This is a genomic window from Leptospira stimsonii, assembly GCF_003545885.1.
Taxonomy (GTDB): Bacteria; Spirochaetota; Leptospiria; order Leptospirales; family Leptospiraceae; genus Leptospira; species Leptospira stimsonii.
This window is the reverse complement of sequence record NZ_QHCT01000007.1, coordinates 1-115,343: the sequence shown is the minus strand read 5'-3', so window position 1 is coordinate 115,343 and position 115,343 is coordinate 1. Positions and strand designations below refer to the sequence as shown.

At 42.7% G+C, this 115,343-nt stretch carries 97 protein-coding genes, 1 tRNA gene and 3 pseudogenes; 22 read left to right on the top strand and 79 right to left on the bottom strand.

Annotated elements, in window-relative coordinates; translation table 11 throughout:
• The first annotated feature begins 5 nt into the window (after window positions 1-5).
• Window positions 6-1,571, top strand: a complete 1,566-nt coding sequence (locus tag DLM75_RS19905) for a DUF2079 domain-containing protein (RefSeq protein WP_118970249.1) — start codon at window positions 6-8, stop codon at window positions 1,569-1,571.
• A 5-nt stretch (window positions 1,572-1,576) separates the two neighbouring features.
• Here the strand turns inward: DLM75_RS19905 and DLM75_RS19900 are convergent.
• The 7 genes and pseudogenes from DLM75_RS19900 to DLM75_RS19865 form a co-directional block, all read right to left on the bottom strand.
• Window positions 1,577-2,473: pseudogene (locus DLM75_RS19900) on the bottom strand (tetratricopeptide repeat protein).
• 140 nt (window positions 2,474-2,613) lie between these two features.
• Window positions 2,614-4,362, bottom strand: coding sequence for a CocE/NonD family hydrolase (locus tag DLM75_RS19895; RefSeq protein WP_118970248.1), 1,749 nt, complete (start codon window positions 4,360-4,362; stop codon window positions 2,614-2,616).
• 256 nt (window positions 4,363-4,618) lie between these two features.
• A complete protein-coding gene (locus tag DLM75_RS19890) occupies window positions 4,619-5,779 on the bottom strand; it encodes a helix-turn-helix domain-containing protein (RefSeq protein WP_346725316.1) in 1,161 nt (386 codons plus the stop codon).
• A 12-nt stretch (window positions 5,780-5,791) separates the two neighbouring features.
• The gene (locus DLM75_RS19885; protein ID WP_118970247.1) at window positions 5,792-9,763 is read right to left on the bottom strand and encodes a PAS domain S-box protein; all 3,972 of its coding nucleotides are present in this window, start codon (window positions 9,761-9,763) and stop codon (window positions 5,792-5,794) included.
• 140 nt (window positions 9,764-9,903) lie between these two features.
• Window positions 9,904-11,031 carry an Lcl C-terminal domain-containing protein gene (locus DLM75_RS19880; RefSeq protein ID WP_118970246.1) on the bottom strand — a complete coding sequence of 376 codons (1,128 nt, stop codon included), beginning with the start codon at window positions 11,029-11,031 and terminating at the stop codon, window positions 9,904-9,906.
• Between the two features lie 500 nt (window positions 11,032-11,531).
• Complete coding sequence (gene sufB / locus DLM75_RS19870; RefSeq protein ID WP_118970244.1) at window positions 11,532-12,947, bottom strand: Fe-S cluster assembly protein SufB; 1,416 nt, start codon at window positions 12,945-12,947, stop codon at window positions 11,532-11,534.
• A gap of 739 nt (window positions 12,948-13,686) precedes the next feature.
• Complete coding sequence (locus DLM75_RS19865; RefSeq protein WP_118970243.1) at window positions 13,687-14,268, bottom strand: peroxiredoxin; 582 nt, start codon at window positions 14,266-14,268, stop codon at window positions 13,687-13,689.
• A gap of 586 nt (window positions 14,269-14,854) precedes the next feature.
• On the opposite strand from DLM75_RS19865, the gene DLM75_RS19855 reads away from it, so the two are divergent.
• Window positions 14,855-15,280, top strand: a complete 426-nt coding sequence (locus tag DLM75_RS19855) for a DUF1499 domain-containing protein (RefSeq protein WP_118970241.1) — start codon at window positions 14,855-14,857, stop codon at window positions 15,278-15,280.
• 283 nt (window positions 15,281-15,563) lie between these two features.
• Here the strand turns inward: DLM75_RS19855 and DLM75_RS19845 are convergent, their stop codons facing one another.
• The 3 genes from DLM75_RS19845 to DLM75_RS19835 form a co-directional block, all read right to left on the bottom strand.
• Window positions 15,564-16,442 (bottom strand): heparin lyase I family protein, encoded by an 879-nt coding sequence (locus tag DLM75_RS19845; RefSeq protein ID WP_118970239.1) that lies wholly within the window; start codon window positions 16,440-16,442, stop codon window positions 15,564-15,566.
• A gap of 147 nt (window positions 16,443-16,589) precedes the next feature.
• Window positions 16,590-18,314: a methyl-accepting chemotaxis protein gene (locus tag DLM75_RS19840; RefSeq protein WP_118970329.1), complete on the bottom strand. Its 1,725-nt coding sequence runs from the start codon at window positions 18,312-18,314 to the stop codon at window positions 16,590-16,592.
• A gap of 306 nt (window positions 18,315-18,620) precedes the next feature.
• Window positions 18,621-19,289 (bottom strand): transglutaminase-like domain-containing protein, encoded by a 669-nt coding sequence (locus DLM75_RS19835; RefSeq protein ID WP_241547993.1) that lies wholly within the window; start codon window positions 19,287-19,289, stop codon window positions 18,621-18,623.
• A 426-nt stretch (window positions 19,290-19,715) separates the two neighbouring features.
• Here DLM75_RS19835 and DLM75_RS19830 point away from each other — a divergent pair, with 426 nt between their 5' ends.
• Genes DLM75_RS19830 through DLM75_RS19820 form a run of 3 tightly spaced genes read left to right on the top strand, consistent with a single transcriptional unit; the run spans window position 19,716 to window position 21,777 of the window.
• Window positions 19,716-20,144 (top strand): LIC11213 family lipoprotein, encoded by a 429-nt coding sequence (locus tag DLM75_RS19830; protein WP_118970237.1) that lies wholly within the window; start codon window positions 19,716-19,718, stop codon window positions 20,142-20,144.
• Entirely contained in the window at window positions 20,141-20,707 is a 567-nt protein-coding gene (locus DLM75_RS19825) for a YceI family protein (RefSeq protein WP_429945501.1), read from the top strand. The genes DLM75_RS19830 and DLM75_RS19825 overlap by 4 nt, the downstream gene beginning before the upstream one ends.
• The gene (locus DLM75_RS19820) at window positions 20,689-21,777 is read left to right on the top strand and encodes a DUF5777 family beta-barrel protein (protein WP_174715098.1); all 1,089 of its coding nucleotides are present in this window, start codon (window positions 20,689-20,691) and stop codon (window positions 21,775-21,777) included. Before DLM75_RS19825 ends, DLM75_RS19820 begins: the two co-directional genes overlap by 19 nt.
• Window positions 21,778-21,790: 13 nt before the next feature.
• Here DLM75_RS19820 and DLM75_RS19815 read toward each other — a convergent pair whose 3' ends face one another.
• The gene (locus DLM75_RS19815; RefSeq protein WP_118970235.1) at window positions 21,791-23,920 is read right to left on the bottom strand and encodes a hypothetical protein; all 2,130 of its coding nucleotides are present in this window, start codon (window positions 23,918-23,920) and stop codon (window positions 21,791-21,793) included.
• A 129-nt stretch (window positions 23,921-24,049) separates the two neighbouring features.
• On the opposite strand from DLM75_RS19815, the gene DLM75_RS19810 reads away from it, so the two are divergent.
• Together DLM75_RS19810 and DLM75_RS19805 are read left to right on the top strand one after the other, a co-directional pair.
• A complete protein-coding gene (locus DLM75_RS19810; RefSeq protein ID WP_000648186.1) occupies window positions 24,050-24,454 on the top strand; it encodes a PaaI family thioesterase in 405 nt (134 codons plus the stop codon).
• A 20-nt stretch (window positions 24,455-24,474) separates the two neighbouring features.
• Window positions 24,475-24,558, top strand: a tRNA-Leu gene (locus DLM75_RS19805).
• Window positions 24,559-25,111: 553 nt separating this feature from the next.
• Here DLM75_RS19805 and DLM75_RS19795 read toward each other — a convergent pair.
• The 7 genes from DLM75_RS19795 to DLM75_RS19765 form a co-directional block, all read right to left on the bottom strand.
• Complete coding sequence (locus DLM75_RS19795) at window positions 25,112-25,501, bottom strand: MauE/DoxX family redox-associated membrane protein (protein WP_118970327.1); 390 nt, start codon at window positions 25,499-25,501, stop codon at window positions 25,112-25,114.
• Between the two features lie 90 nt (window positions 25,502-25,591).
• Window positions 25,592-26,368, bottom strand: a complete 777-nt coding sequence (locus tag DLM75_RS19790; protein WP_118970233.1) for a hypothetical protein — start codon at window positions 26,366-26,368, stop codon at window positions 25,592-25,594.
• A 49-nt stretch (window positions 26,369-26,417) separates the two neighbouring features.
• Window positions 26,418-27,632 (bottom strand): EAL domain-containing response regulator, encoded by a 1,215-nt coding sequence (locus tag DLM75_RS19785; RefSeq protein WP_118970232.1) that lies wholly within the window; start codon window positions 27,630-27,632, stop codon window positions 26,418-26,420.
• 11 nt (window positions 27,633-27,643) lie between these two features.
• Entirely contained in the window at window positions 27,644-29,182 is a 1,539-nt protein-coding gene (locus DLM75_RS19780) for an ATP-binding protein (RefSeq protein WP_118970231.1), read from the bottom strand.
• Window positions 29,175-29,633 carry a response regulator gene (locus tag DLM75_RS19775; RefSeq protein ID WP_118970230.1) on the bottom strand — a complete coding sequence of 153 codons (459 nt, stop codon included), beginning with the start codon at window positions 29,631-29,633 and terminating at the stop codon, window positions 29,175-29,177. Before DLM75_RS19775 ends, DLM75_RS19780 begins: the two co-directional genes overlap by 8 nt.
• 5 nt (window positions 29,634-29,638) lie before the next feature.
• Window positions 29,639-32,317: a PAS domain S-box protein gene (locus DLM75_RS19770; RefSeq protein ID WP_118970229.1), complete on the bottom strand. Its 2,679-nt coding sequence runs from the start codon at window positions 32,315-32,317 to the stop codon at window positions 29,639-29,641.
• A gap of 66 nt (window positions 32,318-32,383) precedes the next feature.
• Window positions 32,384-34,693 carry a patatin-like phospholipase family protein gene (locus DLM75_RS19765; RefSeq protein ID WP_118970228.1) on the bottom strand — a complete coding sequence of 770 codons (2,310 nt, stop codon included), beginning with the start codon at window positions 34,691-34,693 and terminating at the stop codon, window positions 32,384-32,386.
• Window positions 34,694-35,647: 954 nt separating this feature from the next.
• Here DLM75_RS19765 and DLM75_RS19750 point away from each other — a divergent pair.
• A complete protein-coding gene (locus DLM75_RS19750; RefSeq protein ID WP_118970225.1) occupies window positions 35,648-37,291 on the top strand; it encodes an EAL domain-containing protein in 1,644 nt (547 codons plus the stop codon).
• 8 nt (window positions 37,292-37,299) lie between these two features.
• On the opposite strand, the gene DLM75_RS19745 is transcribed toward DLM75_RS19750, so the two are convergent.
• The 6 genes from DLM75_RS19745 to DLM75_RS19720 all read right to left on the bottom strand — a co-directional run bounded on the left by DLM75_RS19745 (window position 37,300) and on the right by DLM75_RS19720 (window position 44,060).
• Window positions 37,300-39,375, bottom strand: a complete 2,076-nt coding sequence (locus DLM75_RS19745; RefSeq protein WP_118970224.1) for an adenylate/guanylate cyclase domain-containing protein — start codon at window positions 39,373-39,375, stop codon at window positions 37,300-37,302.
• 111 nt (window positions 39,376-39,486) lie between these two features.
• On the bottom strand, window positions 39,487-40,689 hold the full coding sequence (locus DLM75_RS19740; RefSeq protein WP_118970223.1) for an MFS transporter: 1,203 nt from the start codon (window positions 40,687-40,689) through the stop codon (window positions 39,487-39,489).
• A 124-nt stretch (window positions 40,690-40,813) separates the two neighbouring features.
• Entirely contained in the window at window positions 40,814-41,338 is a 525-nt protein-coding gene (locus DLM75_RS19735) for a hypothetical protein (RefSeq protein ID WP_118970222.1), read from the bottom strand.
• Window positions 41,339-41,452: 114 nt separating this feature from the next.
• A complete protein-coding gene (locus DLM75_RS19730) occupies window positions 41,453-42,505 on the bottom strand; it encodes a methyltransferase domain-containing protein (protein ID WP_118970221.1) in 1,053 nt (350 codons plus the stop codon).
• Between the two features lie 139 nt (window positions 42,506-42,644).
• Window positions 42,645-42,818, bottom strand: coding sequence for a rubredoxin (locus DLM75_RS19725; protein WP_118970220.1), 174 nt, complete (start codon window positions 42,816-42,818; stop codon window positions 42,645-42,647).
• A 93-nt stretch (window positions 42,819-42,911) separates the two neighbouring features.
• Complete coding sequence (locus DLM75_RS19720) at window positions 42,912-44,060, bottom strand: alkane 1-monooxygenase (RefSeq protein ID WP_118970219.1); 1,149 nt, start codon at window positions 44,058-44,060, stop codon at window positions 42,912-42,914.
• A 1,709-nt stretch (window positions 44,061-45,769) separates the two neighbouring features.
• Here DLM75_RS19720 and DLM75_RS25070 point away from each other — a divergent pair.
• Complete coding sequence (locus DLM75_RS25070; protein ID WP_118970217.1) at window positions 45,770-47,431, top strand: Ig-like domain-containing domain; 1,662 nt, start codon at window positions 45,770-45,772, stop codon at window positions 47,429-47,431.
• A 379-nt stretch (window positions 47,432-47,810) separates the two neighbouring features.
• On the opposite strand, the gene ccrA is transcribed toward DLM75_RS25070, so the two are convergent.
• Complete coding sequence (ccrA, locus tag DLM75_RS19700; RefSeq protein WP_118970215.1) at window positions 47,811-49,058, bottom strand: crotonyl-CoA carboxylase/reductase; 1,248 nt, start codon at window positions 49,056-49,058, stop codon at window positions 47,811-47,813.
• Between the two features lie 224 nt (window positions 49,059-49,282).
• On the opposite strand from ccrA, the gene DLM75_RS19695 reads away from it, so the two are divergent.
• The 4 genes from DLM75_RS19695 to DLM75_RS19675 all read left to right on the top strand — a co-directional run bounded on the left by DLM75_RS19695 (window position 49,283) and on the right by DLM75_RS19675 (window position 54,018).
• Window positions 49,283-49,597: a helix-turn-helix domain-containing protein gene (locus tag DLM75_RS19695; protein WP_118970214.1), complete on the top strand. Its 315-nt coding sequence runs from the start codon at window positions 49,283-49,285 to the stop codon at window positions 49,595-49,597.
• 197 nt (window positions 49,598-49,794) lie between these two features.
• Window positions 49,795-50,487, top strand: a complete 693-nt coding sequence (locus tag DLM75_RS19690) for a carbonic anhydrase (protein WP_118970213.1) — start codon at window positions 49,795-49,797, stop codon at window positions 50,485-50,487.
• Window positions 50,478-51,458 (top strand): sodium-dependent bicarbonate transport family permease, encoded by a 981-nt coding sequence (locus DLM75_RS19685; protein ID WP_167731791.1) that lies wholly within the window; start codon window positions 50,478-50,480, stop codon window positions 51,456-51,458. Before DLM75_RS19690 ends, DLM75_RS19685 begins: the two co-directional genes overlap by 10 nt.
• A 1,642-nt stretch (window positions 51,459-53,100) precedes the next feature.
• Window positions 53,101-54,018 carry a sensor domain-containing diguanylate cyclase gene (locus DLM75_RS19675; protein ID WP_118970211.1) on the top strand — a complete coding sequence of 306 codons (918 nt, stop codon included), beginning with the start codon at window positions 53,101-53,103 and terminating at the stop codon, window positions 54,016-54,018.
• Window positions 54,019-54,294: 276 nt separating this feature from the next.
• On the opposite strand, the gene DLM75_RS19670 is transcribed toward DLM75_RS19675, so the two are convergent.
• The 19 genes and pseudogenes from DLM75_RS19670 to DLM75_RS25055 form a co-directional block, all read right to left on the bottom strand.
• Complete coding sequence (locus tag DLM75_RS19670; protein WP_118970210.1) at window positions 54,295-55,551, bottom strand: SH3 domain-containing protein; 1,257 nt, start codon at window positions 55,549-55,551, stop codon at window positions 54,295-54,297.
• Window positions 55,552-55,971: 420 nt separating this feature from the next.
• On the bottom strand, window positions 55,972-56,637 hold the full coding sequence (locus tag DLM75_RS19660; protein ID WP_118970208.1) for a hypothetical protein: 666 nt from the start codon (window positions 56,635-56,637) through the stop codon (window positions 55,972-55,974).
• A 396-nt stretch (window positions 56,638-57,033) separates the two neighbouring features.
• The gene (locus DLM75_RS19655; RefSeq protein ID WP_118970207.1) at window positions 57,034-57,570 is read right to left on the bottom strand and encodes a GNAT family N-acetyltransferase; all 537 of its coding nucleotides are present in this window, start codon (window positions 57,568-57,570) and stop codon (window positions 57,034-57,036) included.
• A gap of 443 nt (window positions 57,571-58,013) precedes the next feature.
• Window positions 58,014-58,385 carry a cupin domain-containing protein gene (locus tag DLM75_RS19650; RefSeq protein WP_118970206.1) on the bottom strand — a complete coding sequence of 124 codons (372 nt, stop codon included), beginning with the start codon at window positions 58,383-58,385 and terminating at the stop codon, window positions 58,014-58,016.
• Between the two features lie 645 nt (window positions 58,386-59,030).
• Entirely contained in the window at window positions 59,031-60,074 is a 1,044-nt protein-coding gene (locus DLM75_RS19645; protein WP_118970205.1) for a hypothetical protein, read from the bottom strand.
• Complete coding sequence (locus DLM75_RS19640; protein ID WP_118970204.1) at window positions 60,071-62,212, bottom strand: carboxy terminal-processing peptidase; 2,142 nt, start codon at window positions 62,210-62,212, stop codon at window positions 60,071-60,073. The genes DLM75_RS19645 and DLM75_RS19640 overlap by 4 nt, the downstream gene beginning before the upstream one ends.
• An 835-nt stretch (window positions 62,213-63,047) precedes the next feature.
• A complete protein-coding gene (locus DLM75_RS19635; protein WP_118970203.1) occupies window positions 63,048-63,548 on the bottom strand; it encodes a hypothetical protein in 501 nt (166 codons plus the stop codon).
• A gap of 50 nt (window positions 63,549-63,598) precedes the next feature.
• Window positions 63,599-64,225: a YiiX family permuted papain-like enzyme gene (locus DLM75_RS19630; protein ID WP_241547995.1), complete on the bottom strand. Its 627-nt coding sequence runs from the start codon at window positions 64,223-64,225 to the stop codon at window positions 63,599-63,601.
• 195 nt (window positions 64,226-64,420) lie between these two features.
• Window positions 64,421-64,465 (bottom strand): annotated as a pseudogene (locus tag DLM75_RS24740) (hypothetical protein); the annotation flags it as partial.
• A gap of 26 nt (window positions 64,466-64,491) precedes the next feature.
• On the bottom strand, window positions 64,492-64,740 hold the full coding sequence (locus DLM75_RS24490) for an integrase catalytic domain-containing protein (protein WP_147456673.1): 249 nt from the start codon (window positions 64,738-64,740) through the stop codon (window positions 64,492-64,494).
• Window positions 64,697-64,798 carry a hypothetical protein gene (locus DLM75_RS25065; protein WP_429945504.1) on the bottom strand — a complete coding sequence of 34 codons (102 nt, stop codon included), beginning with the start codon at window positions 64,796-64,798 and terminating at the stop codon, window positions 64,697-64,699. The genes DLM75_RS24490 and DLM75_RS25065 overlap by 44 nt, the downstream gene beginning before the upstream one ends.
• Before the next feature lie 545 nt (window positions 64,799-65,343).
• A complete protein-coding gene (locus DLM75_RS19615) occupies window positions 65,344-65,808 on the bottom strand; it encodes a DUF3291 domain-containing protein (RefSeq protein WP_118970199.1) in 465 nt (154 codons plus the stop codon).
• Complete coding sequence (locus DLM75_RS19610; protein ID WP_118970198.1) at window positions 65,805-66,599, bottom strand: SDR family NAD(P)-dependent oxidoreductase; 795 nt, start codon at window positions 66,597-66,599, stop codon at window positions 65,805-65,807. Before DLM75_RS19610 ends, DLM75_RS19615 begins: the two co-directional genes overlap by 4 nt.
• Before the next feature lie 883 nt (window positions 66,600-67,482).
• On the bottom strand, window positions 67,483-68,886 hold the full coding sequence (locus tag DLM75_RS19600; RefSeq protein ID WP_167731790.1) for an N-acetylmuramoyl-L-alanine amidase: 1,404 nt from the start codon (window positions 68,884-68,886) through the stop codon (window positions 67,483-67,485).
• Window positions 68,886-69,653: a hypothetical protein gene (locus DLM75_RS19595; protein ID WP_118970196.1), complete on the bottom strand. Its 768-nt coding sequence runs from the start codon at window positions 69,651-69,653 to the stop codon at window positions 68,886-68,888. The genes DLM75_RS19600 and DLM75_RS19595 overlap by 1 nt, the downstream gene beginning before the upstream one ends.
• 69 nt (window positions 69,654-69,722) lie before the next feature.
• Complete coding sequence (locus DLM75_RS19590; RefSeq protein WP_118970195.1) at window positions 69,723-70,418, bottom strand: O-methyltransferase; 696 nt, start codon at window positions 70,416-70,418, stop codon at window positions 69,723-69,725.
• Complete coding sequence (locus DLM75_RS19585) at window positions 70,415-71,242, bottom strand: MBL fold metallo-hydrolase (RefSeq protein WP_118970194.1); 828 nt, start codon at window positions 71,240-71,242, stop codon at window positions 70,415-70,417. The genes DLM75_RS19590 and DLM75_RS19585 overlap by 4 nt, the downstream gene beginning before the upstream one ends.
• Window positions 71,243-72,619: pseudogene (locus tag DLM75_RS25060) on the bottom strand (M16 family metallopeptidase); the annotation flags it as partial. It abuts the gene before it with no gap.
• Between the two features lie 87 nt (window positions 72,620-72,706).
• Window positions 72,707-74,290 (bottom strand): M16 family metallopeptidase, encoded by a 1,584-nt coding sequence (locus DLM75_RS25055; RefSeq protein WP_118970192.1) that lies wholly within the window; start codon window positions 74,288-74,290, stop codon window positions 72,707-72,709.
• A 92-nt stretch (window positions 74,291-74,382) separates the two neighbouring features.
• Here DLM75_RS25055 and DLM75_RS19570 point away from each other — a divergent pair, with 92 nt between their 5' ends.
• From DLM75_RS19570 to DLM75_RS19555, 4 genes are all read left to right on the top strand, one after another.
• The gene (locus tag DLM75_RS19570; RefSeq protein WP_118970191.1) at window positions 74,383-75,087 is read left to right on the top strand and encodes a hypothetical protein; all 705 of its coding nucleotides are present in this window, start codon (window positions 74,383-74,385) and stop codon (window positions 75,085-75,087) included.
• A complete protein-coding gene (locus DLM75_RS19565) occupies window positions 75,084-75,509 on the top strand; it encodes a lipoprotein (protein WP_118970190.1) in 426 nt (141 codons plus the stop codon). The genes DLM75_RS19570 and DLM75_RS19565 overlap by 4 nt, the downstream gene beginning before the upstream one ends.
• Before the next feature lie 299 nt (window positions 75,510-75,808).
• A complete protein-coding gene (locus tag DLM75_RS19560) occupies window positions 75,809-76,306 on the top strand; it encodes a hypothetical protein (protein WP_147456672.1) in 498 nt (165 codons plus the stop codon).
• An 83-nt stretch (window positions 76,307-76,389) separates the two neighbouring features.
• The gene (locus DLM75_RS19555; RefSeq protein WP_118970188.1) at window positions 76,390-76,911 is read left to right on the top strand and encodes a GNAT family N-acetyltransferase; all 522 of its coding nucleotides are present in this window, start codon (window positions 76,390-76,392) and stop codon (window positions 76,909-76,911) included.
• A 196-nt stretch (window positions 76,912-77,107) separates the two neighbouring features.
• Here the strand turns inward: DLM75_RS19555 and mpl17 are convergent, their stop codons facing one another.
• The 7 genes from mpl17 to DLM75_RS19515 all read right to left on the bottom strand — a co-directional run bounded on the left by mpl17 (window position 77,108) and on the right by DLM75_RS19515 (window position 84,251).
• Window positions 77,108-77,503: a cell surface protein MPL17 gene (gene mpl17, locus DLM75_RS19550; protein WP_118970324.1), complete on the bottom strand. Its 396-nt coding sequence runs from the start codon at window positions 77,501-77,503 to the stop codon at window positions 77,108-77,110.
• A 126-nt stretch (window positions 77,504-77,629) separates the two neighbouring features.
• Complete coding sequence (locus DLM75_RS19545; RefSeq protein WP_118970187.1) at window positions 77,630-78,199, bottom strand: Uma2 family endonuclease; 570 nt, start codon at window positions 78,197-78,199, stop codon at window positions 77,630-77,632.
• A gap of 422 nt (window positions 78,200-78,621) precedes the next feature.
• Window positions 78,622-79,113 carry a YajQ family cyclic di-GMP-binding protein gene (locus DLM75_RS19540; RefSeq protein WP_118970186.1) on the bottom strand — a complete coding sequence of 164 codons (492 nt, stop codon included), beginning with the start codon at window positions 79,111-79,113 and terminating at the stop codon, window positions 78,622-78,624.
• Window positions 79,110-81,875, bottom strand: coding sequence for an alanine--tRNA ligase (alaS, locus tag DLM75_RS19535; protein ID WP_118970185.1), 2,766 nt, complete (start codon window positions 81,873-81,875; stop codon window positions 79,110-79,112). The genes DLM75_RS19540 and alaS overlap by 4 nt, the downstream gene beginning before the upstream one ends.
• Before the next feature lie 88 nt (window positions 81,876-81,963).
• The gene (rpsI, locus tag DLM75_RS19530) at window positions 81,964-82,365 is read right to left on the bottom strand and encodes a 30S ribosomal protein S9 (protein ID WP_118970184.1); all 402 of its coding nucleotides are present in this window, start codon (window positions 82,363-82,365) and stop codon (window positions 81,964-81,966) included.
• A 16-nt stretch (window positions 82,366-82,381) separates the two neighbouring features.
• Entirely contained in the window at window positions 82,382-82,831 is a 450-nt protein-coding gene (gene rplM / locus DLM75_RS19525) for a 50S ribosomal protein L13 (protein WP_118970183.1), read from the bottom strand.
• Window positions 82,832-83,621: 790 nt separating this feature from the next.
• Window positions 83,622-84,251, bottom strand: coding sequence for a YceI family protein (locus DLM75_RS19515; protein WP_118970181.1), 630 nt, complete (start codon window positions 84,249-84,251; stop codon window positions 83,622-83,624).
• A gap of 41 nt (window positions 84,252-84,292) precedes the next feature.
• Between DLM75_RS19515 and thiL the strand changes: the two genes are divergently transcribed.
• The gene (gene thiL, locus DLM75_RS19510) at window positions 84,293-85,216 is read left to right on the top strand and encodes a thiamine-phosphate kinase (RefSeq protein ID WP_167731789.1); all 924 of its coding nucleotides are present in this window, start codon (window positions 84,293-84,295) and stop codon (window positions 85,214-85,216) included.
• Window positions 85,217-85,825: 609 nt separating this feature from the next.
• On the opposite strand, the gene DLM75_RS19495 is transcribed toward thiL, so the two are convergent.
• The 4 genes from DLM75_RS19495 to DLM75_RS19475 all read right to left on the bottom strand — a co-directional run bounded on the left by DLM75_RS19495 (window position 85,826) and on the right by DLM75_RS19475 (window position 88,563).
• Window positions 85,826-86,017 carry a hypothetical protein gene (locus DLM75_RS19495; protein WP_118970178.1) on the bottom strand — a complete coding sequence of 64 codons (192 nt, stop codon included), beginning with the start codon at window positions 86,015-86,017 and terminating at the stop codon, window positions 85,826-85,828.
• Window positions 86,018-86,241: 224 nt separating this feature from the next.
• Window positions 86,242-87,039, bottom strand: coding sequence for a hypothetical protein (locus tag DLM75_RS19490; RefSeq protein WP_147456671.1), 798 nt, complete (start codon window positions 87,037-87,039; stop codon window positions 86,242-86,244).
• A 204-nt stretch (window positions 87,040-87,243) separates the two neighbouring features.
• Entirely contained in the window at window positions 87,244-87,804 is a 561-nt protein-coding gene (locus tag DLM75_RS19485; protein WP_118970176.1) for a DUF2878 family protein, read from the bottom strand.
• Window positions 87,805-88,173: 369 nt separating this feature from the next.
• On the bottom strand, window positions 88,174-88,563 hold the full coding sequence (locus DLM75_RS19475; RefSeq protein WP_118970174.1) for a hypothetical protein: 390 nt from the start codon (window positions 88,561-88,563) through the stop codon (window positions 88,174-88,176).
• A gap of 855 nt (window positions 88,564-89,418) precedes the next feature.
• Here DLM75_RS19475 and DLM75_RS19465 point away from each other — a divergent pair.
• On the top strand, window positions 89,419-90,411 hold the full coding sequence (locus DLM75_RS19465) for an alpha/beta hydrolase (RefSeq protein WP_118970322.1): 993 nt from the start codon (window positions 89,419-89,421) through the stop codon (window positions 90,409-90,411).
• A gap of 86 nt (window positions 90,412-90,497) precedes the next feature.
• On the opposite strand, the gene DLM75_RS24145 is transcribed toward DLM75_RS19465, so the two are convergent.
• From DLM75_RS24145 to DLM75_RS19435, 7 genes are all read right to left on the bottom strand, one after another.
• Complete coding sequence (locus DLM75_RS24145) at window positions 90,498-91,037, bottom strand: DUF773 domain-containing protein (RefSeq protein ID WP_147456670.1); 540 nt, start codon at window positions 91,035-91,037, stop codon at window positions 90,498-90,500.
• 51 nt (window positions 91,038-91,088) lie between these two features.
• Window positions 91,089-92,225, bottom strand: a complete 1,137-nt coding sequence (locus tag DLM75_RS19460) for a nitrilase-related carbon-nitrogen hydrolase (protein ID WP_118970172.1) — start codon at window positions 92,223-92,225, stop codon at window positions 91,089-91,091.
• 219 nt (window positions 92,226-92,444) lie between these two features.
• Window positions 92,445-93,164 (bottom strand): sigma factor SigX-regulated lipoprotein, encoded by a 720-nt coding sequence (gene srp, locus DLM75_RS19455; RefSeq protein ID WP_241547990.1) that lies wholly within the window; start codon window positions 93,162-93,164, stop codon window positions 92,445-92,447.
• 335 nt (window positions 93,165-93,499) lie between these two features.
• Complete coding sequence (gene srp, locus DLM75_RS19450; protein ID WP_118970171.1) at window positions 93,500-94,225, bottom strand: sigma factor SigX-regulated lipoprotein; 726 nt, start codon at window positions 94,223-94,225, stop codon at window positions 93,500-93,502.
• A gap of 65 nt (window positions 94,226-94,290) precedes the next feature.
• Window positions 94,291-95,085, bottom strand: a complete 795-nt coding sequence (locus tag DLM75_RS19445) for an LA_0442/LA_0875 N-terminal domain-containing protein (RefSeq protein WP_147456669.1) — start codon at window positions 95,083-95,085, stop codon at window positions 94,291-94,293.
• Window positions 95,086-95,867: 782 nt separating this feature from the next.
• Window positions 95,868-96,584, bottom strand: a complete 717-nt coding sequence (gene srp, locus DLM75_RS19440) for a sigma factor SigX-regulated lipoprotein (protein WP_118970169.1) — start codon at window positions 96,582-96,584, stop codon at window positions 95,868-95,870.
• A gap of 65 nt (window positions 96,585-96,649) precedes the next feature.
• Entirely contained in the window at window positions 96,650-97,507 is an 858-nt protein-coding gene (locus DLM75_RS19435) for an LA_0442/LA_0875 N-terminal domain-containing protein (RefSeq protein ID WP_118970168.1), read from the bottom strand.
• 166 nt (window positions 97,508-97,673) lie between these two features.
• Here DLM75_RS19435 and DLM75_RS19430 point away from each other — a divergent pair, with 166 nt between their 5' ends.
• Window positions 97,674-98,213: an RNA polymerase sigma factor gene (locus tag DLM75_RS19430; protein ID WP_118970167.1), complete on the top strand. Its 540-nt coding sequence runs from the start codon at window positions 97,674-97,676 to the stop codon at window positions 98,211-98,213.
• Between the two features lie 10 nt (window positions 98,214-98,223).
• The gene (rsx, locus tag DLM75_RS19425; protein WP_118970166.1) at window positions 98,224-99,291 is read left to right on the top strand and encodes an LIMLP_03685 family anti-sigma factor; all 1,068 of its coding nucleotides are present in this window, start codon (window positions 98,224-98,226) and stop codon (window positions 99,289-99,291) included.
• Between the two features lie 75 nt (window positions 99,292-99,366).
• Here rsx and DLM75_RS19420 read toward each other — a convergent pair whose 3' ends face one another.
• The 4 genes from DLM75_RS19420 to DLM75_RS19405 all read right to left on the bottom strand — a co-directional run bounded on the left by DLM75_RS19420 (window position 99,367) and on the right by DLM75_RS19405 (window position 102,626).
• Window positions 99,367-99,810, bottom strand: coding sequence for a TIGR04452 family lipoprotein (locus tag DLM75_RS19420; protein WP_118970165.1), 444 nt, complete (start codon window positions 99,808-99,810; stop codon window positions 99,367-99,369).
• Window positions 99,811-99,867: 57 nt separating this feature from the next.
• Window positions 99,868-100,338: a hypothetical protein gene (locus DLM75_RS19415; protein ID WP_118970320.1), complete on the bottom strand. Its 471-nt coding sequence runs from the start codon at window positions 100,336-100,338 to the stop codon at window positions 99,868-99,870.
• 281 nt (window positions 100,339-100,619) lie between these two features.
• Window positions 100,620-101,540 (bottom strand): hypothetical protein, encoded by a 921-nt coding sequence (locus DLM75_RS19410; RefSeq protein ID WP_147456668.1) that lies wholly within the window; start codon window positions 101,538-101,540, stop codon window positions 100,620-100,622.
• A gap of 138 nt (window positions 101,541-101,678) precedes the next feature.
• Window positions 101,679-102,626, bottom strand: coding sequence for a tetratricopeptide repeat protein (locus DLM75_RS19405; RefSeq protein ID WP_147456667.1), 948 nt, complete (start codon window positions 102,624-102,626; stop codon window positions 101,679-101,681).
• A 235-nt stretch (window positions 102,627-102,861) separates the two neighbouring features.
• Here DLM75_RS19405 and DLM75_RS19400 point away from each other — a divergent pair, with 235 nt between their 5' ends.
• Window positions 102,862-103,212: a hypothetical protein gene (locus DLM75_RS19400; RefSeq protein WP_118970162.1), complete on the top strand. Its 351-nt coding sequence runs from the start codon at window positions 102,862-102,864 to the stop codon at window positions 103,210-103,212.
• A 16-nt stretch (window positions 103,213-103,228) separates the two neighbouring features.
• Here DLM75_RS19400 and DLM75_RS19395 read toward each other — a convergent pair whose 3' ends face one another.
• The 13 genes from DLM75_RS19395 to DLM75_RS24305 all read right to left on the bottom strand — a co-directional run.
• Entirely contained in the window at window positions 103,229-104,704 is a 1,476-nt protein-coding gene (locus tag DLM75_RS19395) for an NADH-quinone oxidoreductase subunit N (RefSeq protein WP_118970161.1), read from the bottom strand.
• Window positions 104,701-106,383 (bottom strand): NADH-quinone oxidoreductase subunit M, encoded by a 1,683-nt coding sequence (locus DLM75_RS19390; protein WP_118970160.1) that lies wholly within the window; start codon window positions 106,381-106,383, stop codon window positions 104,701-104,703. The genes DLM75_RS19395 and DLM75_RS19390 overlap by 4 nt, the downstream gene beginning before the upstream one ends.
• Window position 106,384: 1 nt before the next feature.
• A complete protein-coding gene (gene nuoL / locus DLM75_RS19385) occupies window positions 106,385-108,325 on the bottom strand; it encodes an NADH-quinone oxidoreductase subunit L (protein ID WP_118970319.1) in 1,941 nt (646 codons plus the stop codon).
• Between the two features lie 5 nt (window positions 108,326-108,330).
• Window positions 108,331-108,651 carry an NADH-quinone oxidoreductase subunit NuoK gene (gene nuoK, locus DLM75_RS19380; RefSeq protein ID WP_069608100.1) on the bottom strand — a complete coding sequence of 107 codons (321 nt, stop codon included), beginning with the start codon at window positions 108,649-108,651 and terminating at the stop codon, window positions 108,331-108,333.
• A complete protein-coding gene (locus DLM75_RS19375; protein ID WP_429945503.1) occupies window positions 108,648-109,220 on the bottom strand; it encodes an NADH-quinone oxidoreductase subunit J family protein in 573 nt (190 codons plus the stop codon). Before DLM75_RS19375 ends, nuoK begins: the two co-directional genes overlap by 4 nt.
• Window positions 109,221-109,286: 66 nt before the next feature.
• A complete protein-coding gene (gene nuoH, locus DLM75_RS19370) occupies window positions 109,287-110,327 on the bottom strand; it encodes an NADH-quinone oxidoreductase subunit NuoH (protein WP_118970158.1) in 1,041 nt (346 codons plus the stop codon).
• Window positions 110,324-111,631, bottom strand: a complete 1,308-nt coding sequence (gene nuoF / locus DLM75_RS19365) for an NADH-quinone oxidoreductase subunit NuoF (RefSeq protein ID WP_118970157.1) — start codon at window positions 111,629-111,631, stop codon at window positions 110,324-110,326. Before nuoF ends, nuoH begins: the two co-directional genes overlap by 4 nt.
• Before the next feature lie 14 nt (window positions 111,632-111,645).
• Window positions 111,646-112,125 carry an NADH-quinone oxidoreductase subunit NuoE gene (gene nuoE / locus DLM75_RS19360; RefSeq protein ID WP_118970156.1) on the bottom strand — a complete coding sequence of 160 codons (480 nt, stop codon included), beginning with the start codon at window positions 112,123-112,125 and terminating at the stop codon, window positions 111,646-111,648.
• On the bottom strand, window positions 112,125-113,342 hold the full coding sequence (locus DLM75_RS19355; protein ID WP_118970155.1) for an NADH-quinone oxidoreductase subunit D: 1,218 nt from the start codon (window positions 113,340-113,342) through the stop codon (window positions 112,125-112,127). The genes nuoE and DLM75_RS19355 overlap by 1 nt, the downstream gene beginning before the upstream one ends.
• A gap of 1 nt (window position 113,343) precedes the next feature.
• Window positions 113,344-113,877 carry an NADH-quinone oxidoreductase subunit C gene (locus DLM75_RS19350; RefSeq protein WP_118970154.1) on the bottom strand — a complete coding sequence of 178 codons (534 nt, stop codon included), beginning with the start codon at window positions 113,875-113,877 and terminating at the stop codon, window positions 113,344-113,346.
• The gene (locus DLM75_RS19345; protein WP_118970153.1) at window positions 113,874-114,434 is read right to left on the bottom strand and encodes an NADH-quinone oxidoreductase subunit B; all 561 of its coding nucleotides are present in this window, start codon (window positions 114,432-114,434) and stop codon (window positions 113,874-113,876) included. The genes DLM75_RS19350 and DLM75_RS19345 overlap by 4 nt, the downstream gene beginning before the upstream one ends.
• Entirely contained in the window at window positions 114,425-114,802 is a 378-nt protein-coding gene (locus tag DLM75_RS19340; RefSeq protein ID WP_118970152.1) for an NADH-quinone oxidoreductase subunit A, read from the bottom strand. Before DLM75_RS19340 ends, DLM75_RS19345 begins: the two co-directional genes overlap by 10 nt.
• 8 nt (window positions 114,803-114,810) lie before the next feature.
• On the bottom strand, window positions 114,811-115,343 hold a 533-nt coding region (locus DLM75_RS24305), incomplete at its 5' end, for a hypothetical protein (protein WP_158586493.1).

The following is a 115,343-nucleotide window of genomic DNA, read 5'->3' as shown; positions in this document are numbered from 1 at the left end:
TCGGTATGTCTTCTTACATTTTTTTGTATCCTTTTTTTCTATTCTATCTTCCCGTTCAGTATTGGTTGGGAAGCCGTGGAATCGCCGGTAATTTTTTACTTGCGACCTTGCTCTTTGGAGCCTTTTTCTTTTGGATTCTTCAAAAGAAAAAATACGATCTTTACAAGCCCATTCCCTCTCACTTCTGGATTTTATACTGGTCGTTGATCGTATTTGTGGAAGGAATTCATTATACGGAAAATGCGTTGAACTCTTTTTTGCTCGGAGACCTGGACTATACCGCTCAAGCAAGAATGATGTCGACCCTATTCAAAGGAAGGATATTTGAAACTCAATATTACGGATGGAATGAGAATGCGAATTTCCTTTCCCACCACTTGTCTCCGTCCATTCTTCTTTTGTCTCCGTTTCCGATTTTGTTCGGATCGGAATTAGGATTTGGAATCGGAGTTTTTTTCTTCAGTGCGATCACACTTCCCCTACTCTTCCTCTATCTCAAAGAATCAGCGATCTCCGAAGAACTCTCCGTCGTAGCGGTTCTACTCTGGACCGGATCCTCGAGCTTCTACCGCTTGGGACATTCTCTTCACTTTGAAATTTTGATTCCGGTCTTATTTCTTTTGCTTTTGATAGGAATTAAAAAAAGAAACCCCTTCGTTTGGATACCGTCTCTCATACTTTTTTTAGGAATCAAAGAGGACCTTTCGATTTATTTGGCAGGTCTTTCTTTTTTTCAGATCTTCACGGATAAGGAAAGAAAAAGAGAATGGGTTTGTATCTTTCTATCGAGCCTCTTTTATTTCGGGATTCTCCAACCGTATTTCCGTTCTTTTGCGGGAAATTCCGCAGAACGAAACTGGAAAGAATACTGGGGAGGCGAGGAAGTAAATCCGGTGAATTCAGCTTTTCACTATATTCAAAATCCGGAAAGTATCAGACAATACGCAAAAGGTCTTCGGGATTTAAGTTTCGAATGGGGTCTATGGAATTTAATCTCCGGATGGATTCTTTTGCCGTTCCTCGGTTTGTATTCCCTCTTTCGACTCTCGATTCATCCTTGGGTCCGAGAAATGTACAGCTACTATATCTATCCATTGATCCCGTTCCTCATCGTAATTCTAAAGAACGGCGCGGAAAAAATTCAAGGCTGGATCGCAAGGGAAGAAAAGTTACGTCTCTTCCCTTTTTCGAAAGAGAAAAAAATTCTGATCCTCCTCGTTTTGACTTTTTTCTTTTCCGTTTATAGAAACGGAAGGGACGGACAGTATCCGATCCGACTCGAACCGAATCAAGAAAAAGCAAAGGAATTAAGAACCCTATTAAAAACGATCCCGTGGGGAGAGGTTGTTTCCGCAGGTTTTCACCTATCTCCGTATGTTTCCATTCAAAACGAAGTGTATCCGATCCGAGAGAATCGAGATTTCAAAAAATGGATCGTTCTTGATCTCGAGTACAATTCTCCTTATCTTTCTTCGGATAGAATTCAAGGAAGAATTCGAAAGGAAATCGAAGAGAAAAAAATCGAAATCGTATCGCAAACAAAAAACTTTGTCTTATATAAAAATCGATAAGTTTCTCACTTACAATATTCTTTCAATCTTTCCTTTGAATCCTCATAGCCAAGGTCCAATGACTTTTGAAAATCCTTACAGGCCTATGCGGTCTTTTTTAAAAATACATAGGCTAGACCACGATTGTGAAAAGCGACGTCATCTTTCGGATTCATCTGAATCACTTTTGAATACGTGGCGACCGAGTCCGCGTATTTTTTTAATCCGTATTGCGCGTAGGCGACCTCAAAATATCCGTAAGAATCTTTTTTATCCAGGGAGACCGCTTTCTGCGCGTCCTTCAATCCTTGCGCATAGTCTTCTTCTTTGTTTTCGCAACGGGCTTTGAACTGATACAATTTCGCGTTCTTATTGAATCCCAAGTCGATGGCTTTCTGAAAATCTTCGATCGACTGCATACAATCGTCCAATCGTTCGTGACTGTATCCCTTATATAAATATGCTTCCGCTTTTTTAGGATCAAGCTCGACGGCTTTTTCAAAGTCGGTAGCCGCGTCCGAATAATTTTTTAAATAATAAAACGCGAGCCCGCGATTGTAGCGCCCCGATGCGTCGGTGGGAACCTTCTCGATGTATTTGGAATAATCGTCTAACGCGCTCTGATAGTCTCCTCTTTCATAAGCGTCGTAGGCTCGATTGAAAACTAAGTTCGGATCTTCTTCCGGTTCTTGAGAAGGTGGGGAAGAAGAATTCGAGGATTGATTTGTGTTCGAACTCGACTTCATTTCTTTCAGAACGGAATCGATCCCATCCGAAATTTGTTGAAAAAAGGAAGGACTTGCAACTGCCCCCGGATCGACGACCTCTTCGGTTTTTGGAAAAAGCAAACTTCCGATAAGAATCACGATGCCAATTACAAAAAACCAACCGAAAAGAAACGAGTCCAAAAGTTTATTTTCCATCAGGCAATAGAAATCGAATTCTCCCAAGAATTCAACTTTTTATTGATTAAAAATTTGTCTTAACTCTTCTGTTTTCGGATTCTAAAACGAGGTAAGACGAGCCGAAACGGATTTCGACTCGACTTTCATTTATCGAAGTCTCATTCCGCTTGGATCGAGAGCGTCGATTGATTGCTCGGGTTGTGCTTTACATCCAATCCATAGACCAACGCGGTAGGAACCGCGTATTGAGGATCAAAAGTATCCAGAGCGATCGCAATTCTATTTCCCGCCGGAACGTCATAAGCGACCGCATTCAGGTCGATTGTGAGATCCGATGTTTCAAACGCGGAAACATAGACGGAAGCGGTCCCGTGAGTAATCAACTTCCCCACTCCGTTACTTCCTACATCGTAAAAGTAAACATTCACATTCGCTTTTCCTAATGAAGAAGAAACCTGACCCTTCCAGATAATTTTACCTCTGATTTTCAGGACGGAGGCAAGAGAATCCGATTCGTAGACGATCCCATTGATTCTGCTCAACCAATCCAAAGACGCCGTAACGGGAACCTCGAGATGTGAAGCAAGAATATCGGAAATCAAAGGAATCCCGGTGGTCGCGATCGTATCCGCTCCGGAGAGAATTCCCGTATTCTGATTGTTCGTATTTTGCGTAGAGGAAATTTTTCCGTCTGTAAACAGAGTTCTCGGTTTTAAGTAATAAGTTTTTTCCGAGACGGTTGAAGAAGGCCAGGAAGGAAGTGTCACCCTCGGTCCGTTGAATCTTTTTTGAAAGGAGACTTGAGGTTTCGTCATGATTCCGTTGTTGATTCCTTTCAACCAGTAATCGAACCAAGCGTAAGCGTTGTCCCAGATCGGATTGGAAAGACCGAGAATGCCGCCGATCTCCGCAGTCGCGTGAATGCCTTCGTTCATATCCAATTTTTTGGGAACGGTCAAAGAAGCATAGTAGTCGAGCATCTGATTCGGATTGAATAAGAAGTCTTCGAAGTTGCTCGATATATAAACCGGTTTACCGGAGGCGTTGAGTTGAGAAACAAAACTCGCAGGAGAACGTTCCGCCGCCCATGTAGTAACGCCGGCGATATCCGTATGGGAGAGAAGTTTCCCAAAGTTCTCGGCGATCACAGGATCCATTCTTCCCGTAAAATAACCGGCACCGATCAAAATCAGACCCCAGACTAAACGAGGTGTGTCGTTTCCGTAAAGCGATCGTTTGAGATCTCCCCATCCGCTCATCGCTACCGCGGTTTTGATTCTCGGCTCCGAGCTTACGCCTAACAATGAAATTCCAGCTCCATAAGAAATTCCTGATATTCCAATATTAGAAGAATCTACTTGTGTGTTTGTTTGAAGCCAATCGATCACCGCGGATAAATCCTGACGATCCTTTACGCCTGCGGTATTGATCAGACCACTCGATATCCCGAACCCCCGAGTGCTGTAGCTCAACACGATGTATCCTTTTTTTGCGAGTTTTGCGGCGGGGACGAGATATTCATATTCGTTCAAGGCCCAACTGTTTACAAAAATCACGGTCGGGTATTTTTGTCCGGATACAAGATTCTTCGGTTGAAAGAGATTTGCCGCGAGAGAAGTTCCGTCTGCAGAACGAATCACGATGGAATCGTTAAAAGTAAAACTCCCGTCGTTCTCCGCTTGAAATGCCGAATCCACCTGGGAAGAAGTGATCCCTTGCTGAAAGTGGCTCGGTGCCGAAGTTCCGTTTAAAAGAGCCGTTGTCGCGCCGGGGATCAACGCCGCTAAGACCGCTCGATTCTTTTGCGACGAGTCAGCGGATTCGCTACCGCAGTTCATTAAGAAAGTTAGCAGAAAGAAAACACTTCCTGCTTTTAACACACTTGTTATTCGAAATCCAATTCTCATTTTTTTTCTCCTAAAGCTTTTAGCGTAAAACGCATTTTTCACTTATGGAGAAGAAGTTTACTCTTCGCACACGAAGAATTCGCCTAAGATTCGGATTTGAGCCAAATTAAAGGTCTTAGATTTAAAATTAAGATCTCTTTTTGGGGGATTTTCCAAATGAACCGTGGCTTCGTTTAAACAATAAACGTTTGTTCAATCCTATGCAAGAGGAATCACCGGTTTTGACTGCTTCCAAGATTACTTTGCATTGGATCACTCAACCGGATCGAATCTTTCTCGCCATTCTCAAATAATCCCGAGGCGATGTCCCGATAACGGATTTGAACGCAAGATTGAAGGTCGCCTTCGAATTAAAACCGGAACGATACGCGACCGAAAGGATATTGGCTCCTTCTTCCGATTTGAGAATTTCTGCGGCTTCCTGAACCCGATAAGAATTGATAAACTTGGAAAAGTTCATTCCTTTTCTTGAATTTAAGAATTCCGTTAACTGATAGGGCTTTAGATTCAACCGCTCGGCCAACGTGGAAAGATCCAAATCTTCCTGGAGGAATATTTTTTCAACGTTCATAAGCCGATGTAAGAGAGATTCCACCTCGGTAAGGTCTACACTTTCCAATCTGGAATTTTGATATGCTTCTTTCACTGCAGGGCCGATCTCACCCAACAGCTTTGGAATTCTCTGATGGAAAAGATATGCGATTACGCTATAAACAGTGGTCGCTACCACGGAGGCGTAGAGAAGATCCAGTTCTCTTAACAAATAGGCTGAAAGCAGAAGAATGGTAACGCTCGCGCCTCCGCCTAACACCAATAAAAGGAGACGACCTCCGGGTTCTTTTTTCAATTGAGAAATGCGAAACACCGAACGAGTGTCCCAAAAGATAAACGCATAGTAGCCTAAATTGATGAAAAATCCTGTGAGAAACAATAGATCCCATAGGCTCGTAGTTTTCTTATGAAAAAAATCTTCCGGTCGATCCCCGAACCAGTCCGGTTGAATCAAGGAACAAAAAGGAATCAGGATCGTAAGAACCAGGCCGGGGACATACATCCACCTGTCCTTCTTCCAACTATAAGAATCCCGAACGGTCGCCGAAAAAAGGCTGTACATTCCAGCCCCCAAAAACCAAGACCAAGGTACATACATGTAATTTAAAAAACGTGTTTCGAAGTGAATGTCCTTTAGAAGGAAATAAACATAAAAGAATAATATAGATCCGCATAAGTTCAAAAGAAAAACGAGTCGATTTTGAATTCCCGCGTTGGGTCTAAGAAGCGCTCCCAATCCGATCAATAAACCGAATACGGCGCCAAAAAAGACGGTCTCTGTTAGAATGGAGGACACGAGAGGAGATAGAACCGGAATTCGAATTCTCAGTCCAGAATTTTTTCCCTCGCGATTCCACAAATTCAATCGAAGCTTCGATTATCCTTTCGGAAGAATGATATGAAAGATAGTTTTACCCGGTTTTGAATGGAGCTCGATTCTTCCTTCGTGTTTTTTTACGATCCTTCTTGAGATATCCAAACCCAATCCGCTTCCTTCTCCTGGCCCTTTTGTGGTGAAGAACGGATCGAAAATTTTCTCCTTCATCTCGGGAGGAATCCCGGGGCCGTTGTCTTCGACGGAAACGCTCACTTCCTTGTCCGATTCCGATATGGATATTTTGATCTTTCCTTTGAACTTCATCGCTTGAAGTGAGTTATAGATCAGATTGGTCCAGACTTGAACCAGATCATCCGGGTAGGCTTGGATCATCGGTCGAGTCGGAAAGTCGAGTTCCAATTCCACGCCGCTTTTGATTTTATTATTATAAATCGTTAGAACGGTTTCTATGTTCTCGGCAAGATCGATCAACACCTTTCCTCTCGCTTCGTCCGCATCGATATGAGCGTAATTTTTTAGAGCGTAAACGATCTTTGACGTTCGATCCACTGCCAACCGTATCGATAAAATATTCTTATAGGTTTGAACTTCTTCCAAGGCAAACTTTACGAGAGGATAATGGATCGGATTTTGAAATAGAATCGGAAACTCTTGTAGTGCCTGGGGAATTCCGTTGTCCAAAAGTCGATCCGCTATATCGTGACCGTTTTCGAATCCGAGTGCTTTGAGTTGTGCGCGAAGCGAATGTAGGACTTCCCTTCTATTTTCTCTGGAAAGAATATTTTCCTTACTCTCAATTCCTTTTCGTATCATTTCAGAAAGACCTTGTACAAAGTCCGCGCTTACCAAAGAAAGTTGCGGACCGAGTTGTTCCATTCGATCCGCCGAAGAATTGAGATAGGCTTTCAATTCACCGCTCAACGCTGAAATGGCGCCTAACGGATTGTTGATCTCATGCGCGATTCCAGCGACGAGTTGGCCTAAGGCCGCCATCTTTTCGGAAAGAATCAGTTGTTCCTGGGTTTTTTGGAGATTCTCCAAGGCCTGCGCCAATTCGGATGTTCGAACGAGGACCGCTTTTTCCAATTCTTCTTTGGCTTCTTTTCTCTCTGCGTTTAATAAGAGTTGTGTGACCTGTTCCGCGATCGTGAATACGAATTGTTTTTCGTGACCTTTCCACTTTCTCAATTCGCCTCTGTGTCCCAAACAGACGATTCCTTTGATTTTACCCCTAAGAAAAAAGGGGACCTCCAACAAAGATACGATTCCGAGAGGAATGAAGTAATCTTTCGACAAATCGAAAGTGCGCGGATCGTTTACGGCGTCAGTCGCGTCCACAAATCGATCCTTTAGTATGGATTCAGAATAGTGTGGATAGAGCGTCAGATCCATTCGAATTTTTTCGATGAATCTTTGATCTCGTCGATCCCAACCGGCGACCACGGTCCATGAGCTGAGATCGTCCGAATCAAAAATCCATATCGTGGCTCTGTCGCAATTTAAAACTTCGGCGGCCATGATCGCGATCTTGCGCGCGCCCATCTCTAAATTTCCGAAAGCAAATTCGGAATCGGTCGCCATCTCCATCAACGCCTGCGCGTGTAATGCGATCTGTTTGGCTTGTTCTTCCTTTTCTCTCGTCGCGTTTTTGATCTGAGTGATATCTCGAGTGATCGCGATGACGGTGGGCGTATTTCCCAAATTTACGACTCGCGCCGAAAAGAGAGTGTCGACTAACTTTCCGTCTTTTTTTCGGAATCTTACTTCGTAGTCTCTAACGAGACCCTCGATCTCCAATTTCTGAACGACCGCTTCTCTTTCTTTTAGATCGCTCCAAATTCCGAGTTCGACCGCGCTCTTTCCTCTTGTTTCTTCCTTCCTATATTGAAGCATTTCAGAAAAATGTTCGTTTACTTTAATGTATTTGCCTGTGAAAAGATCGCTCAGAGTGATCGTATCCGGATTCATCTCGAAGACCATTTCGAACAGGTCCTTACTTTCCTGCATCTTCGCAAAGTATTCGTCACGTTCCGATTCCATTTTTCTCTTATCAGTAACGTCTATCAAAAGTGCGAGCAACATCGGTTTTCCATTCCACTGAAAGACCCGATTTCCGGATAACACGTGTTTTAGCGTTCCGTCAGAACTTTGAATGACCGCCTCGATCGGACCGGTTCCGCCCTTCTCTTGTAATTGTTTGATGAGAGCGGCACGATCAAACGAAGTCCTCCAGATTCCTAAATCGAGAGAGGACTTCCCTAAGATTTGCTCCCTCGTATAACCGATTAGGTCGCAATAAGATTGATTGATCTGTCGATAGATTCCGGTTTCAAGCTCGGAAAGAGAAACTGCGGCAGGATTGAGTTGAAACAACTTTTCAAAAAGATCCTTACTCAGCATCAGTTCTTCATCCAATGCTTTCCGCTCTTCATCCGCTTTCTTTTTTTCCGTGATATCGGTCGAAAGGGAAATAACGTGTTTTTTTCCGTCCAAGTCCGTGATTCTTGCGGAGTAAAGAATCGGAATTTCGGTTCCGTCGGACGCGGTAAAGGTAGATTCTAAATTTTTTACTTCTCCGTGTTCAGAAAGCGCTTCGTAGACTTCGTTTCGAAAATTGGCCGCGTTATCCCAAACTTTGATTTCGGGAGTGGTCTTTCCGACCACGTCGCTCCGGTCGAGCTTTACCATTTCCAAAAATCTTTCGTTGATATCGATGATCCTTCGATTTTCCCAATCGGTCAGGACGAGAGAGGAAGGAATGAGTTGAAAGAGTTTCTGAAATGTTCTCTTGCGTCGTTCCAATTCCTCTGCAAGGGATTCTAAATCTTTGGCGTATGCCTTGATCTCGGAAATATCGTGACCGATCGCGAGAATTTTTTTCTCTCCAAAAGATTCTAAGATTCTCGCCGAAAAAAGAATCGTTTTTAAGTTTCCGTCCGGAGTTTGCATTTTAACTTCCAGATTCCGAACGACTCCGTCCTTTTCCAAAGCCATCCGAATTCTTTCACGATCCGAGCTGTCGTAATATACTCCGAGTTCAATAGGGTTGTGCCCGATCACCTCTTCCCGTTTTTTACCGAGATATTCCAGGAAAAGATCGTTTACAAAGAGATAAGATCCATTCAATTTTGATAATGTGATTGAGGAAGGATTTAAGAGAAAGATTTGATTGAGAATTTCCTCTTTTTCACGGACCTCGTCTAAGAGTTTTTGTTTTTCCTTTTCCTCTTTGATTCGGTCGGTCATCGGAACCGTGATGCTAAGAAGCGCCGTTTCACCTTTGTATTCGATCGCTTTCGCCGAAAACAATCCCCAAAATTCCTTGCCGGTCACGGTTCGAAACGGCATTTCGATTCCGTCCACAAACCCGTCTCGTTTCATGTTCAAAAGAATCGTGGTTCTTGCTTCTTCCGAAAACCAAAGTCCCAATTCCAAGGTTGTTTTTCCGATGATCCCTTCGATCGTAGACTCTATCTGTTCAGCGAATTTCTGATTCGCTTCCAAAATTTTTCCCGTTTGGATTTCGGTGAGGGCCATAGGCAGAGGATTGAGCAAAAAAATACTTTTGAGCGCGTCCCAACCTTCCTTTGCCTCTTGGTATAATTTTTGTTGAACGTTTTCGTTTCTTTTTTGTTCGGAAATATCTCTTACGATTCCCCAGATCGCGATCGGATTTTTAGAATCATCCTGAATGACGTGAGCCTTCACGCAGATGGGAACGATACTTCCATCCTTTCGAATGTATTCCTTTTCTATTTCTTGGGAATAACCGGTGGGAAGAAGGTATTCTTCGAAAATTCTTTTTTCGTTTGCGATCCAGTGATCGGGCGTGAGGGACCAGAGTGTGATGCTCCGAAGTTCTTCTAAAGAATAACCAGTGAGAGAAAGAAAGGCCGGGTTTGCTTCCAAAAAGACGCCGTCCAGATTTGCAATGGCGATTCCATCTCTACTCGTTTCAAAGATTTGCCGAAAGAACTCGGAATTCAAAAGGTGAGAGTCTAGGGTTTCCATATAAAACTCATAGTAAAAGACGGTAATTTCTTAGTAAGATCCGTGAAAGAAAAGATCATTTTACATCGAAACTCTGAAAATATCGATCCCTATCAACTTCTTACCCTAAAACGAATTCGTATAAACGCGGACTTAGGATTTTAAGGTCCGGATACGCACCGAAAATACCAGCTCGCCGCTTTTCCATTTCCGCCGATCAGTCCGTTCGTAAAAAACAACGCCAGCGCGTAGGTAACATTGGAACGATCCGTGGTTGAAGTCCAATGATATTGAGAAACGGCTCCGGGGAAAAAAGTAGCGTTGATGGCAGGAGTCGAACCCGAGTAGTCTACGATACTATGCAATTCCGTTGCGTTCGGAAGTCTCCAACTCAAACCCGCAAGAGAAAGAGAGGCGCAACCGGTCAGAGCTTGTTGCCAGGTTCCGATGCTACTACCGGATGTCTGCCATATCAAACCAGTTCTATTGTCGTTAACGGTTCCGTTTCCGTTATTTGTAAGGGAAGGAGATTGAAGGGGCGTTCCCGAAACACAGCGAACGGCGTAAGGACCCGTTCCAAAATTTAGCTGATTAAAAAAACCGGCCGTCATCTGAACATACCATCCCGTCGTCGAGGGATTGGATGCATAGGGAGTGGAAGAATAAAAACTCATAGCAGGGTTTCCCGGAAAATGAACGGAATCCACGCCGTTCGGACTTTCCGCGTTTGCAAAACGAGCAAGTTCGTAGATCGAAGGAAGCCTCCAAGTTTGAATCCCGGCATAACCGGCGCCCGCATTGAGTGAATTCAAGGCGGAACAAGTAGAAGGAGCTGTAGAGAAAGAACTCGAAGTCGCGGAACCGATCGTACAATTCGGACCGCTCAGACCTTCCGCACAGGTCTTCCAGACTAACCCGCGAATCGTATCCAATGTCGTATAATCATTCGTATAAACCGAATGTGGGGTCGGCCCGGAATAACTTCTCGCGGAAGGAATATTTACGAAGTCCGAATCCTGTCTTGGATAGGTCGCATCCGAACAAGGAATGTTGGTCGCCGTATCATAACAAAGCGTTTGTCCGGTATCCGAAATCTTCTCTGGGAAAAAAACTTCATCGGAGCCGGGTGAGAATCCGTTACAATTCGGAGCTTGCAAAAGAAGACACTTTAGAATCTCCGTGTCCTTCCAAGCTTGAGAATATGGAACGGCGGGATTATAAGGTTCCTTTCCCGTGCCGCAAAAGATAATAAAGAGAAATGAAATTATAAAGAAGCGGGGCCGGAACATATACTTTATTCAACAAACTCGAATCCAGTTTAGTCAATAAATTTTCAAAACAGTTCAATTTTATAAAACGACATCGCAAAAAAAGCAACATCGTTTTGACTCGGGTTCGACTTGGTTCACAAACCTTTTGGAAAGGATATGCTTTTTTCGATGTCTGTCTTCAAGGAACAAGGGATAGAATGTGAAATCCGTTGTTCAGTCCATTCTAAAATTCAAAGTTTGAATATTTGGGATTTGAAATGGCTTCGGGAACGAGGAGTTCTTCGAATTCTAAAAAAGCAAAACGGCCTTTCCAGTTTTTTCCGAATCTATGTTTTGAAAATCTAAGAATGAATTTTCAAAATTGATCGCAATCGAAACGCGATATAACTTGTGGAACAAGAAACTTTAGAAGGACAACCCAGAACGGACATGCAATGATTTGAATCTTCTTTTCGAAAAAAAGAAGATCGACGGAGAAATCCGATCTAAGAAGAATTTTGTTTCTCCGCCGAATTTGATTAGGTTACTACGGACTCGTTGTTCTCCTGGATTACGTGACCGTCTTCGAGAATCATTCGAATCAATCTTGTCATTTCCACTGAATATTCTACGTTGAGATGTTTGGTAACACCTTCGCAGAATCCGTTGATGATGAGTAGTTTTGCGTCGTCTTCGGACAAACCGCGGGATTGAAGATAGAAGAGCTGGTCTTCGTCGATCCTGGAAACGGTCGCTTCGTAGTTCAAGGTCCCGTTCTGACCGGAAACGTCGTTGTAGGGATAAGCGTGCGATTGGGAACGATTGTCCATCATCAAACCGTCGCATTTTACGTGAGAGTAAGAATTCTCCGAACCCGTGGTGAACTTTACGAGTCCTCGATAGGAATTGATTCCTCCGTCGAGAGAAACACCTTTTGCTAATATATTGCTTCTTGTATTTTTTCCGACGTGGATGATTCTCGCGCCCGTGTCTTGGATCTGTCCGCCTCCGGCAAAAGCGAGAGAAAGAATATCGCCTGTAGAATGATCTCCTTGAAGAACGATTCCCGGATATTTCACTGTGTTTGCACCGATGTTCACGTCGGTCCAGGTGATATGCCCTCTTTCATGGCATAACCCGCGTTTGACGGTCCAATTGTACATATTCTTCTTCCAATTCTGGATCGTCGTATAGAAGATCTTTGCGTTTTTGTGGGCTACGAGTTCGACAACCGCAGTGTGAAAGTTGGTCCCCTTGTCTTGAACCGAAGAACATCCTTCGGAATATTCTATCTCTGCGCCTTCATCAGCAATCAGTAATGTTCGTTCGTATTGCCCGGAAGAAGCGGCGGTCACTTTGAAATAGGCTTGAAGAGGCATCGGAGTTTTTACTCCTTTTGGAACGTAAGCAAAGGATCCTCCGGAAAAAACACAACTGTTGAGGGCGGAGAATTTGTTATCACCGACGCTCACGACGGTTCCCAAATACTTCCGAACGATATCGGGATATTCTCGGATCGCGGTATCAATATCGCAGAAAAGAATTCCAAGATCGGTCAATTCTTTCTTCACGTTTGCATAGACGGTTTCGGAATCGTTCATCGCTTCGATGCCGGCGAGATACTTTCGTTCGTGTTCCGGAATCCCCAGTCGTTCGAATGATTTTAGAACTTCCGGATCCACTTCGTCCCAAGATTTTTTCTTCTTCTGGTTGGATCCGATATAATGAGTATAAGAATCGATGTCTACGTTGAAGTTGGGAAAGAAACCCCAATTCGGCATCGGTTTTTGTTCGTAGATTTCAAAGGCTTTGAGGCGAAATTCCGTAAGCCAGGAAGGCTCGTTTTTGATATTCGAAATGGATTCTACAACCTTTCGGGTAAGACCCTTAGGGAAGTTATCGGCGCGATAAAACCGATCCTCTTGATTGGCTTCCTTTTCCAGGACTTGTTCCATCTTTATTGCCTCCAAAAAGTTAGACATGGATTGCGACCCATAGGGAGCAATCCGCTGAGTTCTTTTGCGACCCATAGGGAGCAATCCACTGAGTTCTTTTGCGACCCATAGGGAGCAATCCACTGAGTTCTTTTGCGACCGGAAACACCGATCGCTCAAGTTCTCGAGAAATCCGTTGAGCCAGAAAGGATGCCCATCTACGGAAACTAAAAATTCTCTTTGATAATCAGTCGGAACAACGACGCTCACTCGAGAAACTTCGCTGGCCCCACCCTGATCTTGGGTGGTGGGGTGGGCGGTGGGAGTTTCCGGAGAATTTTCTCTATCACAAAATCATCCTTTTGCAATCATAAACTTTCCCTTATTTTGTGGGAACTCCTACAATATTCGCCCGCCTCTGGACGATTCCGGTCACTTCCACACAATGTGAGGAAGAAAAGTTTTTGTCTCTGAGCGTTTTTTTTTGATTCTTTCAAAATCTAAGAAGACCAGCAAGAACCCCGACTTACAAAACATAGGATTGAAAACTCGAAGAGAGGGACGATTCAGAGTGGATTCTTTCATCGGAAGAAGGAATTCGATTTTCAAGGCAGTTTTTCCGGATGAGGTCCGAAATTCTTGAAGGATTCTTCCAAATAAAACGTAAAAGGAATGAAGATCCGGGTTCTTATCGCAAATCCGTGTTTTCGATCACTTAAGAACCATCATCCGCAGGCAAACGCCTGCGGACAGGAAAAAATCAGTTCACTGCAGAGAAATAGTCTTTGGATTTTTGAGGATCCGCAACCATCGTTTTTTTACCTTCGTCCCAGTTCGCAGGACATACTTCACCGTGTTTTTCAACGAATTGGAATGCCTTAATCAGACGAATCGCTTCGTCGATATTACGTCCCACGGGAAGATCGTTGATCGTTGCCTGACGAATCACTCCGGCAGGATCGATGATGAACGTTCCTCTCAGAGCGACACCACCTTCCGTGAGAACGTTGTAGTCTCTGGAAATGGACTTTGTAAGATCAGCGATGAGAGGATACTTGATATCGCCGATTCCACCTTCTTTTTTCGGAGTATTCTTCCAAGCCAAGTGAGTGAACGCGGAATCCACGGAAACACCGAGCACTTCCGCTCCGAGCTTTTTGAATTCAGCGAGTTGGTTATCGTATTCTATGATCTCAGTCGGGCAAACGAAAGTGAAGTCGAGAGGATAGAAGAATAGAACTACCCATTTTCCTTTGTAATCGGAAAGTTTGATTTCCTTGATTTCTTTTCCAAGAACAGCTTCTGCTTTAAAATCCGGCGCTAGGGATGTAACCTGAGGCATTTTGTTTCTCCTTTGTGAATTTGTTTTGAAACTTTAGACCCTCCCATCCTATCCTTCCACCTCTCGGAAGCAAATATTTTTTAGAATGATTCTAATTTTTTTTTAATTCTAAAAAATTTTGGACGGAACTCCGGACACTTTCTCTTTTCCGTTTGCCATTACCGAAGAGTAAGCCCCGGAGAAAAACGAAAACGCTACGAAGAATTTACGAAGAATCACACTGCAATCTAGAGAAGGATCGAAGTTTCCGTCCTTCTCGTGAAGAAAACGTGGGAACTCCCCCACTTTTCTTTCTATAAATGCCTTTCTCTCAAACCAAGAAGAAGGTCGGAACCCAACCTCGTCCTCGAACTTTGTAAAAACGAAAACCCCAAGCGAAAGCTCGCCGGAACTGTGTGAGTCCCCACTTTCCAAAGGAAAATGCCCGGATAGAATGCATGGAAAAAAAGACAAAACCTGACTGGAAAGTGGAAAGTTCCCAGAAACTTCTACTCAAGGAACAATGAAAAGTAGGAACTCATACTTTAAAGAAGGATAAACTAAAAATACCTCGCAAAGGGAAGGAGCGCGTGAGTCCAATAGACAAATGGAAACAGCCCTCTTAATTCTCCTCTGTTGCACTTCTCTAGTCGGACCTCGAACCGGAGTCTATGAAGACGAACTCAACTATTGTTCCCCTCGACCGAATTGTGTTTCCAGCCAGAGTTCGACTTACAATCCGATCCACCATATCGATCCGTTTCATTACACCGAAGAGAAAGAAGAAGCGTTTCAAAAGTTAAAACAAAAATTGGAAGACGCGGATCGAGTGAGCGTCTTGGAAGTGAACGGAAATTATATCAAGACACGATTTTATACGAGAGTCTTTCACTTCCCCGATACCGTGGAATTTCTCTTCGAAGAAAAAACAAAAACCGTTCAGATTCGTTCCGAATCCATACTCGGGCTTTTCGACTTTCTCGCAAACCGAAGAAGGCTCAACAACCTCCGGGAAGAACTCGGATGGGAATGATATTTTTAGAATATTCTTTTTTTTGAATTTTCCGGGCGAGTCCCGCCGGACAATTCCGAAAAACATATCTTCGACAAAAAAAACGGCAGGACCGGGCTCTTCGCTTCAATCTGCGAAGCGCTTTTCGAAGACGAAAGCGCATCGCAGGATTTCCGCTTCGATCCCTCTCGCGGGTTCATTCTTCCGACAAAGGAATCGCGGTAAAAAAACGTTGCAAACGGACTTCCAGTCCGTTCTGAAATCAAATTGTGAAGATTCTTATCTTTTCCAAAAAGAGAAAGGCTCAAAGAGTTCCGTCGATCTCTTCGATTTTAAGATCGTCGTTGTAGACGGAACCCGAAGACACTGTCGGAGGAGCGTAGAGGCCGAAATGGAGTTGTGCGATCGTCTTTTTTCTACAATAGACTTTTGCTTGCGAGACAAGAGTTCCGTTCTGCCAGACTTTGACCACCCCTTCCGGATTCTGAAAATCCAAAAAAACTTTGATCTGAACCCATTGAGACTTCGGATAGGAAAGTGAAGTCGTTTGAAAAGAAGTGATCTTCTGACCCATGGAAGGAACGTGCATCAGATGAACAAAACCGTCGTAGCTTAAGTTTACGAGAACCGGGCTGTTCCAAGCATCGGAAGCATCGTCCGCGATCGTCGCAAAACTGAACCATTCGTTTTCGGGGGACGTCTGTTTTAGATTCATGTCGAGCCAAACTTGGAACGTAATCAAAACCGGAGTCACAAAACTCCCGCCGGAAGTTTTGTGAAGTTGAATCGTTGGATATCCTCTGTGATTGTTGTTGATCCATGGATTCGTAGGATTGTAAGCCGAATAAATCCAACCCTTATGCGATTTTGCTCCGCTAAACACCTGCTCCGAAGAAAGATCATGGGAAGCGCTTCCCTGATAATTTTGAGGAACGATATAAAAATTCGAAAAATCGCTCACCGATTCGAACGAAGTAAAAAAAGTTCGATTGGCCTGTTTACGGGAAAGGTTCGCGTCCGCTCCGCACTGGGACTGGTTGTAAGCAACGCCCAAAAGAAGAAGGTCTTGTAATTTAGAATCTTCTTCGTTCTGATTACAAAAGTTTAAAACAAGAATACTGATAAAAACAGAAATACGAATTCTATTTTTCTTATTGAGATTCAGTTTTCTCACGATTTGCATCCAACTTCTTCCAAAAAAAGACTACAGAAAGAATCCGAAACCTCTTCCGTAGCGCAGTACGATCTATGAATATAAAACAAGGGACCGACCTCGGATTCTCTCGATTTGGAAATTTCTTTCTCGGAAGAAAAGACTCAAAAAACAAACTCATCCTTTCAAAAAGCGCATCGTTTCCTGTAAATTTTTTGCAATCTGCAAAAGACTCACCGCACTTCCCGCGATCTGTTCGGAATTGGCGGCGCTATTTTGTACGGTGATGGCGATATTGGAAACCGCGTTTGCCGTCTCTGCGATCGCAACCTTTTGTTCCTTTACGGAGTTTCGAATCTCCTCGGATTTCGCGTCCACCTGATCCACTCCAAAACGAATCTTCTCCTTCTTTCCTTGTTGAAGTTCCATCGTAGCGACGATTTGATTGGAGGATTCTTTTAAGTGTTCGAGTCCGTTCAAAATTTCCGCATAAACCAGCACGGAATTCTCGACGATGTTTCTTCCTGTTTCGATCTCTGCGTTACTCGCCTTGATCAATTCTTCGATTGTCATCGCGCTCGAATCCGTTTGTTCCGCGAGTCTTGTAATTTCACTCGCGACAACGGCAAAACCTCTTCCGTGTTCGCCCGCCCTCGCCGCTTCGATCGCCGCGTTCAAAGCGAGCAAATTCACCTTTTCGGAAATTTCCTTGATGATCGCAGTGATGGATTGCATTTCGACGGAACTATTTTCGATCTTTTCCATCGTATCGGTCAGATCCCCCATCGTTTTCTTACCGGAATCGGTTTTCAGATACATCTCCGAGATCTTATTCAAAGAATTCTTAACCGCTTCTCCGACTTTGTTGATCATCCCTTCGAGTTCTCGCATTTCACCGTTAAACGAAGAAATCAACGAGTATTGGGATTCCGCGTTTTCGTTTACGTATTCCATACCGGAACTGATCTCTTCCACCGAGGCGGAGATTTGCTCTACGGAAGCGGATTCAGATTGTGCATTGGAAGAAAGATGATCGGCGGCTTGTGAAAGTTGTTCCGAAGAAGCGACGATACTTTCCGAAAAGTTTAGGATCGTATCCAACATTTCCTTGACCTTAATCTGAAAAAGACGAAAGGCGATGAGCAACAAGTATAGTTCGTCCTTCTTTTCGGAATCCTCTAGTACTTCTACCGGATGCGAAAAATCCGCCTCTTGGATCGCGCGGCTCAGCGAATTCAAACCTTTGACGAGTTGAATCGAATACACGACCGCGATGAAAAGGATATAAGTCAAGGTTATACCGGAAAGAAAAATAAACACGATCCAGCTAAACGCGAATTCTTTTTCGGCTTCGCTATAAATCTTATCCGTGATCTTCAATTGAACCTGGATCAATTCCTCGATTTTCTCGGTCACGGGATCGATCTTTTCATACAATCGACGTTCCGCAAAATCCCCAAGGCCGACAAAATCCTTTGCAAGCATCAAAGCACGAGCTTCTTCCACCGCCACGTTGGATGTAGAGAAAAGAGGATTCAATTCTTGAATGATCTCTATCTCTTCCGAAACGAGAAACGTGGAATTGTATGCGCTCCATTCTTTTTGGATTCCGGAACTGGCCTTATCCAAATTCACCACTCCTTCCTCCGGAGTAAATGCGCCACTTCTAACTTTGTGAACACAGTCCACGATATGAATCGCGTAGAGATCGGAAATTTTTTTGAGTTGTTTGAGGGGAATGACTCGATCCTCATAGATCGTTTCTATGTCCTTGATTCTATCCTTTGTATTGAGTAACGCGAGTCCGACCAAAATCGCGATCGGAATCAAAACCGATCCAAAGAGGAGCATTAATTTTTTCCGAATTCCCAACCTCTGTATCTTTCTATAAATCGTTTTCATAAGTTTAAGGGCGCTAATCTTAATATGACTTAAGGGATGAGTCAAGTGTTTTCACTGCCCTTTTCACCGCTCCCCATACGAGATTATAAACTGAAGCGGTTGGTCGTTTCGGAATCGAAGGTTTGAACGAATGGAACGTGTTAATCCGAAGTGGCGCCTTTGAAACGAAACGTTTTTTTCAGACAAAGAGAAACAAGGGAACGTCTCCGAAACGTATCAAAACGACGGAGAACTCATGTTTTTCCAAAGAAACTAAAGATGTGATTCGGAAAGAGATTTCAACTTCGTTGAAAAGAAGGATTCAAATCAGACGACTGGTTTTTCCTTTCGAAGATCGCCTTGCAAACGTTTGCCGAAAACGTCCGGATAAAAGTCCTTTAAACCTTGGATCACAAATTCAAACGGAAAGTCGTCGAAAACTCCCCTCTGATGAACGTATTCCATAAACTTTTTACCTTTCCCGTCAAAGGAATGAAAGACATTGTCCTTGGTTCCGTCGAAATCGAGAGGTTCCACTCCGAACTTTCTACAAAGATCCTTATCGAATACGGGTGTCGCCTTGATCCAATTTCCATCTATTAGAATTTCTGCATATCCGTGAAACGCAAACGTAGTCGTTCCCAAAACTTGAATCAGACGTTCGCTTGCGAGATGATTGACGACGTCCGCAAATCCGATCTTAGAAGGGAATCCCAAAGCGCGAGCACCGGCCGCGAAGAGAAGGGATTTTGGAATACAATAGTTCTGCTTACTTTCCGCGATTTCACTCGCGCGATAGGATTCTTTCGAATCGGTAACGACATACGGATTGTAACGAATTTGATCCCTTACTCCCAAATAGAATCCTTTGAGCTTTTCCAAAGGAGAATCTTGGGGATTCGTACATCCTTCTATAAACTTTTGAACGGAAGAAGAATTGTAATCGAAAAAATAAGTAGAAGTGAGATAAGAATCCAAGGGTTTCATCGTTTTCATTCCAAACTTTGAGAGTTTCATCCCATCTTTTGTTTTGCAAAGGTTGCGTCCACCGGGAATCGAACTAAAAAAACGAGATCCGTCTCCCAGAAGTTTTTTTTAGGTAGACCGGAGAAATTCCGTTCGATAAGAATTCTTTTTCATAGCGGATTCCATTCAAACATTCACTGTAACATACTTGGAACAATTTGAATCAGTGAATTACAAAGAAGAGCGTTCGATACTTTGTCAGATGATCGACATTGGCAGGAAAAGAAAGAATTCTTTTCCACAAACAATCGTATAACTTCCTGATTATATGGAGTTGGTTCCAAACAAGGACGTTTCTTCGTTTTTGATTTTTTGTGAAGGACCCTTTACGCAAATTTGGAAACGAAAATCAAAACTCCTTGCGAAAGGTTCGCAAGGTTATCAAAGGAGAATTTTATGAATCAAATTCGCAATCACGTTCGAGTCGGTCTTGTCTTACTTTGTATTTCTTCCGTTTTTTGGAATTGCGAAAATACAAAGAGTTCGGATAAGGAAGATTCCTTAAAAACCCTTGCTTTTCTTTTGGGTTCGAGTTCGCCTCTGACAGATATCACGGATGCGGACTGTACGGATCCAGCGCCGGCTTTCTCCACACTCGGACAAGCGGGAACCACTGCGACATGTTCTTCTTGTCATAACGCGGGCAATGCGAATGCCGGTTTGGACATCACTTCGTTTAACAGCGTGAGAAACCGAGTTACGGTAGGAAATCCGAAAGGAAGTTTGCTCTTCATTAAGATCAACTCCGGAAGTATGAGAATCTACAACAACAATGCGATCAACAAAGCGGTCTATTGCTGGACTCTCAAGGGAGCAAATCCTTGATTCTCTCTCATGCGAAAAAGTTTCCGTTTCTTTTTGGGATCGCGTTTGCGATCCTTACGACCGGTCTTCTGTCCGAAAAAAAACAGAAGGAGCTGGTCGTAAAAGAGGCGAACATCCAGTTTTTGAGCGAAGCTCCTCAAGAAACGATTCGAGGAACGGTTTCGAAAGCGGAGGGTTCCGCAAACCTAGAAACGAAGAAGGTCGTGATTCGAGTGGATCTGAACGGTTTAAAAGTTCCGAACCGAATGATGAACAATCACATGCACGAGAATTATCTCGAAACAGAAAAACATCCGATCGCTTCTTTCGCGGGTGTCATCACAAAATGGGATCTGAAGAACAAAGTCGTGGAAATCGAAGGGGAGCTAGGACTTCACGGAATCACGAAGAAAAACGTGAAGATTCAGGGAACGATCGAAGAAAAAGAAAACGATTTTTTGATTCGATCCAATTTCGAAATTCTTCTTACCGATTTTAAAATCGAAATTCCTAAATTAGTTATTTTGAAACTCAATGAAAAAATCAGAATCGAAACCAGCATCCTATGGCAGAACAAAGAATGAATCACCGTATATTTTATTTTAGTATCTCCGTTCTCTTCCTCCTAACGTTCGTTTCTCCGGTATTTTCCCAAGAGCAAAGAAAATCCGCATTCTTAGGAAGCAGTTTGATCCATATGCCGAGCACGGAAGACGTGGGAAAAAACGGTCTCGACTTTCGTTTCAATCACCGATTTGGAAACGCAAAGTCGACTTCCTATGATTTTTTAGGTTTGGACAACGGAGCGAATACGCAACTTTCCTTGGATTACGGACTTACGGATCGAATCACAGTAGGATTTGCGAGAACCTCGTTTCAAAAAACGTATGAAGCAAGATCTAAGGTGCGCCTTTTGACTCAAGATTCGAGCTTCCCTGTCACCGTCAGTTTTTTCGGAGTTTTCGGACAAGAGACTTCGGAACAGACACAATTCTTCGGTCCGTATCTTCGTCCTTCGACGGGAATTCCAACCTTCGATTCAAACTTAGAAAAACAATTGAACACGTATGAACTGAGTTATAAGGATCGTCAGAGCACCCTCGCTTCCTTTTTGATCTCGAAACGTTTCAACGATATTCTTTCGATTCAACTTTCTCCGATGTTTGTTCATAGAAACTATGTGAAGGATCATCTTTCGAACGATCGAACCGGTTTGGATATCTCGTTCCGACTTCATCTTTTCAAAAGAGTGGACTTTACGTTCGCTACGATTCTCACTCCGAAACGAGACTATGTCGGCGATTCTTATGCGACCGAGGATAGAAAAACAAAGATCGGCGGAGTGGAATATTCCACTTCCGAAGTAAACGATCTCATCGCGAGAGGAAAGACGATCGACGCGGCCGTAAACAATATTCTTCTTTCCAAACCCGTTGAATACACTTCGGTTCCTTTGAGTTTCGGAGTGGACTTCGAGACGGGAGGTCACGTGTTTCAGTTTTTTGTGACGAACAGTCGAGCAATCGCCCACACACAACTCCTCAGAGGCGCGGACTACAACTACGATAAAAAAGAATGGACGATCGGTTTTAACATCCATCGTTATTTTTCTTTGGAGAGTTCCGAAAAACCGGCGAGTGAAAAAACGAACTAAAAGATGAAGACGATCAACCACCCTTCGCCATAAGATATTTTTCCATAAATTCGGTGATATCTTTGATGTTTCTGTTGATCATCTTCCTGAGTTCGGGAGGAATGTTCTGGGATTTGATCACTCGATAGTAGTTGAGTGCGTTCTTCAACATCTTCCTTCTCGCAAACTCCTGTGCCTTTACAAGCATCGGCTTGTATTTATAGTATGAGTATTCCATAATACTGTAATTCTTGGAGAGTTTGAACGCATGAGGAATTTTTCCGAAGTCGTATGTAAGCGTTAGAAATGGGGCGTCGTCTACTTCCGGAGGTTTGAGCTCGAGAATCCCGTGAATCATCCGAGGTTCTTCGTCTTTTGAACCTCCCGATTCTCCTCCACCTTCTTCCCCTTCTTCTTCCTGTTCGTCGAAAGGTTGAAGCCCGCCTTCCAATACTTCGATTTCAGGCGGTTCTTCCGCTCCGGGAGGAGGCGCCGGCGCGAGATGTGGAATCTCCGGAGTCGATTCCGTCGTTTTTTGATATTCCGGATCAGGAAGACCTATTTTAGGAAGTTCTAATGGTTTGACTTCTTTCTCGAGAGCTTCGGAAGGAGCCGGGAGAGAATCGAATTTCAATTCCCCCATCGGCGAAGGCGCTGGAGCGGCCTTGGGCGGTTCTTCTTCCGGACGAACGGTTTTGTCCGTCGGATCGGGAAGTCGGATCGGAACAAGGTCGATCTTTGGAACGATCGGAGCTAAGAATGGAGGAAGATCGTCCCGAACCGGAGTGTCCGGCCAATCAAAGTCCGCAGGTTCCGGGACTCTGTCCTGTTGGGGAGATTCTTCTCTTTCTCTTTTTTTCTGTTCTTCTTTTTGTTTGAGATATTCGTCTCTCAGTTTGAAGAGATCTTCTTTTCTTCGATCATCTCCGTCTCGACGATCTTTTCGGTTTGGATCCTGTCCTCTTCGATCCCCTCCGGATCTCCGACTTTCTCCCGTTCTTCGATCCACGAGAGGAAGGTCTTTGAACTTCTCCCATTCTTCCGAAAAAAAAGTATCCTCGGGGAGATCCATCGCGTTCGGATCCAGATGTTCTCCAGGACTTGGTGGAGCGCCGCCTCTTGATTCTCCGCCCGGAGAAGATCCAGCTCCCGGAAAACCTCCCGATCCACTTCCGGGAGACAAACCTCCTCCGGGGAATCCGTCCGCTCCTCCGCCCGGAGTTCCGACTTCGCCAGGAAAACCGCCACCGCTGTCCCCTCCAGAAGGACTGCCACCGCCACCGGAAGCTCCCCCTCCACCCGCTCCCGGAAAAGAAGGAAGAAAGCTGGTCGGAGCTCCCGGGCCAGCGCCGGAGGTTCCGGGACCCGGAGGGGGAATACTTCCCGGAGGAAGAGGAGGGCCAGGACTAAAGATATGATAAGAAACCGGTCCGGGGGTGAAATTTCCGGGAAGAGTCGGAGGACCGGGAATCGCGCCGGGATCCAAGGGAGAAAGTGGAAGGGAAATCGGATTTCCAAAACCCTTGGAAATCGTGTCGCCTAACGATTCGCTGATATCCTTGATTGCACGAACCAGATCCCCGAGAGGAATCGGAGGTCCTTCGTAATTTTCAGGGCGATAGACTTCTTCTTCGTCGCTCTCCAGGTGATTTTCGATCTGATCGATATTCTCCTGAATCTTCCCCTGAATCTCCTCGTCCGGGACCCGACCCTTGGTTCTTTTATAAATTTCTAATGCACCGTTGTAACTTTCCTTATCAACGAGAGCTTCGGCATTGATGAGGGGACGTCGGTGATTCGCGAATTTAGAATTGTTGCGAATGATATCGTCGACTTTATTCTTTAGATCTAATTTCGGTTTTTTGCGGAGACCGGGAAATTCTTCTTTGTGTCTCTTTGCGTCTTCGGAGCCAAGACCGGATCCGGAAGGAGAAGGAGCCCCCACACCGGAACTCGGAGGACCGCCTGCGGAAGACGGAGGAGTCGGAACTCCAGGAGGAGAAACAGGAATTTCTTTTCCTCGATCCCCTCGAACGTTAGTCCCACCGCCAGGCCCACCTGCCCCCGAAGAAGATTTCCCAGAGCCGGAATCCCCTTCTTTGGAAGGAGGTTTGTCTCGAAAGAGAGTGTACGCGCCTGCCCCCGCAGAGAGGAGACCTAACATGAATAAGAGGAGTGTTGTCATTGCGAGAAGCTACTGTTCTTAAAATCGACAGAACGGGGTACCGTTCTTGAACCCGTTCGGCCTTCTTTTTGTAATTGACGTCATGGATGTATAGTATATTTCTGACTTATGAAAGCTTCGGTTCGGGCAAACTTAAGTTTTGGATCCAGTCCAGACAATCCGGACGGACTTCAATTGAAAATCACCTTTGATGAAGATACGCAATCCGCTTACGGTGACTTCACTTGTCCGGAAAAGTTTCAAGGTCAGCCTGATGTAATCCACCCAGGAATTATATCTACGATCTTAGACGAAATCATGGTGAAAATTAATGAAGCCATGAATTTCAAAACAACCACTGGCGAACTCACGATTCGTTTTCTACAGCCTGCATTTGTCAATCAACCTCTCCATCTTCGCGGATGGTTTGTAAAGAAGAACAAGAAAGTGATTGAGAATAGAGCTGAAATCGAAAACGAGATCGGAAAGATTGTAGCTCGTGGAAAAGGCAAATACATCGAAGTAGACGACTGATCTCTCTTTGCAATCAAACCGCCGATGTGGTGAAACTGGTAGACGCAGTGGATTCAAAATCCACCGGAGGCAACTCTGTGTCGGTTCGAGTCCGACCATCGGCAAATTTTAAGATTTAACTTTCCTTTCAAAATCTACGTGAGCAACTCTGTGTCGGTTCCATTCGCGTTCATCGCCAAATTTTAAGATTTAACTTTCCTTTCAAAATCTACGTGGACAACTCTGTGTCGGTTCCAGTCGCGTTCATCGCCAAATTTAGAACCCGCCCGTTAGCCTAAGATTCGGTTCTATCGGGTATGATTTCACCAAACCATTCGGGGCGGTTCCTGCTGTTTCATAATAGAAACCGTGATTCGCAGAGTTTGCAGGACCGGGCTCTCAGCTACGGTCAAGTGAGGTCACTTGACCCCGCTTCGATCCCTACCGCGGAAAAACATCGAAGCCGAAACGTAAAAGGTGAAAAAGTAGGAACTCACACGTTCAAAATTGAGATACCCGCCTTAGTCAGCTTCGAGACTTGTTTTACCGACAAAATGGTGCGGGAACTCCTCAAGAAGCAGAATCACAGAACCAATCAGAAAACGAGTGATCCTCTGAAAAGAAAAAGTAGGAACTCACACGTTCTAAAAAAGTGCGCTTTCCAAAATTACAAAGAGCTCAATCTTGGTTTGCAAAAATTTTCGTAAAGATCGGATTTCGGTCCTTACTTGTATAAATTTCAGCAAGGCAACAACCAAGGACGACCAGCGCCAAAACAAAGGAAACGCCTGTCCCACCTTCGAAACCCAACACGGAAATATGAGAACCGATCGCGCCGATCATGATCACGGCGCCTAACATCGCACCCAACCAGCTCGTCCGAGGAATGAGAAACAAAAGAACGGTCGCCAATTCTGCAAAGCCGACCGCATAACGACCGAAAGGTTCAGCGTCCAACGCGGAGAAAGTGGCGATCGAACGTTCTGCTCCCGAAAGTTTAAAGTAAAAGGCGGGAATCAAAATGACGACCGCGACGATTCTTAGCGTCCAATCCAAAATTTTTTTCATAAACGTTCCTCCCTGGAAGGGAACGATTCTAACCGCTTTGTCCACGACCCGCAAGGCATTTTCAAAGAATTTATAATTGAAACGAAAAACTCAAAGCCTTCCTCTCGTTTCGAGCTTACCGTTCCTTCGAAGCGCATCCTCAAAAAAATCCGATTCGATTCGTTCAATCGCGGTCAAAATCATCTTCATCTCTTCGTCGGAAAGGCTTAGGAAAAGTTCTTCACCTTTTTCTAATATAGAAAGGCCGAGGCGAATTCCTTCCACTTCTTGTTTCGTGTATGTCTTTGACTTTTGTTCCATCTTAAGAACGATCGCCTTCATCATCGTTACGATCTTTTGCAGAAGTTCTTTGTTGGCAAGAGTAGCGAATAACTTCACGAGATCGTCTCTGAATTGATCGGCTTCCTTCTTCGGAACCTGGGCGATGATTCTATCAAAGACAACCGGGTCCTCCGGATGATTTCCCTTTTTCAATTCTTCTTTCGTAAACTCAAACATCAAAGATTCAAAATGTCTCGCGGTGAGATACGAATGCAGAGCGGCAAAACCGGTCTTAAAGGCCGCACCGAGATGTCTCCCAAAACTAAAGGCGGCAGAGCCTAAGGAGCCGATCAGACCGAAAACCTTCGAAGGACTGTGAACGAAACCGGACAGTGAATGAAAGGCGCCGTCGAGCAACACCCTTCCCTCATACTCAGGATAAAGAAGTTCTAAAAAATATTGAAGTAAAGTATCGATGACCGGTCTCGGAATTTTTACAAGATCGGAATAACGTTCTAGATTGGATGGGGAATATCTTTGAATAAGAGAAGCCCGATATGCGCGGATCAAAATCGGAAAGTCGGGATCCTGAAGATAGTTTTTCATACTTCCGGAAGAATCGGATTCTACTTTCTAGAGTAAACTAGAAAACGAATCAGGATTTGAATGCGGCGAGATATTGAAGAGCAACGTCGGGAGGCATCGGCTTGCTGTAAAAGTAACCTTGCCCCTTGTCACAACCTTCCTTTTTCATCAATTCTCCCACTTCCTCCGTTTCGATTCCTTCTGCGACAACTGTCATCCCCAGTTTGTGTCCGAGATCGATGGCGGCCTGACAGATAAAAAGAGCTTCCTTGTCGAAAGGAGCGACGCTTACAAAAGATCGATCGATCTTCAACTCAGTAAACGGATAACGATGAATCTGTTTCAAAGAAGAATATCCGATTCCAAAATCATCCACCGAAAGACCGATTCCCCGAATTCTAATTCTTGTAAGAATGTCGAGAGTCGATGTGATATTCTCCAAGAGTTGGGTTTCCGTTACTTCTACGATCAGTTGGTTGTTTTTCAGACCGAAACTTTCGATCATCTTGGAGATCGTTTCCGGCAAGATCAGTTTGTTCAAACTCACGGGAGAAATATTCACCGCAACCGCGATTCCGGGGAAATCCCGATTCCAAATCGAGCACTGGCCTAACGCTTGCAGGATCAGCTTCTCCGTCATCGCATCCATAAGACTCGGATAGGATTCTAACGTAGGAATAAACGAATCCGGAAAGATCAGACCTCTTACGGGATGATACCAACGAACCAGCGATTCGAAACCGGCGATAGCGCCCGTTTTAAAGTTGATTTTCGGTTGATAGAAAAGAATAAACTGTTCTTCACGAATGGCTTCTTCGATTTCTTTGGGAGAAATCGCGGAGGAAGGCTCTGCGTTCGCTCTTTTACTTACGGACGAAAGAGTCGAAGTTTCATTCTTCTTGTCTGAAATCAATCCCGTTAGCAATCTCTGATAATCTTGAATCCGAATCGGTTTTTCTAAAACGCCTGCAATTTTTAAACCGTATTGAATCGCAAGAGCCTCCGCGCTCTGCAAAACTCTCCGGTCCGCGCCGCTGATAAGAATCACGGAAACAAACAATTTTTTTCCGGACAACATACGCAACACATCGACACCGTCCACACCGGGAATCATCAGATCCAAAATAATATATTGAGTAGAACTATTTAACTTCTCAAAAAAATGACCCGCCTCGTGAGTGATCGTAACGTCAAACCCGCATTGTTTTGCGAGATCGCCTAAAATTCCCGCGATTTCTTCCTCGTCGTCTAGAATCAGGAGATTGGGTTGGGCGGATTGATTCATGAATACCTAAATTACATTCTGTCGAAATGATTCTCAAGAGATTTTCGGGAGATCGGCCAACGGATAGCAAAAGAATTTTCAAATTCATCCGAACCTTCCGAGCCTGAAAAATAATTAATTTCTATCTTAGAATTGGTTCTCTTCGCTTTTACGGCAAAGTCCCTCCATTCCGAAAAACGTGTTTGCCAGGTCTCCGAAAGATAACACGTTGCTCTTTCGAGATTACGAAAATTAGAATTGAAATTTTCGAAATCGATCACCTTGTGCGTAACAAAACCGAGGCTTTTGAGGGAATACACAATCCAATCCGCAAACGGACCGTCCTTACAAAAATAAATGATTTCCTGAGATCGAATTTTAGAATTTTGGTCTTTGAATGTAGGATCCGATTCCAATTCTATGATCGGAAGATAAAGATAGAACTCGGTCCCCACTTTCAATTCCGACTGGAAAAAAATTCGGCCCTTACTTCTTTTTACGAAACCGTAGACCATGGGAAGCCCCAAACCGGAACTCTTTCCTTTCGGCTTAGTCGTATAAAAGGGTTCAAAAATCTTTTCCACGTTTTCCTCACGGATTCCGATCCCCGTGTCCGTGATTTTTAGCAAAAAATAATTTCCATTTTCCAGTCCGGAGATTCTATTTCCGGGATCGGAAACAACACGGATCGTCTCCACCAAGATCTCGCCTTCCTTAGTTTCCAGAGCTTCCACCGCATTTTGTAAAAGCTGAGTAAGGCAAATCACAAATTCGGAATGATCCAAAAGACAACGATCTTCCCTTCCCTCGGACTCAAAGAGGACTCGAACGTTTTTCGGAATCGTCTCCGACTGGTTTTTTAGGAAATCCGAAATCAAATCGTTCGGATTCGTCAGTTCTTGATGAAGAGATTGTTTTCTGGAAAAGTTTAGCAGTTTCTTATTTACATCGGCGGCTCTCATCACCGCGTTTTGAGCGGAACGAATTCGATTCAATACGTCCGGTTGTTCTTTAGACTGCATTTCCAAAAGATCCAGATTGGCGATGATGATGTTTAGAATATTATTAAAGTCGTGTGCGATTCCTCCTCCGAACTGAGCGATCGTATCCATTCTCAGTACGCGGAGTTCTTCTTCAGAAAGTTTTTCGGCGGAAGAAACTTTGCTCGAACCTCCGAATTGAATCCTTAAAAATTCCTTAGAGAGGGAACTCGCGGAAAGATATTTTTTTTCCAAAAATCCGGCAAATCCCGATTCTTTTGCGGCCGTTTCTATTTCCTCTTTGGAAAGACCGGAAACCAAAATCGCAGAAACGTTTCCTACGATTGTTTGGATGTCGTTTAACAACGCGAGCCCTGTTTGTGCTCCGAGAAACTGATCGATTACATATATTTCATTTTCCAACCGCCCTCTCGAACGCAACGCGTCTAAAGCCGCGTGTGCGTCCTTGTATCTTGTTAGGATATATTTAGGAAATGGAATATCGTTTAAATATTCTCGGAAAAGAATCGCATCCTCCTCGTCGTCTTCCACGAGAAAGATGGGAATCTCATCCGAAAACCGATCAGACATCCGGAAGCTCCACGATTTCCAACCAATATTCTCCGAGCGCTCGGATCGTTTCCATAAAGGCGCTAAATTCCACCGGCTTTCGGATGAACGAATTGGCTCCCAAATCGTAGGTCTGCAACATATCTTCCTCTTCTCTGGAAGTGGTAAGAACAATGACGGGAATTTTTTTGAATTCGGGCATCGATTTAATCGTCTTTAAAACTTCTCTTCCGTCCATCTTCGGCATATTGAGATCCAGCAGAATGAATCCGGGACGGGGATACTTTAGAATATCAGAATATTCTCCTTGATTCTTTAGAAAATCGATTAGCTCTTCTCCGTCCTTTACGAAATGAAGGGGATTGATCAAATTGTTTTCGCGAAAGCCTTCGGTCATCAAAAGACGATCATCTGGATCGTCCTCTGCGACGAGAATGTGAATGGAACTATGTTTTTTTGTCTCCAATTTCATACGATCTATTCCGTATTCAGAACGCCCGGAAGATCCACGTAAAAAGTGGATCCTTCACCTAGTTTGCTCTGAGCGTAAATTCTTCCTCCGTGAAGTTCGATGATCTTTTTACAAACAGCGAGTCCGATCCCGTTGCCTTCAAAGTCTTCCCGTGCGTGAAGTCTTTGAAAGAGCGTAAATATCTTCTCTTCGTGTTTTTTGTCAAAGCCGATTCCGTTATCGAAAAAAGTAATCTGAATCCATTTCCGCTCCTTCGGGTGGGGAACACATTGAATGATCACCTCCGGAATTTTACTCTTATTAAACTTCAAACCGTTCTTGATCAAATTCTGAAAAACCATCCCGATCTGTGCGGGGTCACAACGAGCAAATCCTACCTTACAGTCGACGACCTTCGCGTTTTTTTCTTTGATATAAATTTCAAGATCTCCGATCGTTTCTTTTAAGACCTTGGTCAAATCGGAATTTCGAAACGGCTTCGCTCTTGTTTTGATTCTGGAATACGAAAGAAGTCCTTCTATCAATTTGGAAAGCCTATTTGCGGAAGAAGCCATTCTCTGTAAATAGTCCAACGATTCCGGATCCAGCTTCGCATTCTTCTTTAAAAGGCGATCGCCAAAAGCCATGATTTTCCGAAGAGGTTCTTGAAGATCATGAGAAGCGATGAACGCAAAATCTTCCAGGTCCGCGTTCGAACGTTTTAATTCCTTCGCAAGAGCCTCCAGTTGTAACTGCGTTTTTTGCATATCCGTGATGTCTTTACCGGTCGTATAGACCAGACGATGTTCCTTCGAAAAGGTGACCTTCCAAAGAATACTCTTCACCTGTCCGTCCTTGGCGACATAGCGAAGAATTTCGGAAATATTCTGTTGATTTTTTCTGAACTCGTCTCTGATTTTGATCATCTTCTCCCGATCATCCGGATAAATGATTTCCGATATATCGAACTTAGACAATTCTTCAGTCGAATATCCTAAAATTTCCTCCCACGCCTGATTTCGCTCGATGACCTTTCCGTCAGGCGCGGAAATTTGAAACATATCTCCTGAAAGTTTAAAAAATTGATCCTTCTCCTCCTCGGCTTCCTTATTCCGGAATAACACTTCGATCTGATCGGAAATCAATTCAAACATTTGAATATAAGATTCTCCTGAATCGATTTCTATGTGAGTGCAGAATTCCAATACGTAGCTTTCGTGCCCGGTCTTTAGAGGCACTGCGATCCAGGAACGGACTCCGGATTGAATCGCCTGCCTGGTCCTTTTGAAGTCGGTTTCCTTTTGAATGTCTCCCGAGAAATACGTTTTATCCGTCGAAAATACCTTTCCGATCAGACCGTCTCCGGGTTTGAACTTCGTATCAAAGGAAAGAATCCGATATCTCAAAAAAGTAGAATCGACGGAATGCCAGGAAGCGTTCTCCTCCAGGATCAATTCTCCGTTTTGGTATTTCCACGTTTGTGCGAATTTCCAGGAAGTTTCTCTGCATATAACCTCGAATAGAATTTCAAACGATTCCTTTACCGTCGATGCCTTCGGAATTCTCATAGAAATCTCTTTGAGAATGTTTTGTTCCGTTTCCCTTCTGCGGACCTCGGTGATGTCCTGAAAAAAGACGGAGAGACCTTCTTCAAAAGGAAAAACTCTGAATTCTATTATGTTTCCTGTATGTTCGTTTTTGAATTCGAAAAGAACGGGTTTGCGTGAGAACGCCGCAAGTTCGTATTTTTCACGAAAGAATTGGGCGGCCGCCTCCGGATAAAGATCCCATATGTTTTTACCGATCAATTCCTCTTTCGTCTTTCCTAACGTGATCAAAGAGTGTTTGTTAGCTGAAATAAATCTCCAATCTTTGGAAAGGGAGAAATATCGATCGGACATACTTTCGATGATCGATTGTTTTTCATCCCTGTTTTGTTTTAGAGCGTAATTCGTTTCCACAACATCGGATACGTTGGAAAGAACCGCTAAAACGGCGAAGGAATCTCCGTAGACGATCCGGTTTGCGGAGATCTTCATATAAAGAATTTTTTTGTCCTTTCTCCAGTGTCTCCAAATCCCCCTGGATTGAATTCCGTTCTCGCTCGCGAAACCTTTTAAAACGACGTCCAAGTCCGCACGGTCCTCTTCCGGACGAATGTCGAGTAGACCCAAGGACCCGAATTCGTTTCTCGAGTACCCGTAGAGATAGATCGCCGCGTCGTTTGCGGAAAGAATCTTGAGTGTGGAAGGATCGAAAAGAATAGCAGGCTGAGGAAGTTTATAAAATATACTTTCGACACCTTTGTGCTTTTCGGATTCTTCCAATTCTCCTTCTCTCGCCAACACTTCGAAGGTATAGAGGCGAATCCGATACGTTCCTTCTTTCAGGACGTCCTCCCAAAAAAGACGAAGAATCCAGTCTTTATATATTAGAGTTTCAAAATATTTAGATTCTTGAATGTTTTTTTTGAGAACGTTTTCGGTGAACTCCGCATAATTTCGGATCTTATCGTGCAAGTGGATTAGGAAGGAAGAAAAACCGGTCGGAGCCGTATCAAAGAGTTGAAGTTCCCAAAATCGGAAACACTCGCGGGAGAATAAAATTCTACCATTCGAACGTTCTTCGAGAATACAAATACTTTCATGAAAGGATGGAATCTCGGTCGAGAATTCTTCCAAGGTTTTGAATCTGGGTGGTGGCATGTCGGCTTCTAAAGAAGGACAATTCTAACTTCAACCAAACACGAATTTCAATTAAAAAACGGTTATTTAGAATATAGTTAGTTTTTTCCTAATTTCGTTTTTCCAGAAGTGAACCTTCTCTTTTCCGGTTTGATAACCGATATCGTATAATTTCTGAAATTGGTCCCAATCGAAGGTTGAATAGCCTCCCACAGGAAGTTCGATGTAGAGATCCGAATTGTCCCTTGTTCGATTTAACGTATTTTTACTCGAAAGCATCAGGGAACGCATCATGATCTCGGCTACTCCGGGATATTTGCTCTTTAAACTCTGTCTGGAAAGATGATGAAAGAAAATTCTCAAAAAGGAAGGTGCTTCTCCCAAATACTGGGGTCCGAGAAAATTTTGATACGTCAAATCCTTATCAATCTGACCTCCGCCGCCGAGATCGACCGAGATAAGAATTCCGGCGCCCTTCTCCTTTAAGATGGAACCGGGAAGATTGTCGAGCAAACCTCCGTCGACAAAAAGTTCTCCGTTTTCGGAAAAGGGAGGGAAGATACCGGGAATGGATGTGCTCGATCGAACCGCTTTCCAGAGCAGTCCTTTGTCAAAAACTTTCCTCTCCGCTTTCGTTAGATTACAAGCGATCGCATAAAAAGGAATCGGAAGTGTCTCGATATTTCGATCCTTAAAAAATTCGTGAATCGCGTTGGAATAACGTTTTCCGCGAACGAGAGAAACAAATGGAAAAGTGAAATCTCCGAGAATATTTCGATCCAACCAAAAGTCTCGAATGAGAGGAAGAATTTCCGAAGAGTCAAGGCCCATCGCAAACAACCCGCCCATGATCGAACCGGCGCTCGTGCCTGAAATCATATCCACCGGAATATCGTTCTCTTCAAAACACTTGAGAAGACCGAGATGAGCGAAACCTTTTGCACCACCTCCGGCAAGAGCGACTCCGATACTATTGCCGGTAAGTTTTCTAGAAAGTCTTCCGAAGTCGGCAGGAACGTCACGGCGAACGATACAATGTGCGATCCCTTGAAATTCCTGAAGAATCGATTCGATTCTTTTCCAGTTTTCGAATTTGGAATCGATCAAGAAGACGATTTCTTTTTGGATTTCTCCCGGCAACAAAGTCTGTGCGGTGACAAAGTCCAGACTCGGACTCCGATCGGGATCGATTAGGATAAGAATCCGATCCGACTGACGAAAACAGGTTTCTCTCCAGCCGGGTTGATTCAGCTCCGTTTTAAATATTAGTTTTTCATAATATTTTTCCAACTCGTAAAACCAATGAACCAAATCCGAGATCCGATAGTTCTGCGAAACCTTTGCGCCTTTTGAGGAAGACTTTGCTCTGACTTTGTGGAAGGATTCCGCATCTACAAGAATCGTTTTTCCGAATGATTTTAATCCGTTCTGGAGAGATCGAAAGAATTGATCGGAAGAATTTCTGTCCACTGCGAGTGGAAAAACGGAAACAGTCCGAACTGAATTCGCCTTTTGAAATCTTTTGTGGCGTTCCTCACCGAGGCGATGAGCGATCGTTCCCGTAATTTGAAACAGGGCGTCCGGAGAATTTGAAAAACTTTTACGAAAGTCATCTCTTGAGATTCTTACTACTTGGCTCGTTCTCAATGAGATCACGGTCGCGGAGCGTTTGTCTCCACTCAAAAGAGCCATCTCGCCGATGATATCTCCCTTTCCCAATTCTCCTTCCGCGAGCACCTCGCCGTTTTTGGAGTGAACGATCCAAGAAAGTCTTCCGGAAACGAGGATAAACATGGAATCGCCGATATCGCCTTGTTTGAGAAGGATTTCACCGCCCGGTATCACGAGCCATTCCATTCGGGATTCCAAATCGGACAATGTCGTCTTATCGAGGTGAAACAATAATTCGACAGAAGAAAGAAAATCCAAAAGCTCTTTTCGAGAAGGCCTAAGTTTCGAAACATGGAAGAGGTGATTTTCGCGTTTGAGATCGACGATCCATTTTTTCCAGTGAACGAACTTGGATTCGATTCTCAACAGATCATCGGGTTGAATATAAAGAATTTCCGATATACCCGAGTAGATCACCTTGTCCGGTTGAAACAAAAAATAATCTCCGGGAAATAAGTCACGAAGAATCAGACTGCTTTCTTCGGTGTTGAGAAGTCTTTCCTCGATTTTTCCGGTGAGAACCAGACACAACGATCCTTCGGTCACGATTCCGAGCGATGGGGTTTCGTCCGTCCAATGGATCGATCGAAGGGATTTTCCGATCGATTCCTCGGCTTTTGTATCCTTCCCGTTGGGAAAATGTGAAGAAGCTTTTGTGCGAAAACCGCGAAAGGCTTTCAGAAGTTTTTTTTGAGATTCAAAAGAATGATTACTAGATCGAGTCACCGATTACCTTCATTTTAAAACCGTTTCCATCGAATCAAAGATAGTTTCATCTTCGCGTGGTCGGTTTCCATTACGAATCGGATTGGAGCCGTTCTCTGAAACGTAAGTCTTTGAAGCTTGTCCAAAACTCCCCGAGAAATCCACTTTTTTTTAAAAGTATTTTTGTAAAACGTTCCTCCGTTTCATCAGAAACAAAGAACAAACAAGGAATGCGCAAGGGAATCGAAGTTTCAGAAGCGCTTCTCCACAGAGCGAAATTCAAGGTCATTCGAACCCGGAAATATTTTACTGATTTGTAGAATGACTTTCTTCTATGGATTCGATCATTTTGATAAGCGAATGCGTGGATTTGCGCTTCGTTGTTCGGACGAAAGTTCGCCGCGGCGGCATTCCTTCTCGCCCCCAGCGGCACGGAAACGATAAGATCCGAAACTCCTACCCAAGGTCCAAAGCAAAATATCCTTTTCTATCTTTCTACCGAATCCGAAAAATCTTAACCGGAGAATTCATGTTCAAATCGTTTTCTTGCCGTATTCCCTTTGTAAAATCGGGGATGAGCCGTCCGAACCGTTAGAGCTTACGTTTGCGAGCGAAAAAAACGGACCAAGGATCCAGTCATTGTGTCCCGGTCGACTTGTCGGCCTTTTCCTTTTAAGAAAGAGATCGGAACGACACTTCCATTTTACAAAAATTGCTAACACGACATCCTTTTTCAGAAATAACCAGCTTTCTATAAAAACGGATTTTTTGCATACGGAATGAAATCGAATCTTGAATTGCGATTCCGGCTTCGTGCCGGAGGCAAGATTCGAGGAGTGAAAATTTCAATCAGAAAGTTTTTAAATTATCATAAGCTATTTTTATAAAGGAACAAAGATCGTTTAATGGATGTAAATTATTGAACAAGGTTCATTCTGCGCAAAAGTGTGATATAAAACTCCGGGTGCCAAGGGAATGAATTTTTTAAAAAGCGAAAGAGAATCAGCGGCCAACTTATCCGGAAAAATACGATGCAGTTTCAAAGGAGAGTGTATCGAATTGGATCCGAGTATCGAAGAGGAGTTAATAGCCTTTCCCGATCTAAAAGAAAAACTTTGTAAGATCGTTATATCGATTTCTCAGTTTTCACATCAAAACAAGAACAACGCAACGACCTTCGAACTCTTTATGGAAATCGTTAGCGAAAGCGAACAGACATATCATTTGTATGCGCTCGTATTCCATAAAAAAGAAGAAATCACTTTCGAGCTTACAAAGATACCTGCAGTACCAAACTCTAAAGTGAAATTAATCACAATCAAAGAAAGAATCAACGCGCATAAAGCGGAATTCAAAACGTTCTTAGGCAAATCCCGTTCCGCATTCTTCTTAATCGAAGTTCAATTCGTTTCCGTAAAAGGAAATCCCGAACCGGAGATGGAATCTTTCGAACAGGTGTTTATGGATCTATCAACGGAAATTTTTACGCTCACAAACGGAAATACAAAGATCATACGATATTCTCAAAATAAAGTTTTGGTAATCATTCCCGTCGAAAACGAAAGATTCAATCTTTCCGCTCTTTCGAAACAGATCATATCGATTATGGATTATCCGCTTTCTCATAATGAAACGGAATTGTTTTTTAAGATTTCGATAGGCGCGTATCTCATGAAGGATCAAAAAGAATCCTTTAAAAAAATAAGATCAAAGCTCACGGAATCTCTTAAAAAAGCCGCCAAATATCCGTTCAGTCATTATATTCTCGGAGAACAAGAAGAAGAGATCGAAAGACAAAAGGCGATTCAACTCTATTCCTCTCTCAAGAACTCGATCTTTAACGAAGAATTGATACTCAAGTATCAGCCTATTCTGAATTCTAAATCTAAAAAAATTGAATTCGTAGAAACACTTACAAGATGGGTTCACGCCGTAAACGGAAATATAAGTCCCGAGATCTTCATACCAATCGCGGAATCTTCAGGACTCATTCTTACGATCGGTGAATGGGTGATGAAGAATGCGATCAGCGAAATCGCCATTCTCAAAAAAATCTCAGGCATCGATCCCGATTGTAAACTGACGATCAACGTTTCTCCGATCCAGATCAATCAGAAAGACATCACCGAACAACTTTTGAAATTGGTAAGAAGACATGAGACGACTCCGGAGAAAATTCTCGTGGAAATCACGGAGACATCGATCGATACCGATGATAATTACGCGATCGATCGATTGAAGGAACAGGCTCAGACTCTCCACCTCGAAGGATTTCAGATTGCCATCGACGATTTCGGTAAAGGTCATTCCAACTTTTCAAGACTCGAGCAAATTCCATCCGATATCGTTAAGATCGATAAGAATTTAGTCTTCGGAGCGTTACACGACCCTGCAAAGACAAAGATTTTAACTTCGATCGTAGGAATCATTCATACGATGGGAAAAAAAGTGATCTTAGAAGGAATTGAAAATCAAGACTATGAAAAAATCGCAATCGATACCGGCGCGGATTATCTGCAAGGTTATCACTACTATTATCCGATGAACATCGGAGGTCTGTCTAAGGTTTTCGAAAACGAACTGAACGAAAACCCACAATTACAAAGTTCGAAATATTAAGCAAAGAGTTACTTTTTTATTTTATCCATCACAAAATACATATCGATCTCACCCTTATTCTTTGCAGGGACCTTACCTCGATACTCGCAGAGAAAATGATCACGAACGAGTTCGTAAGTAAATTGAGAGACGTTGATCTTTCCGGGTTCTCCTTTGGATTCAAGTCTGGAAGCTAGATTGACGGTATCACCCCAAACGTCATACGCGAATTTTTTCCTTCCGACGATTCCGGCCATCAAGGGACCGGAATTGATTCCGATCCTAAGTTCCCAGGCGGCTTCTCCTTTCGTTCGTTTTAGCCGATTCATAAACTCTTGAATTTCCCAAGCGGCGTTTACCAAGTCGATGGCGTGGGACGGGGACGGCTTTGGCAAACCGCTCGCGCACATATACGCGTCTCCGATCGTTTTTAATTTTTCAAGACCGTGTTTTTCTATGATCTTGTCGAATTCGGAAAAGTAAAAATCCAATTCGCGAACCAAATCCGAAGGTTTCATCTTATCCGCGATCAGGGTGAAATTCTTAAAATCGGTGAACAAAACGGAAGCGGATTCGTAATACACGGGTTCAACAACGCCCCTTTCTTTCAACTCTTCCGCAACTTCAAACGGGAGAATGTTCAAAAGTAAATCGTCGGATTTTTTCTTTTCAACGCTCAGCTGTTGATAGAGTTTTTCTAATTCTTCGTTCTTTCTTTGGATTACGATTCTCGCGGCTTCTACTTCCTGGTTGATCGTCTTTAGGATCGAACCGTGAAAATCTTTTACGTTTTCCAGATTCTTCCTGTATTCCAATTCTCGATCGAACTTCATTCTCAAAAAACGATTTTCTTTTTTGATCTCTTCGTTTAGTTCCTTATCGGAAAGAAGGCTGACCGCAATCCCGCTTTCTTTTACGGAAGGAAAACTACGAGTCGTTTCCACTTCCGTCGAGGTTCCGATCAAAAGAGTGACCATCGTACAGTTATGAAGTAGGCTTCTATCTTCGTTTTCCAAAGGAGCGATTTCACCGAACGTATAAAAACCGAAAATCGGGATATTCTCCGGTAAATTTCTTTCAAGGATTTGAATTTCCTCTTTTACACGAGTTCCAAGGAGATGTTTTCGCATGATGCAAGAAAAAGCGAATGCAAGTGTTGGCTGAAATTTTTTCTTAGACTTACTCGAATTCAAGGAAGTATCCTTGAGGTCGTCTACGATATAATTACGCAGAGCTTCCGTTAATTGGACTTCGGCACCCTCGGGAATTTCTCCCGCAAAAAGAACACTCCCCTCTTCCTCGTTAAACCCGCCCGGAACACGGAGATAAAAATGTTCCGAATTTTTTTCATAAACCGCCAGAGGAAATTCGGGAGCCGGAAAAGAATAATCGCCAAGATAATAGTGGTAATAGTCGATCGCTCGCATATCATCGATTTTTAATACGTTCTTTCCTTTTACGCTCGTCGCAGTCGCTCGTCGACCGATCGGTTTCCACGTGTTGGAAAGGCTGTAACTGTATTCGACCGGCCCCGCAAAAAGAAGAATCACGGAAGAATCGGTAAGCACCTTGTCTCGATAAAACTGATTGATTGGAAGATCCGTTCCGAACGGACGAGCGGAAACTCCTCCGAAAACCTTACAACCCGGAGCCAAATTTTTATTCAACGTCTCAACGATGGAATTTGCCGAAAGTGTAAAACTGTCCGTAAAAAGGACGCAGAGTTTTTCCTCTTTCTCCAATGCGTTCTTTGCTTCACCTAACGCCAATTTGGCGCTAATTTCGGAATTACCTTCCGGATCGGATCCTCGTCCGATCGAGAACTGAATTTCATCCGAGTAAAATAAAAGAAGAATGACGGAATCGTCGCTAAAACCCAAATCGCTCGTGAGTTCACCTGCGGTAGTGCACCCAACGAGCAAAATTCCGGGAAATTCTTTATTGATGGTTTGAAGCATTAATTCGTGATCGAAGCCATGCCCCGCGAAAACCATTCCGGCGCTCGGGAAATAATCTCCCAGACTCAGCTTACTCTTTACGATCGCCGCACGAGTGGCGGATAACGTATCGATATCTTCTCCCTGACCGATTCCTACTAAAAGCATTCAAACGATTTCCTATTGGTTATAATGTACGCAAAATTTCGATTTTTTCGAGACGAGATAAAGACAGATTCTTATTAACGAAACAAAGTGGCAAATGTTTTGCGATCGCGCCTATCGCTTCCGATCATTTGAAATAATTTTTTTATCAAATTCTTCTTCTTTTAATTTCCAAAGAAAGAACAAACCGAGGATCGGACCGATTGAAAGCAACGTATAGAGATAACGAGGAATCATGGAAACGGATAACACATTTATAATCTGAATGCTTAGAATCGTAATTCCAAAACCGATACAATTCACGATCGTAAGCGATGAACCTCTCGACTCCTCCGGAGAATTCTGTGCGACCAAGGTAGAAAACAAAGGTGAATCCGCGATCACCACCAAACCCCAAAAAAATAAAAAACAAAGTAGAAATAGAATCGAACTTGAATATAACAGAAACGGAGAAAGAAAACAACAGGTACACGATAAAAACAAGGCCGAAAATGCGGTCCATTTTAAACCGAAATACTCCGAAAGAAAGCCGCTCAGAACACAGGCGAGAGCGCCCGATCCGATGATAAGAAAAGAAAGGATGGGAACATTGATCGTGTTATCCGGAAAACGGTGATTGTAGTCTGTGAGCATCCAAGGGACAAAAGCCCAAAACGTATAGAGCTCCCACATATGTCCGAAATATCCGAAGGATGCGTATCTAAAATTCGGTTTCTTAAATCCGCGAAGAAACGAGACAAGATTTAATTTCTGACCGATCTTTCGATACGGACCGTTGGGAACAAATAAAAAGACGGAGAATCCGCCTAAGAACGACAAGAGCGAGGTTGTATATACAACATACTTCCACGGATAACTCGAAATCAAATCTCGTATCAAATGGGGAAGCGCCGTTCCCAAAACCAAGGCGCCTACCAAAAAACCCAACGATTTTCCCAAACCGGAACGAGTGTGATCCGAGGCCAATTTCATTCCGACCGGATAGATTCCCGCCAAAAAAAATCCAGTAAGAAATCGGAACGAAAGAATCGGCCCGGGAGATACAAATCCAAAAGCAATCGCAAGGTTGAAGATTCCGGCGAGAATAGAACTTATGAAAAAAACATAAGAAGGTGAATAACGATCTGAAATCGTAAATACGGAAAAGATCAACGTCCCGCTAATAAATCCAAGCTGAATCGCACTCGTTAGATGTACAAAAAAAGAAGGATCTAGATCGAGATCTTTCCCCATTTCGGAAACGATCGAATTCCCAGCAAACCAAAGAGACGTGCAAAAAAATTGAGCGATTACGATCGTTGGCAAAAACTGCTTCATTCCACGTTAGACTCTTTACTCGCAGTTTTTACGCAATTTAAAATATTCTAAATCTCGAAAGCGCTTTTCGTATGCCATCGCGATTTTTGAGAATCTTAAATTTCCTATCTCGATTCGAGCTTTCTTAGACTTTCGAACACAGAGCACGAAAAGATACCGTGTTCGTCGACGGCGCTGGACTCGTTACCGCATTCTTTTTCAAAGAACACCCTTTCACTTGGATATCGTAAGAGGTCGCCGAATTTTCGATTATATTTACGGGACACGGAGCGCTCGGGCTATACACGCTTTGACCGTCAAGATCGATGTTCAAAACAAAACTTCCATTCTCACGCAATAAAACTCCGTAATTCAGAGATAGATCGACATTCATAATGTATAGAGTCGGTAAATCAAAAGGATTGCCTAAATTTACGGATCCGTCCGGACAAGGGTCGATGTTCCGCAAAACGTTGTTTCCGCCTAACCGTATATTTGCGGTATTTATATTCGGTCGAATAAAATCCGGATCCTCGGCATTGATAGAAACCGGTGAAGGGGTTCCAAGAAGGAAAAGCAAAGGAAAAAGGTCTTCTTCCTTTTTAGGATCGGAACATTGGATGAGAATAAAGTTTAGAAATATGAAAAGAGGAATACTTTTTAGTTTCATACCTCAGAACAATAGAAGCGAACCGAAGCGGTCAACCAAGATCGCCTAACTAAGATCTTTACGGAATGAAATACATCTTTTCAGAGAAATGCGAAGAGCCTCTTCTTTTGAAAATTAACAACAGGACTCAGATGAAGCGTTTTTCTCGATTCCATTGTTTGCCGGAGCACAATCGAATAAACCGAAGTGGCGACTTCTATCGCCGTCAATCTTAAAAAAAGAAGAATATCTCGTATCCTCCAGCATCATCGCCGTATTACCGCAAACCAAGGAAGGTCGATATTTTTCAAAAAGATGATGATCATCCAAAAGAAAGGAATCTTCCGAATTTGGAATTCCTCCCAAATAAGTTGCGACTTGTCCGTAGTCCTCACACTTATCTTCTAAAGGTAGTTTGAAGGCTCGAATCGTCATAGAATAGAATTCGATATGACCAACTCTTTCGATTATCCCATCGTCGACAAGGTCCACCTTCGAACTCGACGTGACTCTGAAGTCGAAATTTCCCAGTTGATACAAGAGTCTGCGAAAGTCTTCTATATACATCGCCCCGCCCAAACATTCTCCGTAAAGAACCGGATCTTGCGCGATCTCGATCGGTATTCTTCTACTTGAAAAGATATCGGAGAAAAATAGTTCCCCACCCGGTTTCAAGACTCTAAAAATTTCGGAAAAAACTTCTTTCTTTAAGGGTGAAAGATTGATCACACAGTTGGAAATGACAACGTCAACGGAAGAATCTGGAATTCCTAAGTCGTTTAAATTTTCTATATATCCGTTCAAGAATCGTACGTTTGTTTTTTCGTAACCGAAACGCTCCTGATGGAATGGAACGTGTTTTTCCGCAACGGAAACCTGCTCCTCAGTCATGTCTACACCGATCACGTTTCCGTTCGGACCGACGAGCTTCGAAAGAAGAAAACAATCTCTACCGGATCCGCTACCTAAATCCAAAACGGTCCTTCCCTCCAAAGCAAACGGAATCGGCGAACCACATCCGTAAAAACGGTCCTTCACTTCTTCATGGATCTCGCTTAGGACGTTGCGCAGATACGATGGCATACGATCCGCCGTGCAACAGGCTGTCGTTTTCAAATCCCGATTCGATTTTAAGATCGTTCCGTAGTATTCTTTTACGTTTTCCATTACATTCGCTATTCGATTCATGATTGCACCTAATTGTTATTATACGGACCCTAAATTCAATCAAACCATTCGGGTACGGCTTTGAAAACAAAGATTCATTCTCCCCTTCCGGTTCGAGAAAGAAAAAGATTCAAAATCGCAGACGATTTCCGGCGAGCGTTCAACTCTTTTCGGAGACCTCGATAAAATCCGATTTCTCTCGGACGGCGCAATCCGGACAGATCCAATCGTTCGGAAGAGCAGACCAAAGCGTGTTCGGAGGATAACCTTCTTTCCGATTTCCTTCCCTTTCATCGTAAATATAACCGCAACCAGGGCACTTGTATTTTGACATCACTCCCCTCAAGTTTGAACATTCAAGGTAAAGAATCCTTCTCGATCCGAGAGAAGGATTCTGGAAGGAAACGTAATTCTACTTTCTTCGCCTTTATGACTTGCCATATTTCTTATATATTTCCTTTTTATGCGCATCGTCGATTTGAATTTTGCTCAAGTCTCCACCTGCCCAAGCAACAACCCTCGGGTCCATTAGACTCCGAAACAACGGAGTGAATAAGGCGACACCGAACATACCACCGTATCCGTTCGGCATTTGAGGAGAATCTTCAAAGTGTCTTAACGATTGGTAATGTCTCGTTGGATGAGCGTGATGATCCGAATGTCTTTGAAGATGAAATAGAAGCAAATTCGAAATCAAATGATTGCTATTCCAGGAATGTCTTGGCTGGCACTGTTCGTAACGTCCTTCAGAATTTTTCTGACGCAAAAGGCCGTAGTGCTCGATATAATTCGCGGTGGTAAGTTGCCACCATCCGAACGCGGCTTGGATGGGAAGAAAAATCAACATGATCTTACCGAAAGCGACGACTAACGCTCCATAAACGACGAGAGTCACCGCCAAAGGTTGAAGAATTTCATTGTCCCAATTCCAGACGCTCTTACCGCTCCTTTCCAATCGGATCTTTTCCAAATTCCAAGATCGCAAAAAAGCGCCGGGAATTTCTCGAAGCGCGAATTTATAAATATTTTCCCCCATTCTAGAGGTAGCAGGATCTTCTGGTGTCGCGACAAAACGGTGATGTCCCTTGTTGTGCTCGATAAAAAAATGTCCATAACCTACGGAAGCTAACACGAGTTTGGCTAACCATCGATCCAAGGACTCCTTCTTGTGGCCGAGTTCGTGTCCGGTATTGATCGCAAGTCCGTTTACGAATCCGAGGGAAAGAGTGAGCAATAAGAATTCCCACCAACTCAAGGAATGAGTCGCTACCCACCAAGCGCAGACAATTAAGGAAGCGTAATGGACAGGAATCGTTAAGCGCGGAAGAATTCTATAATATGGATCTTCTTCTAAAGAAGGAACGATCGATTCAGGCGGATTGTTCGGATCTTCCGGAAAGATCATATCCAATATAGGAAGGATCAGATAGAAGATGATCAATACCATCGCATAAAAAATTCCCCAACCGGTCGCGTGCACTACCCAGATCCCCAAAATCGGAGCAGAAGGAAAAATAAGTGAAAGCAACCAAACATACCGTTTTTTATCCACGTAAGACGACTCGATCCTTTCCATCGCTATCTCCTTAAATTTCTTTATTAGAAAATCTTATTTAAAACGAGATTTACATTTCGTAAATCATGGAATGATTCATTCGAATGAACGACAAAAAAACAAGTCATTTCGCGAAAACGAAGAAAGATTCCGATGGATAAAAGAACTTTCAAAGCATACTATATACTTTTCCTTACGTCAGTAAGGCAAAAGGAAGAGAAGGCGAAAGGAAACGTCAATCTTAAATACACCGTATTCTAATTGAACCCAAAACACATCCTCTACTTTGGTAATAGTAGTTAAACAAACCTACCCTCCGTTGAAATGCAAAATCGAATCGACGAAGCGAGAATCAATCCAATAGAGAATATTCTTTTCTCATCGGATCGTGAATCATTTTCGTTTCATCGCGGAAAAGAATTATATATTCTTGATCGTTAATATACGATTTCTAAAGTTAGAAATACTCTCACTCGCAAGTGAAATCCGACTTCCTATTCCTTCCAGTAGCCAAAAACTGCGCAAGCGCCATCCCGATATGCGTTCTACCTAAAATTTCCAGCTCTTAAACGAGAGCTAACGTAGAAATGCTTTCAGGCGTTTTCAGGAGTAGAAGTAAGTACCCCTACCAAGCTCCTAAAATCTCACCGGAGGTTGGCCAAACAGGAAACATTCATAGTCCATCAGCATCCTTCATTTTTTTCAGAGTGTCCTTGAATCGGTCGAGAAGCACATTTCGATTTAAACGAAGACAGACTGAAAGATCAGGACCTCCGTTCGGCCCTCGATAAACTCATTCGGTCGCATGAATTTCAGCAGTGAATACAAAATAGCGGGAGCCTTTAATTGAAGAATCTGGTTCTCGATCGAAAACGTTTTTCTACCTTGCACGTCAACTCCGAACCTTGGCTCGTAGACAGTGGTGAGTTGGGTTTTCGGAACTTCACCAGAAATGATCAAAACCCTTTGAATCCGAAATTTGGCTGAGTCGTTGCAAGGACCGTAAGACGAACACAGCCTCCTTCAATGAGTCTTTCATAATATTCGCTTAACAAAGAGAATATGTTGATACATTCCATATATCCAAGAATGTTCCCAAGGAGGAAAAATTAGCGGATTTCTTCCATGCATGGATCACTACCCGAAGGATACAATCAGACCTTATTCGTTATCAGATTTATTTAATATACAAAATACTGAATATCGGAGGGTCGATGAAAGTTGCAATCAATACAGTTGGAAGCAACGGTTTCGGAAAAAGCGTCACACTCGAATTTGGAAACAAACGGATCGGACTAATCCTTATTCTTATATCGAATCATCCAACAAAAAATCGAGAGGGGGACGACAAACCCTTTGTTGGAAAACAGGGATGCCCTCAGCGCAGGGACCGACCTTCGATTCGGAAGGTCCTCGAACATTCGCGTCTTTATGATCTTTGAATAGATTACAGTGAGCCAGAAATGATTCGAACGTACACTTATTTTACTGCTCCTAAGAAACGAAATACATAGCTCTTTTCTATCGGAAAATTCGAGCCACATGTCCTGTTTTTCGGTCGCCTTAAGAGTTCCGAAAGCCATAACCCGGGGAACAAACGACAGGATTTTCGGAGTGGAAAATTGCTCCTTATCGAAAATATAAGTTGCTCAGTGGTTTTTATTTATGAGTTTTCACTCATAAATAAAAAGCCTACTTCGTTTTCGATCCGTAGGAAATGGAAATCCGTCATGGAAAAATTTAGCTTTATTTGCAAATCAAGAAGAATACTGGGGATTGGCATTCTGGCACTTTCTCTTTTCTCCTGTGAAGATAAAAAAGATGCCGGTAAAGAATCCCCGTTGATTGCTTTGGTCAGCTCGAACGCCTCGGAAACTCAAGGTTCTCAACCCCCTCCTGGCGAAACCGGAATTTTTCCACCCTCTTCTCCTCTGCTCCCTGGGCTTTCGCAAACGACACCGCTTCATAACGCGGCCAATATTCCGGTTAACGCCAATTTGACGATTGTGTTCTCTAAAGTAGTAATGAAGGACTCCGTCACAACAAATACCGCAGACAATAGCTGTTCGGGTTCGGTTGGCCTTTCCGCGGACAATTTCGTAACTTGTGTTCGTATGAACTCGGCTCCGACGTCTCCCTTTGGAGCCAATAGTAATACCTTCCGTTTGGATCCGGCAGACCATTTAGCAATCTCCAGCCAATATAAGATCCGCGTACTCGATTCGATCATAGACGAAAGCGGAAGAAGACTTACGGCTACAGTAACTACGAACTTCAGCACCTCAGCAAGCACCGATGTCGCCGCGCCGGGGATCCTACATTCCCTTCCGTACGATGGGGACTTGTTGGTTGGAACGAATACTTCGATCTCCGTGACCTTCACGGAAGCCATGGATGCCTCGTCGCTTAACGTCAACAGCTCCAACACGACCTGTTCAGGAAGCATTCAAATTTCGAATAACAATTTCATTAACTGTATAAGATTAGCCCAACAACCGCTATTCTTCAATCAAATGCGATCCTTTTCTATTAAACCGGCGCTCCCCCTGGTTAACTTCAATGAATATCAGATTAAGATTACAGCTGGAGCCAAAGACGTATCCGGAAATTCGTTGGATGAGCAGTTTCTCACGTTTATAACTCAAACCAACGACTCTACCGCACCACAATTAGCGCAACTTCTTCCAAATAATAACCAGATTTCGGTCGCTAGAAATCGCGTCTTCCAACTTGATTTTACTGAAAAGATGAATCCAACATCGTTCGTTTTAAATCCAGTAAACAATTCCTGCTCCGGAACTATCCAAATTTCCGCAGATAACTTTAATACCTGTGTGAGGCTGAACTCGAACGTGCGTCACGACGAAAATAGGCTTGGACTATCACATTCCTTTTTTCTAATAGACCCACTCGCGCCGCAGACCACGTATAAGATCAGACTTACGAACGGGATTCAGGATTTATCGGGAAATCCTTTCGCCGGCGGAACGCAGGCTGTAGGATTCACGACCGGAGACGACCTCGACAACACTCCTCCTACAATTCTTTCGATCACGCCGACCGACGGGAGCGTCAATCAACCTTCAGCCGGATACAACGTCGAAATCACTTTCTCCGAAGAAATGAATCCGAATGATTTCACCAGAAACATTTCCAATGGTAGCTGTACCGGGAACATTCAGTTGTCTTCGGATAACTTTGTAAATTGCGTTCGCTTGAATGCGCTTACAATTTACACGGGAAACAACAGGATTCGAGTAAATTCAGGCGGTGGCGCGCTTTTACCAAATACAACTTACAAAGTGAGAATCAAAAGCTCGGTGAGAAACGCTTCCGATATACCTATCGGCGCAGATTACACTCAAATCACGGGATTCACAACGGCTCCTTAAAAAGTCATCAGGATAGGATTCTTCAAATAACGAAAGATCCTATCTTAGAAACTCTATCAATAGAAGAATGAGTGACCGTACCTTTCCGAATCATATTGGGGTTCATAAAAGAGTATCGCTCAATGGAACTGCGCAAAGAACGAAGGGATAGAAAATTGGGAACCGTATCATCGTTCTAAGTAAACCAAACGCAGGAAAATTCCCGCCCAGTAAAAAATTGGCGACGACCTCGGGAACCATACTTTCGCCTTTGGATTCGATTGAATCTTTTCCAGATGGACAAATAGTATCGATCGAAGAACACGAATCGGTTTCTTTATTTTTCTCGGAATCTCGTTCCAATGACGATCTCAAGTTAGTCGAAACGTTTCAAATAAAACTAACGTCTTCCCATTCCCATTTCGGACGCTCCAACTAAAATGGACATGTTTCCGGGCGGATGTCGATTCTCTTTCATCAACTGGTGTGCCAGACCGGTCTGATCAAAATGAAACGTCTTGGATAAGACTGGATCGATCTTTCTTTCGCGAACGAGGTCGTTGACAGCTTTACAATCTTCATCGTTTGCAAAATGAGAACCTTGAAATCTTTTTTGCCTCATCCAAAGATAACGAAGATCTAATGTGGCATTGTATCCTGTCGTACCCGCACAGATCACGATCATTCCACCGGTCGCACATACGAATGCGGAAGTAGGAAGCGTTGCTTCGCCGGGATGTTCGAAGACGATTTTAGGATTGTTCCCATTACCGGCGATCTTCCAAATCGCTTTTCCGAAATCTTTCGCGCGATCCGTCCATTCGGAGAATTTTTTCGGATCATTGATGTCGGAATTGATCGGCCCCCAATGATTGAAGTCGCTTCGATTGATCACACCCGCGGCTCCTAAGTTTTTACAAAACTCAATTTTATCTTCGGAACTAACGACCGCAATCGGGATCCCACCGGCGGCATGAACGATCTGAATCGCCATTGCGCCTAAACCTCCTGCTCCTCCCCAAATGAGAACCACGTCATCTTTTTTCACATCATTCGGTTTCCAATGATGAAGCATCCTGTAGGCCGTTCCAGCGACCAACATATACGCCGCGGATTCTTCCCAACTGAGATGAACCGGACGAGGAAGACATTGGTGCTCTTGGACTTTACAAAATTGTGCGAAGGAACCCCAATTCGTCTCGTATCCCCAAATGATTTGAGAGGGTGCGAACATCGGATCCTTTCCGGAAAGAACCCAGGGATCATTTTTTTCCCAACGCCCGCAGTGAAGCACAACTTCATCTCCGACTTTTACGTTTCTCACTTCGGAACCAACTTTGTAAACGATTCCGGACGCATCCGAACCTCCAATGCTGAATCTTTCGGGTTCGCCTTTTCGATTTCGCGCGGCAATTACGTCGACCGGATTACCGAGCGCCGCCCAAACATTGTTATAATTCACGCCGGCGGCCATAACGGCAACCAAGACCTCATCCGGTCCTATTTCCGGAACGGGCACTTCTTCTTGCTGGAACGCTCGAATCGGATCTCCATATCGTTCGGGACGAATTACCTGTGCGTACATTTTTCTCGGCACGACTCCTAATGGGGGCAGCGTTCCGATCGGGACGATTTCAATTGGTTGCATGATAATACCGATGCTCGATTTTTTTGCCACACTCAAATAGTGTGCAAAATAATACAAGAATATTTATTCATGTATTATTTTACAGAGAATCCAAAAATGGAAAGATTCCCGTAAGATTTCTAAACTTTTTATTGTAAAAAGATTCTTTTCAGGCGGAAATGGACGAAGAATAGCTCTCTTTATTAGAATGAAGTCATTGAACTGAAGGATGTTCGATATTTTATATGGCCAAAATCAACAACCCTAAAAGCGATTCCACGGAACGGGAAAAACATCAATGGACTTTTTTAAGCCATCACGCACACGTTCTTCTTTGTATAAATTCCGACCCGAATGTTCTTCTCAGAGAATTAGCGACAAAGGTAGGAATCACGGAACGAGCGGTGATCGGAATCATCGAAGATCTCGAAGAAGCAGATATTTTGGTCAGAACCAAGGAAGGAAGGAGAAACAGCTATAAGATAAATAAAAAAGCTTCCTTAAGACACAAGTTGAAATCCCATAAAACGGTCAGCGACCTCCTCAGAATTCTAACTTAGCCTCCCCACTCCGCCTTTCAAATCGCTTCATTCATTTTTTCTCGCTTCGTTTCGAATCGATGCAGGATCCAACCATTCTTACCTACCAAAAAATTCTCCGTTTTTATTGAAATTTAATACTTGAATTATTTTACATGTATTTTTTTGCTTGTATTGTCTTTCTTAAATATAGAAATAAATACAATTTGGAGAATACCATGAGATTTATAAAAGGAACGAAAATTGTGATCCTCGTTTTTTTCCTAAATATGGGTTTAAACGCGGAAGTCGATCCGAGTGAATCGCTTAGAAGATTGATGGAAGGTAACAAACGGTTTGTTACCGGGAAGTCCCTTAAACCGAACCAAACACCGGATCGTGTAAAGGAGTTGGTCGCCGGCCAAAAACCGTTCGCCGTGATCGTGGGATGCTCCGACTCCAGGGTCCCGCATGAGATCATTTTCGATCAAGGCATCGGGGATTTATTTATACTAAGAACAGCCGGTCAAGTTTCTACGTATGCATCCTGGGGGAGTATTGAATTTGCGGTCGAAGTACTCGGTAGTAAACTGATCTTAGTGTTAGGCCATACAAAATGCGGAGCGGTTGCGGCGGCTTGTAACGTACCGGATGTTCCTGGCCATATCGTTACTCTCATCAATGCAATTAAACCGGCAGCGGAATTGGCTAAGAATATGCAGGGAGATTTGGTTGATAATGCTGTCAGGATCAATGTCGCCAAACAAGTAAAACAACTAAGAGAACTTGAACCTGTGATCACGAAGAAACTCAAAAAGAAGGAGATCGATATAGTCGGAGCGATTTACGATATCGAAACCGGTAAAGTAGAAATACTACCAGCAAATTATCTGGAAACTCTGAATACGGCGGGTAGTAAATCATGGAAATAGTTCAGTCCTTAACGACAAGCCTTCTCACGCCGATGGTCTTGGCCTTTATTCTTGGAATCGTTTCGACATTGTTAAAAAGCGATCTAAAGTTTCCAGATGGCTTATATGCCGGATTAACGATTTATTTGCTTCTTGCGATAGGAATCAAAGGAGGTGTGAAACTTTCAAGCACACAATTCTTAGAATTTTATAAACCCGCCTTCGTTGCCCTCGTCATGTGTTGTCTGATTCCGTTGTTCGCCTTTTTCATTCTGAACAAAATCGGTAAATTCAACACGATCAATTCCGCGGCGATCGCCGCTCACTATGGCTCCGTATCAGCGGTGACCTTTAGCGAGAGCACCGCGTTCCTGGACTTGATGAACATCGGCTACGAAGGATTTATGCCTTCTTTGCTCGCAATCATGGAAATTCCAGCGATCCTCGTTGCGATTTATATCGCAAAACGCAATTCCTCTTCCGAAAGCTCCGCCAATATCTCAACGATCTTTCACGAATTATTCGCAGGGAAAGGAACCATTCTACTGCTTGGTGGTCTCTTTATCGGATTTTTTTCAGGCAAAAAAGGTTTCGAACAAGTTGCTCCTTTTTTCGAAACTCCATTTAGAGGCGTCCTTGCATTATTCTTACTTGAAGTCGGCATCCTCACAGGAAAAAGAATCTCTGATCTTTCTCAAGTTGGTATTTTTTTAGTATTCTTCGCGATTCTAATGCCGGTAATTCATGCTTCTCTGGGAATCTATTTGGGAAAACTCGCAGGACTTTCCTTGGGTGGTTCGACAATATTCGGAGTCTTATGTGCGAGCGCTTCCTATATCGCCGCGCCAGCGGCAATCCGAATCGCGTTACCGGAGGCAAATCCAACTTACTATTTTACTTCTTCGCTTGCGATCACCTTTCCGTTCAACATCGTCGTCGGACTCCCCTTGTATCTATCTCTTTCAAAATTCTTGTTCAGCTTAGGATCCTAAAGATCGCGAAATGAACTTGAAAACGAAACTCCTCCTGAATTAAAAACCTGGACGAGATTCTTTTTTCCACTTTGCGCCCCTCTTTCTGGAGGGGTTTTTCACCTAAGGCGTATTATGTGAATTCAATCTTTATAACTTTCCATTTTTGCAGGCTCAGAAATGGTTCAAGAGAAGAAATTCTTATTTCGAGACTTCACACGTTCGCAAGAGAAAATAGTCCGATGTAGATGACCACGAATCCAATAAGAATATTTACGTTCAGTAAGCTTAGAGCAACCTCTGACCTGATGGGACCTCAAAACATTTTCGATTGAGTTTGAAAAAGAGTTATGCCAAAAACAGAAACGTTTTTAAGGCGAAAACGAAATAAACTTTTCCCGATAAACAGTCCGCTTATGGTAGAGACTGATCGATTCAACGAATGACGAACAAAGCCTTACTTAGAAATGGAGAATGGAAAAGAATAAAGAGTTTATAGAATAAACTGGCTCGATTGAAGAATGCAACCCTTGCGATTCTCTTAGTTATATTTGAATTTACTCCCTAAACAGAGTGGGAATCTAATTTTGGTAAAAACATAGTTCGATTTTTTCTATTCAATTAGATCTTTTATTTTTTATCTAAATTTTCGGAGTCCAATTAAAAGGAATCATTTCACTCGCAAAGAAAAGTTAGTACTTCACCAAAGCCATCCAGCGACGTTGGCTGTGGATAGTATCGAAAGTATTCTTTCCACATATTCCTTCTGGGAACTTCAATCGCTAACGAGTGCGCTTGTTCCTCTTCCGTACCGATCTCGATAACAGTATTCTGAATGCATTGCGCCAATCGGGAAAAATGATTCCTCTTCCTTTCGGACGTTACATAGCAAAGTTTATGGATCGTACCCTTGAAGGCGTCCGATTTAGAGGTCAAATTCTCATTTGGATCTCCGCTTGATATAAAAATCCGATCGGAATCATAGTGGGAATCATAATCATATTAGGAGCTTGGTTATGGGGGCTCCGTAAGAATGAATTTAAAATTCAGAAGCGTTGGTTTCTATAAAATTTGAAGTCTCATTCAATATTTTTATTATTTTAACTTACGGAACCAATTCTTAACTTATCGCGCGACCTAAGAATCAAATAGAACGAACTCTCTTGGGGTTTTGAACTGTGAGAAGCTGATCTCGAAATAAGATTTATCAATGGGTTCAAAGGAAGATAGCCAATGCTATTTTTCTAAGACGAAAGTCCCGTAAAATTTATATTAGTTATTTTCAGTGGAAAATGGCCCCGAAACTCATTTTTTTTTGGAAACAGAAAGGACAGGAAAGCTTTAAAACTTACGCTTTTGTCCTCCACACTGTAGTTTTTCTCAATGACACTTTTATCCGAAGTTTAAGGGCACAATCGAATCATTTTCGAAACCCGGTGCAAAAAGACAGTCACATAGAAATAACTTTTCACCTTTTTAATTGAATTCACCTTATATTGCGAAATAAATAACAAGAATGTGTATTTTTGGCTTTTCGAAGTTCTAATTTTTAATACAAGTTTAGACCTTCGAAAGCTGAAATCAGAAAATACTAAGTTTAGTGTATTCCTAGTAAAGTGTCCGTCTTAGATATTCGGAGTATGATTACTCTTCCGAATACTATATGGGACCGCTTTCAACAGATTTTCTAAATTCGCTTCTGGATTCTTTATGCAGTCAATTGGCTGTTATAGATAAAACAGGTGAAATCAAATATGTAAACAAAGCGTGGATTGAATTCGGCAGAAAGAACGGCCTAAGCGAAGATTATGATTGGATTGGGAAAAATTATCTCAATGTATGCGAAGTTCCTAATAAAGAAGACATATTGACTACGGCGAGCGGAATCCGAAATGTCTTACAAGGACAAGTTGATAGCTTTACAAGCGACTATCCCTGTCATTCTCCAACTGAAACACGATGGTTCAATATGACAATCAACCGCCTGATCACCCCAGAAGGAGAATTTTATTTAGTTTCTCACAATGAAATTACCGCTCGAAAAATAGCGGAAGATAAAGTCCTTGAGCTTTCCATAAAAGACCCTTTAACAAATCTATCAAATCGTCGACACTTTGATGAGCACTTCCGTAGAGAGTGGCTACGAAGCCTCCGCAATCGGCAATATATTAGCTTAGTATTAATTGATATAGATTATTTTAAGAATTACAATGATTCATTCGGTCATATACAAGGAGATCATTGTTTACAAAAGGTCAGTAGGGAGATTGGAAAATTTGCCCGACGTCCAAGCGACTTAGCCTGCCGTTTCGGTGGGGAAGAATTTATTTTATTATTAGGAAATACATCTCTAGTTCAAGCCCAACAGATAGCAGAAATTTTACGAAATAATATATTTAATTTAAATATTCCCCATCTAAAGTGTTCACGCGTTACGATAAGCGCCGGCGTACATAGCATTCTGGCTTCAGACGAAACTTCCTCGATTCAATTATTAGAAGGTGCGGACCAGGCTCTATACTCTGCCAAAAAGAAGGGGAGAAATCGGATCGAGTCTTTCTTTGAAGCTTATTCTATTTAGAATAAAATATTTTTATAACACAGGATAAACATTGCTGAAAAAGATTAGCGATACTGAATCGACGCTTCAATCTGAATTGTAGAACTTACGATAAACTTCCCCGATAAAAATAAATAAAATCGATCGTCTCTGTTTCGTTTCGTATAATTGAAATTTTAGGTAAGACTCAGAATATTTTCAAAACGTGAGATTTGGAATTTGTAACTTTTTTCACTTCTTCATGAGAACATACTTGCCCAGTCAGTACAAGTATAAACCGAATCAAATACTGTGATTCTAATGATTCGGATTCGATATTAATAAAAACTCCTTTCCATTAAATACAAACTCAGAAGAAATAATCTTGCTTGGGGAATCATCTCCTTCCGGTGGAGGACTATCATTTATGATGATCCTGGGACGATCAAATTGGTAGAAAGAAGCACTTCGTGATCCTGCCGCCTTAAAAATCAATTGAAACGAACTTCCTTTTTCTTCTAAAACAAATACAAGATTAAATGCTTCCGGTTGAAAACAACCTCTGCATTCATCATATTTATATTTTTCAGTCGCTCTTATTACATGGAATTTTCTTTTTTTCCATTCAAAATAGTCAATATCCGAATATTGAGGATCAATGTCATCGTCCACCTCATGGCTTAGAAATTCATAAATTTTGGTTTTTTTCCTATCAAAATCTTGAGTCCGCGCATACAAAGGGGCATATTTGTTCGATAAAATTATACTTTCCGCAGGAACGTAGCAATCAGCAATTTTTGTAACTTTAAGTTCGGAATACCAGTCCTCCAAACTTGCTTCTTGTTTTTGAAGCCTGAAAAATACTTTTCCGTCTTTAGTTACAAATCTAGATTGAATCAGATAGTATTGATTTTCGTATATTTGGTTATTTTTACTTCTTTTTAGAATATTATGATTCATTAAATAGATGGATTCTGGTGAATTCTTAACGTAAGCCCAACCCGTTTCATTCGTTTCGAAATCGGTAAGCGATGATAAGCTTTCGATCGAATCTTTGACCATAATGAATGGAGAAAATACGAAACCCACATTTTGAGACTTCGTCTTTACCTTTACCCAATATCCTCTTCTACCATTTACGGAGATTGATGATTCGCTATCTTCCGTTATCTCAACTATCGCTTTCGTTGCAAGTTTCTCAATGGGCCTGCTATCAACCGTTGGCTCATTCCTTACGAACAAGGATGTCGCAACAACGAGTCCATACTTAGGTTTTTCTAAATTTAGAAAAATTAGAGACGAGTTATTCTTATTGTATTCTATAAATCCAATTTGATTTTCATTTTTTATTTTCAGCCAATCCACCGGATGTTTGGACTCTTTTGAGGAGATCCTATCTAAAATTGTAAATTTCGAATTTTCCTTTATTTCAAATACAATAGTACTTTTACTGTCCGGTCTGGAGAAGGCCACTATTTTCGATCTTGTTGTGTATCCATTACCGATCTGAGTAGTCGTACAATCAGCAAGGAAAAATAATATGAATATTTGGCCGAATAGACTTTTCGAATTCATATTCACAGATTTTAGTATCTTCATTTTTATTGAAAGTTTAAAATCATAACGGTCAACCCAAGACCATTCCGGCAGGAATGGATGGGTCTGCTTTTTGCAGGTTTTAGGAAGGTTGAAAGGGATAGGTCCTTTTTTTGGAGATTCGTGTTTTTATTCTATAGAATGAAAATATAAACTACACGTTTTCTGAAAGGTCTATCTATAATTTTATTGTGCTTCAATGCTTGTTACCTTCGGAAAAAATCTCATCGCCGATTTGACTCGTAACTTGTATTTTGCGAAAAGGGGAATTTTCCTCGGCCAATGCAAAACAGGCTTTTGCGAATAGAAAGTTCGCTCTTATGTTATCCCCTCTTTCATCTCGAACTAACTGGGAGAGAATAACGTCCGGTGACCAAAAAAACAGTTCCACTCCGCGCGTTAAAACAATCTACACCACCTTTGTTTTAATACGAACGACTCTGTTTTCATCATAATTGAATCCAAAGTCCGATAAAAAACAAACTCCTGATTCGATTGGTAATCGGGCGATAAAGAATTCAAAGTGGAGGTTTCGTCAGCTTCAACCACTTTCTTTCCACTATCGATGAACCATTGTGCCAAGCCTACCGTCGCAAATAATGAATCGTAATCCCGAATCAGAGATCGATTAAAACTTTGGAAAAAACGCCGCAAATCTTTATGAGGTTGAATAAAGGTGTCTAATAAATCTTCATATGATAACTCGCGATTCTTCTCACATATTCTAAAGAGTGAATTCTCAAAATAACCAAGCTCCTGATTATTGGATTCCCGGGTTCTCGAGACAAATAATTGCCGATTCTTGAGTTCGCCTATTATTATTAATCTGGATGACCAGAGATTGAGGATACCAACGATAAGACCAATATAGATTTCGTAGAACTGCAATCTTTTCCGACTCAAGTTGGTTCTATCCCAAAATTCGGATCTCCCAACGAGCTGATACCAATAACCCGGATCGTCAAAGAGTGCGACGAGAATGCCTGCATGATTCAGGCATTCATCGGATTTGATTCGGGGAAATTTTGAATCAACCGGGAAATGAATGAGTGTAGAAGTATCCATGAGTAAGGCCTCTCGCAAGGGGAATCGGAAAACATGATGTTTTATGGTGATTCAATTTCTATTTTTTTACAATGGGAATGATACCGGGTAGTTTTTTGCAAATTCAATGTAAACGGAATTTTTTAAACCCAACAGCATATATATTCAATTCCCCTTATTTTTTATTTTCACTTCTTTTTTTTGGATTCATGTAATTGCTTATGCAACATTTAGGCTATTTTCATAGGTATTGTTACATCCATAAGGGGATCAATAATCCTAAACGGTTTTGAGAAAGATTGCGAAGTCACTCATAATGCGGGTCACCTATAGTAAGTAAGAGAACTAATTATTCGACGTTATCTTTTGTCTCCAACGGGAAATTGGTTCACACTTTTGCAATTTCCAATGAATTTTTCAGATAGCCTTCGTCATAACGTTTCTTCGTTGCCCGGCTTTGTGCTTAAATACAAAACCTAATCTATCAAATGTTGGTTTGAAACCCATAAAACGATAACTCGGTGAATCTGGATCAACAGGATAAACTTCAAGATACCTTGCTCCATTCTCCTTGGCATATATTGTTGCGTGATTAACAAATTCCTCTGTAATACCTTTTTGTCTGTATTCCTTTTTAATGAAAAAGCAAACCAAAGACCATACATCAATCAACGCTTTGTCTCCGGATAATTCTCGATAACTTTCCCTTGGTCCGATCGAACACCAGGCAATTGCTTCCGTATCATTATAACAAAGTATTCCTATAGGGATTCTACGATTCATATAGCTAATAAGAGATTTTTTCTTGTCGGCTTTGCTATTTCGGTCAGTCGTTTCTTCCATATTTCGCCATACCATGCACCAGCAATTGTGGGGTCCACCTTTGCTTTCAAAAAGTTTTTCCAAATCAGTCCAGTTGGATTCGTTAACAGGTTTATAGCTTAATTTTAACATAAAATATATAAATCCGCATCCTGTTTCAGAGCAACTTTTAAATTTAAATTATCGAAGTATAAATCGTGATTCTGATACTTTGATTATTTAAAAGAAGTTACGTTAGTCCATTCTTCATGTGGAAAGACAGACCAGATGACTATAACTTTAAAAAAATATTCTCAAATTGATATAGTGTAAATTTACTGTAGGGAAGATTCAAGTTACGATTCTCAAAAAGAGATTTTGTAAAAGTTCTTACTACTGATAGATTCAATTCTTATCTTTGCCCCTCGGTTTGAGTCTTAATTTTTTCGAACACTATACTTTCTCATCTCCTACATACAGGTATTGTCGTTATCCTCAAAGGTCTTTTTGTTACAATGCAAGTTTTCCTGAAATGACATCGATTGAGATAATAAGACTGATTTATAACGCCTTTCGTTCACGTTCCAACAGCTTACTCAGAGTAAAGCAGGAACGACCGAAAGGGTTGGTGCCGAGTAGATAGACAAAAAAACAGCGTCCACATTTCCAAGATTTTTGGCTCCGTGAATTTGATTCGGTACTGCGATATCAATCTGACCGGCTGAAATCGTCCGACTTTGCCCTCCGCCGAGAAAATAAGTTAGTGACCCGCGCAGAACAATCCAAGTGTCTTGTCCGTCTGGATGTGTATGAGCTGGAACTTCCTGACCTGGTCGTACGCCCCAAACGGCTATACTCGAAAGCGAAGTGACTGCGACTTCCGTCACAGTGGCTTTTTCATCAGAAAAGCGGACGAGTTGCTCTGCATCAAAAATACGCTGATTCGGCGCGGTGGTTGAAATCTCCATATCGTTATTTCTCCTCAGAAAATTGTAATGAATGATGATTGATTTAAAAATAGTTCCATGATAAATGAATACAAGAACAAATTTTAAATTATTGAAATTCTATATAACTAAAGAAAGTTGTGCATTCATTCTGTATCAAAGGATTTACTTACAGTTTTTTTTAATTTTTCCTGACAATGCTTTTGAATTCCTCTTCCTATTTGGCGATTTCGGTTTTTGAAATACGAGAATGAAAAAAAAGTTCAGATAGGTTTTCTAAATTCTTTTTTTCGAATCGATTTCGAAATAAATAAAGTGTCAAACTGGGAATCCACCCAAAAGACTGATCCCTACTTGAAATTCGTTCTATAAAACCGATTACTTCTCTGTGCATATGCGGCTCGCCCTACCTCTTTTTCGTCATCAATTAAGCTTCCAAAGTCACTAGTAATTCGAGCGTCTTGTATATTAAATTTTTTAGCTATCACTTGAAACTAAAGCGAAAAAAAGAGAGTGCTCGCGTCAAAACGAAACCCTATAATTCCCGTTGCGTCATTCTCATAAAATAATTTCGTTCAAATATATCTGCGAATTCAAGCTTTTATACTCCTTTTACAACGATTGATTATTTATGACTGATTGCAAATATCGATTTCGTTCTCCTAATTATAATACAAATTTAATCAGAAATTCCTTGTTTGCTTTTTCCCATTGGATACGCAATAAAGATCTTTCCGTTTTCAATCTTTTCTCAATTTGATCGCATTTCTGGATTAGTTGGACCAAATCTGCTTGTAGCTCCTTATATTGATTCAAATCTTCTTTCGTTTTTTCACTGCGGCTCATTTTACCGAATCTCTTTTTAAATCGATTAAAACGTTCTTTTTGAAGAATCAATTCTACAAAAAAAGGAACGTCTTCGGTAGATTCTTTTTGGTAAAATGCCAAATTCTTTCTATAACTTAAAATCAAGCTGCCGTCGTTTTTATACACAGGATGTTTTTCTAATATTGAGAACATATGATCAGAAAGTTGGATCAGCGCAAGACGTCTCTTTTCGATATCAATCACGTTTTCGGATTGAATCGCATATAGGAGATGTGCTTCTGTTAGATAAATATAAAAATTCTCTACATATAGATTTTCATGGTAATTCAATGCTTCGGCGGCGTTTCTCAAACGGAATGAATTGGCGTTTTCTTTCTCTAAATAATGAACATTGTTTTCGATTGCGAATTTATTTTTGGCTTCTAAAAATATTTGTTCATTCGTGTACAAAACCGTGCTCGCTTCTCGTTTTGTTAATAAATAACTCAATTTATATTCAGATGACTTATTTTTATTCGCATCGAACAACAACTGTTCAAATGGACTGTACCTCACCAAAAATAGAAGAGAAATGCCGGAAAGATAATTCATCACGGCATTTTTGAAACTTTCATTTTCTTTAAATGGTGTTGTCACCTGAACTCTTTTCTCCGTTTGTTCGACTAGGTCTACTATCTTTGATATTGAATTGTTTGCAGGCTGAGGTGGATCGGGTTTTGCAATGAGTTGAATATATCTTAAACTCTCCTTTGCAACTCCTTCGGTTAAGAAGATAAGTTCGTCCATATGTTCGAGGGCGGAGTCTTTGGCGAGTATAGAGTTTACAAAAATAAAACTGTAAATGCTCAGTAGAACATAGAGGATTTTCGAAATCGTTTTCATTTTTCTTCTTCTTTTTTAGACAATTGTAAATAATCACACATAATTTTATAAGCCTCGTCGATATATATACTCCTTTCTATTTGTTTTTTTTCTTTCGATCGAAGGTTCATAATAAAAGGATCAATCTTTTCCAAGACTTGATCGAAAGTAAGACTTTCCACAGAAAACACACTTATTCTATTTTGAGTCGCGAATTCCAAGTCTTGTTTAAATCTTTCTAGGTCGGCTTTAATTTTGAAATATTCCTCTGAATTTAATGGAAGTTGTTCGACTGAAATTTTCAATTTTCGGTATCTTCGTATCAGGGTTTGAATCAACGAAAAATTTTGATTATGTTTTAATCTATCTCTGCTCATTTCGCTCAAACGAGCGACATCGACTCTGAAAGAATTCATTTTATCTCCCAATTCTTTTTGTGCGTCGAGTGTCTCTTTTGGGATGGAAAAAGGCAAATTAGATTCCTTGTCATAGAGATCGGAAAGTGAAGGTAACGAGATATCCGGAATTATTCCTTCTTGTTGGTAAGTGATTCCTTTTACGTTAAAAAACATATTGGTGGTTAAGAATATAAAATCGGAATTCTGCGCATTGCCCTTCAAAGGAAAAGGCAATTGCGATGAAGCCTTTCCGAAACTTATTCCACCCACGATGATAGCTCGGTCGTAACTTCGTAATATCGAAGCCAGCCCCTCCGATGCAGAGGCACTGCCTCCATTCAATAGGATGAGTAATGGCCCGTTGTATAAAGCACCGCCAGAACTATATTCAGAATCTGTGGCAATATCATAAAGATGATGATCGGTGAAAGATTTCTTCTCCCGAAACAATGGAGTATCACCTCCAAGAAAAGGATCGATGTCGATGAAAATGTTCGCAACCTGTTTCATTTCGAAAGACTTTCCGCCATCGTTATCCCTTAAGTCTAGGATTAAGCCTTGTATATTCTCTTTCCTTAATTTATATATTTCTTTTGCAATATCTTGGGCACAACCTTTCGAATCAGTATCAAAATTAGTATAAAAACTGGAAAGGTACAAATACCCGATTCGATATTTTCCCTTTAAAAAATATCCGGTGACGGCATTCTCATTAGATACACTCTTTTCTTTTTGCATTGAAACGGACAAGATTCGCCCGTCTTTCTTTCTGATTTTAAATAGTGAAGTTCCATTCCCTATTTCGGAAAGAAACGATTCCATTTCATCGACCGAGTAATTGGAAGTATCTAAGGTTCGATTTTTGGATGTGACTCGGATTCCCAAAATCCTATCTCCCGAGTGAATATTCGCCGATTTCCAGGCGGGACTTCCATGTATAACATCTTTGATTTCCGCATAACCGAAATTATTCTCTACTAAGGTTATTCCGAAATAATAGTCTTCGGAAGAATTGATCCGATCGTAGTACCTTTTTTCAGAAGAGGATAAATAATAGCTATGAGGGTCGTAAACTTTTAGCATGGCATTCAGAAATTGTGAATCCATATATGAATCGTAATTACCGCTCGTTGGATACAAAACACTCTGAATCGATTTTCTTAATTTGCTAGCGACAGAACTCGTGAATTTTTGCTTTGAAATACTTTTCAGTCCGTTGGCGGTAGAGGAATAATTCAAGTCGAATTCGAAGGATAGCAAGTTATATCTAAAATAACGGTTCCAACGCTCTCTCCTTGCCTCCTCATCAACGGGAAAATCTGTTTCTCTTCGTCTATAAAATTCAATATTCCCTTCAGAAAGTGAATTTAAACGATTCCTTTTTAATTTCTCTAAATACTTTAAACTCGCAATAAGTCTAGTTTTATATACTACAGCAACTACATTCAAAAACGGTGAAATTCGGATACGATCTCGCGAATGGATTTGAAAGTCATATTTATTTAGTTCAGATATGTCTTTCTGTGTGAAATAAATTCCATGTGGATCCAAACTTGTTAAAAATGACTCTTTAACGATTTCTGAAAAGCCAGAACGAATTTTAGAATCTCGTAAATAGTGTTCCTCTGCAACGATCGAAAGTATTTTTTTTGTTTTTTGCTCTAACCGGTTTCCGAAATTTGATTCTGCGTGAATTGAAACAATGCAAAGATTTGACAGTAAGATGAAATAAAAAAAATGAGAAAAGGAAAGAGGATTCATTCTGCGGATCTTAGCTATGATATTTATGATTCTTTTATCTATTTGTTCTAATCTCTATTAAGCTAATATCTTAAGAGGATAGATTATTCGTTTTAACATGCTAGTTAGGAAAGAATTTCAAGATATGCAAATTTTATGCTTTATCCAAAGAAAAATATCCAACTTAGGTTAGGAGGCAATTCCTATCTAAATTGAAATTTATTTCTAAAATTAAAAATTGCTCAGCGAAATCAAGTATACTTAAAAGAGGATAAGATAATCCTCTTTAGAAAGCCCGGATCCCTTTTCAGCTAACTGATTTTTGCCGTTGTTTAAGATTCCGTAAGGAGGTTCTTTTCAAGCCTCCGTTTGATGAGCGAAAACTAATTAGTCTTTGAGATACTGGCTTCATTTCTACTTGCCTATTCGTGTGAAAAGATTTAGGGTAGTTGATCGATTAAGCGCAATTTTGATTTCAATCTCCCAACCCAGAACCCCGGATTCAAAGCGGCTCGCTTCGACATTCCTTAACTATCGAATTGATTGGAATAAAAGACTCTCTAAATCCGAGATATAGTCTCGCTAAAATGCATAAATTGAATAAGCATTTAAATACAATTTAAGGAAAATGAAAATTCGATATTGAATTCCGAAATAATAAATCCTGAAATATTCGACCCTAAATTTCGATGGGTCGTTGCGAGAACATTTGCTTGGATTCAAACTTTTCAAACCGTTAAAACAGGTTGAAAATTAAAGAAAATAGTTATTTAGCCGTTCTCAAAATCGATTTTAATCTCATTCTTTTAAGAAAGGCCGTAAAGTGGTTTTGTGAAAAACTAAGCAACTCCCTCTTTCAAGGGTCAGTCCAAAACATGGGTAAAGTTTTGCTCGAAGAAACGCAACCGCCATTTTTTTCCATGGCAAGTAATAATTGCTGAGTAGGATTCGTACCAGAACGTACGATTACTGCATACGGACTCCATTCACTCGAATCTCTAAGACCAAGGCACAAATACACATCGTCCCCAGGTTTAGCATCAAAACTCACCGCCTTGACCTCTTCGAGATGTTTTCCTCCGGGAAAAGTTGAGACCCACATTTCGGGTTGAATATTAATTGTATGACGGCCGGGAATAATCGCGATATCCGTACTATCCATGTATTTAGACGCAAGTTCGATCCCGTCAATCCTTCGAATTCCAGAATTAAAGTGACGTAACATTACAAGATCTGATTTCGGATAATGAATAGGTATGTTCCACAAAATGGGCTTGCGTGCAATGCAAGTAACAACTCCTATAAAAATCAAGAAAGCGAATCTAACGTTCGATTTAAGATAAGAAAGATATGACATAAGCTAATTCCAATTTTTAACGTTACACGAAACGCCTGCCCTAAATACTCTTAATTCATTTCCGCAATCGTTTCTAATTTCTTAGAAGAAAACATATCGGCTGGAGAAACAACAAAATCATTGAGTGGAATATTTTTTCCGTATCTCTTCTTCATCAGATATTCGACCGTTGAATTATTTAGATCGAAATCCTTCAATCTTTTGTCTTCAGTAAGCTCAATGTTCAATGCTTTTTTATATATTTTCCAGGCTAACTCAGTACAGTAAATTTTTTCATCGGACCAGTTAAAATAGATATCATAGTGCTTTCCAAGATATTGATCACCAATTGACTTCATTAATTTTATTTTTTCCTCGTTGAGTATCATTTCCGAATTTGCTAACCTTTTAATTACGAAATGTTTATTTTTTCCTCTCGAAATAAAAGTGTCGATTTCAGTTATTCTTACTGGCTCTACAGCCTCTAATACTTTTAGTTTTCCTTTATATTTGAAAACTATTCCAACATGAGTATATCTTGATTTAGTAGCGATTTTAATAGCTTTTCCCTGTTCCGAAAGCGTTTCTTGGAATATTAGATCCCCTTCTTTAAGCCTATCCTTAAAAGAATCTCCATTCAATTGGAGCGAGATTAAAATAAACGGTATACCGAATACGATTTTTAAGTGGTGTCTCATCCCTGTTAAATTCTCCTTAGTAGCCATTTCGCCTAACTTTAAATTAAGAACGTTCGCATTTTTTCTTTCAATACTTTTTATAGTTACCTCTAAAAAATCATAAAGCCTGTGTAGTCCTTTTTCGACAATTTCTTTCGGCGACATCATTTTCAATCCTTTATGTGGTGCAAAGGAATTGTAGTCGTCAATCCAATTGTGTATTTTCAGCATAACTTCTTCAGCATGGTTTAGGTGATTCACATAAGCATAATCTCTTTTGAATGTTTTCACAAAGGCTTCGGCCACACCATTCTCTCCGGAGTATAAACAGGAGTATGACAAACTTCAAATCCCAGCGTTTTAACAAAAGCCACAGTGGCAAAAGAAATATATTGAGGACCGTTGTCGGATAGGAACTGCGTCGAAGAGACTTTGGAATCACCAAATCGTTGCTCCTTTGCTTCAAGAAGCATATCTCGAATCATCTGACCGTCAATGCCAATCGTTGAGGAAATATAACTTATACTTTCTTGCAACTAAAGAAACCGAATATCGCGGTTCTAATGTCTCTCTTACTATCTCTTCCTTTTCCATAGAAGACCACCTTCTTCTTCGCTGAACAGAGGTGCTTACGTGGACCGTATCCTTCTTACTATGATTCATAACATTACCGCAATTGTCTCGGAGCTAACGGAAGTGTTTTGTTAAAAGTGCAGTAGGCACAGTAACCGGTATACGATATAAGCCTCTCGGTCCTCACCAAAATGAATAGATTTCATTAAGCGACGGCGGATTGAAATCGGTAAATCATCTGCTTGGTTTGAAAGCGTTTCCAATATTCATCCTTCCTCAAAAAGAGAACACTCAACACTCTTGAACTAAATATCCTTCTCTATGTCGAAGTACGATTTGAAGAATAAAACCTCACCAGTTTTTCGTTTCTCCAATATCCTTTTTCAATTCTTTATCTTTAATAATGGGTAGGAATTTTTAATTCTGGAATTGAAATTTTCTTTTTAAATGGAAGAATGCAGATACATCCAGTTAGTAAAATATCTGGAAATAGTAATATTTTTTTAAAAATCGTTTCCTCACTATACTTGATTTTGACAATTTTCAGACGGAGAGGGATATAAGAATCAATCAATGCGACCTTTTTCTTTAATCAGAATCTCTACTTCCTCCCAAGCAAGAGGGACATCTTTCCAAGGTCTATTCATCCGATAGAACCGGTTTGACTCAACGGCTGGCGCGCCGTCTTTCATTGCTCGCTCATGCTCTCTAGAATAAATAAAATCTTCCAAAGAATCCTCATTCTCCCAAACTGTCATTGTCCAAGCGCGATTCCCGAAGATTTGTCTTCGAATACATCCACCAAGAAACCCTTGATTGTCTTCTAGACTCTTTCGAACGGAAGAGACTCTGTTCCAAAAAGTAATTTGTTCAAATATCGAACCCTTAGTATGTACTTCTGTTAAAGCAACGACGACGATCGTGTCGGGATGAATGAGAGAAGAATCTAACTTAGAGGATTTCTTAAAAGGACTTGCCAAAGCACATCCCGCCAAGGTCGAGAAGAACGTTGTTAATATTACGATTTTCATTTCTTTTTGAAAACCATATCAGACATGATTTGTTTAAGAATGAGTGATCGGAGTCTCTTCGGGAGCACAATTAAAGAATAACCCAAAAACTTTGAGAGGAATCCAGGTCGAACTGTAGGTTTTTTACCGAGGCAAACTAAACTGAATTTTGCAATTCCTTTTGGCGATTGCGACAAACCCATACTCATATGCGCTCGTTCGCCGAAACCGGAATTTACTGGTCCTGGAGCCACTGATAGTATATCAATCCCTATCAGCTTGAACTCATCATAGAGTCCCTCGGCAAAACTTTGAATAAATGCTTTCGTCGCTGAATAAGTGCTCGCCCATGCGACACCCTGGAATCCGACTAAAGAGCCAAATAGAATGATTCCGCCTTTTTGTTTCAGTTTGAATCTATTTGCAAAATGATGTGTAAGCTGGACTACGGAACGACAATTCAAATCAATCTGATTCAATTCGGTTTCTAATGACAACTCAGTGAATTTTCCACCGCTTCCAAATCCAGCCGCCAAGACTATCAGCCCAATATTGATATCTTTCGTCTCTGTAATTAGAGTATTTACATTTTCCGTACTGCTCAAATCGAAAGCGCGATATGTGACTGCGACTTTATAAACTTCTTCGATTTCTTTTTTCAACTTTGATAGCTCATCCTCTCTACGAGCAACGAGATAAAGGTTGAAACCAGTTCTTGCCAGCTCCAAAGCGAAGTCCTTTCCGATCCCACTCGAAGCTCCCGTAACGAAAGCCCACTCGCCGTATTTGTGAACAAAAGTTTCTTTAGCCATCTTATTCCCTATCCAATTACAGAATTTATGATCTCAAGATAGACTATTAAAATGAGAGTAACTATGAAAATAAAACTCATTGTGATTATTTTTTTATTAAGAATCCCGAGCCCTATTTAGTAAACGTTATGGAAGGAATGTTTTGGTCGTTCAAAATCACAGAGAATCCATAAATCTTCTCCCCTATTAGAAGATTTTAAATAAAAGATTTCCGAATTAGATGACAAAATAGCAGAAAGAAGAAGAACCGCTATCTCAAAAAAACCCGATAACAATCCTACTATGTGCGAGTAGTAAGATTCCATAAAATTCCTAATCATCTCGCTCTTAATGAGTATTAAATCATCGAAGGGTTTGAGGCCAGATAAAAGTCCGAACCACGATTCATTGGCGACGTTATTTTCGTAGGAGTGAATCATAAAGTTTTTCACAAATGAGAACTTGACAAAAATTCTACTCAGTCGCCTAACAATGAACTTTGAAGTCTTTAACCTTTCTATCTCAACATACGTTTTTATTCCCCAAAGAGTTTGAGATATAGAAGGAATAACATAAAATGAGAACTTTTCATTCTGAAAAGAGCGGTCGTTCGACCCTGTAAAATTCTCCTATTTTGAAATATGCCGGTTACAAACGAAATCGGCGAGTTGATCCTTCCGCTAAGGAGGCGGCAAACTTTGGAGCAAAATAAGATCTTAGATTAACCTCGTTATAAAGTGATTCTTATATTTTATTCTTTCTTGCATCGCCGAGCATAAATCGACAGAATAAGGTCCTTTCCTTTTTTACAGGGAACAGTGGGCAAGAAGCTGGGACCCAAGACGTTCCGGAGGAAAGGTCGGACTCCGCTTTTTGCAGGGTGTGGAATGGTTGAAAGGAATTCTCATTCGGAAACGATTTGAAAGTAGTTTCCGTCCTTCCATTTCTCGTAACGCGACCAATTGATCGTTTTTCCCACCGGAACATACGGATAATCCTGATGTTTGACTTTGATTCCATGTGCCAGGGAATAAATTCCAGCCGCGAGAGAGATCGCAACGTCCCTCCTCCGCTTCGTCATGAGAATCATATCTTTCTCCTTATCTATATAACCGATTTCTAAATAAGCCGAGATTGCATTGATAAAGGTAGGCAACGCGTAAGTGGAAAGATAGGGTTTATTGATCGGCCCCGGTTCGGGAGAATCCTCATCGGAATTGGTTTTTCGAAGTCCATATTGTACAAAACGCATGAGCTCCGCAGAAGCGTAGTGATTGTCGCCGCCGAATCCTTCCCTACCATCCTCTCTCCTCCAGAGCTCGGGTTCGGCCTTTTCTCTTTCCCAAAATTTACCTTCTGCGGAAAAACTTTTATGAGTTTTAGAATACGGCCCTTTCCCTCCGACCTTGGCCAATTCTTCCCAACCGGGAAGATCTTTATATTTCCAAGTGATCATATTTTGACGATATCCTTCGAAAGCGGAGAGGTCCGTTTTTTTACCCGTTCTGTTCGGCCAATAACCGAGGAAATAAATCCAAGCATCGGCGACCGCGTTCTCCAATCGAGACCAACCTTCTTTGAAAATCATCCAATGATTCCAAGGGGATGCGGTGAACTTTTCTTCCGAATACCTTCCTTCCGAAATTCCTTTGAGAACATAGAAAGTTCTATAAGAAGGAGAAAGGACCGCCGCCATTCCGCCGGGATGTTCTTTGTAACTCGGATTGAGATGAAGAGAAACGACCAAGTTCGGTTTTTCCTGATTGATAAACGAAATTCTTCCCTGTTTTATCTTTTTCGTTTTTTTGTCCGGATAATCGAAAAGACGATAAGGCGCGTTCGGATCTTCGTTCGCCGAATATTCCTTCTCCTCTGCGTTTCCGTTTCGAGTCATCACAGAATCGATTTTAATCCAAGGAAGTTCTTCGTTCGTGAACGTCTTCATATAGGTTCGAAACGTTTCGAATCCGTCCTCCGTTCTTGTGAGGTCGAGAATCTCCTTGAGTTCTTTAGCAAGTTCTAATACGACCGTCCTTTCTTTTCTTCCTCTGGCAGAGGCGCCGGACTTATAGAGTTCGAGATATTTTTCGGAAATAGGATCGTATTTGTCCCCGTGATCTTCCTTGGGTTTAAGATCGACTCCCCCATGTCCGGGATCGATCACCACCTTAAACGTTTTAACGGGAGTTTGGATGTTTGAATCCGATTCTTCCTTTTTTCCGGGGCCGGCCTCGATGACCGCACCCGGAAGAAGAATCGAGAGAAGAAGGAATTTAAAAAAGAAGGAAAAGTATTTCTGTCGCCTCACTATTTTTTCTGCGGGTCCTTATTGTCTGAGCTTTCCGAGAACACCATATTCCGATTGTCGCTCAGGTCCACTTTATATTTTTCACGAACGGTCTTACTTTCTTCTTCCGCTTTCAATTTACTTAGAATGGAGATTCCGTATTCTTTTGCTAAACGGAAATGAATGAGAGAATCCTTGTATCTGGAATCCTTTCTCATTCTATCCGCCTGGATCATCTGATAATAAGCGATTTGGAGTTTGTGGTGATTTGCCGAAATTTCTCGGCTTCTTGCGGAAGAGGAAGCGGTAAGTCCGTTCTGCGTTTGTTCCACACTAACGATCGTATCGGCACATTCACCGAGCAGTTGATCCGTTCTTTTATTGTATTGATCCGAAAATTTATTGTAGAGTTTGTCCACATTTTCGCTCGTTTCCCGCATCTTTCTTCCGGCGACCACGTATTGTCTTCTGTAATAGTAATGAAGAGCGTCGTTGTACTGTTTCCAAATGGAGTTCAATTCTTCATTGGAACCCTGAACGCTGGATCCGAAGTTTTTCGTCACCGTCGCGAGAGCGTGAATATCATTTTTCACTCTTTCCTTCATGGAATCCAAAGTTCTCGCGTAATGAAATTCTTCCAAATAGTCGCCTTGGTATTTCGGATCGTTGGCGGCACTCGCGAGCTCACTGCCCTTTTCGTCTTCCTTTGTCGAGGCGGACTGAGCTCCGATGGAAAACGAAACGATGAAGAATAGGACGATGAAAATAGGGAAACTTTTTAATGACATGCGAATCTCCTACGCGGAAGTATAGCACAGCGTTTTAAAACGCAACTAGTATTTTTAGAGGTTGTTTTCCTACTCGGATTCATTCTTCTCTCGAAAACGAATTTGGAGCAGACCGTCTCCGACCGGAAAAAGAGTCTGAGGCAATTCGGAGTTCTTTACTTCCTCCCAGAATTCCCGGACCGCTTTATCGGAAGGGGCCTGTCGAGTTGCATCGAAAATTCTTCCATGCCAAAGCACGTTATCGAACACGGCGACGTCCGGTCGAAGTTTTCGTAAGAGTCGAAAAATTTCCGGATAAAGAACCTTATCACAATCTATAAAAACGAATTTTCCTTTCCATTCTTTCCCGTTATCTTCGTTCGCTTCCTTGAGATATTGAAGACAATGAGTTTTGAGAAGATGGATCTCCAAATCACCGAAAGGATGTCGCTCAAGATAAGAACGAACCTTTGCGATGTAGTAAATTTCCCTTTCTAAGGAAACGATCTTCGCGATCTTTTTCAAACCGCTCGCCATCCAAAAAAGAGAAATCCCGTAACCGGTTCCCAATTCAAGAATTTCCGAAGGTTGTTCTACCTCGACTAGGAATTTGAGAACTGCTCCCGAGGCAGGAGTCAGAACGGGAATCCCTTCCGAAGCGGCGTCTTCTTCCATTTGACGGAGAATCGCAATCGGGCGTGGGACCAACTCGGAATCGATCTTCTCTTCCAGACCGTCCAGAAACACGGAGGTCCCGTATTTTCCCGGAGGACTTCCTTTGCTCATGGAATAAAAAGATGGAATCTGTGTTTTTGATCGTCCGGAATCCTATCCGCCAACACTTCTCTTATGTAAGGAAGAGGATAACGTTTCGAAAAGTGAATGAGTACGATCTTTTCATTCTTAAACGAAGAGAGATTTTCGAGGATTTCATCCAAGTGAATATGACCCCATTCTCTCGCGCGTTCCACGTTTCGTTCCTGATCGATATAAGTACATTCAATAAATAGAATACTGGAATTTGCGACATCCTCGCTTTCGAGGACGTATTCTATCTTTGTATCGCCGGAAAAACTGATCACAGGAATGGAACTGAGTTCCGAAACTTCCAAATTATCTTTTAGAATCTTGTTCAGTTCGTGTTGCGGAAGCGACTGATATTCTTTTTTGAGTTTTTTTCTTTTTTCATAGATCGTATAACCTTGGGAAGGAACACGATGAAACGTTTTATGCGGCGAAAAAAAATGAGTAGGATCCAAATCCACTTTTTCACCGGGAGCAACCGCCCTCAGATCGTAATTGTACGTAAAGTCTTCGATCTGGGAATAAAGATCCAAAATTTTTCTCATAGGCGCTTCCAACGCTGGCGGAACAAAAATCTTAGGCGGTTTGAGTTTCCGAAGCGATCTCTGGGAAATGTAATAAGGGAGCCCGGCGGAATGATCCAAGTGAGAATGAGTCAAGAGCAACGTATCAAGATGAATTCGATTCGGATTCTGCGCGCCGATATCGAACATCAGACTTAAAGACGGAAGGTAAATCGAAGTACGAATTCCACCTTCCGAAATTCCTTCAAACTGATATTGTTTGTGTTGAAACTTACAATACACTCAGGGAATCCTTTCTTCCGGAGCGATGGTCTTGATCGTTTCTTTGATACCTTTCGAAATATCCTTTGGACCGGTCAAAATGGTCTTTACTCCGGAACTTACGAAATATTTTTTCCCAACTCTTTTGAGATCGGAAAGAGTTACGGCTTGGATCTTATCGCGATAATTTTTCAGATAATCGGAACTCATATTGTGTTCGCGAAAACGAAGCGTGTTATGAAGAATCCCCATCTTATCCGCAAACTGAAAGATGAATCGATTGACGATCGATTGTTTTGCGGTTTCGAGTTCCTGTTCCGTGATCTTAGAAATCGTTTCTTCGCTTAATATTTCTCGCATCAGATCGTAAACTTCTTTGGTCGTGGATGTTTTTGTCTGAGTCGTAAAATAAACGACTCCGTAATCTTTTTCAAAATAAGTGGCGCTACTGGAAGAATACGCAAGACCTCGATCGGAACGGATTCTTTGCATAAAGTAAGAGCTAAAACCGCCGCCTCCGATGATATAGTTCGCGAGTTGAATCGCGTAAAAATCAGGATCTCGATGCGGAGGAAGAATTCCCGCCATCAGAACGATACTCTGAGTCGCGTCCTTGTCCACTCCCAGAATCTGATACGGAAGAGAATCCAGATTCTTCTTTAAACTCTGAGTACTGATGATTGGAATCGGTTTTGCACCCTCGCGAACGACAGCCCGATCCGGAAGCAAAGAAGCGATCAAAGGTTCGGCTTCTTTTTTTTCCAAGTCACCGGTGAGTAAGACGACCCTCCAAGACGTTGAAACGATTTTGTCGAAATATTCCTTGAGATCGGAGGATCCGATTTTAGAGAGAGAATCCAATTCGGCGCTTTTCCCGAGAACGGTTCCTTTGTAGACGAGTTCCGCGGTTTTGCGATACGCGATGTCCGGAAGTTTATCGTTTCTCCGTTTGATCGCTTCCTCTAATTTGAGTTTTGCGACCGAAAAACCTTCTTCGTTTAACAACGGACTGGAAATAAATTCTTTCAAAAGAGGAAGGATTTCCTTTTCGAAACGGGAAAGATAGGAAACGGTCAACACGATCTTATCCGAATTCGCATCCGTATCGAGTTTGGCTCCGTATCCTTCGAGGGTTTCCAAAAACTTACTCCCGGGGGCGGAAGCGGTTCCGCTGTGTTTCCAAGCTTCCACGAATAGTTCAGGTATTTCCGGCCGTAACTCCGGATTGGAAAGAATTCCGGAATAGATATGAATCTCCAGATTCCGAAGCGGAAACTCTTCCCCGGGCAAAAATAAAACTTCAGTTCCCTTGCCGGAGGAAAAAGTCTGCACTTCCGGAAACTCGAAACTCAACGGTGGGATTTTTACGTTCTTCACAAAGTCACCGGGAGCCGAAGAAACCGGTGAAATGAATACGATCGAAACGATCAGAATAAAATAGATTTTTTGAATATAAGGTTTCATGAATTTGTTTTCGTTCGAGTCCTATTTTCCCGAAATTTTTGTTTCTTTGACCGGTGGATTGAGATCGGCGATCGTTCTGTTTTCGAGAACGAAATACTTACGCGCGACTCTTTGCACGTCCTCGGGAGTGACCGCGTCCAATTCTTCGTATCCTCTTAAGAGTTCCTTCCAATCTCCGTAGAGAAGTTGAAAAAGGGATAAAACATCGGCGAGTTTTCCGTTGTCGTCCAATCCTCTCAGATAACTTCCGAGGATTTGATTTTTGATACGAAAGAGTTCGTCTTCGGTGATGGGCTCCGTTTTCAAACGATCCAATTCTTCTTGAACCAGATTCTCCACTTTTCTTTGATCCGCGTTTTGGTTGTTCGTGATGTAGATCGAAAAAAGATTGGAAAGCCTGTCGCCAGGATCTCCGTTCCAGCAGGAAACTCCTTGTGCGATCTGTTCCTCTAAAACCAATCTTTTAAAAAGACGACCCGATTCTCCATCGGCGAGAAGCGTGTCGATGATACCGAAGACCGAGTCGTCCGGATGAGGGAATGTCGGTTTATTGAATCCGATAATTTTTGATGGATTGCTCGGGTGCGTTACGGAAACGAACTTGGGTCCCGCAAATCCGGCTTCGGAAACTTTTTTCAAAGGAACCGGTTTTCCTTTTTTTAAATCTCCGAAGTAATTACGAAGAATTGCTTCGGTCTTTTCGAAGTCCAAAGATCCTACGACGGCGATGACCATTCTCTGAGGATCGTAATAATTCTTAAAAAAGTTTTGGGTCTTTTCGAGATCTAAGAATCCGAGATTTTTTTCGTAACCGATGACAGGCATTCGATACGGATGATCGTTCGGAAACGCGGCGTCCATGTATTTTTCACGAAGAATTCCCATGCCTCGATTTTCTACACGCATCCTTCTTTCTTCTAAGACAACTTCTCTTTCCGTATAATATTCTCTTAATATAGGATTTTTGAGTCGATCTGATTCGAGTTTGGCCCAAATTTCCAAACGGTTTGCGGGAAGAAGAATCTGATAATTCGTAACGTCGTTCGAAGTGTACGCGTTGAAGCCTACTCCTCCGTTTCGAGAATAAATATAATTGTCTTCGTTGGAGACGACGAACTTACGATGTAATTCCAAAAGAACGTTGAAACGATTTCGTAAGGTTTCGATTTGATTCTTAAATTCAGCCGAAGGCTCTTCGCCTCTCGATTTCATCTCGAGTTCTTGGATACGAAGAGAATCCAGACGTTTTCCCCAAACGGCGATTTGATCCAAATACGGTTTTTCTTTTTCGTAGTTTGTGGTTCCGATATTTTTCGTACCTTTGAAGAGCATGTGTTCCAAAAGATGCGCCGTGCCCGCGATCTCCGGGGTTTCATCCGCGGAGCCGACTAAAAATTTGGAGTAGACCGCAATCGTGGGAGAATCTTCCCGCTTCATCATCAGAACTCTCAGTCCGTTTTCCATTTGAAAGGTTCTTGTTTTTTCTTCTAAAGTCTTTTTCAGACCGGAAAAAATCGAACCGTCCGCGGACAAGGACGCAAAGGAAAGAAGGAGACAGATTCCAAAAATCAAACGAGGTTTAAGAATCGGTTTAATAAAACGCATGCTTACAGTCTTTCCTCTTTGGGACCTGGTGTCCAGAAGTTCACCAAAAAAATCCTGCTTCCTTTTACTTTCGATTTGGAAATGTTTGTCTCATGCGTCCTTATCATTCGTTTTTAGGAATCGCGATTCTATTCTTTTTTTCCTGCGTTCCCGCCGATCCGGAATACAGACAGAAAGTTTTAGAAAACGTAAGAGACACCGGTTTTATTTCCCGAGAATTTTTTCAGATTCTTGTCAAAGTCCCTCTTCCTTCCAAGGACGTTGGAATTCAAGAATTGAGAAACCAGTGTAGAAAGATCGCGGAAACCAAAAGGGACGAGATGGCGGTTTCGATTCTGATCACTGAAATCAGAGAGAGCGATCGGCTTTTCGGTGTGATCAAACCGGATCTTGCGAACAACAATACGAACCCCGCGCTCCCCACCCAGATTACGAATACTACATCCGTTAGTTCCACTCCCGGCGGAGTCGCCGTCTCCGGTACGTCGACGAACACGACCCAGTCTTCCAATCCGTACGGTCCTTCTACGGGTGTTTCGACCACCTCTGCGATTCCCGATCCGAAAGCCGCGGAACGAGAGAAAGAAAAAGCAAAACAATTAAACCAAGACGTGTTAGTCTATCGAGGAGCCTTCGCCTGGTTTTTGAATTCCATGTTTCTTTTTCGGGAAGACTACAGTGACCCTGCGAATTGTACTTTCATTTATAGAAATATTCAAAAAGATTTGTATGCGAACGTTATACGAAAGGGAATTCAACCGATCTCTAAAAAAGAAACGCCGGAGGCTCCGCCATGAGAATTGTTATTTTCTGTATCCTATCTATCTTCGTCCTCATCGATTGTTCTTCCGGGGCCAAAAAACCCGTTGAAAACGGAAAAGAAGAATCCACTACGACCGTTCAAGAAGAATCCAACTCCAACACCGCCGATGAATATATTAAAGCCGCAGAAGGTTTTGTCAACGGTGACACGTTTCAAGTCGTCATCTCCTCCTTGGAAGGGAGTCAGGAAAACGCGCAAGAACTCGCTCGCAAGAGGGCGATCAATCTGTTGATCGCGGAAAAAGGAGAAACGTTTCGTTCTTCTGATAAGATCGTAATCAAAGAACTGGTTGAGACAAAAGGAAAAATCGTAAAGTCATCCGGAGCAATTCAAGGAAAAACTTACTTTCTATTTCAGGTCAACTCTCCGGGTTTAAGATCCTCTTTGAAACGATAATTTTTATCGAAACGTTACTCGCGTTGTCGGACTTCTAAGTCCGACCTGGGGACTCTTTTCACCGAATCCTATCCAAGTAAGAACGATTTTTTTCTTCGTTTGATCGATTAGAAAAATGGGAATCGGCACCCTTCTCTTTTGTTCGCAACTCACATTTGAACTCATCCTAAGGGGTTGCATAAGAATTTTATGTTTCCCTAATCATCCGATCGTCGATCGAATCAGGAACTCCTTTTCTAAACATTCACAGCGAATTTTTGGTGACCGATTTAACTTCTAAACAATTCTCTACTATTGTCATGAGAGAAAAAAATATCGATCGTCTTGGAAAGGTTTTACTTTGGGTATCGATTACGATTTCGATTCATTGCAAATCGGATTGCAATTGTTACGCAGAATTGCACCACAATTCCCCACGTATCGGGATTGACCGAGACGATTGTGGAGAACCTTCCGCCTCCGAAAGTGTACTCATACAATTGATTTCGAATTCCAAAAATCTGAGAATCCAATCACCAACGAATCGGGGAAATTTCCAAATTCAAATTCAAGAAAATGAATTTACGCTCAATGCCGGAGAAACGTCAAATCGATTCGGAATTCGACCGACTTCGGGAATTTACAAAATCAAAAGCGACTCGGAAGGAATGTTACTGGATCAAGCGGCATTCGATTTTTCAAAATCAATTCGTGACGGAGTGATCGTTCGAAACGAATTCACCTTGGATCCGAATCGGTGTTATCTTCTGGACGGAATTTCCGGGAATGCAATCGAAAAGGATTGTGCCGTATTTTAAAGACGAACCAAAATCCTGAGTAGAATTCGATCCCTATTGACGAGAATTGTCGAAATGAGATCCCTGGATTTGAGATTGTACATATGGACTTACAACCGATCCTAAAAGACGATTTGATCACCCTCAGACCGATCACAGAAAGCGACTTTGAAGAACTCTTTCAAGTAGCATCGGATCCTTCCATTTGGGAGCAACACCCGAGCCGAGACCGGTATCTCAAGGAGAATTTTACTCCCTATTTTCGGGAAGCAGTGGAATGGAAAAGCGGCTTTGTCGTGATCGATTACAACACCGGTCGATTGATCGGAAACACGCGGTATTACGACCTCGATCTTCCCTCACGTTCGATTGCGATCGGATACACGTTTCTGGCCAAGGAATATTGGGGTGGAGCCTTCAATCGGGCGATGAAATCCCTACTCTTAAATCACAGCTTTCAAAATGGAATCCGATCCGTCCTCTTTCATATCGGAGTCGATAACAAACGATCTCAGAAAGCGGTGGAAAAATTGGGAGGGGAAAGAATCCGTTCTCTGGATAGGGACGGAAAACCCTACTACGAATATGAAATCACATACGAAAAATGGAATTTTAGAAAAAGCTAATTTTCGTTCCGTTTCAAAAGGAAACGGACCAAAATTTCCAAGGAGATGAGTTATCTCCTCGGAATCAATCTACGAAAACAATAGGATCGGATTTCGAAAAGAAATCAAAGAGCCGATTCGATCCGGCTTCGCAGTAAACGCTGGATACCGTCGCAACAATTTTCGAAAGAATGCGAAACCTGTTTCTGCAAAAGGATTACTGAATCACTTCTACTTGTTGGATTTTTCCGGGAATACAAATATTCTTATCGAAGTTGCAATAGTAGATCTTTCCATGAATTTCCAGATCTCCTTTTCCAGTTACCGTCAGTTGAATCGGATCGACCGATGCCAGATATTCCTTTTTCTTTTCAGAGGTCTTCCCTTTGACGGTGAGATCCGCCTTTTCGACTTTAACACCTTTTCCGGCGTTGAGAAGAATCTTGTGAGGAGCGTCCTTTTGAATTCCATAATTGGATGGGTGGACAATCTTTAAGAGATAAGAATTTCCAAAACTCTTTTCCAGTTTGAATTTTACCGGACTTTCTTCTTCGGCAAAAACTCCAAAAGAAATACAACTTACGAGAACGCTGACGAGAATTAACTTTTTCATACTAGTTTGACCAATGTTCCTAAGGATAAGTTTAAGAAAAGAATTCTTCGATCCTTTCCGATTAGACATACGACTCAGAAAATTCTCGCATTCATTTCTTAAGGAATCCCTGGATTTCGAGTTGTTTTAGATTTGAAATTGGCTGATCGAATCCGGTTTTCCGAAGATTCTTTCCAAATCCACGGAAAAGTCCCGAAAAAGAAGGGAGGAAATCGAACCGGAAGTCGCCGACGCGCACAATTTAAAACCGGATTCTCCATTGGAAAAAATCTCGATCGATCTTTCCATCGGATCTAAAATCCAGTATTCCTTGACTCCGTGTTTTTCGTAGAGTTTCTTCTTCGTCTTTAGATCGTGATACGCGTTCCCTTCGGAGAGAATCTCCGCCACCCAATCGGGAGCACCTTCCACACGAGTTCTTTGGATGATAGAACTTCGTTCCTTTGATATAAAAATCAGGTCGGGTTGAACGACGTTGTGTTCGTCTAACAAAACATCGATGAGAGAATCAAAACATTCTCCGAGTGAGTTCAACTCGACGTATTCTGAAAGGACGATCAGAAGTTTTCTAGAAATTCTTTGATGCTCGGGAATCGGAGCTGGAACCATAAATATTTCACCATCCAAAAGCTCCGCCAAGGTTCCTTCCGGAAGTTTGGCGAGATCTTTATCCGTTTTGATTTCGGTCATTGGCATAGTGAGAACTCATTCTTAGATTGGGTTTGAAACCGGAACAGTTCAACCTCTTTTTGAAATCAGATTTTGTATCCTTCGCAATCCAATGTCAACCGAATCTCGGAATGAGTTTGGTCGGAATAGAAGTTTCTCTGAAATTCGCTTTTCTTTCGATTCTCGCCTTTCCCGAGTTTTTAGCGAGAAGGCTTCGAATGGAAATATTCTCATTCGTTTTTTGAAGGAAGTCTGAAAAAGAATTCTCCAAAACAAAACGTGGGATACGATTCCCCTCTTTCCGAGATTTGGATCGAACTCGGACTTCAAAAGAATGGATTGAAAAGGTGGAAAGTCTAACCGAACAAACGACGAGGGTTTTGATTTTATAAGAATCGAGGAAAAGATCACACGAGGAATGTTCGAGAACAAACCTCGGTGAAACGATTTTATTTGTAGTTCGTAAATTGAACGTCGAAGGGAAGATCGGAAGTTTTTAAAAGATGAATCACTTCTTGAAGATCGTCTTTTTTCTTTCCGACGACACGAACCGATTCTCCCATGATGGTCACGTTGACCTTGAGTTTGGAATCCTTGATCAACCTCGTGACTTCCTTTGTCTGTTCCTTTTCCATTCCTTTTCGGATTTTGACTTTCATACGAACGGTTCCGCCGGTCGCAGGTTCTATCTTGGATTTGAAATCGAAATTCTTCAGACCGATTCCGCGTTTCGCCATCTTGGAAACCAAAACGTCGATGACACTTTCGAGTTTTCCTTCGTTATCGGAAGTAAGAATCAGTTGTTCTTCTTCGAGTTGGATATCGGATTTGGAACCCTTAAAATCAAAACGTGTTTTGATTTCTCCGAGAGCCTGTGTGACCGCGTTGATCAGTTCGGGTCTGCTGATTTCGGAAACTACGTCGAAGGATGGATCGCTCATATTCTTTCTCCACTTAAGATTTGTTTTGCTTCTTTGACCGCGGCGGAAATCGCAGAATCCAGATTCTGAATATCCTTTCCACCACCCTGAGCCATGTCCGGCTTACCACCGCCTTTACCGCCTAACGCCGCGCAAGCGGCCTTTACGAGATTCCCACAATGAATTCCCTTGGAAGTCAACTCGGGAGAACAGGTGATCACAACGCTCGCGCTTTCCGAAGTTTTACTTCCAAGGATCACGAGGAGATTTTTTTCCCTGACCTTGAGATTATCGGAAAGTCCTTTGAGAGAACTTGGATCCTTGTCTTCGAAGATTGCGGAAAGAATTTTCCCGGCGCCCGTATCGGTTGCGGAAGCAAAGACGGATTCGATGACGGAAGCATTGTTTTCAAAGTCTCTGGACTCGAAGGATTTCTTAGCTTTTAGAAAAAGAGAAGTATTCTCTTCTATCTTCTGTGCGATCGTTTCGGAAAGGTCTCGGAAAAAAGTGACTGCGGTGGCGCCTTCTCTTTCAAATTTTTCGCGGATCTCCGTCGGACCCGGAATTTCACTGGTGATCCAAAGATTCTTTCCTTCTTCGCCTAACTCCGATTTGATTTTTAGATTTAGGTTTTGAACGGCTTCGGTGAGTTCGGCGAAACGATTTTGGAACGTCTCGATGACCGCTGGTCCGCAGACCCCTTCGATACGACGGTTTCCGGCCCCCGGAGAAGATTCTTTTTTGATAAAGAAGAATCCGATTTCTCCGGTATGTGTAACGTGAGTTCCTCCGCAGAATTCTACGGAAGCGTCTCCCATCTGAACGACTCTTACCTTGTCTCCGTATTTTTCTCCGAAGGTCGCGACGGCGCCGGTCTTTTTAGCGTCGTCGATCGCGAGTTCTTTGGTTTCAACTCCGAAGTCTTTACGAATCGATTCGTTGACCCAGGATTCTATCTTGCGAATTTCTTCGTGAGTCAGAGCGGAAGGATGAGAAAAATCAAAACGAAGATATTCCGGAGAAACGATCGAACCTTTTTGAAGGACGTGATCGCCGAGTAAGTTTCGGAGCGCACCGTTTAAGAGGTGAGTCCCCGAGTGATGAAAGCGAAGCCTTTCTCTTCGAAGCGGCTCCACTTCCGCATTCAGATCCTGGCCTGTGGAGAATTCTCCGCTCAAGACTTCTCCGAAGTGGATAATGACGTCGTTTTCTTTTTGTGTGTCGAGAACCTTGAAGACGTTCTTTCCGTTTCGTAAGAATCCGGTGTCGCCGACTTGCCCCCCACCTTCCGGATAAAAAGGCGTTTTGTTTAAAACGATCGCGCCCGCCTGACCTTCTTTGAGAACGGAAGTCGGTTTATGATCAAAGAATAAATGTGCAATATTCCCTTTTTCGAATAGAGAAGAATAACCTAAAAACTCGGTCTTTTCGACGTTGAGTCCGGTCATCAAAGAAACCTTGTGGACCTTCCAGGATTCTCTGGAGAATTGCCTGTCCTTTTCCAATTCTTCTTGAAAGCCTTTTTTGTCGAAGGAGAGGTCGTGTTCCGCAACGATTTCTTCGGTCATCTCCGCAGGAAAACCGTACGTTCCATAAAGTAAGAATGCGTCCGCACCGGAAAAGACCGCGTGACCGGAAGATTTCGTTTTTTGAACGAGAGTTTCTATCTTCTCGAGACCAAGTTCCAGAGTTTTGTGAAAGAGTTCCTCTTCAGCGAGAATCGTTTTTTTCAGCGAGGCCGCGTTCTTCGCAAGTTCGGGATAACGGCCTTGATAGATTTCGATGACCTTGTCCACGAGTTTGTAGAGAAAGGGTTCGTTGAAATTCAACTTTCTTCCGAAGAGCGTAGCTCGACGGATCAAACGGCGAATCACGTATCCTCTTCCGGTTCGATCCGGATAGATTCCATCCCCGATTGAAAAGAGAACCGAGCGAATATGATCGGTCACGACTCGAAAGGGAGTTTTGTTTTCGGAAGAATATTTGAGACCGGATAATTCTTCGTAAAAGGAAATGATCTTCCGAAGTTCGTCCGTATCGTAGACAGAATCCACGTTTTGTAATAACAACGCGACACGTTCGAGTCCGGAGCCGGTATCGATCCCGGTTTGTTTGAGAGGGTGAAGATTCCCTTCGGTGTCCTGGTTGAATTGATTGAAGACTATATTCCAAAATTCTAAAAAACGATCGCAGTCGCATCCTGGTTTGCAGGTTCCGCTGGTCGCACAATCCGGTCCGCCCTTCTCCACTCCACGGTCGAGATAGAGTTCGGAACAAGGTCCGCAAGCGCCGCTGTCTCCGGCAGGTCCCCAGAAATTGTCCTTTTTTCCGAGACGCGTTATGCGTTCTTTAGGAATTCCTTTTCCCAACCAGATTTTTTCGGCCTCGTCGTCGTCGGTGTAAACGGTAACCCAGATTTTTTCCTTATCGAAACCCAAATGATTGACCGAACAATCCAGCGCGTATTCAATCGCTTCTTCTTTGAAATAATCTCCGAAGCTGAAATTTCCGAGCATCTCGAAGAAGGTACAATGTCTTTCGGTTCTTCCTACAACTTCGAGGTCGGTCGTTCTGAGACATTTTTGACAAGAGGTCGCTCTGGTGTAGGGAAGTTCTACGGCTCCGGTGAAGAAAGGTTTGAACTGAACCATCCCTGCGGTCGTGAAGAGAAGCGTGGGATCACCTGCGGGAAGAAGGGAAGAAGACGGAACTACGCTGTGAGACTTGTCTTTGAAGTAGTTTAAAAAGATTTCGCGGATTTCCGCTACGGATTGGCGTTTCATGATACCTCTAAAATCAAAAAATGCCTGAAGCTCTCGGACGAAAGAGATTCAGGCATTTCAAAAAACGAAATGAAATGAAAAAAGAAACTTAACGTTTGGAGAACTGTGTTCCTCTTCTCGCTTTGTGAAGACCGTATTTCTTTCTTTCCACCATTCTTGGATCCCGAGTCAGGAATCCTTCTTTTTTAACGGCTGGACGGAACTCCGGTTTGATTCTGCAGATCGCTCTTGCGAGTGCGTGACGAATTGCGCCGACTTGGCCTGTGATTCCACCGCCGGAAACGTTTAGGTTAAGATCATACTTATCGGTAACGTTCAGAAGAGTCAGAGGGCGAATCGCTTCGTCGATGATAGATTTGCGGTTTTGAAGATATTCTTTGATATCTTTGTGGTTTACGGTGATTTTACCGGAACCTTCTTTGATTTTCACACGTGCAACGGAGGTTTTTCTTCTTCCTACTGCCCAGATTTCTTTTACTGCGGGTGCCATTCTTAAATCGGTCTCCTTAGAATTCGAGTTTCACAGGCTTTTGAGCCTGGAGATTGTGTTCCGCACCCGGAAAAATTTTGCAGTGGGTGAGCATTTTATCTCCGAGTTTGCTCTTAGGAAGCATACCCTTTACAGCCTCATAGATAATTTTTTCGGGCTGTTTTGCAATGAGATCTTTGAAAGTAGTTTCAGTCATCCCACCTGGATAACGAGAGTGATGATAATACTTTTTCTGAGTTTCTTTGTTACCAGTTACTTTCACTTTAGAAGCATTGATAACAATGATGTTGTCTCCACAATCTTGGTTCGGAGTAAAAGTTGCTTTGTGTTTTCCGCGAAGTCTGGCGGCAATCCCGGAAACAAGTCTTCCGAGCGTTTTTCCTTCCGCATCCACTACGAACCAGCCTTTGACGGCGTTTTCTTTCGTAAGAGAAGGAGTTTTATGTGCTTTTGATAATACTGACATGAAAATCGTCCTATAGGTGCCAGATTTTCGCTTTGACCCCCAAAGTCAAGAAAAAAGAGCCAAAGTACCGGAAAGGAGCCGTTTTAGAAAAGAAAGGTCTTCCGTCCCTCGCGGATTTGTGTGAGTTCCTACTTTTTCCCTCTCACCTTGAGAACAAGGAGCTTTCTTTTTAGACGCGGGGCGATTCGCTCGCAGATCCGTTTTTACAAAAAGGCTCGCGACTGCGCTTTTCGCTCCAATTCCTTCGGAATTTCCGCTTCAATCGCGATCGCGGAAACTTTTCGAAAGAGAAATATTCTTCTCAGAAAACCTCGGAAGAAAGTGTGAGTTCCTACTTTTCGAAAAGGAGAAATTTCTGAGCTCAAAAACCGGGGAGTTCCCACGACGATTGGGGGTTTCAACGATTGAGTGAGATCCTTCCTACGTTTCTAAAAGTAGGAACTCCTTCTTTCGGAGGACTCCGTTCGAGAATTTTTTGAAATCGGAAGACCAACTTTGAAACAGTCGGAACTGTGTTCCCAGGGAGGGAAGATTTTCGGAGCGAGGGACAGTCAAGTGTCCAGACTGTTTTTGATCGGGCGCAGTGGCCGCTCAATTACGTTCGCTGAACTCAGTGCCACTGCTTCCTAAGGGGCGCAGTGGCAGGGATGAGAGCGTGCGAAGCAGTCGGCTCGCGAAGAGAGCCGACCGAAGGCGATAGCCGAAGCGCGGCACAGCCCGGTCCCGCGGGTTCATTCAAAAACTCTAAATTTACCGTAGAACAAAACGCGGGAGCCACCCAAACTTTTTTTTACTTACATTCGCTCTTGAGTTTTGTTGAGATCGTTAGATCCACGTCCGGCCAGAGTTTCGAAATTCCGTCCTTTCCTTTGTGAAGGTCGTTGCAGACTTGGTTCAGGGCCTCCACCGAAGTAAGAGCCTTGAAATCTCCGAGTTCGATTTTGCTCGTTGCTTCGATCTGCGATTCTTCCGAGATGGAGAAGTTCACGTCGATTTTCTTCGTAATCCCGTTGAACTGAAGTTGTATCACTCCCTTCCCCGCTTTCTTCTCGGAATTCAACTCGACAGATAATACCTTTCCTTCGATTTTTCCGTTTTTCTTCAGAGGATAAAAGAAAGCAGACTTGATCTTTGCGTCCCTCTCGTTATTCGAAGAATTGATTGTGTTCGGATCGATCGTAAATTTGAGTCCCTTCAAAGCTTTTTCCGGAGACTTCCCGGACGAAGTTCCGTCCACTTCAATCTTTTCGAAAGAACCGCCGACCCCGGTCTTCTCCGTAAACTTAAACGCCTTCCAACCGAACTTCGTCGAAGAATGATCGTAAGAGTAGGAACAGTTTTTGTTTTTGGTCGCTTCTTCGGAAAATCCGGCGACAAATGGAAGGAGGATCAAAGAATAGAATAGAATGATTCGTTTCATAGTCTCTCAGACTGATTCGAAATCAAAGAAAGTCAAGGTTTTTGAAGGAAAAGTCGAATTTGAAAGAATCGGAAATCATCCGCGCGCTCTACCCGCCCGGATCTTTACAAACTGACGACTGTTATCTGGACGGAGAAGGTCGGATCTACACTACGGACACGATCTGTGAAGGAACTCATTTTCGAACCGAATGGAGCGGCCCTCGAGAAATCGCTCGAAAACTCGTAGAAGTCAACGTTTCGGACATCGCCGCCGGAGGTGGAGTTCCCACAAAAGCATTCTTAAACCTCGGGCTCAGCGCAGAATTCTCAAAAGAAGAATGGATTCTTCCCTTCTCGCAATCACTCGGCACAACTCTTTCTTCCTATGGAATCACACTTTGCGGAGGAGACACGTATCGTTCCCCTTCTCTCAATCTCACTCTTACCTTGGTAGGAACTTCTACAATTCCTTGGAAACGTTCCGGAGGAAAGAAGGGTGATTTTCTCTATCTCACAGGTTCCGTCGGACTCTCTCAACTCGGTTATAAAATTCTTAGCGAACAAGCGCACGTGCCCGAACCTCTTCGAAGTTTGGCGTTGGAAAAACATCTGACTCCGAGAGCTCGTCTGGAAATCGCGAAGGAACTCTCAAAACAGTTTTCTCTTTCTTCTTGTATGGATCTCACCGATGGCCTCCTCCAAGACCTCCCAAAACTTTCCGCTTCTTCCGAGATCGGTCTGGAAATTTTCTTGGAAAGGATTCCGCTTCCGTCGGGTTCGTCTGCGTTCTTGAGAATGGAGGAAGCGCTCGGCTCGGGAGAAGAATTGGAACTTCTTTTCCTTTCTTCACAAGAACTCCCGAACACGTTATGCGGAATTTCTATTTCGAAGATCGGAAAAGCAACCTCCGACTGGAAAGGAGTTCGTTACTTCGAGAAGGGTTCTGAAATTCAATTCGAAGATTCCGGTTTCAAACATTTTTAGAAACGTTTCCTCTTCTCAAACACAGGTTTCCGATTTTTCTTTTTGTATTTTTTTTCAAAATTTCACTCGGATTAAGGTTCCTTTTGTTTTCAAGGAGCGGAATCATCTTTCTCCATTGAAAACGAATCCGTTTTTTCAATTTACCTCTGCGGAATTTCAAAAATTCTTCCGGCTTGAATTTCAAGAATCGACTAAACTTTTTCTTTGTTCAGAATTTTCTATGTAAACTCTTGTTTCTTTTTCCTTTTCAAAACGATTCTTCTTCTGAAATCGTTTTGATTCCGAGAGTGTTTTCAAACAAGTTTCATTCCGACTCTTTTCTTTTCATTTTAAAAGGAGTCATCGGTAAAAAAAAGCCGAAATTTTGAACCGATTTGGAACCTTAGAATTTTATCATATCTTTCATTGTTGAACCCGTCTTTAGAAAACAAATCAAAACATACTGATGATTGAATATACTTTAAGTAAGCCCCATTCTATGAGTGCTTTTCGCTTTTGTTCCGTTAAAACGGTTTTACAACTAAATCTAGGCAATACAGAATTCTTCTTAAATCTTTGTTCTACGCAGTAAATTTCATTTGCGTTGTCACAACTCTTGCCGTGCTATCATCAAAACCTTCCACGTTCGTCGCGCGCGATTCCTTTGGATCCGGTTGCCGATGTGCTCTCGAAAGCGAGCCAAGTGTTTGTATCCTTCGACCAAGTTTCAGTTCCGGTCCCTGCGTTGTCGATCCCGGTCCGTACGCTTTGCGCGAATCCAGCGCTTTCTTTTGCGCGAGGAAAAAGAAACTTTGGATTCAAGTTCGTAATTCCAACCCAAATCCGATTGTCGCCTGATCGAAATTAGGCGGCCTTCGGTTTGAACGGCCAATCCCATGTCATTCAGCTGTAAGGAGTAGACTGTAAATGAATTTATTTGATGCCCGCGAGGTTTCCTTCTCCAGGGAAGACGGACCTATCGAATGAGGAATTCCCTTTAGAAAAATGGAATATTCTTCCAAAGGGAATCCGTAGAAAATCTTATCTTAGAGATACAAACCGAAACCAAAGATTCCAAGTTGATTCTGAATCGGATCGGACGAAACTTTTCCGATACGAACTTCCGCTTGCGATTGTTCGGCTTCTAAGAAGATATAACCTCCACCGAAATTCACCCTTAATCCTAATTTGGCGAATCCTCTGTAAGAGTAGCAATTCCCGGAACAACTTCCCGCCCCAAGTCCCAGCGCAAAATACGGATCGAATGTCTTGCGAGGACGAGCGTGAAAGGTAGGTCCGAAATCGAAATACGTTATGCTATCTTGGATCTTCGCGTCGGCTCCTCCGGCGGACAAAAGAGGCAAGAGGAATAAAAGGGAACTAGACGAGGATGAAGAGGAACCGGAAGTCGGCGTAAGAAGCGCCTGTATGGTCAACAAGGGAATGAGTTGATCCGCACCGCTTTGTTTCAGCTTTAGATCGAATACCGTATTCGACATTCCGAACAAAAAGCCGACATGTCCCGGCAAATATTCCGCAAGAAATCTTCCGTGATACGTGGATCCTGAATAACTTTCCTTCGAAGAACTGGAAGATAACAACAAAGGAAGAAGCAGATTGTTAGAAGATCCCGAGGAAGGAGAAGCCAAAAGTAAGGGAAAAAGTGCCCCACTCGAGTCTTGCGAAGGAATGGAGTATTTCGCCGTCCCCGCTCCGAATCCATACTGGATCGACCAGTTGCTGTTTTCATAACTACCGCTCGGTCGATCCGATTTATCTTCCGCTACGATTTCCAAAGCAATTAGGCCGATGACCATGATTAAAAGTATTTTTAGAGTTTTCATTTCTCTTACTGACCGCCTTTTTCAAGCTAGTAAGAATTAGGAAATACATAAGACAAGAATAATATAATTTACATGCAAAGATTTGAATTTGTTTTCTATTCAAAATTATTCAAAAAAGAATCGGATTTGATTCGTAATTTACCATTCGAATGTCCGTATCCTGATTTGGAAAGGATATAAGAACTCACTCTTTCGCTTAACAATTCATTTGCGAATCCAGGACACGAGACTCCAAATGAGCGGCGCTCCGTGTAGATATAAGCCGGGAAGCCAAACCGGTACCAAAAGATAATCGGGTTGTGTATAGACAAAGAGTCCCGCCCTGGATATCAAACCTTCCATCAGCGTTCCCGAAACGGCAAGAACTACGGAGAAAAGAGCCAGCTGAAGTTTTTCCTCATTGAAATAGATTCTTATAACCCAAAAAAGGAAATAACTCGTCGCTAATGAATACGGCCAGACGGCGAAAAGTCCGCTTGCGAAGTATGCCGCGACAAACCATAGAACCGAAATGGAAAATTCTTTTCCTTTGAATGCGCCGATCTCTTTTCGAAACAAGAGCGCGCCTATATACATAAAAAAAGTCGCAAGTATGAACTGAGGAGCGACCCACCAGGCCTGTCCCCAAGGACCGTTATGAACGTATTTTAGTACGCCGTATTGTACGTGGATTTGATCGCATAGAGCGAGTCCGATTCCGCCTAATACGAGCACGACGAAAAGTTTGCCGGGGTGTTCTAAAATTTTCAGCTTCAAAGATGACATGGGATTCTTCCTCGATTCCAACGTTTTGATTTAGGTTTTCTTTTTTGCGACCGATTCTTTCTGGATTGATACTCCAGGCAACCAATTCCGGAGAGTGACGTTCTCCCCTTTTCTTGATTTACGGAAATTTGTTTTTGAGCGCAGGAAAAGATTCTCATTCGACGCACGGATCTTCGGCTGAACTCGAGACGATCTCTTCTCATGGTCTTTCCCTAAGAAGAGATCCGATTTGTAAATTCGGGCACGGAAGCGTAAAAAGGAAAGGAGCGTCACGGATCGATCCAAACTCGAAATACGAACCAAGAAAAGGAGGCGCGTATCAAACAAAAATTCGAGAGGAGAGAATGATTCCCGCTTTAGGATCCGATGTTATTTTTCCGCCAACTTCCTTTCCAAAAGCCAAGCGCTCCCGATGAGAATCGTCGGAATCGCGAGATAGCTGATTGCAATTTCCGTAAAGTAAGTCACCGCATCCATTTTGAATCCTAGAAGAAAGGCGAATAGGTCCGGAACAATACTCAGTGCCAACCATACGACACTCGCATAGTACGAATGTTTAAAAAAATCCGTCCGAATTTTTTTCAGATATAGGTTCCAAAAGACGACGACCGTCAAGACCAATAGAAAACCCATAACGGATTTGAATACGATCCTGTGTGTTCCTATCAGTTGAAACAAAGGGATCGCAAGAAAAAATGGAATCAGCCATACAAGGATTCCATAACCGAATAACCTAAGATTTACGAATGATGGATTCATATTTTTACAAATTCCAATAGGGTTCAAAAAGAATCATTCAAGAACTTATTTCCCAATCCAAAAAGTTTTGATTGTAGCGAATTTCCAATCCTACATTTGTCGGTCGTTTCTTAGGTTAATTGCGATGGACCCGCTTCGATACAAGCTTCTCGAAATACAAGAGAGCCCTTCGGGTCGAGTAAGAATTTCGAATCTCAAAAAACAGCGCTCATTCTTGAAACGGATTTTCGAAAAGAATTCTCAGAGAGTCCCTTCGATTCGCTTCAACGGAAGTGGTTCAACGTTCTTAAACTCTAAAAGCGAATCGGAAAGGTTCATCAAATCCCGAGAGAATATTTTTCCGGTTTCATGTCGATCGGATGGTCTTCCAATTCGAGTAAATCCATTCTCCTTCAGTGAAACGGAAACTTCCCTTTGGGTTCGATTTCGAAAACCTTTTCAACTCCCTTCCTCAAGGACAATAAAGGATATGGACAGTGGTGTTCGCCGGATCCGAACCCGAGCGGTCCGAGATCGATTTTTTTTGGAGAGAGTCTCGATTCGAACCGGGAAGATCGTATCCTGGGAGCCCTTCGAAGGGACGCTGATGGACCCGGTGAATGTTTCGCACAATCGGTTCCGAAAGAATCATAGTCTTTTCGAAAGCTTCGGGATTATCAAGATCAAGACGAATGGGAACGCGCCGATCAAAGAAACTTTTTTTAATCACCCATTGACGTATAAGAACGCGACGGAGCGATCAATCTCCAATGCAAGGAACAAAGGAAGGGTCCGTTCGTTCCGATTCTACTATATTTTAATTGCAGAGAAGAATCCGATCGGTTCTATTGTTCCATTCAAAGAGAGGATATGGTGATGAAGATACTTAAGTGGGGACTTGGAATATTGGGAGCGTTCGCCCTTTTCCTGGTAATTACCTTTTACGCAGAGGTTCCAAAATACGAATACAAACCGACACAGTTGCACTCCGATTTCGACGCGTATTATAAGGAAAAACTTCAGATCAGCCTCTCCAAAAAAGGGAGACCGGGAAACGAAGAGAAGCTGGTTCGATATTCTTCTGGGAAAACGGAAGCGGCGATTCTTTACATTCACGGCTTTGGAGCGTCCCGAGCCGAAGGGGAAGAAGTAACGGACAAACTCGCAAAAGACTTAAAAACGAATCTCTATTATCTTCGTCTTCCGGGACATGGAACCAACATAGAGGATCATAGGGACACACGCTTTGATCAGATTCTTCAGGATGCGGAGACCGCTTTTTTAGAAACGGAAAAACTCGGAAAAAAAACGATCCTGATCGGAACGAGCATGGGCGGTTTGATCGCGACCTATCTCGCGGCTAAATATCCGGAGAAAGTGCAGGTTTTGATTTTGGCTTCTCCCTTTTATGATTTTACAAATCCTCTGGGAGGCCTCTATGAATTCTCTTGGGGCAAGGAATTCGGTCATCTGGTTCTTGGAAAGATTCGCAAATCGACGGAAGAACAAAAGAGGGATCCTTCGAGCGCGTTTTGGTATCGTGACCAATATCTCGCGGCCGTTCAGAACGTTTCCGACTTGAGGGAATTCGTTTTGAATTCCGACCCTTTTTCGAAAATTACCTCTCCCGTATTGATGTTCTATTATTTTAAGAACGACCAAGAACAGGACAAATCCGCTTCCGTTAAATCGATGTTAAACGCGTTTGATAAGATTCAGAAAAACGGGAAAGCGAGTCCGTTGAATAAGGCGGTTCGTTTGGAAATCGGAGACCACGTCCTCTTCTCCAAATTTATGGTAAGTGATAAGGAAAGAATTATCAAAGAATCGGAGGGCTTTATCCGAACCGTTATACCGGAAATAAAATAATCGAAATGGAAGGGTAGATTCCGATTTACGAATCGATGTTTGTAAACCTCCGGGAAATTATCCCGAGGCTTACAAACGTTTGAGGGTTATTTCTTACGCTTTTTCGCGATTGCCTTTTTCTTAGGCGCTTTTTTCTTAACGACCTTTTTCTTCGTCTTCGGTTTCACCTTTGTTTTCGGTTTCGGTTTCGCCTTTTTCACCGCCGCCTTTTTGGCTTTAGCCGCTTTTTTCTTAGGCGCGCTCTTTTTCTTTGCAGGAGCTTTCTTCTTCGCTGACTTCTTCACGGCCGCTTTTTTTGGTGCGGGTCCAAGATTGGCAAGAGCAAAAAGAATCGCGCTCTCCGAAAGAGAATCCCAGTCTTCTTGAAATTCGATCGGAATCTGAAGCCAATCCTTCATCGCCCTTCCCCGACCGGAAGGATCGAAAAGTTTCGCGCCTGGATAACGCTCGATGATCTCGGAGATTTTCTCCGCGCCGAGTTTTAAAACAAGTTCCCCTTGAAAGAAAGCTCCGAAGGGCTTTCCGTCTAAGTTCAGGGATTCTAGACCGAACCACTTTCCTAAGGAAGCTTGTTTGTGTTTGTTGATAAAGTTTTCTGAGAATACTTCAAAGTTAGAATGAGACATGCGACAAAGAGAATTCTTTCTTAAGAGTTTTCAAGAAATAAATTTTTCTAATCAATCCAACCAAAGGTTTACGATGCTCGCACCGAAAATTCGAGGAGATGTCTTGAACGCCGAACCTTTCCCAAAGATGGTTTCTCCGTCCGAGCCCAGATCCCAGAGATCACCCCTTAAGAATACGTTCATCCCGAATGAAGCTCCGGACTTTGCAATTCTGCCCGCCAAAGCGTATTTCAACCAGGCTTCTCCCTCTTTTATCTTTCCGAGATCGCCTTTTTGAACGTCCGAAGGGTTCTCGGAACCGTTATACCCCTTCCAAACCGTATCCATTGCACCGTCGGGAGCCACGAACGAAGGAACGAGTATCATTGTTACATTCTGTTTTCTGAATGTATCGTAGACTTCCGGATACCAGGAATCGGCGCAGACTAAGATTCCGATCTTTCCGGCAGGAGTGGAAATCGTTCTCAGATCCTGTACGGTGGAAGCTCGGACAAAGGATTTCTCGTCGTCCACAGGGAATATTTTAAGAGAAGAATTTTCCGCTACGCTCCCGTCGGGGAGAAAAACGAAGGATCCATTTTGTAAAGCGCCGTCCCCGATTCTTAAAACTCCCTTTTCGACGAAAGGTTCGGGAAGAAGAATGGAACCCGCGACGATCGTGATCGAGTATTTCTTGGAAAGTTGGGAAAAGGTGTTTTGATAAGCGAAAAGCATCTCTTTCGATTTCATTCGAAAAACTGCGTCGGAAACACCGTCCTCTCCTTTCGCCCGGAACCAGTTCCAAACGAAGGAGAAAACGTTACTGAAGACGAGATTCTCCATTGCAGTTTGCATTTTGTCCGCACGGAAGACGGATTCTTTCTCGCCGGAAACAACGAGCCAAGTTCCTAAATATTCCGGAAGAAGGACGATTGTTTTCGAATTGAGAAATCCTTTTTCTTTCGCGATCAGCAGATAGGATTCGATCTTTTCCCGGAAGCGATCGGCGCTTGCGTAATCTTCCGAAAACATCCAAGGCTGAATTCCTAAAAGATTTCCCTTTCCGGAATCGATTCCGTCGACTAACGTTCGTTCCATGCGAGTTTGAATCGACGGAAAAGAAGGAGATCGTCCGGCATTGGACCAGACCGTATACAAAGCGAAGAGAAGAATCGAGGATATAAGAAGAATTCGTTTTGCGAGGATCATCGTTGACTACTTCGATCGAATTTTCCGTTTCACTCAACTCAATTTTTTCGCGAAATAAGTCTTCCGCACTTTACTCGATTCGCTCTCGTTTTCGAAATTCCGTGCTTTACATCGACAGTAAAGGAGAACGAGGGAACGTCTTGTAGGATCGCGTTTGCGGTATTTTGTTAGAGGAAAATGAAGAGCACCGAGGGACGAAAGCCCCCGGCGCCGGAGAAATTATTTTAACTTAAATTGAGACTTGTAACTATAGGTAGTATCAACCTTTTCATTCCCGATCGATCCCGTGACACGAACCGTCTCTTCTCTGGTAATAACGGCCTTATCCATATCATCGGCATTTTCGATCGTCGTCTTGGATCCGTTTGTAGTGAAGGTAATTTCGAATTTAGGATAGAGATATCCGTTTACCGTGTAAGAATCGGAAGTCAGAGTCGTAACGCTGTCCTCGGAATATTTCATTAAACTTTGGGTTGCGCTAGGATCGAGCGTTATCGTCGTATTTCCGTTTTGCTTAATTTCGCCTTCGATGAGCATTTCCGAAGAACCTCCGTTCGAGGAGTCGATTTGAGGAGCCATAAGAGCACAAGCCACATACGTGAATTTGATGTCATTGTATTGGACGGAGAATTGATTTCCGTTGTTGGCTTGAGTCACATCGCCAGACAGGGTGACGCTCCCGCTCTTTGGACAAGGTTGTGACTGAGTGATCACTGAAAAGGGAGACACACTGCCGTTGGAATAATTACCGGCTCCTCCGTTATTACCGTTACGCGACGCCATCAAAGAAGCGTAGAGACCGGAGATTCCCGGTTTTTTTTGATTTTCCAAAGCCAACAGTAGAAGTGCGTTATTTTTGGAATCATCGTTATTCTTATCACCGCAATTCGACAATAGGGCAAGAACCATCAGAGATAGAATTATAATCTTTCGATTCATACTTTAATCCTCCTTAAGGACGAATAAATATAGAATCTCGATTTTTATTCTGAGACAAAAAACGGAAAAAAAAATCTCTAGTTTCTTTCCATTTTTCAAATGAATTATAAAACGAATTCTTCAAATTCTATTTTGTGGTGTCATCAAACTTTAATTCGAAAACGATTTTTGATTTTAAAAATTTGATAAACGAAGTGAAGAACAATTCCAAAAAAGAAAAAGAGTAGGAATCGTTGCCGTGGAAATAGTTCTCATCAGCGATCAAAGAATCAAAAGAAAGAAGGAAGATCAGAATTCCACCGAGGACAAAACGCCTCGGTGGAAAAATTGAGGAATTAACGAAATTTGTATCTAACTTTGTAACTGTAATCCGAATTCACGGTTTCGGTTCCAATCGTTCCCGACGCATGAACGGTTTCTTCGATTACGACATATGCGTTATCAAGATCGATTGCATTTTCAAAAGTGTATTTCGTATTGTTATACGTAAAAGTAACATCAAATGTTGGGAAGAGATATCCATTTACTTTATAGTTACTTGAACGTAGCCTTGAAGTTCCGCTGGTCGTAAAAGTGACATCATTGCCGGTGCGAACGAATGCACTCTGCGTCATATCGATATCTTCTACAATTTCTCCGTCTAAAGTAACTTGTGAAGAAGACTGATCCGTTGCATTATCAATCTTTGGAGCGTAGACCGAACAATTCGCGTATGTGAATTTCGTAGCTGTGAATTGTAAGCGAGTATCTGTACCGACTACTGAAGCATTCAGATCCCCATCAATCGAAAAATTTCCTCCCTTCGGACAAGGCTGACTCTGGCTAATTTGCGCGAGCGGAGAAATACCCGCATTGGAATAGGCTCCTGCACCTCCACCTCCTCCTCCACCAGCCCTCATAGCATTGATGGATGCAAACAATCCGGAAATTCCTGGATCCTTTGGAGTGATCGCGGCAAGAAGAAGTAAGTTTTGATCATTCGAAGAATGATTTCCTTTGCCGTCGCACTGTGTTAAGAAAAGCGCAAGCAGGAGCGCCACCGAAATTTTTTTTATAAGCATAATCAAATCCTCCTAATGGACTAACCTGCTTACGAAACGAAGAATAATCTTGTGCCAGAGAAAGATTAAAATCGAATCGTGATTCCCGCTGAAATGTCCCTATTCTGCACCGAAACGTTGACATTGGGAACAAACGACCAATCTTCAAACCGATAACCCAAAAAAGCATCCAACAATAAGACAAGGACAAAGGCGGAAACATACGCTTCTCTCTCTTGAACATAACGTCCCTTCTGCATCACCTGTCCATCCTCCAGCCTTACTTTCTTCGAATCGGAATATACGTTATTGAGAAGGGCAATATTCGTAAGGTTCAAATCTCGCAGAGCGATTGCAACCAACACCGGTTGCGAAAAACTCGGATGGCCAGGATCGGAAACTGGTCCGGGAGCTTTCGTATAATGGTATATTTGTTTTGCGAGATAGAGTTCCGCGAAGATAAACAGGAATCCCAAACCTTTGACTGAATAAGAATCGGAACGAACCATCCGAGACCAACCCGGAATCAATCCTTCGGAAAAAACGGCGACACCGGATTTTTGTTTCGGAGTCGTTTCCATAACGAGAATCTCCTTTGTTTCTACGCCTACGGGGATCTCTTTTGCGGAAGAAATACTTTGTGATTTACTGCGAACTTTTTTTGGAACGTCGTCGGAAATAAATATTTTCACAACTTCGGAAAGGGCAATCTTTTCCATTCTCCCATTCAAATGAAAGATCTCAAAACCATCCGAAACCGGCTTTATCTTTACGTTTTCGATCTTTCTTCCACTTTTTAAAAGAACAGATTTTGCATCCAATTCGACACAAAACGAAATCACAAAAACAAAGGAGCAAACGACAACTTTATAAAAATTCAAAAACATTCCGAACTTTTACGATCGCTGGCACTTTTTCTTCAGTCAATCCGTTATTTAAAAGTGGAATAAACGACGTTTCTAAAGTTCAAGTTTTCGACTTTGAAGGTTTCCAATTCTATAAATTGCGAGAAGATCTTTCGATTTTGGATGTGCAAAGTCAGTTCTTGCAAAGGGCGAAGAGATTTTGACATCACTCTGTTTCCAATTTTAGACTAAACTTTGTATGGTAGATCGTCCATATTGTATTCCCGTTTCGATTCCGCTTTGTCTCCGTACAAATCAATACAATGTCTTTAGACAAGGTTGCGGCCGAGTAATCACACAAGGTGTGTAACGCTCCATAATTTTTATTTTGCGACATCCAAAAAACATATAAACCGGACCATCTGGATTCTTTTATTCTCCTGAGCCGACTACAAAAGAACGCTTTTTTGGGTATCGTTTTTGTATTTACTACAGTGATTGGCGAAGAGTGAAAAGAAAAATAAGGATAGAATAATATTCTTTCCATTGATTATTGAATTTATTCTATAGAAAAAATAAAATATAAAACCTCCATTCTTATTCTGAAACAAAAAGAAGAGTAAAGAGGAGCATGAGCCTTTCTATTTCATTTTAAGTTTAAAAAGAATTCTTTGAATTTAATTTTGTCATCTGTGTTGAACTGAGAATCGATTTGATTTCTCAAGAGTTTAACATGGATAAACGAAATCGATGCGTTTCGAGAATGAAATACGACAAGAAACCCGTCGAAGAAGAGAACTTCCTCGACGGTGAGTAAATCACTTAAATTTGTATCTTGACTTAAAGGGGAAGTCCTTATCGATCTTTTCGTCGCCGATGGTTCCACTCGCGTGTAAAACTTCTTCAACTGAAATATAAGCGTTATCGAGATCGTTGAAATTTTCTAATGCGATTTTTCCGTTACTCACGGTGAAAGTAACATCAAACGTCGGAAAAAGATATCCGTTCACCTTATAATTACTGGAACGAAGTCTTTGCGTTCCGTTGAAAGTTGCTTTTGTTAGAGAAGGAACTGAAGAAGCGTCTATCGTTTGGGAGGTAGAGAAGTCTTGAAAAAGTTCACCTTCTAACAAAACGGTCGCCGAAGAATTTTCCGGACCTTCGACGAGGGGAGCTATAAAGGAGCAGGAAGAATAGACAGCCTTCACTCCGTTGAACTGAACGGTTGTGGTTGCCCCCGCTACATTGACTGAAATGTCACCGGAAGCTTCCACTTTCCCACCCCTCGGACAATTTTGAGTTTGGTTGATAGCTAGATATGGAGATACAATCCCGTTTGAATAGTTTCCCTGCCCTCCGTTACAGGAAGTGTTTAATTTTAGAGAAGCATACAAACCGCTGACGCCGGGATTTTTAGGGGTGATAGCGGCAAGAAGCATCAATGTTTGTGCGTTAGAAGAGTCGTTTCCCTTCCCGTTACATTGTGCGAAGAAAACCGAGAATACCAAAACCAAAGAAATATTTTTTATAAGCATAGTCGAATCCTCCTAATGGACCGACCTGCTTATGAAAATAAGTACTCACTTGTGCCAGAAAAAAATTAAAATCGAATCGTTACGCCAGCGGATATCTCTTTACTTTGTAAGGAAACGTTTAACTTGGGAACAACGATCCGATCTTCTAGGCTATAACCAAGAATAGCGTCCATCAGTAAAACAAAGAGAAAAGCGGACATATAGGATTCCTTATCTTTCTCATACTGTTCTTTCTGCATAATTCTTCCGTCCGAAGTTTTTACCAAGTTACCGGAAGAACTAATAACATTCGCATAACCGATAATTAATGCGTTCGCGTCCTTTTGTGACAGAGCGACGAGTACAGATGGCAACGCTATAGGGTTAGAAAAATCTGAAACAGAACTCGGCGCTTGCGTGATTTGATAGGTTTTATAAGCAAGAGCGATTTCTGCGAATATAAAAAAGAATCCCAAACCTTTGACGGAATAAGAATCGGACCGAGCCATCCGAGACCAACCCGGTAGCAGTCCTTCGGAGAAAACGGCGACACCGGATTTTTTCGGCTTTGTTTCCGATAGATCGTTAGTGGGGGAAGCATCTTTGTTAGCGATTTCTGTTTTTGAATTTGGTTCAGGAATTCGAGCCGATTTGGGAACATCATCGGAAAGGAATATTTTCAGAACCTTTGAAAGAGGAATCCTTTCAATTTTGCCGTTCGGATGAGACATTTCGAAACCGTCCGCTACTGGTTTAATTTTTACGTTTTCGATTCTTCTGCCATTCTTTAAGAGCACCGACTTGGCATTCAGATCGAGACAAAAAAATAAACTAAAAATCAGAACCAGGCAAAAGCGAGTGAAGGTTCGCATTGTCGAAACAGAAAAACTCAATGTTTTAGAAAAGTCAACTCGGATATCAAGGCAGGCCACTACTTCTTTCAATTTAGATCTCGAACGTTTGAAATTTAAAAAAAGATGTCAAGAGTCGTACAAATCTCCGCAATTAGGAATAGGAAATAATTATCTTCCTTCGCAAAAGTTTTAAAAAATATTTTTTTTTGAATTTAGCTGGCACTTTTCTTTCAGTCATCTCGTTATTTGATTTAGAATGAGTGAAAACTCCGAAGTTAGAACATTCGATTTTGACGGTTTGTATTCGAGAAATTACGAGAAGATTTTTCGATTTCTGATGAGCAAAGGCGCTTCTCGGGAAGAGGCGGAAGAGATCTGTCAGGAAACCTTCATCAAAGTGCTCCATCATTGGGAAGATTTTGATTCTTCCAAAGGAAACGAGAGTGCTTGGATGATAACGATCGCAAAAAATCAATTCTATGATCTGATACGAAAGAAAAATTCGACTCAGAACAAGGAAATCGGAAATTCCCAAAAATTTATCGAGTCGATCGCTCAAGACGAGAGAAAAAATGAGGATGAATCTTTTCAACTGGATCTATTAAAAGAAAGCGTGGAAAATCTTCCGGCATTGGAAAAGAATATCATTCAGCTTCGTTATATTAAAAAACATACGATCAAGGAAACGGCGGAATTACTTGGAATTTCGGTGAGAACGGTAAATAGGAAAACATACGCTTCATTGACCGTATTGCGTATGAGATTGCAGAGATCTGATTTCGGTTTGGAAATTTAGGAGGTAAAAAATGGATAACGATAAAAATTCCGGCCGAAGAACGCGCATGCAAAAAGCCATAGCCAACGAAATGACAAGATCCGAACTTTCCGAATTCTTATCGGACGAAAAATCCAAAAAAGAATTTTTCACTCTTATGAAACTCAAACACAAGATCGGATCGATCGAAGACGTTTCTAAAAAACAAAATGTATCGGAATTCTTTCCTAAAAAAAAGAATTTCGATATTAAAATCGGCCTCTTAGCCGCGGCTTCTCTGTTTTTGATATCTTCCTTTGCCGTTTACTTTCGCTTTTTTAGCGAGATCAAACAGGAATTTGAAATCGTAAGATCGGTAGTCACAGGGGTTTGCAAAATCGAAAATGAAAAACAAACCTTGAAAATCAATTCCGGAAACGATTCTTTTTGCGATCTCAAGATCGAAGGAGAATTGGGTCTGATTTTGAGAGTATTTCCGAATACCGAGTTTGCGGTTTCTAAAGGTGACGAAACATTCTCTCTCCAACTAAATTCTGGAATCGTAATATTCTCGACTCACAAAAAGAATCCTTCCACGAAAGTTCGTGCGACGGTTCACAAAATTCAGTCGGAGCTATTGGGCACGATACTTACCCTGATTTCCGATAAGAGTTCGGGACGGTATCAAATCCTTGTCTTAGAAGGCGGAGTGCGAGTAAAAATAGGACTTTCCGAAAATCGCAAAAGTTACGATGCCTTAGCAGGCTATTCCGTCTTGGAGGCGGAAAATTCCCAAGAATTAACGATGGATTCGGAGTTAAAGATAATCAAAACGGAAACTAAGGATCAGACAAAATATTCGGAGCTTTCCGAGCACTCCAAACGATTGTTAAACGAAAAGGATTCGAAACACGATCCTGAAACCATTGAATATCTCAAAAAGAAAATTCAGGTGGATTCAGCTTCCTCCGATCCGGTTTATAAGATCACTTTGAAAAATAGGAAATCCTACGTTGGAACCGTGGAAGAAAATGAAAATTCCTATATCCTAACCGACAGGGAAGGAAACCGAGTGGAAATCGAGAAAAAAGACATCATCGAATTGGAATTGGTTCCCTAAATGCGGGATTCGAGAGGATACGTTTTTGGGCGAATGGAACGTGGATGACAATCCGGTTTATTCAGAAATTCTAAATTACAATTTCTTGCTGATGACCGGAATGCTTATGGGCGGGTCGGTCGCGTCACAAACAAATGTGGAAAGAGCCGTGGAGACGATCGAAACCAGGAAAATCCGATCCGCGCATTCGTCTACGGCATCCTTCTGATACATTTTCTTTTCGTCGATTCCCATAGAGTCGGGGATTACAATCGTGAGAGTTAGACCCGCCACGGAAGCCGAACGAACCGGCTCGTTTTCGGAAAGACCAAGGATATAAACAAGTTGGCTGACAAGAAGTCGATCCGAAATGATTTCCTTCGCTTCCTTTCCCGTGACAAGACTCGGATTTATATTGAGATACGCGCAGTGATTATGGGAAAGAATCCAGAGTAGAAAAAGAAAAGAACCGATTTTTGTTTTTCCGAACATCATCATCGTATCAGACGATTCGATTCTTTGAATTTTCCAAATTCCCATGGAAATGAGAAAAAAAGAATCCGAATCGACTGATCTAAGCAGTTCGGTTTACTATTTTTAGTATTTCGGCCAGACGATCGTATCGTCTTTGAAGAGAGGACTGAATCCGAAAAAGATCAATTCATTTTCTTCAAATTGAAAGATCGCATTCAACTTGTCAGAAAATGCAGTTAAACCTTCTTCCTCGTCTTCTTCATGATCATGATCGTGTTCTTCGTCGTCTTCTTCCAGATCGTCGATGCCATTTTTTTCAAGAAGGGCTCGGATGGTTTCTATCGATTCTCCGATGATGGGTTTTCCGTAGAGAAGAATCGAAGGATTGGAAACTGTGATCGAATAGAGTTTGTTGTCTTCGTCGGCGTCGAATTCGTATTCCGCTTCTTGAGAAAAGTATTCGAACCCGGTGGATTCCGAACCTTCATAGTCGTAATTGTAAACCTCGTCCGGCTCGCCCAGTTTCTCCTTTACTTCGTCCATAGACATTCCAAAATAAAGTCCGTTCCATCCCTTTCCGATTTCGATGTTCACATTCCCTCCCGTGGTTCCCAAAAGTTCTCATGGAGCCTTTAGACCCGACTAAATCACAGAGTCCTCGGAACTCCTAAGACTGACAACCTCTTAAAATCCGTTTAGAATCGATTCATACAAAAAATACCGGCGGTCCATTTAACGAATTCGAAGCGGTTTCAAAAAAAGGAAGTCGTGTCCTAAGTGGCAAACGAATCGGGACATGAATCCCTATTTCAGATTTTTAGAATATAGTGTCTGAAACAAATTTTTCGTTTTTTACCAAAAGGAAAGTAGATCGATTAGAAAACGGATTCTTCCGAGAGTCTGAGTTCTTTTCGCATGTTTCGATACTCGTTTCCGTTTCGATTCCAGTAGTCGCTCTGGACACTCGATTGAAGCACTGCAAAGGTCGTCATGAGATGACCGTTAAAATCTCGAAACGTCTCTTCCCAAGCCAAGATCTTATGAGGAAACTTCGACTCGATCCGAATCTTGAGGGTTCTTTCTTCGTCGAGATATTGAATCGTAAAAATTGTGGAGTCGATTTTCCGTTCTTTTGAAATCCTTGCCTTCAACGATTTCAGTTCTTTGTGATTGAGTCTTACGTGAAAAAGACCCGGTATCAAGATCAATTCTCCCAGAGGAACCCGATCCGGATCCAAGCGAAAACGATTCCAGAGTTCGTCTTCGAGCCACTCCTTCTTTAAGGAGAATTTTCGGTCTCCTTCCTGTTCAAAGTAAGAATAGGATTCCACTCGAAATCGATCCTCTTCCAGATTGATCTGAGTGAAAACATTACCGCACCATTCTTGTGAAGACATCGTCTCTTTGAAACTCCGAGGATACGTCAACGTATCCATAGGGGTAAAAACGGAAAGAGTCATGGAATAAGCGTAGATTCCGGTCACAAAATTCTTAACAAAATTGAGTTTAAGAATCTTGGCGCCGTCTTTTTCGTTTTCTTCCGGACGATCGAGTTTTACCTGTTTTCTTTTCGAGAAGTCCTCCGTAACAAAGATAAGTATCGCTTGTCCTTTGTGATTTTCCCCGTAACGAACCTGACTCAGCTCATAACTATCGATTTCAGCCTTTCCTGCTTCCCAATAATTTCGAAACCTTTCCTTGGAATCCGTTTGTTCAAAAGCCTGCGAAGGAGGAGTCTGCTTACACGTATCAAAAATACCAAGAAGAATGAATAAGAACAACAGTGTGTTTTTCATATTTCGATCCTACTAAAATCGGGACGTTCTTCAAGAACTTTCGAATCATGGAACCTTGATTGTTCCCGTTTTCCAAAACAAAAACGTTTTGATTTCGTTTCAAAGGTTCATGAAATTTATTTCGGAGGGAATCGCGAATTAGGGAGAATCTTTCGTTTCGTAATGACGATATTTTTTTCGGAACTCTCGGATGGCTTCTAATTGATCTCGATGTCTACGATAACTCTCCGAATCGTCCAAAGAGTCGGCCGTAGAAAAACACTCTTCCGCTTTTTTAAAGTCTCCAAGCGAAACAGAATAATACGCTAGATTGTTTTGAATCGATTCCCGATCGCGTCCGGTCAATGGACTTCGTTCCGCCTTCTCCCAATATTTCTTGAAAGAACCCGAGTCCCCCGTTTTTTGAAGGAGATTTTTACAGCCGATTTCCAAAAACGCGGTCGTTTTCGCGTCATTGGAAACACAATCGATGTTTTCGATAAAAAATACATCCTGAATGGGAAGAATCTCGGACTTCCATGTATATAATAGTTTTTGAATATTTCTTTGGTCTTCGTCTACGAACCGTTCTTCGCTGTGAAAGTTTGCCCGAACCAGAGTTTTTCGATTCAACCAATCCATTCGAAAAAGGATCTTTTTTTGTCCGTCATCCGACTTGGAACGTCTTAATACGATTGTCATCAGAAGGTTCTCTTTCGAAAACGTTTTAGAATTCTTTCCTTTTTGAACGATTTCGCTTTGAATCCCCTTCTCTTCGGCACCTTCGTTCCAGATAAAATAAGAATCCTCGCGAAGCGTATTCAACGTTGCCTTTTTTATACGTACAGATTCGGATCGATCGAATCCCTTGAGAAAAAACCGAACTTCTACTCTTCGAAAGTCGCCCGCAAGCTTGCGCAAACGCATCGACTCGGCGTTGTTTTTGTAACCTGCGACGGGCACAAAGTCGCTATCGGGTGTTGAAGAAAGACTCTGCACTAGGATCCAAAGACAGATCAACGCGAAGAATGTTTCTGTTTTTCTGCGGTTTGGTAGTTTGTTCGCGTTTCGTTTTACGAATTTCATAAATCGATTTTGAAGATCCATTTTGTATCCGTCTCTTGCAATCTTGGATCTGGATCCATTGAATATACAAATATTTCTTCTCGTAAACACAAGACAGATTTTGGAATGAATTCTTCTCGTTCGAATCGTCTTTAGTTTCTTAGATTCCTTACCAGAGAAAAAGCGAAACGGATTCAGATCGCAAGAGATTGGAGCCGCACGGATCTCCGCAAAATCTACTTTTCAAAAATGATTCGATCCGATATTCCTACCAAACATGTGGAACTCTCTATCTCCAAACGTGAAGTTCAGCGTCGTCATTAGCGTGATTTTATCCTTTCTCGGTTTTTTCAGCTTAGGGGCAATGGGATTCGGACTCTACTATATGGTATTTCCAATCTCGGAATCCGTATTTCCACATCCGAATTCTTTCCATGGAGATTGGGTCTGGCCTACGACGATCTTGGTGGGCATCTTATGGCCGCTCGGTTTTATTTTCGGCGCAATTCTATTCGATTTTTTCAAAAAAAGAGGATGGTCAAATAGAATATTATATTTTCTGTATATTCCTATACTTTGGCTTTGGGCGGCGATTCTCTGGCTTTACTTTATCAACAACAAAATGTAACTGAAAAGTCGAGCATTCAATAACCGCTAAGATACTGAAGCGCACCGATCGCCAGCAGTTTTCCCGGAACGAACAAAAACCAGCCCAGCGCGACCATAAAAAAACAAACGACTACGACCGCGGTTACTCCGATGCTAAAGGGCGCCGAATGATTTCTTGTTACTTCACCTTCGTCGCTACTCATAAAAGTCGCGATACCGATGCGGAGATAGTAATAGAGCGCAAGAGCCGAGTTCGTTACTCCCCCGATCAGTAAAATTCGATTCATCAACGTGTCCGATTCCGCGAGTTTTTGAAAGAGAAATAGTTTCGCCCAAAATCCTCCGAATGGTGGAACACCCGCCAAAGACATAAAGAAAATGTTGATCGCAATCGCAGTGAGCGGCTTTGCTCCGGAAAGAGATTGAACCGAAAAGAAAGTAACCTGTCTCGTACCTTCTTCGAGATAAGCAAGAATCGCAAAGGCTCCTAAGCTAACGAAAGAATAGACGATCAAGTAGAACAACGCTTCTTCGTGGACTCCCGCTGCGATTCCCGCGACGACATATCCCGCGTGCGCAATGGAAGAATACGCGAGCATTCGTTTTAGATTTTCCTGTTTTAATGCGAGTAAGTTTCCGTAAACCATGGAGCATAACGCAAGAATTCCCGGTAACCAAGCCCAGGTCGTTTCCGTGAAAGGCATCGGTAGCTTGGTATAAAGAATCAAAAGAAGTCCGATGGAAGCGGACTTAGACGCGGTCGCCATGTATCCGGTGACCGGTGTCAATGCTCCTTCGTAGGCATCGGGAGTCCATGCGTGATAAGGAAAAAGCGCGATCTTAAACGCGACTCCGGTCAAAAACAAAACGAGACCGATCTTTGCAAAGTTCCCTTGATATCCTGCGACGACCAAGGGTTTTAATGCAAGGGTTATGTTTGTAGAGCCGCTTCCTCCGAAAAGAAAGGCGATTCCCATCAGCATAAATCCGGATGAAAAACTTCCTAAAAGAAAATACTTGAGAGTCGCTTCCAGAGAGAAAAGATCGCTCCTCGCCATTCCTATAAGAATATAAAGACAGATGCTCATCAATTCCAAGGCGACGAAAACGAGGATAAAGTCCTGTCCGGAAGTCATCAGCATCATTCCACAAGTCGCGAACAAAAGCAAAGGATAGAATTCGGGAAATTCTACTTTATGATTTTTTAATATTCTTGGGACGATCGCCGCGGTTCCGATCGCCATCGATAAGTAGATTAAATTCAACCAAAATGTGATGACTGTATTTTCAATCTGCCCACCGAAGTAGACTCCGTTTCCCGGAAATCGAAACGAAGTGTAAAACACGCTCGCAAGAGCGATGAGAAGAATCAATCCGGATGTGTATCTTACGATCAAAAATTCCTTTGTCTTAAAAAGAACGCTCAGGCAGATCAGAAATACTCCACCGCCTGCCAGGATCACTGCGGGAAGAATGGAAAATAGGTCGAGGATGTTTGGTATTAGATTCATTGCACCGCCTCCTCGTCTCCTTCTGGAGAAGTCTCTTTACCCTTTCGAATCGATTCGGGAAGCGCGAATTTGCTTTGGTATCCTTTCAGACGTTCTTCGTAACGAACCGGATCGACTCCCAAAGATTTATAAGAAGTGTATTTTCTTTCAAACGGTTTATCGCTCAGGTCTTTTTCCTTTAAAGAACGATCTTGTATTACTTTCGCCGAAGCGGAGTTTAACGCAACTCTTACGGAAGGTTCCAAAACTCTCAAGAAAGGTTTCGGATAAATTCCGATCCAAAAAATCATGACAACGGTAGGAACGAGAATCGCCCATTCTTTCAAATTGAGATCATGGTGTTCCGTTAGATTCTTCGTAGGCTCCCCAAAGATCATTCTCTTCGCAAAAAGGAGAAGATACCCGGCGGCAAAAACCACACCCGTTGCGGCTAACGCGCCGTAGACGACATTGGCTTTGATACTTCCGAGGATGATCAAAAATTCTCCGATAAAGCTGTTTGTGCCGGGAACTCCGAGGGAAGAAAAAATTCCGATCGCAAAGAATACGGAAAAGACCGGAAGAAGTTTGGACAATCCCCCGGCCTTCGCGATATCGTTGTTTCCGATTCTTTCATGCAACATTCCTAACATAAAGAAAAGCATCCCTGCGGTGAATCCGTGGTTGATCATTTGAAGCATCCCACCTGCCATTCCCTCTTCCGTAAAACTCAAGATACCGAGCATACAAAAACTCATGTGGGAAAGGGAAGAAAACGCGACGACTCGTTTGGAATTCTCCTGCGCCATCGCAATGATCGCTCCGTAAAGAATTCCTGCGATCGCGAGCCCCCCTAAGAGCTCTCGGTATTCCAACATTTCTTCGGGAAACAACGGAATTGCTAAGCGAATAAATCCGTAGAGTCCGATCTTTAATAAAATTCCGGAAAGGTCCACCGAACCGACCGTAGGCGCCTGTGAGTGAACATCGGGCATCCAAGTGTGAACCGGAAACAAAGGAACCTTGATCGCAAACGCAAGGACGAACGCGAAGAACATAAACAAACGGATGTTTTTCGGAATCTCCGGCAAAAGCCCGGTGGACAGATCTTCGATCACGATCGTTCCCGTTTTAAAATATAAGATTAGAATTCCTGCAAGCATCAGGACCGAGCCGGTAAAGGAGAAGATCAGATATTTGATCGCGGCTTTTACCCTCTGGTCTTCTCCCCAAATTCCGACCATCAATACCATCGGAGAAACCATCGCTTCCCAAAAGATATAGAACTGAACGAGGTTTCCGGATAGAAAAACTCCGTGTACACTCATCTCGACGATCATTAGATAAATGTAAAATTCTCGGATTCTGGAAGTGATGCTCGACCAAGTTGCGAGTGTGGAAAGAAAGAACAACATGGAAGACATTCCGCAGAGCAGAAGACTGAAGCCGTCCATTCCGACGTGATAGTCGATTCTTAAATTTCCGGAAACGACTACGTCCCGAATACGATCCACGAATTGAAGCGAAGCGTTTTCCGGATCGTATTTGAAATACAAACCTACGAGGATTAAGAAGGGAACTAACGTGAACGTTCCCGAAATGAATCGTAACCAATAAACCTTATTGGAAAGAAATAAGAACGGAACCCCGATGAGAGGTAAGAATAAAAAGATACTCAGTATAAATGGCGGGAAATCCAAGTTACAGCCCCCTCAGTAGAAAAAAGGAAAGAATGGCGACCGTTCCGAAGACGATCAGGATCGCGTAGTCGACCACGATTCCGGTTTGAATTCTTCTAAGCACCAAGGAGATCGCAACCGCGACCCTTCCGGTACCTCGAAGCATCAAATCCAGAAAATTTCGTTCCACATAATTTGCGAAAAACTTACCAAGTAGAAGAATCGGATCTACGATAAAGTCTCGGTAGAATTCATCCACGAAATATTTTTTGGAAAGAATTCTTTTAAATCCGGAAAGAGATTCTTCTTCCACGGGAACGTTTTTACCGGTGAGAAAAATCGTCCTCGCGATAAAAATTCCGGAAACCGCCACCGCGACGGAAACCGCGACGAGAATCAAGTCCATGGACGCATTCGCCTCATGACCATCTAAGCTTTGTTTGACGATCATCTGAGAGATTTCGGTTCCTCTGAGGAAAATCGGAGCGAAGTATCTCGTTAGGAGGTCGACTCCTCCGAAAAGAAAATGCGGTACCTCTAAAAATCCGGTGATCGCCGCGCCGACCGACAAGATTACGAGCGGAATCGTCATCACAAGAGGAGATTCGTGCAGATGAGAAGCCTTGTGTGAGGACACACGAGATTCTCCATAAAATGCCAAATAGGTCATTCGGAACATGTAGAACGCGGTCAAGAGCGCCGTGATGATTCCGAGTCCGTAAAAGAGGGTTCCATACGCATAACTTTTTTCTAATATGAGATCTTTGGAAAAAAATCCGCTAAAGGGAGGAATTCCGGATATCGCCAAAGATCCTACAAGGAAAGTAATCCAAGTGATCTTCATTTGTTTTTTGAGTCCGCCCATATTGCGGAGATCCTGTTCGTGATGAAGCGCGTGGATCACTGAACCGGAACCCAAAAACAAAAGCGCCTTAAAAAACGCGTGAGTCATCAGATGAAAGAGCCCGGCGACGTAGGCGCCCGCTCCCATCGCTACGAACATATAACCTAACTGAGATACGGTGGAATACGCCAAAACTTTCTTGATATCGTTTTGAAAAAGACCCACGGTCGCGGCTAAAAACGCGGTTACCGATCCTATGATCACGATCCAATGACCGACTTGTGGAGCGGAAAGAAAAATCGGATTGAGCCTTGCGATCAAAAAGATTCCCGCCGTCACCATCGTAGCCGCGTGAATCAAAGCGGACACGGGAGTCGGTCCAGCCATCGCGTCCGGTAACCAAACGTGTAACGGAATCTGAGCCGACTTTCCGATGGCTCCGATAAAAAAACAAGCGGCGGCAATCGGGAGAATGTAACGAAACGAAGGAACTTCCGGAATCGCTTCCGCGATCTCCGTAAAAGAAAGAGAACCCGTGTACCAAAATACGAGTGCGATCCCAAGGAGCATTCCCAAGTCGCCGATTCTGTTTGTGATAAAGGCTTTCATCCCCGCGTTTGCGGCGGAATCCTTGTGATAGTCAAAACCGATCAACAAATAAGAACAAAGACCCACTCCTTCCCATCCCAGGAAGAGAAGAATTAGATTTTCTGCAAGAACCAGATTCAACATCGCGAATATAAAAAGATTCAAATATGCGAAGTAGCGCGTAAAACCCGGATCATCCTTCATATAACCGATGCTATAGAGATGGATCAATGATCCGATTCCGGTGATGATCAAAATCATATATAAGGAAAGTTGATCGACCTGATACGCGAGCGAGACGTTCAAACCTCCGGCTTCGAACCAAGGAAATAAGGTTACGATCTCGGGAACGGAACGTTCCATAGGATGAAATTGAAAAAAAGAAACGAGCGCCAAAGCAAAAGACAAAAAGACTACGGCCGTGGAAAGAATACCGGTAAAACCTTTCAGCCATTTGCCGAAAAGCCCCGAAATTAAAAAACCGATCAAAGGGAGCGCGACTAACGCAGGGATGAGGTTGGAAATTTCCATTCTTACTACCATTTCATCAGATTCATTTCGTCTACGTAGCTTGTCTTTTTGAGCCTATGAATCGCGATCACAATCGCAAGTCCGATCGCGGCTTCCGCCGCGGCGATCGCCATCACAAAGAAGACCACAACTTCTCCGTCCACTTGGTGGAGGGCTTTGGAGAAGGTGACGAAAACGAGATTCACCGAGTTTAAGATCAATTCCACGGACATAAAAATAAGGACCGCGCTTCTTCTTACCATCACGCCGGCGACTCCGATCGTAAAGATGATCATCGCGAGGGTTAAAAAATATTCCACAGGAATTCCGGAAATCCAAAGGTTCATGGTTTTTCTCCTTCCAATCCCTTGTTGGCGAGATTCTTTTTTCCAAGTACGACTGCTCCAAGGACCGCGGCGAGAAGAAGAATGGAAATCAATTCGAAAGGAAGCAGATAACGGAGAAACATTGCGGTTCCGACCACTGCGGTATTTCCGGACGAAGTAGAGCCGACTCCGTTCGCTGTGTTTCCGCCCTTGGGAATATCGAAAGAATATTCAACATTGCTGTTGGAGAGATAGCCGATTCTTTCCGAAGTTCGCGAAGGAATTCCGTCGTGTACGGCGGTAATCAAAAGAACTCCCAAAAAGGCGACGAGGGTCAGATACAAAAGTTTTTTCACCGGTTTTTCAAAGATAAAAAACTGAGGGGCGTCGTCCCTGAGAGAAAGAAGCATCAAAACGAAGACGACTAAAACCATGATCGCACCCGCATACACGAGAAGTTGCATCGTCGCGATAAAAATCGCGTTCATCACCGCGTAAATAGCCGCGAGAGAAAAAAAACTCAATACGAGAAGAACGGCGGCGGTGATCGCGTTTGGGTGAAAGATCACTCCCAGAGAACTGAGAATCATCACCGTCGCAAACAGGAAGAATAGAAGCAGTTGAGGTTGATCTGTTAGTGGCATTTTCTTATATTCTTAAAATTGTATATAGATGCTTGCGATGACGATGTTCAAAATCGCCCAAGGAATCAGCTTTTTCCAACCGAGAGACATGAGTTGGTCGTAACGAAAACGAGGAAGCGTCCATCTCACCCAGAGAAACAAAAACGTAAAAAAGAGAACCTTTCCCAAAAAGAAAAAGAGTCCGAAAAGAGGTTGTAAAACGTGACCGTCCAAAATCCCAAAAGGAACCTGATAACCGCCGAAAAAAAGCAAGGTCACCACACAACTCATCGTGATCATGTTCATGTATTCCGCGATGAAGAATAACGCGAACTTAAACGCGCCGTATTCCGTGTGAAAACCGACGACGAGTTCCGATTCTGCTTCCGCCAAATCGAAAGGAAGACGATTGGTTTCCGCAAACATCGCGACTACAAAAAGGAAAAACGCAATAAAACCGGGAAGTTTGAAAATATTCCAGAGACCCGCCTGAGAGGCGCTGATATCGGTAAGTTTCAAGGAACCGGTGATGATCACAATGGAAGCGACGCTCATCGAAAGAGGAAGTTCGTAACTGATCATCTGAGCCGTCGCACGAATCCCGCCTAACAAGGAATATTTGTTGTTACTCGCCCAACCCGCGATGATGATTCCATACACAGCGAGAGAGGAGATCGCAAACAAAAAAAGAATCCCCGTATCGGGGTTCGCAACTTGCAGATCCAAAAACTGAAGACCGGTCGCGTTCTGCAAAAATCCGGGAAGAGGAATCTGACCACCCAAAGGTACGACCGACCAAGCCATGATGGCGCAGGTCATCGAAATTCCCGGAGCGATGAGATACATCACACGATTTACGTTCAGAGGGAACACTTCTTCTTTGGTAAGAAACTTGATTCCATCCGCAAGGGGTTGGAGAAGTCCGAAGATTCCCGCACGATTGGGTCCTTTGCGGTCCTGAATAAAACCCGCGACCCGTCTTTCGGCGAGAGTGTAATAGGCGCAGGCGGTGATCAGGATAAAAAAGAAAAGACCGCTCTTTAAGAGCCAAAATAGGATTTCGTTCCAATTCATAGAAGAGCCTTATCCTCCTTGCGTCTACGAGGTTCCGTCACGGGTTCCGGTTTTACTTTGAGTCTTGCGTCAAACTCGGAACGGAATTTCTGAAGAGCCGGACGAACCGCCCCGACACAAGCGTCGGAAAGAGGACAAATCGTAGTTCCACCCTCCATGTTACGAGATAAAGAAAGAATCAGATCGATATCCTGAGTTGTCCCTTCCCCGTCTCGAATTTTGGAAAGAATGTCCCGAACCCAATGGGTTCCTTCTCTACAAGGAGTACACTGACCGCAGGATTCGTGCGCGTAGAATCTTGCGAAACGAAACGTGGTTTCTACGATGTCGGTTCCTTCCGCGAGTACGATCACCGCACCCGAGCCGAGCATGGTTTTGTGAGCGGCCATCGATTCGAAATCCATGTTTGCGGTTTTACATTCTTCCGCCGTTAAAATCGGAACGGAAGAACCTCCGGGTATGATCGCCTTCAGAGGTTTATCGTCGACGATTCCACCGCAGAGATCATTCACAAGTTCTAATAAAGGAGTTCCTAATTCGATTTCGTAGACGCCCGGTCTTTTTACGTGACCCGAAACGCTGAAGAGTCTTGTTCCCGGAGATTTTTCGGTCCCGATCTTGGAATACCAATCCGCACCTTTGTCCAGGATATGAGGAATCGCGGAAAAGGTTTCCACGTTATTCACCACGGTGGGGGAACGATACAAACCGGAAACCGCAGGAAACGGAGGTTTCAATCTTGGATGACCTCTTCTTCCTTCCAGGGAATTGATGAGTGCGGTTTCTTCTCCGCAGATGTAAGCGCCCGCACCTTCGTAGAGGACGAGATCAAAGTCAAAGCCCGAACCTAAGATATTCTTACCGAGATACCCTTTTGTATAGGCTTCGTCGATCGCCTTCTGCATCGCTCTTGCGCCTTTCTGAAATTCTCCACGAATGTAGAAGAATCCCTTGTTCGAGTTGATCGCTCTTGCGCCGATGATCATCCCTTCGATGATCTGGTGAGGAAGGTTCTCAATCAGTTTACGATCTTTGAATGTACCGGGCTCGCCTTCGTCCGCGTTGCAGATGATATATTTCGGTTTTGGAATATCCTTCGGGATAAAGGACCATTTCAGTCCGGTCGGAAAGCCCGCGCCTCCCCGTCCTCTGAGTCCGGATTTTTTCACCTCGGCGATGATATCGTCGGGTTTCATCTGAAGCGCTTTTTTTAAACCGTCGTAACCGTGAACCGATTCGTAAAACTCAAGTTCTGTGGACTTGGGGTTATCGATGTATTTCGTAAGAATTTTCATTTCTGCCATAAGGATTTCCTTTGTCAGTTCAGACTTTTTAGAATCTGATCCACCTTTTCAGGAGTCAGTTGTTCGTAAAAATCGTCGTTGATTTGCACCATCGGAGAATAACCGCAGGCGCCGAGACATTCCACTTCTTCCAAGGTAAACTTTCCGTCCGGGGTCGTTTGTCCGAGATGAATTCCCAAACGATCGCAGAGATGTTTTTCGATCCCGTCGTTTCCTTGGAGATAACAACTCGAGGTTCCGCAGATCTGGATATGATACTTTCCAACGGGCTTCTTATTATAGAGAGTATAAAACGTAGCCACTCCGTACACCTGCGCGAGAGATATCGGATCTCCGAGACGCTCCGCGATGTAGTTCATCCCGTCCTGATCCACAAAACCGTTTTCCCTCTGGAGAATGTACAAACAAGGGAGAATGAGAGAGCGCTTTTCCGGAAACACTTCCAGCATCTTCTGAAATCTTTTTTCGGATTCTTCACTGAATTTGTAACTCATCAGCAGTCCAACTCCCCGGCGATCACGTTCAGAGAACTCATCGTAGCGACGGAATCCGCGAGCAAACCGCCTTTTACGAGTTCGGCGTAGGATTGATAAAACCAGAAACAAGGACGTCTAACGTGGACTCTCCAAGGAGATTTTTCGCCTTCGGAGACGATGTAGTAACCGAGTTCTCCGTTGGCGGCTTCGGTCCCCATATAGTATTCTCCCGGAGGGACCTTGACTCCGTGCATGATGATTTTGAAGTGATAGATCAATTCTTCCATGTTGTTGTAGACTTTGTTCTTTTCGGGAAGATAAGCGTGCGGAAGATTCGCGTGCCAGGTTCCTTCCGGAATCCCGTCTACCAACTGTTCGATGATACGAATCGACTGACGCATCTCTTCCATACGAACCAAGGTTCTATGAAGAACGGAACCGTCCTCGCCGACCGGAATGTCGAAATCGACTTTATCATACAACATATACGGTTCGTCTTTTCGAACGTCCCAATCGACGCCGGCGGCGCGGAGATTCGGTCCCGAATAACCGTAAGCGATTGCGTTTTCCGCGGAAATCCCGCCGACTCCATCCGTGCGTCCCAGAAAGATTTTATTCTTTAAAAGAAGGCTGTTGAATTCTTCGATCGCGGGTTTGAGTCCTTTGCAGACCATCTTTACTTCTTTTACGAAATCGGGATAGATGTCCCTTTCCAAACCGCCGATTCTACAAAATGTAGTCGTCAGCCTGGCTCCGGTGAGTTTTTCGATCACCTGATAGATATTTTCCCGATGGTGAAAGAGATGCAAAAGCCCCGAAAAAGCTCCCAAGTCCACTCCCAAAATTCCGGAACAGATGATATGATCCATGATTCTGGAAAGTTCGGAGATGATCATTCTCACATACGTCGCACGATCCGGAACCTCGATCTGCATCATCTTTTCCACAGCGAGAATCCAACCGATATTGTTCAGAGGAGTGGAAACGTAGTTCATCCGATCCGTGCAGACCAGGAACTGATTGTAAGTATAACGTTCTCCTAATTTTTCGAAACAACGGTGCACGTAACCGATGACCGATTCCGCTTCCACGATTCTTTCGCCGTCGAGTTGAATCACGTTCTGAAGAATTCCGTGCGTCGCGGGGTGAGAAGGACCTAAGTTTACGAGGAGATGACCTTCCGGAAGATTGGCAAACTTCTGTCCGAAATGTTGGGCCGTTTTTTCGTACATCATTTTACTTTCCTCCTTCCTTTGTGATGTCTTCGGAGATATGCATTTGGAGAAGATCTTCGATGAGATAATCCTGACCGAACCCTTCGAGCGGAAAATCTTTACGGAGTGGATGGCCCTGGAAGTTATCCGGCATCAAGATCCGATCCAAGTTTGGATGATTGGCAAAGGGAATTCCGAAAAGGTCATACACTTCCCTTTCCGGCCAGTTGGCGCCTTTAAAAACGGAGACGATACTCGGAACCGATTCTCCCTCTTCTACTCGGACCTTGATCTGGATTCTACTCGACGACTTGTTCGCAGAACGGAGCAGATAACAGACCTCGAAACGGGGTTCTTTTTTTCCGAGCCAATCGATCGCGGTAAGATCGTTTAGAAAATTATAATAGAGTGTTGGATCGTTTTTGAGCGCCGTTAAAACCGGAACCAAACCTTCCGGTTTTAGAAAAAAAACGGGAACATTGGAAACGACGGATTCTTGTTTGTCCAAGAAGTGAGGGAATTTATCTTTGAGGAAACTTTCTACTGCTTCTTTCATCTTACAACCAGGGGTTTATTTCTTTCGTTCAATTCCTGGATTTTATGCATCACTTCCTGACGTCTTTCTTCCAGCCCCTGAGTTTTCAACTTCTGCTGTAATTTCACAAGCGCGTCCAAGATCGCTTCCGGACGAGGAGGACAACCAGGAACATAAACGTCGACGGGAAGAATTCGATCCACACCTTGCAGAACTCCGTACGTGTTGAACATTCCCCCCGAAGAAGCGCAAGCTCCTACGCTGATCACAAATTTCGGCTCGGCCATTTGATCGTAGATCTGACGAAGCACTGGAGCCATCTTATAGGTGATGGTTCCAAGAACGAGAATCATGTCCGCTTGACGAGGTGAGAACGAAGGGCGTTCCGCACCGAAACGAGCGATGTCGTAATCGGAACAGGATGTGCTCATATATTCGATGCCGCAACAAGCCGTCGCGAAAGGATACGGCCAAAGGGAATAACTTCTTCCCCATTGAATCACGGATTCAACGTTTCCGAGTTGAATCATGTCGCCCAGGGCTTGGCCCGGAGCCTTGCTAAGATCACTCAATCCCATTCCAGTGCTCCTTTCTTCCAGATATAGTATAAGCCTACGACTAAGGTGAGGACAAACACAAACATCTCGAAGATGAGAAAAAAACCGATTCCCGCGTTCTTAAATCCGATCAAATTGACTGCATAAGGAAAAAGGAAGACGGCCTCAATATCGAACAAAATAAAAAGAACGGCTACAAGATAAAACTTAATATTAAAAAGACCTCTCGCATCCCCGTAGTACTGCACACCACATTCGAACGTGTCTTGCGGCTTGGACTTCTTTTTGGGGCCAATGAGTATGGCAAGGGTAAGAATCAGAGCGGAGAAACCAACTCCGAGTAAGAATTGAATTAATAAAGGGCCAAGGTGCTCGGGAGCGCTATCCATAGCTCCTATTAGACTCCGGTTTGCATATAGCCTGTCAACCTATTTCGCGATCCGTAGAGAGCGAAATAGCCAACGAACAGCGAAAGCGAAGTGAGTGGCTTCCAACGAAGTTGGAAAAACAGCGATCCGTAGAGAGCGAAATAGCCGACGAACAGCGAAAGCGTAGTGAGTGGCTTCCAACGAAGTTGGAAAAACAGCGATCCGTAGAGAGCGAAATAGCCAACGAACAGCGAAAGCGTAGTGAGTGGCTTCCAACGAAGTTGGAAAAACAGCGATCCGTAGAGAGCGAAATAGCCAACGAACAGCGAAAGCGAAGTGAGTGGCTTCCAACGAAGTTGGAAAAACAGCGATCCGTAGAGAGCGAAATAGCCAACGAACAGCGAAAGCGAAGTGAGTGGCTTCCAACGAAGTTGGAAAAACAGCGATCCGTAGAGAGCGAAATAGCCAACGAACAGCGAAAGCGAAGTGAGTGGCTTCCAACGAAGTTGGAAAAACAGCGATCCGTAGAGAGCGAAATAGCCAACGAACAGCGAAAGCGAAG

What these genes read in the sequence shown, in the direction of transcription:
- DLM75_RS19905 (WP_118970249.1), top strand. Translation starts at nt 6, where the DNA reads ATGTCTTCTTACATTTTTTTGTATCCTTTTTTTCTATTCTATCTTCCC.
- DLM75_RS19895 (WP_118970248.1), bottom strand. Translation starts at nt 4,362, where the DNA reads ATGAGAATTGGATTTCGAATAACAAGTGTGTTAAAAGCAGGAAGTGTT.
- DLM75_RS19885 (WP_118970247.1), bottom strand. Translation starts at nt 9,763, where the DNA reads ATGGAAACCCTAGACTCTCACCTTTTGAATTCCGAGTTCTTTCGGCAA.
- DLM75_RS19880 (WP_118970246.1), bottom strand. Translation starts at nt 11,031, where the DNA reads ATGTTCCGGCCCCGCTTCTTTATAATTTCATTTCTCTTTATTATCTTT.
- sufB (WP_118970244.1), bottom strand. Translation starts at nt 12,947, where the DNA reads ATGGAACAAGTCCTGGAAAAGGAAGCCAATCAAGAGGATCGGTTTTAT.
- DLM75_RS19865 (WP_118970243.1), bottom strand. Translation starts at nt 14,268, where the DNA reads ATGCCTCAGGTTACATCCCTAGCGCCGGATTTTAAAGCAGAAGCTGTT.
- DLM75_RS19855 (WP_118970241.1), top strand. Translation starts at nt 14,855, where the DNA reads ATGGAAACAGCCCTCTTAATTCTCCTCTGTTGCACTTCTCTAGTCGGA.
- DLM75_RS19845 (WP_118970239.1), bottom strand. Translation starts at nt 16,442, where the DNA reads ATGCAAATCGTGAGAAAACTGAATCTCAATAAGAAAAATAGAATTCGT.
- DLM75_RS19840 (WP_118970329.1), bottom strand. Translation starts at nt 18,314, where the DNA reads ATGAAAACGATTTATAGAAAGATACAGAGGTTGGGAATTCGGAAAAAA.
- DLM75_RS19835 (WP_241547993.1), bottom strand. Translation starts at nt 19,289, where the DNA reads ATGAAAACGATGAAACCCTTGGATTCTTATCTCACTTCTACTTATTTT.
- DLM75_RS19830 (WP_118970237.1), top strand. Translation starts at nt 19,716, where the DNA reads ATGAATCAAATTCGCAATCACGTTCGAGTCGGTCTTGTCTTACTTTGT.
- DLM75_RS19820 (WP_174715098.1), top strand. Translation starts at nt 20,689, where the DNA reads ATGGCAGAACAAAGAATGAATCACCGTATATTTTATTTTAGTATCTCC.
- DLM75_RS19815 (WP_118970235.1), bottom strand. Translation starts at nt 23,920, where the DNA reads ATGTTAGGTCTCCTCTCTGCGGGGGCAGGCGCGTACACTCTCTTTCGA.
- DLM75_RS19810 (WP_000648186.1), top strand. Translation starts at nt 24,050, where the DNA reads ATGAAAGCTTCGGTTCGGGCAAACTTAAGTTTTGGATCCAGTCCAGAC.
- DLM75_RS19795 (WP_118970327.1), bottom strand. Translation starts at nt 25,501, where the DNA reads ATGAAAAAAATTTTGGATTGGACGCTAAGAATCGTCGCGGTCGTCATT.
- DLM75_RS19790 (WP_118970233.1), bottom strand. Translation starts at nt 26,368, where the DNA reads ATGAAAAACTATCTTCAGGATCCCGACTTTCCGATTTTGATCCGCGCA.
- DLM75_RS19785 (WP_118970232.1), bottom strand. Translation starts at nt 27,632, where the DNA reads ATGAATCAATCCGCCCAACCCAATCTCCTGATTCTAGACGACGAGGAA.
- DLM75_RS19780 (WP_118970231.1), bottom strand. Translation starts at nt 29,182, where the DNA reads ATGTCTGATCGGTTTTCGGATGAGATTCCCATCTTTCTCGTGGAAGAC.
- DLM75_RS19775 (WP_118970230.1), bottom strand. Translation starts at nt 29,633, where the DNA reads ATGAAATTGGAGACAAAAAAACATAGTTCCATTCACATTCTCGTCGCA.
- DLM75_RS19770 (WP_118970229.1), bottom strand. Translation starts at nt 32,317, where the DNA reads ATGCCACCACCCAGATTCAAAACCTTGGAAGAATTCTCGACCGAGATT.
- DLM75_RS19750 (WP_118970225.1), top strand. Translation starts at nt 35,648, where the DNA reads ATGAATTTTTTAAAAAGCGAAAGAGAATCAGCGGCCAACTTATCCGGA.
- DLM75_RS19745 (WP_118970224.1), bottom strand. Translation starts at nt 39,375, where the DNA reads ATGCTTTTAGTAGGAATCGGTCAGGGAGAAGATATCGATACGTTATCC.
- DLM75_RS19740 (WP_118970223.1), bottom strand. Translation starts at nt 40,689, where the DNA reads ATGAAGCAGTTTTTGCCAACGATCGTAATCGCTCAATTTTTTTGCACG.
- DLM75_RS19735 (WP_118970222.1), bottom strand. Translation starts at nt 41,338, where the DNA reads ATGAAACTAAAAAGTATTCCTCTTTTCATATTTCTAAACTTTATTCTC.
- DLM75_RS19730 (WP_118970221.1), bottom strand. Translation starts at nt 42,505, where the DNA reads ATGAATCGAATAGCGAATGTAATGGAAAACGTAAAAGAATACTACGGA.
- DLM75_RS19725 (WP_118970220.1), bottom strand. Translation starts at nt 42,818, where the DNA reads ATGTCAAAATACAAGTGCCCTGGTTGCGGTTATATTTACGATGAAAGG.
- DLM75_RS19720 (WP_118970219.1), bottom strand. Translation starts at nt 44,060, where the DNA reads ATGGAAAGGATCGAGTCGTCTTACGTGGATAAAAAACGGTATGTTTGG.
- DLM75_RS25070 (WP_118970217.1), top strand. Translation starts at nt 45,770, where the DNA reads ATGGAAAAATTTAGCTTTATTTGCAAATCAAGAAGAATACTGGGGATT.
- ccrA (WP_118970215.1), bottom strand. Translation starts at nt 49,058, where the DNA reads ATGCAACCAATTGAAATCGTCCCGATCGGAACGCTGCCCCCATTAGGA.
- DLM75_RS19695 (WP_118970214.1), top strand. Translation starts at nt 49,283, where the DNA reads ATGGCCAAAATCAACAACCCTAAAAGCGATTCCACGGAACGGGAAAAA.
- DLM75_RS19690 (WP_118970213.1), top strand. Translation starts at nt 49,795, where the DNA reads ATGAGATTTATAAAAGGAACGAAAATTGTGATCCTCGTTTTTTTCCTA.
- DLM75_RS19685 (WP_167731791.1), top strand. Translation starts at nt 50,478, where the DNA reads ATGGAAATAGTTCAGTCCTTAACGACAAGCCTTCTCACGCCGATGGTC.
- DLM75_RS19675 (WP_118970211.1), top strand. Translation starts at nt 53,101, where the DNA reads ATGGGACCGCTTTCAACAGATTTTCTAAATTCGCTTCTGGATTCTTTA.
- DLM75_RS19670 (WP_118970210.1), bottom strand. Translation starts at nt 55,551, where the DNA reads ATGAATTCGAAAAGTCTATTCGGCCAAATATTCATATTATTTTTCCTT.
- DLM75_RS19660 (WP_118970208.1), bottom strand. Translation starts at nt 56,637, where the DNA reads ATGGATACTTCTACACTCATTCATTTCCCGGTTGATTCAAAATTTCCC.
- DLM75_RS19655 (WP_118970207.1), bottom strand. Translation starts at nt 57,570, where the DNA reads ATGTTAAAATTAAGCTATAAACCTGTTAACGAATCCAACTGGACTGAT.
- DLM75_RS19650 (WP_118970206.1), bottom strand. Translation starts at nt 58,385, where the DNA reads ATGGAGATTTCAACCACCGCGCCGAATCAGCGTATTTTTGATGCAGAG.
- DLM75_RS19645 (WP_118970205.1), bottom strand. Translation starts at nt 60,074, where the DNA reads ATGAAAACGATTTCGAAAATCCTCTATGTTCTACTGAGCATTTACAGT.
- DLM75_RS19640 (WP_118970204.1), bottom strand. Translation starts at nt 62,212, where the DNA reads ATGAATCCTCTTTCCTTTTCTCATTTTTTTTATTTCATCTTACTGTCA.
- DLM75_RS19635 (WP_118970203.1), bottom strand. Translation starts at nt 63,548, where the DNA reads ATGTCATATCTTTCTTATCTTAAATCGAACGTTAGATTCGCTTTCTTG.
- DLM75_RS19630 (WP_241547995.1), bottom strand. Translation starts at nt 64,225, where the DNA reads ATGAGACACCACTTAAAAATCGTATTCGGTATACCGTTTATTTTAATC.
- DLM75_RS25065 (WP_429945504.1), bottom strand. Translation starts at nt 64,798, where the DNA reads ATGGAAAAGGAAGAGATAGTAAGAGAGACATTAGAACCGCGATATTCG.
- DLM75_RS19615 (WP_118970199.1), bottom strand. Translation starts at nt 65,808, where the DNA reads ATGAAAATCGTAATATTAACAACGTTCTTCTCGACCTTGGCGGGATGT.
- DLM75_RS19610 (WP_118970198.1), bottom strand. Translation starts at nt 66,599, where the DNA reads ATGGCTAAAGAAACTTTTGTTCACAAATACGGCGAGTGGGCTTTCGTT.
- DLM75_RS19595 (WP_118970196.1), bottom strand. Translation starts at nt 69,653, where the DNA reads ATGTCATTAAAAAGTTTCCCTATTTTCATCGTCCTATTCTTCATCGTT.
- DLM75_RS19590 (WP_118970195.1), bottom strand. Translation starts at nt 70,418, where the DNA reads ATGAGCAAAGGAAGTCCTCCGGGAAAATACGGGACCTCCGTGTTTCTG.
- DLM75_RS25055 (WP_118970192.1), bottom strand. Translation starts at nt 74,290, where the DNA reads ATGCGTTTTATTAAACCGATTCTTAAACCTCGTTTGATTTTTGGAATC.
- DLM75_RS19570 (WP_118970191.1), top strand. Translation starts at nt 74,383, where the DNA reads ATGCGTCCTTATCATTCGTTTTTAGGAATCGCGATTCTATTCTTTTTT.
- DLM75_RS19565 (WP_118970190.1), top strand. Translation starts at nt 75,084, where the DNA reads ATGAGAATTGTTATTTTCTGTATCCTATCTATCTTCGTCCTCATCGAT.
- DLM75_RS19560 (WP_147456672.1), top strand. Translation starts at nt 75,809, where the DNA reads ATGAGAGAAAAAAATATCGATCGTCTTGGAAAGGTTTTACTTTGGGTA.
- DLM75_RS19555 (WP_118970188.1), top strand. Translation starts at nt 76,390, where the DNA reads ATGGACTTACAACCGATCCTAAAAGACGATTTGATCACCCTCAGACCG.
- mpl17 (WP_118970324.1), bottom strand. Translation starts at nt 77,503, where the DNA reads ATGAAAAAGTTAATTCTCGTCAGCGTTCTCGTAAGTTGTATTTCTTTT.
- DLM75_RS19545 (WP_118970187.1), bottom strand. Translation starts at nt 78,199, where the DNA reads ATGCCAATGACCGAAATCAAAACGGATAAAGATCTCGCCAAACTTCCG.
- DLM75_RS19540 (WP_118970186.1), bottom strand. Translation starts at nt 79,113, where the DNA reads ATGAGCGATCCATCCTTCGACGTAGTTTCCGAAATCAGCAGACCCGAA.
- alaS (WP_118970185.1), bottom strand. Translation starts at nt 81,875, where the DNA reads ATGAAACGCCAATCCGTAGCGGAAATCCGCGAAATCTTTTTAAACTAC.
- rpsI (WP_118970184.1), bottom strand. Translation starts at nt 82,365, where the DNA reads ATGGCACCCGCAGTAAAAGAAATCTGGGCAGTAGGAAGAAGAAAAACC.
- rplM (WP_118970183.1), bottom strand. Translation starts at nt 82,831, where the DNA reads ATGTCAGTATTATCAAAAGCACATAAAACTCCTTCTCTTACGAAAGAA.
- DLM75_RS19515 (WP_118970181.1), bottom strand. Translation starts at nt 84,251, where the DNA reads ATGAAACGAATCATTCTATTCTATTCTTTGATCCTCCTTCCATTTGTC.
- DLM75_RS19490 (WP_147456671.1), bottom strand. Translation starts at nt 87,039, where the DNA reads ATGAAAACTCTAAAAATACTTTTAATCATGGTCATCGGCCTAATTGCT.
- DLM75_RS19485 (WP_118970176.1), bottom strand. Translation starts at nt 87,804, where the DNA reads ATGTCATCTTTGAAGCTGAAAATTTTAGAACACCCCGGCAAACTTTTC.
- DLM75_RS19475 (WP_118970174.1), bottom strand. Translation starts at nt 88,563, where the DNA reads ATGAATCCATCATTCGTAAATCTTAGGTTATTCGGTTATGGAATCCTT.
- DLM75_RS19465 (WP_118970322.1), top strand. Translation starts at nt 89,419, where the DNA reads ATGAAGATACTTAAGTGGGGACTTGGAATATTGGGAGCGTTCGCCCTT.
- DLM75_RS24145 (WP_147456670.1), bottom strand. Translation starts at nt 91,037, where the DNA reads ATGTCTCATTCTAACTTTGAAGTATTCTCAGAAAACTTTATCAACAAA.
- DLM75_RS19460 (WP_118970172.1), bottom strand. Translation starts at nt 92,225, where the DNA reads ATGATCCTCGCAAAACGAATTCTTCTTATATCCTCGATTCTTCTCTTC.
- srp (WP_241547990.1), bottom strand. Translation starts at nt 93,164, where the DNA reads ATGAATCGAAAGATTATAATTCTATCTCTGATGGTTCTTGCCCTATTG.
- srp (WP_118970171.1), bottom strand. Translation starts at nt 94,225, where the DNA reads ATGCTTATAAAAAAAATTTCGGTGGCGCTCCTGCTTGCGCTTTTCTTA.
- srp (WP_118970169.1), bottom strand. Translation starts at nt 96,584, where the DNA reads ATGCTTATAAAAAATATTTCTTTGGTTTTGGTATTCTCGGTTTTCTTC.
- DLM75_RS19430 (WP_118970167.1), top strand. Translation starts at nt 97,674, where the DNA reads ATGAGTGAAAACTCCGAAGTTAGAACATTCGATTTTGACGGTTTGTAT.
- rsx (WP_118970166.1), top strand. Translation starts at nt 98,224, where the DNA reads ATGGATAACGATAAAAATTCCGGCCGAAGAACGCGCATGCAAAAAGCC.
- DLM75_RS19420 (WP_118970165.1), bottom strand. Translation starts at nt 99,810, where the DNA reads ATGGGAATTTGGAAAATTCAAAGAATCGAATCGTCTGATACGATGATG.
- DLM75_RS19410 (WP_147456668.1), bottom strand. Translation starts at nt 101,540, where the DNA reads ATGAAAAACACACTGTTGTTCTTATTCATTCTTCTTGGTATTTTTGAT.
- DLM75_RS19405 (WP_147456667.1), bottom strand. Translation starts at nt 102,626, where the DNA reads ATGGATCTTCAAAATCGATTTATGAAATTCGTAAAACGAAACGCGAAC.
- DLM75_RS19400 (WP_118970162.1), top strand. Translation starts at nt 102,862, where the DNA reads ATGTGGAACTCTCTATCTCCAAACGTGAAGTTCAGCGTCGTCATTAGC.
- DLM75_RS19395 (WP_118970161.1), bottom strand. Translation starts at nt 104,704, where the DNA reads ATGAATCTAATACCAAACATCCTCGACCTATTTTCCATTCTTCCCGCA.
- nuoL (WP_118970319.1), bottom strand. Translation starts at nt 108,325, where the DNA reads ATGGAAATTTCCAACCTCATCCCTGCGTTAGTCGCGCTCCCTTTGATC.
- nuoK (WP_069608100.1), bottom strand. Translation starts at nt 108,651, where the DNA reads ATGAACCTTTGGATTTCCGGAATTCCTGTGGAATATTTTTTAACCCTC.
- DLM75_RS19375 (WP_429945503.1), bottom strand. Translation starts at nt 109,220, where the DNA reads ATGATTCTCAGTTCTCTGGGAGTGATCTTTCACCCAAACGCGATCACC.
- nuoH (WP_118970158.1), bottom strand. Translation starts at nt 110,327, where the DNA reads ATGAATTGGAACGAAATCCTATTTTGGCTCTTAAAGAGCGGTCTTTTC.
- nuoF (WP_118970157.1), bottom strand. Translation starts at nt 111,631, where the DNA reads ATGGCAGAAATGAAAATTCTTACGAAATACATCGATAACCCCAAGTCC.
- nuoE (WP_118970156.1), bottom strand. Translation starts at nt 112,125, where the DNA reads ATGAGTTACAAATTCAGTGAAGAATCCGAAAAAAGATTTCAGAAGATG.
- DLM75_RS19355 (WP_118970155.1), bottom strand. Translation starts at nt 113,342, where the DNA reads ATGATGTACGAAAAAACGGCCCAACATTTCGGACAGAAGTTTGCCAAT.
- DLM75_RS19350 (WP_118970154.1), bottom strand. Translation starts at nt 113,877, where the DNA reads ATGAAAGAAGCAGTAGAAAGTTTCCTCAAAGATAAATTCCCTCACTTC.
- DLM75_RS19345 (WP_118970153.1), bottom strand. Translation starts at nt 114,434, where the DNA reads ATGGGATTGAGTGATCTTAGCAAGGCTCCGGGCCAAGCCCTGGGCGAC.
- DLM75_RS19340 (WP_118970152.1), bottom strand. Translation starts at nt 114,802, where the DNA reads ATGGATAGCGCTCCCGAGCACCTTGGCCCTTTATTAATTCAATTCTTA.